This window comes from Levilactobacillus brevis ATCC 14869 = DSM 20054, assembly GCF_001433855.1.
GTDB lineage: Bacteria > Bacillota > Bacilli > Lactobacillales > Lactobacillaceae > Levilactobacillus > Levilactobacillus brevis.
In genome coordinates, this window is sequence record NZ_AZCP01000002.1 from 57,672 (window position 1) to 173,014 (window position 115,343).

122 protein-coding genes, 8 tRNA genes and 2 riboswitches (2 of these 132 cut by a window edge) are annotated in these 115,343 nt (G+C 45.6%); of the genes, 8 read left to right on the forward strand and 122 right to left on the reverse strand.

Annotation, left to right across the window (positions count from 1 at the left end; all coding sequences use genetic code 11):
• Nucleotides 1–4, forward strand: the end of a protein-coding gene (locus tag FC61_RS03550; RefSeq protein WP_015473968.1) for a helix-turn-helix domain-containing protein. The gene continues 353 nt to the left of window position 1, outside the view; 4 of the gene's 357 nt are visible here — the last part of the coding sequence; the start codon falls outside the window, past its left edge; the stop codon is at nt 2–4.
• 175 nt (nt 5–179) lie between these two features.
• On the opposite strand, the gene FC61_RS03555 is transcribed toward FC61_RS03550, so the two are convergent.
• The 20 genes from FC61_RS03555 to FC61_RS03650 form a co-directional block, all read right to left on the reverse strand.
• The gene (locus tag FC61_RS03555; protein WP_035465032.1) at nt 180–965 is read right to left on the reverse strand and encodes a tyrosine-protein phosphatase; all 786 of its coding nucleotides are present in this window, start codon (nt 963–965) and stop codon (nt 180–182) included.
• A 17-nt stretch (nt 966–982) separates the two neighbouring features.
• Nucleotides 983–2,047, reverse strand: coding sequence for an oxidoreductase (locus FC61_RS03560; RefSeq protein WP_021742744.1), 1,065 nt, complete (start codon nt 2,045–2,047; stop codon nt 983–985).
• A gap of 17 nt (nt 2,048–2,064) precedes the next feature.
• Nucleotides 2,065–2,409 (reverse strand): BMC domain-containing protein, encoded by a 345-nt coding sequence (locus FC61_RS03565; RefSeq protein ID WP_011668303.1) that lies wholly within the window; start codon nt 2,407–2,409, stop codon nt 2,065–2,067.
• Nucleotides 2,410–2,427: 18 nt separating this feature from the next.
• Entirely contained in the window at nt 2,428–3,615 is a 1,188-nt protein-coding gene (locus tag FC61_RS03570) for an acetate/propionate family kinase (protein WP_021742743.1), read from the reverse strand.
• A 157-nt stretch (nt 3,616–3,772) separates the two neighbouring features.
• Complete coding sequence (locus FC61_RS03575; protein WP_015473972.1) at nt 3,773–4,894, reverse strand: 1-propanol dehydrogenase PduQ; 1,122 nt, start codon at nt 4,892–4,894, stop codon at nt 3,773–3,775.
• A gap of 3 nt (nt 4,895–4,897) precedes the next feature.
• Nucleotides 4,898–6,331: an aldehyde dehydrogenase family protein gene (locus tag FC61_RS03580; protein WP_021742742.1), complete on the reverse strand. Its 1,434-nt coding sequence runs from the start codon at nt 6,329–6,331 to the stop codon at nt 4,898–4,900.
• A gap of 2 nt (nt 6,332–6,333) precedes the next feature.
• Entirely contained in the window at nt 6,334–6,813 is a 480-nt protein-coding gene (locus FC61_RS03585) for a GlcG/HbpS family heme-binding protein (RefSeq protein WP_011668307.1), read from the reverse strand.
• A 3-nt stretch (nt 6,814–6,816) separates the two neighbouring features.
• A complete protein-coding gene (locus FC61_RS03590) occupies nt 6,817–7,392 on the reverse strand; it encodes a cob(I)yrinic acid a,c-diamide adenosyltransferase (RefSeq protein WP_011668308.1) in 576 nt (191 codons plus the stop codon).
• Nucleotides 7,393–7,407: 15 nt separating this feature from the next.
• Nucleotides 7,408–7,680, reverse strand: a complete 273-nt coding sequence (locus FC61_RS03595; protein WP_035465031.1) for a EutN/CcmL family microcompartment protein — start codon at nt 7,678–7,680, stop codon at nt 7,408–7,410.
• Nucleotides 7,662–8,183, reverse strand: a complete 522-nt coding sequence (gene pduM, locus FC61_RS03600; protein WP_021742740.1) for a PduM family microcompartment protein — start codon at nt 8,181–8,183, stop codon at nt 7,662–7,664. The genes FC61_RS03595 and pduM overlap by 19 nt, the downstream gene beginning before the upstream one ends.
• 20 nt (nt 8,184–8,203) lie before the next feature.
• A complete protein-coding gene (locus FC61_RS03605; protein ID WP_021742739.1) occupies nt 8,204–8,830 on the reverse strand; it encodes a phosphate propanoyltransferase in 627 nt (208 codons plus the stop codon).
• A 28-nt stretch (nt 8,831–8,858) separates the two neighbouring features.
• A complete protein-coding gene (locus tag FC61_RS03610; protein WP_269218794.1) occupies nt 8,859–9,152 on the reverse strand; it encodes a BMC domain-containing protein in 294 nt (97 codons plus the stop codon).
• 16 nt (nt 9,153–9,168) lie between these two features.
• The gene (locus FC61_RS03615; RefSeq protein WP_011668313.1) at nt 9,169–9,657 is read right to left on the reverse strand and encodes a BMC domain-containing protein; all 489 of its coding nucleotides are present in this window, start codon (nt 9,655–9,657) and stop codon (nt 9,169–9,171) included.
• Nucleotides 9,658–9,670: 13 nt separating this feature from the next.
• Complete coding sequence (locus FC61_RS03620) at nt 9,671–10,024, reverse strand: glycerol dehydratase reactivase beta/small subunit family protein (RefSeq protein WP_015473975.1); 354 nt, start codon at nt 10,022–10,024, stop codon at nt 9,671–9,673.
• Nucleotides 10,005–11,855, reverse strand: coding sequence for a diol dehydratase reactivase subunit alpha (locus tag FC61_RS03625; RefSeq protein WP_042516724.1), 1,851 nt, complete (start codon nt 11,853–11,855; stop codon nt 10,005–10,007). The genes FC61_RS03620 and FC61_RS03625 overlap by 20 nt, the downstream gene beginning before the upstream one ends.
• Nucleotides 11,856–11,869: 14 nt before the next feature.
• Nucleotides 11,870–12,397, reverse strand: coding sequence for a diol dehydratase small subunit (locus FC61_RS03630; RefSeq protein ID WP_011668316.1), 528 nt, complete (start codon nt 12,395–12,397; stop codon nt 11,870–11,872).
• Nucleotides 12,398–12,409: 12 nt separating this feature from the next.
• Nucleotides 12,410–13,129: a propanediol/glycerol family dehydratase medium subunit gene (locus tag FC61_RS03635; protein ID WP_021742735.1), complete on the reverse strand. Its 720-nt coding sequence runs from the start codon at nt 13,127–13,129 to the stop codon at nt 12,410–12,412.
• A gap of 20 nt (nt 13,130–13,149) precedes the next feature.
• Nucleotides 13,150–14,826 (reverse strand): propanediol/glycerol family dehydratase large subunit, encoded by a 1,677-nt coding sequence (locus FC61_RS03640; RefSeq protein WP_021742734.1) that lies wholly within the window; start codon nt 14,824–14,826, stop codon nt 13,150–13,152.
• A 14-nt stretch (nt 14,827–14,840) separates the two neighbouring features.
• Nucleotides 14,841–15,656, reverse strand: coding sequence for a propanediol utilization microcompartment protein PduB (gene pduB, locus FC61_RS03645; RefSeq protein WP_021742733.1), 816 nt, complete (start codon nt 15,654–15,656; stop codon nt 14,841–14,843).
• A 20-nt stretch (nt 15,657–15,676) separates the two neighbouring features.
• Nucleotides 15,677–15,955 carry a BMC domain-containing protein gene (locus FC61_RS03650; RefSeq protein ID WP_011668320.1) on the reverse strand — a complete coding sequence of 93 codons (279 nt, stop codon included), beginning with the start codon at nt 15,953–15,955 and terminating at the stop codon, nt 15,677–15,679.
• A gap of 311 nt (nt 15,956–16,266) precedes the next feature.
• Between FC61_RS03650 and FC61_RS03655 the strand changes: the two genes are divergently transcribed.
• Nucleotides 16,267–17,355, forward strand: a complete 1,089-nt coding sequence (locus tag FC61_RS03655) for a helix-turn-helix domain-containing protein (protein WP_021742732.1) — start codon at nt 16,267–16,269, stop codon at nt 17,353–17,355.
• A 52-nt stretch (nt 17,356–17,407) separates the two neighbouring features.
• Here FC61_RS03655 and FC61_RS03660 read toward each other — a convergent pair whose 3' ends face one another.
• From FC61_RS03660 to FC61_RS03720, 13 genes are all read right to left on the reverse strand, one after another.
• Nucleotides 17,408–18,115, reverse strand: coding sequence for an MIP/aquaporin family protein (locus FC61_RS03660; RefSeq protein WP_011668322.1), 708 nt, complete (start codon nt 18,113–18,115; stop codon nt 17,408–17,410).
• 205 nt (nt 18,116–18,320) lie between these two features.
• Nucleotides 18,321–18,752, reverse strand: coding sequence for a EutP/PduV family microcompartment system protein (locus tag FC61_RS03665; protein ID WP_021742731.1), 432 nt, complete (start codon nt 18,750–18,752; stop codon nt 18,321–18,323).
• A gap of 226 nt (nt 18,753–18,978) precedes the next feature.
• The gene (rlmD, locus tag FC61_RS03670) at nt 18,979–20,346 is read right to left on the reverse strand and encodes a 23S rRNA (uracil(1939)-C(5))-methyltransferase RlmD (RefSeq protein ID WP_021742730.1); all 1,368 of its coding nucleotides are present in this window, start codon (nt 20,344–20,346) and stop codon (nt 18,979–18,981) included.
• A gap of 71 nt (nt 20,347–20,417) precedes the next feature.
• The gene (locus tag FC61_RS03675) at nt 20,418–21,437 is read right to left on the reverse strand and encodes a diacylglycerol kinase (protein WP_011668329.1); all 1,020 of its coding nucleotides are present in this window, start codon (nt 21,435–21,437) and stop codon (nt 20,418–20,420) included.
• A gap of 19 nt (nt 21,438–21,456) precedes the next feature.
• Nucleotides 21,457–22,878, reverse strand: a complete 1,422-nt coding sequence (gene gatB / locus FC61_RS03680) for an Asp-tRNA(Asn)/Glu-tRNA(Gln) amidotransferase subunit GatB (RefSeq protein ID WP_011668330.1) — start codon at nt 22,876–22,878, stop codon at nt 21,457–21,459.
• Nucleotides 22,878–24,347 carry an Asp-tRNA(Asn)/Glu-tRNA(Gln) amidotransferase subunit GatA gene (gene gatA, locus FC61_RS03685; protein WP_011668331.1) on the reverse strand — a complete coding sequence of 490 codons (1,470 nt, stop codon included), beginning with the start codon at nt 24,345–24,347 and terminating at the stop codon, nt 22,878–22,880. The genes gatB and gatA overlap by 1 nt, the downstream gene beginning before the upstream one ends.
• Entirely contained in the window at nt 24,348–24,659 is a 312-nt protein-coding gene (gene gatC / locus FC61_RS03690) for an Asp-tRNA(Asn)/Glu-tRNA(Gln) amidotransferase subunit GatC (RefSeq protein WP_021742729.1), read from the reverse strand.
• A 444-nt stretch (nt 24,660–25,103) separates the two neighbouring features.
• The gene (locus tag FC61_RS03695) at nt 25,104–26,285 is read right to left on the reverse strand and encodes a CamS family sex pheromone protein (RefSeq protein WP_021742728.1); all 1,182 of its coding nucleotides are present in this window, start codon (nt 26,283–26,285) and stop codon (nt 25,104–25,106) included.
• Nucleotides 26,272–28,302 carry an NAD-dependent DNA ligase LigA gene (gene ligA / locus FC61_RS03700; protein ID WP_021742727.1) on the reverse strand — a complete coding sequence of 677 codons (2,031 nt, stop codon included), beginning with the start codon at nt 28,300–28,302 and terminating at the stop codon, nt 26,272–26,274. Before ligA ends, FC61_RS03695 begins: the two co-directional genes overlap by 14 nt.
• A 25-nt stretch (nt 28,303–28,327) precedes the next feature.
• The gene (pcrA, locus tag FC61_RS03705) at nt 28,328–30,580 is read right to left on the reverse strand and encodes a DNA helicase PcrA (protein WP_035465029.1); all 2,253 of its coding nucleotides are present in this window, start codon (nt 30,578–30,580) and stop codon (nt 28,328–28,330) included.
• 208 nt (nt 30,581–30,788) lie between these two features.
• Nucleotides 30,789–31,940 carry an ATP-grasp domain-containing protein gene (locus tag FC61_RS03710; RefSeq protein WP_052256037.1) on the reverse strand — a complete coding sequence of 384 codons (1,152 nt, stop codon included), beginning with the start codon at nt 31,938–31,940 and terminating at the stop codon, nt 30,789–30,791.
• Between the two features lie 95 nt (nt 31,941–32,035).
• A complete protein-coding gene (locus FC61_RS03715; protein WP_011668337.1) occupies nt 32,036–32,611 on the reverse strand; it encodes a xanthine phosphoribosyltransferase in 576 nt (191 codons plus the stop codon).
• An 86-nt stretch (nt 32,612–32,697) separates the two neighbouring features.
• Nucleotides 32,698–33,606: a 1,4-dihydroxy-2-naphthoate polyprenyltransferase gene (locus FC61_RS03720; RefSeq protein ID WP_021742723.1), complete on the reverse strand. Its 909-nt coding sequence runs from the start codon at nt 33,604–33,606 to the stop codon at nt 32,698–32,700.
• Nucleotides 33,607–33,714: 108 nt separating this feature from the next.
• Here FC61_RS03720 and FC61_RS03725 point away from each other — a divergent pair, with 108 nt between their 5' ends.
• Nucleotides 33,715–34,692 carry a polyprenyl synthetase family protein gene (locus FC61_RS03725; protein WP_021742722.1) on the forward strand — a complete coding sequence of 326 codons (978 nt, stop codon included), beginning with the start codon at nt 33,715–33,717 and terminating at the stop codon, nt 34,690–34,692.
• Between the two features lie 313 nt (nt 34,693–35,005).
• Here FC61_RS03725 and cydC read toward each other — a convergent pair whose 3' ends face one another.
• The 4 genes from cydC to FC61_RS03745 form a co-directional block, all read right to left on the reverse strand.
• A complete protein-coding gene (gene cydC / locus FC61_RS03730; RefSeq protein ID WP_021742720.1) occupies nt 35,006–36,745 on the reverse strand; it encodes a thiol reductant ABC exporter subunit CydC in 1,740 nt (579 codons plus the stop codon).
• Entirely contained in the window at nt 36,742–38,475 is a 1,734-nt protein-coding gene (gene cydD / locus FC61_RS03735; protein ID WP_021742719.1) for a thiol reductant ABC exporter subunit CydD, read from the reverse strand. Before cydD ends, cydC begins: the two co-directional genes overlap by 4 nt.
• Before the next feature lie 96 nt (nt 38,476–38,571).
• On the reverse strand, nt 38,572–39,582 hold the full coding sequence (gene cydB / locus FC61_RS03740) for a cytochrome d ubiquinol oxidase subunit II (protein ID WP_021742718.1): 1,011 nt from the start codon (nt 39,580–39,582) through the stop codon (nt 38,572–38,574).
• Nucleotides 39,575–41,026 (reverse strand): cytochrome ubiquinol oxidase subunit I, encoded by a 1,452-nt coding sequence (locus FC61_RS03745; RefSeq protein WP_021742717.1) that lies wholly within the window; start codon nt 41,024–41,026, stop codon nt 39,575–39,577. The genes cydB and FC61_RS03745 overlap by 8 nt, the downstream gene beginning before the upstream one ends.
• Nucleotides 41,027–41,314: 288 nt before the next feature.
• Between FC61_RS03745 and FC61_RS03750 the strand changes: the two genes are divergently transcribed.
• Nucleotides 41,315–42,262: a phosphoglycerate dehydrogenase gene (locus FC61_RS03750; RefSeq protein ID WP_021742716.1), complete on the forward strand. Its 948-nt coding sequence runs from the start codon at nt 41,315–41,317 to the stop codon at nt 42,260–42,262.
• Nucleotides 42,263–42,358: 96 nt separating this feature from the next.
• Here FC61_RS03750 and rfbB (FC61_RS03755) read toward each other — a convergent pair whose 3' ends face one another.
• The 20 genes from rfbB (FC61_RS03755) to FC61_RS03850 form a co-directional block, all read right to left on the reverse strand.
• On the reverse strand, nt 42,359–43,366 hold the full coding sequence (rfbB, locus tag FC61_RS03755; RefSeq protein WP_021742715.1) for a dTDP-glucose 4,6-dehydratase: 1,008 nt from the start codon (nt 43,364–43,366) through the stop codon (nt 42,359–42,361).
• Between the two features lie 117 nt (nt 43,367–43,483).
• Nucleotides 43,484–44,563 (reverse strand): LCP family protein, encoded by a 1,080-nt coding sequence (locus FC61_RS03760; RefSeq protein WP_042516723.1) that lies wholly within the window; start codon nt 44,561–44,563, stop codon nt 43,484–43,486.
• 28 nt (nt 44,564–44,591) lie between these two features.
• On the reverse strand, nt 44,592–45,434 hold the full coding sequence (gene rfbD, locus FC61_RS03765) for a dTDP-4-dehydrorhamnose reductase (RefSeq protein WP_021742713.1): 843 nt from the start codon (nt 45,432–45,434) through the stop codon (nt 44,592–44,594).
• A 15-nt stretch (nt 45,435–45,449) separates the two neighbouring features.
• A complete protein-coding gene (gene rfbB, locus FC61_RS03770) occupies nt 45,450–46,478 on the reverse strand; it encodes a dTDP-glucose 4,6-dehydratase (RefSeq protein ID WP_021742712.1) in 1,029 nt (342 codons plus the stop codon).
• Between the two features lie 9 nt (nt 46,479–46,487).
• On the reverse strand, nt 46,488–47,069 hold the full coding sequence (rfbC, locus tag FC61_RS03775; protein ID WP_021742711.1) for a dTDP-4-dehydrorhamnose 3,5-epimerase: 582 nt from the start codon (nt 47,067–47,069) through the stop codon (nt 46,488–46,490).
• 2 nt (nt 47,070–47,071) lie between these two features.
• Complete coding sequence (gene rfbA, locus FC61_RS03780; RefSeq protein WP_035465026.1) at nt 47,072–47,941, reverse strand: glucose-1-phosphate thymidylyltransferase RfbA; 870 nt, start codon at nt 47,939–47,941, stop codon at nt 47,072–47,074.
• Nucleotides 47,942–47,958: 17 nt separating this feature from the next.
• On the reverse strand, nt 47,959–48,984 hold the full coding sequence (locus FC61_RS03785; RefSeq protein ID WP_021742709.1) for a ribitol-5-phosphate dehydrogenase: 1,026 nt from the start codon (nt 48,982–48,984) through the stop codon (nt 47,959–47,961).
• 5 nt (nt 48,985–48,989) lie between these two features.
• Nucleotides 48,990–49,706, reverse strand: coding sequence for an IspD/TarI family cytidylyltransferase (locus FC61_RS03790; RefSeq protein ID WP_021742708.1), 717 nt, complete (start codon nt 49,704–49,706; stop codon nt 48,990–48,992).
• A gap of 19 nt (nt 49,707–49,725) precedes the next feature.
• Entirely contained in the window at nt 49,726–51,126 is a 1,401-nt protein-coding gene (locus tag FC61_RS03795) for a lipopolysaccharide biosynthesis protein (protein WP_021742707.1), read from the reverse strand.
• Entirely contained in the window at nt 51,123–52,424 is a 1,302-nt protein-coding gene (locus FC61_RS03800; protein ID WP_021742706.1) for an O-antigen polymerase, read from the reverse strand. The genes FC61_RS03795 and FC61_RS03800 overlap by 4 nt, the downstream gene beginning before the upstream one ends.
• Nucleotides 52,424–53,374 carry a glycosyltransferase gene (locus FC61_RS03805; RefSeq protein ID WP_035465024.1) on the reverse strand — a complete coding sequence of 317 codons (951 nt, stop codon included), beginning with the start codon at nt 53,372–53,374 and terminating at the stop codon, nt 52,424–52,426. The genes FC61_RS03800 and FC61_RS03805 overlap by 1 nt, the downstream gene beginning before the upstream one ends.
• A 23-nt stretch (nt 53,375–53,397) precedes the next feature.
• Nucleotides 53,398–54,078: a CDP-alcohol phosphatidyltransferase family protein gene (locus FC61_RS03810; RefSeq protein ID WP_042516769.1), complete on the reverse strand. Its 681-nt coding sequence runs from the start codon at nt 54,076–54,078 to the stop codon at nt 53,398–53,400.
• Nucleotides 54,079–54,180: 102 nt separating this feature from the next.
• Entirely contained in the window at nt 54,181–55,281 is a 1,101-nt protein-coding gene (locus FC61_RS03815; RefSeq protein ID WP_035465022.1) for a glycosyltransferase, read from the reverse strand.
• 10 nt (nt 55,282–55,291) lie between these two features.
• Nucleotides 55,292–55,960 (reverse strand): sugar transferase, encoded by a 669-nt coding sequence (locus FC61_RS03820; protein ID WP_021742702.1) that lies wholly within the window; start codon nt 55,958–55,960, stop codon nt 55,292–55,294.
• Nucleotides 55,960–56,742 (reverse strand): tyrosine-protein phosphatase, encoded by a 783-nt coding sequence (locus tag FC61_RS03825; RefSeq protein WP_021742701.1) that lies wholly within the window; start codon nt 56,740–56,742, stop codon nt 55,960–55,962. The genes FC61_RS03820 and FC61_RS03825 overlap by 1 nt, the downstream gene beginning before the upstream one ends.
• The gene (locus FC61_RS03830) at nt 56,739–57,500 is read right to left on the reverse strand and encodes a CpsD/CapB family tyrosine-protein kinase (RefSeq protein WP_021742700.1); all 762 of its coding nucleotides are present in this window, start codon (nt 57,498–57,500) and stop codon (nt 56,739–56,741) included. Before FC61_RS03830 ends, FC61_RS03825 begins: the two co-directional genes overlap by 4 nt.
• Nucleotides 57,501–57,509: 9 nt before the next feature.
• The gene (locus FC61_RS03835) at nt 57,510–58,301 is read right to left on the reverse strand and encodes a YveK family protein (RefSeq protein WP_021742699.1); all 792 of its coding nucleotides are present in this window, start codon (nt 58,299–58,301) and stop codon (nt 57,510–57,512) included.
• A 254-nt stretch (nt 58,302–58,555) separates the two neighbouring features.
• A complete protein-coding gene (locus FC61_RS03840; protein ID WP_021742698.1) occupies nt 58,556–59,611 on the reverse strand; it encodes an LCP family protein in 1,056 nt (351 codons plus the stop codon).
• Nucleotides 59,612–59,802: 191 nt separating this feature from the next.
• On the reverse strand, nt 59,803–60,822 hold the full coding sequence (locus tag FC61_RS03845; protein ID WP_021742697.1) for a lipoate--protein ligase: 1,020 nt from the start codon (nt 60,820–60,822) through the stop codon (nt 59,803–59,805).
• Nucleotides 60,823–60,874: 52 nt separating this feature from the next.
• A complete protein-coding gene (locus FC61_RS03850) occupies nt 60,875–62,287 on the reverse strand; it encodes an APC family permease (protein WP_035465014.1) in 1,413 nt (470 codons plus the stop codon).
• A gap of 616 nt (nt 62,288–62,903) precedes the next feature.
• Here FC61_RS03850 and asnA point away from each other — a divergent pair.
• Nucleotides 62,904–63,911, forward strand: a complete 1,008-nt coding sequence (gene asnA / locus FC61_RS03855) for an aspartate--ammonia ligase (RefSeq protein ID WP_021742695.1) — start codon at nt 62,904–62,906, stop codon at nt 63,909–63,911.
• Between the two features lie 119 nt (nt 63,912–64,030).
• Here the strand turns inward: asnA and ribH are convergent, their stop codons facing one another.
• From ribH to FC61_RS03885, 6 genes are all read right to left on the reverse strand, one after another.
• Complete coding sequence (ribH, locus tag FC61_RS03860) at nt 64,031–64,504, reverse strand: 6,7-dimethyl-8-ribityllumazine synthase (RefSeq protein WP_011668349.1); 474 nt, start codon at nt 64,502–64,504, stop codon at nt 64,031–64,033.
• Nucleotides 64,497–65,696, reverse strand: a complete 1,200-nt coding sequence (locus tag FC61_RS03865) for a bifunctional 3,4-dihydroxy-2-butanone-4-phosphate synthase/GTP cyclohydrolase II (RefSeq protein ID WP_021742694.1) — start codon at nt 65,694–65,696, stop codon at nt 64,497–64,499. Before FC61_RS03865 ends, ribH begins: the two co-directional genes overlap by 8 nt.
• Entirely contained in the window at nt 65,689–66,294 is a 606-nt protein-coding gene (locus tag FC61_RS03870; protein ID WP_021742693.1) for a riboflavin synthase, read from the reverse strand. The genes FC61_RS03865 and FC61_RS03870 overlap by 8 nt, the downstream gene beginning before the upstream one ends.
• A complete protein-coding gene (gene ribD, locus FC61_RS03875; RefSeq protein WP_080774887.1) occupies nt 66,279–67,349 on the reverse strand; it encodes a bifunctional diaminohydroxyphosphoribosylaminopyrimidine deaminase/5-amino-6-(5-phosphoribosylamino)uracil reductase RibD in 1,071 nt (356 codons plus the stop codon). The genes FC61_RS03870 and ribD overlap by 16 nt, the downstream gene beginning before the upstream one ends.
• A gap of 128 nt (nt 67,350–67,477) precedes the next feature.
• Nucleotides 67,478–67,612: riboswitch (FMN riboswitch) on the reverse strand.
• A gap of 71 nt (nt 67,613–67,683) precedes the next feature.
• A complete protein-coding gene (locus FC61_RS03880) occupies nt 67,684–68,346 on the reverse strand; it encodes a potassium channel family protein (protein WP_021742691.1) in 663 nt (220 codons plus the stop codon).
• A 12-nt stretch (nt 68,347–68,358) separates the two neighbouring features.
• Nucleotides 68,359–69,711, reverse strand: coding sequence for a TrkH family potassium uptake protein (locus FC61_RS03885; RefSeq protein ID WP_021742690.1), 1,353 nt, complete (start codon nt 69,709–69,711; stop codon nt 68,359–68,361).
• A gap of 183 nt (nt 69,712–69,894) precedes the next feature.
• Between FC61_RS03885 and manA the strand changes: the two genes are divergently transcribed.
• Nucleotides 69,895–70,863 carry a mannose-6-phosphate isomerase, class I gene (gene manA, locus FC61_RS03890; protein WP_021742689.1) on the forward strand — a complete coding sequence of 323 codons (969 nt, stop codon included), beginning with the start codon at nt 69,895–69,897 and terminating at the stop codon, nt 70,861–70,863.
• Nucleotides 70,864–70,927: 64 nt separating this feature from the next.
• Here manA and rpsI read toward each other — a convergent pair whose 3' ends face one another.
• The 39 genes from rpsI to rpsL form a co-directional block, all read right to left on the reverse strand.
• Nucleotides 70,928–71,320 carry a 30S ribosomal protein S9 gene (rpsI, locus tag FC61_RS03895; protein ID WP_011668466.1) on the reverse strand — a complete coding sequence of 131 codons (393 nt, stop codon included), beginning with the start codon at nt 71,318–71,320 and terminating at the stop codon, nt 70,928–70,930.
• 13 nt (nt 71,321–71,333) lie between these two features.
• The gene (rplM, locus tag FC61_RS03900; protein ID WP_011668467.1) at nt 71,334–71,777 is read right to left on the reverse strand and encodes a 50S ribosomal protein L13; all 444 of its coding nucleotides are present in this window, start codon (nt 71,775–71,777) and stop codon (nt 71,334–71,336) included.
• 138 nt (nt 71,778–71,915) lie between these two features.
• Entirely contained in the window at nt 71,916–72,713 is a 798-nt protein-coding gene (gene truA, locus FC61_RS03905; protein ID WP_042516722.1) for a tRNA pseudouridine(38-40) synthase TruA, read from the reverse strand.
• A 9-nt stretch (nt 72,714–72,722) separates the two neighbouring features.
• Nucleotides 72,723–73,523 (reverse strand): energy-coupling factor transporter transmembrane component T family protein, encoded by an 801-nt coding sequence (locus FC61_RS03910; RefSeq protein WP_021742685.1) that lies wholly within the window; start codon nt 73,521–73,523, stop codon nt 72,723–72,725.
• A complete protein-coding gene (locus tag FC61_RS03915) occupies nt 73,516–74,388 on the reverse strand; it encodes an energy-coupling factor ABC transporter ATP-binding protein (RefSeq protein ID WP_024526565.1) in 873 nt (290 codons plus the stop codon). The genes FC61_RS03910 and FC61_RS03915 overlap by 8 nt, the downstream gene beginning before the upstream one ends.
• Complete coding sequence (locus tag FC61_RS03920; protein ID WP_011668471.1) at nt 74,364–75,203, reverse strand: energy-coupling factor ABC transporter ATP-binding protein; 840 nt, start codon at nt 75,201–75,203, stop codon at nt 74,364–74,366. Before FC61_RS03920 ends, FC61_RS03915 begins: the two co-directional genes overlap by 25 nt.
• 263 nt (nt 75,204–75,466) lie before the next feature.
• Nucleotides 75,467–75,850 carry a 50S ribosomal protein L17 gene (gene rplQ / locus FC61_RS03925; protein ID WP_011668472.1) on the reverse strand — a complete coding sequence of 128 codons (384 nt, stop codon included), beginning with the start codon at nt 75,848–75,850 and terminating at the stop codon, nt 75,467–75,469.
• Nucleotides 75,851–75,880: 30 nt separating this feature from the next.
• The gene (locus FC61_RS03930; protein ID WP_011668473.1) at nt 75,881–76,831 is read right to left on the reverse strand and encodes a DNA-directed RNA polymerase subunit alpha; all 951 of its coding nucleotides are present in this window, start codon (nt 76,829–76,831) and stop codon (nt 75,881–75,883) included.
• Between the two features lie 87 nt (nt 76,832–76,918).
• Nucleotides 76,919–77,308: a 30S ribosomal protein S11 gene (gene rpsK, locus FC61_RS03935; RefSeq protein WP_011668474.1), complete on the reverse strand. Its 390-nt coding sequence runs from the start codon at nt 77,306–77,308 to the stop codon at nt 76,919–76,921.
• 17 nt (nt 77,309–77,325) lie between these two features.
• Nucleotides 77,326–77,691: a 30S ribosomal protein S13 gene (gene rpsM, locus FC61_RS03940; RefSeq protein WP_011668475.1), complete on the reverse strand. Its 366-nt coding sequence runs from the start codon at nt 77,689–77,691 to the stop codon at nt 77,326–77,328.
• 26 nt (nt 77,692–77,717) lie between these two features.
• Nucleotides 77,718–77,837: a 50S ribosomal protein L36 gene (gene rpmJ / locus FC61_RS03945; RefSeq protein ID WP_011668476.1), complete on the reverse strand. Its 120-nt coding sequence runs from the start codon at nt 77,835–77,837 to the stop codon at nt 77,718–77,720.
• Between the two features lie 29 nt (nt 77,838–77,866).
• On the reverse strand, nt 77,867–78,085 hold the full coding sequence (gene infA, locus FC61_RS03950) for a translation initiation factor IF-1 (RefSeq protein WP_011668477.1): 219 nt from the start codon (nt 78,083–78,085) through the stop codon (nt 77,867–77,869).
• 164 nt (nt 78,086–78,249) lie between these two features.
• On the reverse strand, nt 78,250–78,909 hold the full coding sequence (locus FC61_RS03955; RefSeq protein ID WP_024526564.1) for an adenylate kinase: 660 nt from the start codon (nt 78,907–78,909) through the stop codon (nt 78,250–78,252).
• Between the two features lie 80 nt (nt 78,910–78,989).
• A complete protein-coding gene (secY, locus tag FC61_RS03960; RefSeq protein WP_011668479.1) occupies nt 78,990–80,300 on the reverse strand; it encodes a preprotein translocase subunit SecY in 1,311 nt (436 codons plus the stop codon).
• The gene (gene rplO, locus FC61_RS03965) at nt 80,300–80,734 is read right to left on the reverse strand and encodes a 50S ribosomal protein L15 (protein ID WP_021742682.1); all 435 of its coding nucleotides are present in this window, start codon (nt 80,732–80,734) and stop codon (nt 80,300–80,302) included. The genes secY and rplO overlap by 1 nt, the downstream gene beginning before the upstream one ends.
• 35 nt (nt 80,735–80,769) lie before the next feature.
• Complete coding sequence (gene rpmD, locus FC61_RS03970) at nt 80,770–80,952, reverse strand: 50S ribosomal protein L30 (RefSeq protein ID WP_011668481.1); 183 nt, start codon at nt 80,950–80,952, stop codon at nt 80,770–80,772.
• Nucleotides 80,953–80,966: 14 nt separating this feature from the next.
• Entirely contained in the window at nt 80,967–81,470 is a 504-nt protein-coding gene (rpsE, locus tag FC61_RS03975; RefSeq protein WP_011668482.1) for a 30S ribosomal protein S5, read from the reverse strand.
• Between the two features lie 22 nt (nt 81,471–81,492).
• The gene (rplR, locus tag FC61_RS03980; RefSeq protein WP_015474029.1) at nt 81,493–81,858 is read right to left on the reverse strand and encodes a 50S ribosomal protein L18; all 366 of its coding nucleotides are present in this window, start codon (nt 81,856–81,858) and stop codon (nt 81,493–81,495) included.
• Between the two features lie 34 nt (nt 81,859–81,892).
• The gene (gene rplF / locus FC61_RS03985; protein WP_011668484.1) at nt 81,893–82,429 is read right to left on the reverse strand and encodes a 50S ribosomal protein L6; all 537 of its coding nucleotides are present in this window, start codon (nt 82,427–82,429) and stop codon (nt 81,893–81,895) included.
• A 29-nt stretch (nt 82,430–82,458) separates the two neighbouring features.
• Nucleotides 82,459–82,857, reverse strand: coding sequence for a 30S ribosomal protein S8 (gene rpsH, locus FC61_RS03990; RefSeq protein WP_011668485.1), 399 nt, complete (start codon nt 82,855–82,857; stop codon nt 82,459–82,461).
• A gap of 33 nt (nt 82,858–82,890) precedes the next feature.
• The gene (locus FC61_RS12295) at nt 82,891–83,076 is read right to left on the reverse strand and encodes a type Z 30S ribosomal protein S14 (protein ID WP_011668486.1); all 186 of its coding nucleotides are present in this window, start codon (nt 83,074–83,076) and stop codon (nt 82,891–82,893) included.
• Nucleotides 83,077–83,094: 18 nt separating this feature from the next.
• A complete protein-coding gene (gene rplE / locus FC61_RS03995) occupies nt 83,095–83,637 on the reverse strand; it encodes a 50S ribosomal protein L5 (RefSeq protein ID WP_011668487.1) in 543 nt (180 codons plus the stop codon).
• 25 nt (nt 83,638–83,662) lie between these two features.
• On the reverse strand, nt 83,663–83,974 hold the full coding sequence (gene rplX / locus FC61_RS04000; RefSeq protein ID WP_011668488.1) for a 50S ribosomal protein L24: 312 nt from the start codon (nt 83,972–83,974) through the stop codon (nt 83,663–83,665).
• 34 nt (nt 83,975–84,008) lie between these two features.
• Complete coding sequence (gene rplN, locus FC61_RS04005) at nt 84,009–84,377, reverse strand: 50S ribosomal protein L14 (protein WP_011668489.1); 369 nt, start codon at nt 84,375–84,377, stop codon at nt 84,009–84,011.
• Between the two features lie 50 nt (nt 84,378–84,427).
• Nucleotides 84,428–84,694 carry a 30S ribosomal protein S17 gene (gene rpsQ, locus FC61_RS04010; protein ID WP_011668490.1) on the reverse strand — a complete coding sequence of 89 codons (267 nt, stop codon included), beginning with the start codon at nt 84,692–84,694 and terminating at the stop codon, nt 84,428–84,430.
• Nucleotides 84,695–84,722: 28 nt separating this feature from the next.
• Nucleotides 84,723–84,917, reverse strand: coding sequence for a 50S ribosomal protein L29 (gene rpmC, locus FC61_RS04015; protein ID WP_011668491.1), 195 nt, complete (start codon nt 84,915–84,917; stop codon nt 84,723–84,725).
• Entirely contained in the window at nt 84,907–85,341 is a 435-nt protein-coding gene (gene rplP / locus FC61_RS04020) for a 50S ribosomal protein L16 (RefSeq protein ID WP_011668492.1), read from the reverse strand. Before rplP ends, rpmC begins: the two co-directional genes overlap by 11 nt.
• A gap of 1 nt (nt 85,342) precedes the next feature.
• On the reverse strand, nt 85,343–86,002 hold the full coding sequence (gene rpsC / locus FC61_RS04025; RefSeq protein WP_011668493.1) for a 30S ribosomal protein S3: 660 nt from the start codon (nt 86,000–86,002) through the stop codon (nt 85,343–85,345).
• Nucleotides 86,003–86,005: 3 nt separating this feature from the next.
• Complete coding sequence (rplV, locus tag FC61_RS04030) at nt 86,006–86,362, reverse strand: 50S ribosomal protein L22 (protein ID WP_011668494.1); 357 nt, start codon at nt 86,360–86,362, stop codon at nt 86,006–86,008.
• A gap of 16 nt (nt 86,363–86,378) precedes the next feature.
• Nucleotides 86,379–86,654 (reverse strand): 30S ribosomal protein S19, encoded by a 276-nt coding sequence (rpsS, locus tag FC61_RS04035; RefSeq protein WP_011668495.1) that lies wholly within the window; start codon nt 86,652–86,654, stop codon nt 86,379–86,381.
• A gap of 78 nt (nt 86,655–86,732) precedes the next feature.
• Nucleotides 86,733–87,581, reverse strand: coding sequence for a 50S ribosomal protein L2 (gene rplB / locus FC61_RS04040; RefSeq protein WP_024526563.1), 849 nt, complete (start codon nt 87,579–87,581; stop codon nt 86,733–86,735).
• Nucleotides 87,582–87,607: 26 nt separating this feature from the next.
• Entirely contained in the window at nt 87,608–87,895 is a 288-nt protein-coding gene (rplW, locus tag FC61_RS04045) for a 50S ribosomal protein L23 (protein ID WP_011668497.1), read from the reverse strand.
• Nucleotides 87,895–88,518 (reverse strand): 50S ribosomal protein L4, encoded by a 624-nt coding sequence (gene rplD / locus FC61_RS04050; protein ID WP_011668498.1) that lies wholly within the window; start codon nt 88,516–88,518, stop codon nt 87,895–87,897. Before rplD ends, rplW begins: the two co-directional genes overlap by 1 nt.
• Nucleotides 88,519–88,539: 21 nt before the next feature.
• Nucleotides 88,540–89,190, reverse strand: a complete 651-nt coding sequence (gene rplC, locus FC61_RS04055; protein WP_011668499.1) for a 50S ribosomal protein L3 — start codon at nt 89,188–89,190, stop codon at nt 88,540–88,542.
• 42 nt (nt 89,191–89,232) lie between these two features.
• On the reverse strand, nt 89,233–89,541 hold the full coding sequence (gene rpsJ / locus FC61_RS04060; protein WP_011668500.1) for a 30S ribosomal protein S10: 309 nt from the start codon (nt 89,539–89,541) through the stop codon (nt 89,233–89,235).
• A 282-nt stretch (nt 89,542–89,823) separates the two neighbouring features.
• The gene (locus FC61_RS04065; RefSeq protein ID WP_021742679.1) at nt 89,824–91,161 is read right to left on the reverse strand and encodes an MATE family efflux transporter; all 1,338 of its coding nucleotides are present in this window, start codon (nt 91,159–91,161) and stop codon (nt 89,824–89,826) included.
• A 158-nt stretch (nt 91,162–91,319) separates the two neighbouring features.
• Nucleotides 91,320–93,419 carry an elongation factor G gene (gene fusA / locus FC61_RS04070; protein WP_021742678.1) on the reverse strand — a complete coding sequence of 700 codons (2,100 nt, stop codon included), beginning with the start codon at nt 93,417–93,419 and terminating at the stop codon, nt 91,320–91,322.
• Nucleotides 93,420–93,603: 184 nt separating this feature from the next.
• Nucleotides 93,604–94,074 (reverse strand): 30S ribosomal protein S7, encoded by a 471-nt coding sequence (rpsG, locus tag FC61_RS04075; protein WP_021742677.1) that lies wholly within the window; start codon nt 94,072–94,074, stop codon nt 93,604–93,606.
• A 75-nt stretch (nt 94,075–94,149) separates the two neighbouring features.
• The gene (rpsL, locus tag FC61_RS04080; RefSeq protein ID WP_011668504.1) at nt 94,150–94,563 is read right to left on the reverse strand and encodes a 30S ribosomal protein S12; all 414 of its coding nucleotides are present in this window, start codon (nt 94,561–94,563) and stop codon (nt 94,150–94,152) included.
• Nucleotides 94,564–94,842: 279 nt separating this feature from the next.
• On the opposite strand from rpsL, the gene FC61_RS04085 reads away from it, so the two are divergent.
• On the forward strand, nt 94,843–95,490 hold the full coding sequence (locus FC61_RS04085; protein WP_035465012.1) for a prepilin peptidase: 648 nt from the start codon (nt 94,843–94,845) through the stop codon (nt 95,488–95,490).
• 65 nt (nt 95,491–95,555) lie between these two features.
• Here the strand turns inward: FC61_RS04085 and rpoC are convergent, their stop codons facing one another.
• The 17 genes from rpoC to FC61_RS04170 all read right to left on the reverse strand — a co-directional run bounded on the left by rpoC (nt 95,556) and on the right by FC61_RS04170 (nt 113,042).
• A complete protein-coding gene (rpoC, locus tag FC61_RS04090) occupies nt 95,556–99,203 on the reverse strand; it encodes a DNA-directed RNA polymerase subunit beta' (protein ID WP_011668506.1) in 3,648 nt (1,215 codons plus the stop codon).
• A 21-nt stretch (nt 99,204–99,224) separates the two neighbouring features.
• Nucleotides 99,225–102,836 (reverse strand): DNA-directed RNA polymerase subunit beta, encoded by a 3,612-nt coding sequence (rpoB, locus tag FC61_RS04095; protein ID WP_011668507.1) that lies wholly within the window; start codon nt 102,834–102,836, stop codon nt 99,225–99,227.
• Between the two features lie 238 nt (nt 102,837–103,074).
• Nucleotides 103,075–103,680, reverse strand: a complete 606-nt coding sequence (locus FC61_RS04100; protein WP_021742673.1) for a TetR/AcrR family transcriptional regulator — start codon at nt 103,678–103,680, stop codon at nt 103,075–103,077.
• Nucleotides 103,681–103,954: 274 nt separating this feature from the next.
• The gene (locus tag FC61_RS04105) at nt 103,955–106,441 is read right to left on the reverse strand and encodes an ATP-dependent Clp protease ATP-binding subunit (RefSeq protein ID WP_024526558.1); all 2,487 of its coding nucleotides are present in this window, start codon (nt 106,439–106,441) and stop codon (nt 103,955–103,957) included.
• Nucleotides 106,442–106,458: 17 nt separating this feature from the next.
• Nucleotides 106,459–106,926, reverse strand: a complete 468-nt coding sequence (locus tag FC61_RS04110) for a CtsR family transcriptional regulator (RefSeq protein WP_015474036.1) — start codon at nt 106,924–106,926, stop codon at nt 106,459–106,461.
• A 204-nt stretch (nt 106,927–107,130) separates the two neighbouring features.
• Nucleotides 107,131–107,204 (reverse strand) — tRNA-Pro (locus FC61_RS04115).
• Nucleotides 107,205–107,232: 28 nt separating this feature from the next.
• Nucleotides 107,233–107,306 (reverse strand) — tRNA-Pro (locus tag FC61_RS04120).
• 34 nt (nt 107,307–107,340) lie between these two features.
• Nucleotides 107,341–107,414, reverse strand: a tRNA-Arg gene (locus FC61_RS04125).
• 20 nt (nt 107,415–107,434) lie between these two features.
• A tRNA-Leu gene (locus FC61_RS04130) sits at nt 107,435–107,520 on the reverse strand.
• Between the two features lie 10 nt (nt 107,521–107,530).
• A tRNA-Gly gene (locus FC61_RS04135) sits at nt 107,531–107,602 on the reverse strand.
• 26 nt (nt 107,603–107,628) lie between these two features.
• Nucleotides 107,629–107,701, reverse strand: a tRNA-Thr gene (locus tag FC61_RS04140).
• A 37-nt stretch (nt 107,702–107,738) separates the two neighbouring features.
• Nucleotides 107,739–107,820: transfer RNA gene (locus tag FC61_RS04145), tRNA-Leu, on the reverse strand.
• 37 nt (nt 107,821–107,857) lie between these two features.
• Nucleotides 107,858–107,930: transfer RNA gene (locus FC61_RS04150), tRNA-Val, on the reverse strand.
• A gap of 314 nt (nt 107,931–108,244) precedes the next feature.
• Nucleotides 108,245–109,516 carry a serine--tRNA ligase gene (serS, locus tag FC61_RS04155; protein WP_021741310.1) on the reverse strand — a complete coding sequence of 424 codons (1,272 nt, stop codon included), beginning with the start codon at nt 109,514–109,516 and terminating at the stop codon, nt 108,245–108,247.
• A 283-nt stretch (nt 109,517–109,799) separates the two neighbouring features.
• Nucleotides 109,800–110,432, reverse strand: coding sequence for a deoxynucleoside kinase (locus FC61_RS04160; RefSeq protein ID WP_021741309.1), 633 nt, complete (start codon nt 110,430–110,432; stop codon nt 109,800–109,802).
• A gap of 206 nt (nt 110,433–110,638) precedes the next feature.
• Nucleotides 110,639–112,138, reverse strand: a complete 1,500-nt coding sequence (locus FC61_RS04165; RefSeq protein ID WP_021741308.1) for an amino acid permease — start codon at nt 112,136–112,138, stop codon at nt 110,639–110,641.
• A 117-nt stretch (nt 112,139–112,255) separates the two neighbouring features.
• Nucleotides 112,256–112,438, reverse strand: a riboswitch (Lysine riboswitch).
• Nucleotides 112,439–112,487: 49 nt separating this feature from the next.
• Complete coding sequence (locus FC61_RS04170; RefSeq protein ID WP_021741307.1) at nt 112,488–113,042, reverse strand: GNAT family N-acetyltransferase; 555 nt, start codon at nt 113,040–113,042, stop codon at nt 112,488–112,490.
• 83 nt (nt 113,043–113,125) lie between these two features.
• Between FC61_RS04170 and FC61_RS04175 the strand changes: the two genes are divergently transcribed.
• A complete protein-coding gene (locus FC61_RS04175) occupies nt 113,126–113,920 on the forward strand; it encodes a lp_1002 family arylesterase (RefSeq protein ID WP_021741306.1) in 795 nt (264 codons plus the stop codon).
• A gap of 103 nt (nt 113,921–114,023) precedes the next feature.
• On the opposite strand, the gene FC61_RS04180 is transcribed toward FC61_RS04175, so the two are convergent.
• The 3 genes from FC61_RS04180 to FC61_RS04190 all read right to left on the reverse strand — a co-directional run.
• Complete coding sequence (locus FC61_RS04180; RefSeq protein ID WP_011668516.1) at nt 114,024–114,692, reverse strand: phosphatase PAP2 family protein; 669 nt, start codon at nt 114,690–114,692, stop codon at nt 114,024–114,026.
• Between the two features lie 111 nt (nt 114,693–114,803).
• The gene (locus tag FC61_RS04185; RefSeq protein WP_021741305.1) at nt 114,804–115,253 is read right to left on the reverse strand and encodes a threonine/serine exporter family protein; all 450 of its coding nucleotides are present in this window, start codon (nt 115,251–115,253) and stop codon (nt 114,804–114,806) included.
• A gap of 16 nt (nt 115,254–115,269) precedes the next feature.
• Nucleotides 115,270–115,343 carry the 3' portion of a threonine/serine exporter family protein gene (locus FC61_RS04190; protein WP_035464301.1) on the reverse strand. It continues 688 nt past the right edge of the window, so 74 of the gene's 762 nt are visible here — the last part of the coding sequence; the start codon falls outside the window, past its right edge; it ends in the stop codon at nt 115,270–115,272.

Sequence of the window (115,343 nt, forward strand, 5' to 3'; positions counted from 1 at the left end):
TTAACGTCTCTCATTTTAAACGTAACCGGTTCTGCCCGTTAAGGTGTTGGGTTTGAACATCAAGTTGCAAATTGATAAATATCGATCCTGCTTAAACCATTTATAAGGAATATCGTTTCGGTCTATCGAAAAAGAAGCGACACACAGTCAATCATGACAATGTGTCGCTTCTTTTTCATTTAAGCTAAGTACCAGTGCCGTAATTTTTGTTCATCTGTCGCAGTTAACTTAAGCGTATCACGTAAATAGGCGGTCATACCGCCGTATTCATAATCGATTAAGCCCATAGCTTGCTGGTAATAATCCAGTTGGACACTCGCCAAATCACGAACCGATTGCTGAAAATTCTGTTGTCGTGGACCCGGTGCTACCGCCGCAACTCGTTGGGCGATATGCGCCGTTGACGCTGAATTTGTCAATAAATAATCAGCCATAACTCGTTGCGGTGGCACACCCAGTGCTCGTAGAATTAGCATCGCTGCCATCCCGGTACGATCTTTGCCTGCCGAACAATGAAAGATAACCCCCGTCTTTCCCTGAGTCGCCAGTAACAAGGCAAATAGCTCGTGATAGGCCTGCTGGGCTTGTGGTGACGTCACTAAGCGACGATAGACGCGCAACATGCGATGATACCCCCCCAACGGATCACGCGCAAATAAGCGCTGAATTTGCGCCGTTGAAGCAGCACTCTCCGTCTCATCATTATCAAATACAGGCAGATGGATTCGTCGCATTTGGGGTCCCAATTGGTCGGGAAATTGTTGGGCCTCGGCGGTCGATCGTAAATCAACCACTAGCTTAAAACCAAGATCTTCCAGTTGCTGGCAATCAGCGGCCGTTAAGTTTGCCAAGTGAGCTGCCCGCATTAAGCGATGCCATTTTACCGTTGTCTGCTGGGCACTTGGATACCCACCTAAGTCCCGAAAATTAAAACCACCATCTAATTGTAAAACTTTTCTAGGCACGTGGGTTCCTCCTTCCGTCAAAGGTAGTGAAACAATTGCTGGGTGATCCCCACCTCAGCCGCCGTAACTTCGCGCGTAGTCTTCAACCGTTCGGGCTGCCGAAAGAAGAGTGGCCAGTGTGGATCAACCATTAATGGTCGCCCAATCGCGACTAATCTTGCTACCGCCGCAACTGTTTGGACGTCTGAAGCCGTCCGAATATGGCCGGCCACCATTAATGGTAACGTTGTTTCAGCCGCAATGAGATCAACCACCGTTTTCGTTGACTTAATCGTAACTGGTTGCTGATTGTAACGCCGCAACGACAGACTTAAATAGCTCAGTGGTAAGTGACTCAATAGATGGGTTAATACCAGACTGTCCACTAAACTGAGCCCCCCAGATTCCACCTCTTCCGGTGAGAAACGGTAGCCCACGACAAAGGGCTGCGATGCTTGCTTAGCCACCTGTAAAACGCGTTTAACCACCATCAAAGGCACTCGCAACCGGTTTTCTAGAGTACCACCAAACGCATCCGTTCGCCGGTTGGATAAGGGCGATAAAAACTGTTGTAGCAGAAATCCATTAGCCCCATGCAACTCAACACCATCAAATCCGGCCAAGATCGCCCGTTGCGTTGCTGCGCCAAATTGATCCACAATGGTGTCAATCGCTTGAGCAGTGAGCGTTTCAGGAAGCCCACCGGCCCCATGTGTGGCTTGGATAGTGCTGGGCGCAACAACGGCGGTGCCTTGAGTTATGACCGGATTAGTCATTCGTCCAGCATGCACTAACTGTAGAATAGCTTTGGCCCCTGTTCGCTGGATCGTCGTTGCGAGTTGCCGCAGTCCTGGAATCTTTTGATCATCGGCCACACTAATTGAGCCCATTGCAGTGGATCCATTAACGGCAACGTAGGCTGACCCCACAATATCAAGCCCCACGTACTTGGCGTGTTGCTGATGGAAATAACAATCGTTTCGGCTAACTTCACCATTAAACAGCGCTGTTTGCGTCGACAATGGTGCTAAGCAATAGCCATTTCGCAGAGTTAATTGCTGTCCCAATTGGACCGGATGGTCATAATCTTGTTGTCTATGCATCGTTTCACTTCCTAAATTTACGTCCGCGTTATTTCAGGAACATCAAAGTTTAATAGACTATGCAAAGTCTCAACCACGTCGCGCAAGGCCGCTTCTACCTCTGACACTTCACCAACAACGACGACGGATCCACTAAACCGATCAATAAATCCCAGCTTAACGTTACTTGATTTAGTTGCCACATCACCAGCAATAATCGCCGCCTCACTAGGCGTAATGGTTAAAATTCCCAACGCGTTTTTAGGCGTCTGAATTCCCAATTTCTCGTAAATATCCGCCGTGGGGTTGGCAACGATATGAGCTAACGTCACCTGCTTCCCCGGCACGTATTCTTGAATCGTTCGATCAATTTGTCTCGTCATCTGGCGCGCCTCCTTCTTTCATGCTTCTTTAAGTAAGGCCATAACATCGCGAGCAATCACAATTTCCTCATCAGTTGGAATAACGGCCACTTTGACCCGACTGTCTGCCGCCTCAATGCTTAATGCGTTAGCCGCATTCTTTTCTGGATCCAATTTGATTCCCAAATAACCCAGTCGCTCACAGACCATCTGACGAACCAATGCAGAATGTTCACCGATACCCGCTGTAAAGACCAGTGTGTCCAGTCCCTCTAGATCAGTCGTGTAGGCACCAATATACTGTTGAATCTGATGAGCATATACATCAAGGGCCAGTTGCGCGCGTTGATTACCCTGTTTGGCCGCCTCATCTAGGTCCCGAATGTCGTTTGAGATACCGGAAAGTCCTTGTAAGCCAGAGTCATGGTTTAACATTTCCCGAACGGCATGGGAATCCATCTGGAATTCTTCTTCAATAAATGGAATGATTTCCGGATCAATATCCCCAGAGCGGGTTCCCATCACAATACCAGCCAGTGGCGTAAAGCCCATAGAACTGTTCACTGACTGACCATCGAGAATCGCCGTTAAACTACCACCATTGCCTAAATGACACGAAATCAATCGATGGGTTTGCTGCTTACCAAACAATTCAGCAGCCTTTTCGGCAATATACTCATGAGATGGCCCATGAAATCCATAACGCCGAATACCATGATCTTTATAATAGCTGTACGGCAAGGCATACATATACGCTTTCGCAGGAATGGTATGGTGAAATGAGGTATCAAATACCGCCACTTCTGTAGCGTCCGGCAACAGCTTTTCAAAGGCTTTAATCCCCAATAAATTTACCGGATTATGCAATGGTGATAAAACTGCTAGTTCATCAATTTTGGCTTTAACATCCTCATCAACGATAACTGGCTTGGTGTAATACCGTCCACCATGCGAGATTCGGTGACCAACGCCAATAATCTCATGCTTACTCTCAATTACATGACTCGCTAATAACGTCTCAATGACCGTCTGAATAGCTGTCTCATAATCTTTCATCGGTTGTGCAAGCTTACTTTTCTTACCCGCAATCGTGTAGGAAAATTCACTTGAAGGCTGACCAATCCGTTCGATTTGACCACTAACCAGTACCGTCTCAGCTGGCATAATATATAGCTTAAACTTCAGGGATGAACTTCCGGAATTGATGGCTAGAATTTTCTCTGACATAAGGTCCTATTCCTCTCTAAACTGACGTATTTGACGACGAATCAGTCGTCTATCACCCACCGTTACACCAAGCGGGCAGCCACAATACCCAAAGTACCTGGCATTGTAACTCCCCGATTGATGACGGTTCTTATTTAAACGTTTAAGTTAGGTTGTCCTACTTAATCACATGTTGGTAAATTTCAGCTAAATCATCATCAGATGGCACAACTGGATTACCAGGGAAGGTGGCATCCTTTTTGGCATTAGCCACAATCACATCGACCTTAGCTGCAGCGTCTTTGACATCAATGCCAAAGGCTTGCAGGGTCCGAGGACAATCCATCTGTAACATCATTTGCCGAATGCAACTGATTAAGCGTCGAACCGCAACTCGGTCACCCATACCTTGAGAGGCCAATCCAGCTTTACGGGCGGCCTGTGCGTACTTAGCACAAGCGACCTTAGACTTGCTAGCATTGTAGCTCACCACATATGGCAAGAGCATCGCATTAGCTAATCCATGAGGCACATGGAAGTTTGCCCCAAGTTGGTGAGCAATCGAATGACAGATACCTAGGCCGGCATTACTGAAAGAAATTCCGGCGGCACAAGAAATCTCGTGCACGCGCTTACGAGCCGCCTCATCATCACCATGCCGGTAACAAGTTACCAAATCATGCGTTATAACATCGACACCCTTTTCGGCCAAGCCATCCGTAATCGTGTTGGCATCAACCGCAACTAGTGATTCCAGCGAATGTGTCAACACATCCAAGCCAGAGTATGCCGTCACACTCTTAGGCGCCGTCATCACCAATTGTGGATCTAACAATGCTTCGTCTGGCCGCAAGAAGTCTTCCATAATGGGGTACTTTTGTTGGTGTTCCGGATCCGACAGCACACAGTGTTGCGTAATTTCTGATCCAGTTCCACTCGTCGTTGGAATGGCAATAAACTTGTGGATGTCTTGTTTCAACAACTTTTCACCAAAGAAGCGAATTCCCTTGGCGGTATCAATAGCTGAGCCGCCACCAATCCCAATCACAATAGTTGGCTTGAGTGGGACAAATTGTTTGACCCCTTCAATGATGTTAGCCAATGGTGGATCAGGCTTCACATCAGAGAAGATGGTCACTTGATTAGTATCACCGATTTCTGACAAGATCCGTTTCAACGTGGGCGTATCCGGCAAAAATGCATCGCATACCATAAAAATAGTTTCTTTTTTTAGCAACCGTAACCGTTCTAGGCTATCATTACCCGAATAGATGGTTGTTGCGAGTGAAAATTTTTCCATACTCTAAGCCTCCCAAGTCCGTAATGAGAACCCTTCTGGCGAGTTAAGCCGGCGCCGGCGCGTGTAAGTCTTCGACGTTGCCGTTCCTTCACCCGTTGGTGTGGCAATCGTTAAGGCTGAAGCCCCACTATGCGCACCATTCGTCGCAACACCAGTCCCACAATAAGTTGGGCCATTAACCACGAAGATTGACGTATTCAACCGGTGCGCTGCCTTATTGATGTGTGGTAAATTCTCGGAATGAATGGAAGCCGTGTGGTGTAACCCACCTTCAACTTCTGTAGCCGTTGCTAAAACGCTATCAAAGTCAGGGCAACAAACGACTGGCAAAATTGGCATCAACATTTCTGTCGTTACTAACGGATGATCCTTAGCTGCTTCAAGAATAATCAGTGTTGGTGTCCCGGTGTAAGAGATTCCTGCTTGATCCAAAATGTAGGTGGCATCTTTACCAACAAACTTCCGATCTGGTGCGCCCTTAGGCCCAATGGTCATTTGCGCTAATTTTTCAATATCGGCAGAATCGGTAACCAAGAAGGCCCCTTCTTGTTGCATCCGCATGATGAGTTCATCCTTGACAGCGACTTCAACGACAACTTCCTTTTCGGCCGTGCAGAGAATGTTATTATCAAAGGCTGCTGAATCAACAATGTTGTGGGCTGCTAAAGCAATATTGGCAGTTGCATCCACCATTGCAGGCGGGTTACCAGCACCGGCACCGACCGCCTTCTTACCACTGATAAGCGCTTGGTGGACAACAGCAGGCCCTCCAGTGATTGACAGCATGGCAACGTCAGGATGTTGCATAACTTCTTGCACGGATTCAATTGAAGGCGTTTCCAGTGAAACGACTAAGTTATGTAACCCAGTTGCATCAGCTACCAATTCGTTTAATTTTTCGATCGTCCAACGGGTAATGTTCTTAGCACCTGGATGGGCACCAAAGAACAACGTATTCCCACCAGCCAACATCATGATGGCATTGGCAATCACCGTTTCAGAGGGGTTGGTACTAGGACCAACGGCACCAATGACACCAAATGGCGCGTATTCATACATAACCAGTCCACCGTCACCGGTTTCGGCTTCTGGCTGCAGAATTTCTGGACCGGGTGTGTTATAAAGGGCGTTATTGAGTTTGGCAATTTTCGCGCTAACCGTTCCCATGCCAGTTTCATCATGAATCCGCTTAGCCATATCCTCAATGTATGGCCGGAAACCCTCACGGATCGCATCAATCACTTTGTTCCGAACTGAGATTGGTTGGTCGGCGTAGTTTTCTTGCGCCGCTTTTGTGGCCGCAATGGCTTCATTGACCGTCTTAAAGATCCCATTTTTGCCGGGAACGGTCGCATTGGTGGCCGTTGATGACTGAGGATTGCTAAGTTCTTCACTCAAAATTTTACGGATGGCTTGTTCAATGTTTTCTGTGTTCATGCCTATTTACTCTCCTTTAAAAAGGCGGCGACGGCTGCCTCACAAATTGATTGATCCTCTTCGATCAGACCACCGCTGACCCCAATAGCACCAATGGCCGTACCATTGATGACTAATGGAATACCACCAGGGAATGAGACCAACTTACCATCTAACATGGTTTCCATTTGGTACAATGGCGCACCTGGTTGGATGTCTTTGCTAATTTCTTTAGTTGGTTCCTTCATAGCGATTGCCGACCAAGCCTTCTTAGGAGCTAGTGTGGAGCTGACCAAGTTTGCATTTGGCATGTGATATAACATCTGTGGTACCGTTGCCTGGTCCATGATGCAAATCGTGACCCCAACCTTTAATTCATCAGCACGGGCTACCGCAGCATCAATTACCTTTTCCATCATATGACGATCAAATAAGTTCATCGTTGTGCCTCCTTGTTTGGCAATTACATCGCGAATAATCTGACTCAATTGTTCTTCATTCATTTTTTATCGCCCCACTGCTTGAGCATACCGTTTCATCACCTGATCAGTTAGCTCATTGACTTGATATTCATAGTCCTCTGAACGGGCCATGATGTAAAAGAAATCGGATAAACGGTTCACGTAGCGCTCAAGGACGGGACGAACCTCAACATCCGTCGAAAATCGGACAAACATCCGCTCCGCTCGTCGACAAACCGTTCGGCAAATATGCAACTGTGCTCCAGCCAAACTGGCACCCGGTAAAATAAAACTGGTGACTTTAGGTAATTCAGCCGTGTAGCGGTCAATCACCTGTTCTAACATAGTCACATCATCATCGGTAATCACCCGACTGTTGGCATTAAATTTACCAGCAGTCTGTGTGGCAATTTCACCTTGAAGAAAGAACATCTTGTACTCAATCTTCTGTAGAATGGCTTTATTCTCGGCTTTCACACAGAACTTATCTGCCAGGCTAACATTGGCATTGAGCTCATCAAACGTCCCGTAAGTGTCAACTCGTAAGGAGTCTTTTCTCACCCGTGTACCGTCATATAAACTCGTTGAACCTTTGTCTCCGCCTTTTGTGTAAATTGGCATCTTGCTATCCCCCCTCTACTTATCAAAGCGATCAATGATCCCAACGATCGAACAATCATTGACATCACGCGCCGCCTCTTCGTTGCGATTAGCACGACGGGCACCAGCACCACGAACGAGTAACACGTACTCGCCAACCCCAGCACCAACAGAATCAGCTGCAACTTCCTGATGACGAACGGCTTGCCCATCGGAATTAACGGGTTGGACAATCATCAGCTTCCGGCCTACTAAGGACGGATCCTTTTGCGTCGACACGACGCTACCAATTACTTTTGCCATATACATTCTTCATCAGTCCTCATTTGTAGTTTCATCTGCTTCACCGCACGTACAGTACTGGCCTCATCCGTTAATCGCTGTTGCGGCGTAACCACCACAATCGTTTTATCCGGTAAAGCTGCCAACACTGAACGGGAAATCAAGCGCGGATACACCGCCTTAATCGGTTGTGACTGGGGAGTTACAAAAAGTAACGGCCAGTCTAACAACATGCTTCGGGGAATAAAGTTAATGGCTAACTCGTTGATAGTGAATTGAAAATCCACCTGATAATCAATCCCTTGTAACACCCAGGCAACCCATTGATTATCAACGTTCATGCCATACAGCGCATGAATCAGTTCAATCGAGACATTGGCCACCGTAACGGTTGCATTGTCCAAAAAGACTTGTGTTGAGGGCGCTGCCGCCGTGCGATCATAGGTACAGTGGTACGTCTGCTGCTCGCGTCGCTTAAGTTTATTTAGGACTTGCGCCACTAACGGTTCCACTTCGATCACCAACTTCATCTAAAATTTCGCTTAACGCCTTACGCTTTCACAATTTTACCGAACGTGTTGCCATCAACATTAGCGGCATTCGCTTCGTCCGTATCAATGTGCATTTCCAACACAAAATCTTCTCGTGGCCGACAAATAACGTCATTGTAGATAGTCCGCCGATCTTGTGACTGAACTTCAACGGAAACCGTATCGCCCAACTTAACACCGAAACGTTTAGCGTCTTCATTACTCATGTGGATATGCCGCTTGGCAATGATAACGCCTTGAACCGTGACCTCACCATCTGGTGTCACCAGCTTAACCGATGGCGCCCCATCCAAATGACCAGATAGACGGATTGGGGCTGGTACACCAATGTTCAGAGCTTCTGAACGGGCAATTTCAACTTGTGAGTGTGCCCGACAAGGTCCTAAGACCCGCACATGTTTAATCGTTCCCTTAGGTCCGACAATATCCACCGTTTGCTTTGACGCAAATTCCTTAGGCTGTTTCAACGGCTTCAAAACCGTCATTTCTTGATTGGGAAACAGCGTATTAAAATCCGCCTCTGTCAAGTGAATGTGGTGGTTGGAAACACCGATCGGAATACGATCGGGATCCAATTCTTCTTTGATAATACGTTGAACTAACGCTCGTAAAGCTGTTTCATCCATAGTTAGTGCCACCCTTATTCATTAAAAATTATTTTGCAGCTGGTTTGCTCGTCTTAGGTAAGATGTTTTCAACTTCTGCGTGTGGACGAGGAATAACGAATGAGCTTTGGACTTCACCAATGTTTTCAGCGGCGGCAACCCCAGCATCAACGGCGGCTTTAACGGCACCAACGTCACCACGAACCATGACCGTTACCAAACCACTACCGATCTTTTCTTGACCCATCATTTCAACGTTTGCTGCTTTAACCATGGCATCTGCCGCTTCGATTGAGGCAACTAAACCCTTGGTTTCGATCATACCTAATGCGTTATTCATAATAATTTCCTCCTAATAGTTAGCTCTGTTTGTTTTTGCCAAATAGTTCTTGATAATGCAGGCATTTCTTCCGTGGCTCGCCTAACTTCCGTGGACACTTAGGATCTCCACATAAGTTACAAGTGGCCTCAGCTTCATCCTTGGTTACCGTGGGCTCTGCTGGCGCCTCAGGGGCGACGTCAGTGACCTGCGGTTGTTGCGGTGTTTCTTCATTTGTGGACGTTTCTGGTACTGGCGCGAAGATCGGATTTTGGCTTAAATCGCTAATTCCCGGTGCTGGGTTAGCTAAGACAGTTGAACTGACATAATCCGTTCCAACCGTTTGCTTCCCAGTTTCTATCGCCACCGAAACGGCCGCTACATCACCACTGATGATGACTGTTACCCAGCCACCACCCTTGGTGTTTTCTAACCCTACTAGGTTAACCGCTGCCGTCTTGAGCATCTTATCCGCCACAACAATGGCACCTGGCAACCCGGTAGTTTCTAGATATCCAATTGCGTCCATCTTTTCTAACCACCTAATCTAATGTCTTAAAGGGCACGCCCTTCACCAAGCGAGCTGCATTAGCACCTAACCGGCGCAGGCGGTCCGCCGAATCACGGGTCACCGTGAATAACGGCTGCTCGGCATGCAGGTTCTTGTAGTGAACAACCACATGCTGATCGTCAAAACCAATGCCCACGGACAACCGTGAAGCCAAAGCCGCCTGATAAGCGCGCATGGTGACATCGTCTTCTGCAATCACCTTGGTCTGTACCGGAATGGCTTCTTCTTCAATCCCGTTAAGTAACGGTTTCAAAGTCACCGGTAAATCGGACGCCGCTGTCGGCACGGCAATAAAAATTGCCGGCTTATCCATTGTGTTGGTCATAGGCGTCCCTTCTCTCCCGGGCATAAGACAGGATCAATCCCGTAGCAACCGCATTTCGCGGTCCTTCAACGGCCCGAATATTTCCCCGTCCGGCAACAAGGTTATAGTGAGACAACTCATCCGTGACCAATTGTGGGATTTCAAAGTCCAGCGCCGATCCCCCAACGATCACGACAAACGGAATGTCACGGATATTACCAGTGGGACTCACGTGTTGTAAGGCCCGCCGTGCATTTTCCACAAACACCCGCTTCTTAGCGGTCTGGCGAATCTGCTTAACCTTTTCAATGTTCATATTCCCTGGCAATGGGACGTAACCGTCCGGCTTAATGACCACTGTGCGCGCAAAAATGTCTGCTGGCAGTGGGTCTTCAAAAAACTGAACCGTGCCATCTTCATGCCGAATTTGGAATAGATTTTCAACTCGGGCCAGCGGATATTTCTTAATATCCTCGGCCAAGTACACATCGTCTAGGCCTAACTCAGAATTGATAATCATGGTGACCATGTCCCCGGCACCAGCCAAGTGAATCGCCACAATATCATCTTGCTGATTGATAATCGAGGCATCTGTTGAACCGGCACCCAAGTCAAGAATCGCAATGGGCTTGGTTGTTCCTGGTGTCGTCAAAGCTCCCAAGATTGCGGCCTCAGCTTCAGCTCCGCCAATCTCAACGGAAATGTGAAGCTCGTCTTGAATCAAATCAGCAATCTGTTGCATCTGGAGGTGGTCAGATTTTACCATTGCGGCAATCCCAACGGCTTGTTCGGTTGAGAACTCGCCAGCCAGTCCACCTTGTACCTTGACTGGAACCGCCGTGTTGACGGCTAGCAGATCTTGAATAGCGATATCCCGGTTCTGTTTATTGGTGAGGTCCGCCATCGTCTGCCGAACCTTTTCCAACATCCCACCAACATTGGTTCCCGCTTCACCTGTAATATCTTGAATCCGGTCAAACTGATTGACCTTCTTCATAATTGCTTCAGCACCAGCGGCCACGTTAACCTTGTCAGAATCTCGATCACCTTCGATTTGGATGCTCCCGGCTGGAATAACCCGGGCCTTCACATCCCCCTTAGGCGTCTTGATGACCACCGCAGACCGGTTGCCAATTAACGCCCGAGAAACCGGCACGATGTTTTTGGTTTCGTCGGCTGTCAAATCAAAGAGTGTGGCGATTCCATACGGATTAGATAACTGCGAAATAACTTGCCCTTTACCAGCAACCTCAACGCCAGCCATCATCCCCATGGGAACCTTATCAATCCGCGCCACTTCATCTACAATCGGAATTTTGTGTTCCAGCCGGTTATCAATTAACACCCCATCATCATTTTGCAAGATGGCCGCATTTATTTGATAACCACTTTGCTGGTACAGATTGATCAGCTTAGCCGCATCTTCGAAATCAACTTCAGCCGGTACCAGAACAATATACGGACGTGTCTTATCGGTTTCTTGAAGCAGTTGTAGCAAACTCACCGTATAGCCAGAACCAATACCGACGCCACCTGGTGTGTTCGGGTTGTGCCCAATCATCGTGGATTCAGTAATCACCGTTTCCGTGATGGTTTCCATCGCCACATCCCCAATAACCGGTGTTGCTTCGTTAATCCGGATCAGGTCAATATCACTCAAGGCTAACTGACTTTTATTTAACACTTGCATAATGGCTTTTTTGATCCCAATGAGGTTTTGCTTGGTTCCTTTGATCCCCGTGGTTTCTGCAATGTCAGAATTGATAAAATCAACCGCACCTTGATCTGAAATATCAGCCAAAGCAACTTCCGTTGAGGAATTACCAATATCAACACCTATCACCTTTTGCATACGAAGACTCCTAACTAGTTATCGCCCTTCAGTTTCTTACGGGATTCATAGTAGTCGGCCGCTTCCGCAAACCATCCGGCGTTCACTGGGGCATGATATTTATCTTTTAATTCGGCTGAAATCGCTAATAATTCCGCTTTAGTGGACCGGTATGGTCGTAAGGCGTTGTACATTTCCAGTAATCGATCATCTGGAATAGAGGTCAATTCTGACGCCCGTTGGAAGTTACGTTGAACCGCATCCCGACCAGCATCGTTGGCCACTTCACCTTGCATCCGTAAGGTATCCGGCGTAATTCGTAAATCATTGGCCTTAATATCATCGTTGAGAACATTATCCAAGGTGATATCGTTCAAAGCTTTCCCAGACGGTGAATGTACGAGCTCTGGGTGCTTAGAGTACAGTGGATAATCTTGTTTCGATAATGCTGCATGCTGCGTCTGCGTCGCCGTTGACGTAGGCGTGGCAGTCGTCTGATCAGCGGCCTCAGTGCCACCAATTTGTTGGACGATTTTTGCTACTAAGTCATCAATTTCACTCATGACCCATTCCTCCTAGTTAAAGTTGACTTCGATTTGTTCAGCGGGTTTCCCCATAACGACCTGTTTCGTTTCCTTGATATGCATCAAGGCAGACAAGGCCTGGTATTGAACCCGTGCCATTTGGTCATTAACCGTTGGAACAGGGCTTGGTGACATTCCTTTAGCGTATTCGGCTGCATTCTTGCCGATAGCCCGGTAGGTATCACCATCCAAGACAGGTGCTTGTGGGAACAATTCCAAGTTGGACAATGGTTCTTGGTCCTTTTGGTGAATGATCGTCGTCCCTTTGGATTGAATGGCAATGGCGATACCAGAACCTGATAAATGATCTCCTTCGGCACCACAGAAGGAAACGTCAGAAGTCCGGTAGACTTTTACGACCCGTGCCTTCAGTCCTTCTTCTTCAATGCCCGCAACCATCTGTCGTAAAATTTCTTTATGGCTGATTCCAGTCAAATTATGGTCCATCACTTCTGCAAAGGCTGGTGCCACAGCAATCACGACTTCATCACGTGAATAGCCGGGTTTGGCAACCCCAACGTGTTTGAACCAGTCAACTGGTTTTTCCGGTTCTGGGCCGTCACCATTAACTGGTGCAGCCGTTGCCGTCGTAGCTGATGACGCTGCTGGTGCATCATCTTTAAATGAGATTGGCGTGTCCCCCGTTTGGGTTTCAGCAATCACATCACGGATAATATTCCGCAATAAGTTTTCATCGATTTCTTGAGCCACAGTGTTAACCCCCTTTTCGACTAAAGCTGCATGTTTTGTGGATCAATGGCAAACGGTAAGTTCTTGATGCGTTCCCATTCTTCCGTATCTTCTTCCAACCGGTAACCCGTACCAGGACCTTGATAGTCGTTGGCATCGTTGACGGCGGAAATGACATGCCACTTGCTGTCGAAAATAGCGGATGTCTGTAAGAAGTCCCCACAAACCTTTTGCTTTTGCAAGTCTAAGACGGCTTGGGCAACATCCTTAAATCCGTGGTTGAACAAGGCTTTAACAATATCGACCCCGGTAATGCCGCGATCCATTAGATCTTGAGCAGCCTTCATATCTTCAACCATGTTCCGTTCTGGCATATCCTTAGAGGTGTTGGCGTAAGTTGCAGCTTCCACTTCTTCATCGGTGATCTTAGGTAAACCTAGATCTTCAAAGACGGCTTGAAGGGCCCGTGCAGCCTTGTTCCGGGCTTTGATGATTGTTTGTTCATCAACTGGGTGAATCCCACCGTTGATGGCTAAGTCACGTTCCATGACGTAGTAATCATCGTAGTCCAAACCATCGGTGTTCGAACCAGCAAACGTGTTGTCGTAATTAGGTGTTGAGGAATAACCAGAAGAAATGTAATCTGTTCCGGCAATGAATTGACCCAATAACCGTTCCGTCCGCCGCATATCAGAATGGGAGAACGCTTGGTCATTGGCAGATGCACATTCAAGGTCAAGCATCATGCACAACAGGTTTTCACCCAAGACGGAGCGAATACCCGAAGGAACAGACCCTGGAATCCCAATACAACTAACCCCACCGTTTTGGAGGCCTTGAACACCGGACGCCTTGGTGATGAAAATACAACGTGATTCGAGGTATAACATGGACTTGCCTTCGGTATAGCCCATCATAACTTCGGAACCAGAACCAGACGTAAACCGCATCTTCAAGCCCCGTGAAGCATAACAGGAAGCTAAGAAGCCTTTAGACCATGGTGTATCATCACCATCAGTGAAGACCTTATCGGTACCGTAAACAGAAATTGTTTCGGCATAGCCGGTAAAGCCACGCATTCCTAGGCTTAATTCTTCTGCTTCTTCAACCGAACATTGGGTAATAACACCAGGACGACCAGTTTGTGCCCCAACCATAATCGAAATGGCATTCAGGGGGGCGTACCGGGCAACGGCAGTCGTCGTTTCTTGTTCTGGGAAACCCCGTAAAGCAGCATCGGCAGCATCAGCAGCAATTTGAACCGGATTGTCACGAATGTTAGTAACGTGGCATTGCGTTGCTGGCGTCCGCCGTGGCCGCATCTTTTGAGTTGCCATAATCATTTCAGCAAAGTTTAACTTGCTGATAACTTCTTCAGCTTTGGCTGGTGTCATCGCTGTGGTAATGTCGATGATATCTTTACGCGACACGTTAGGATCACAGAGCATATTGGCGATCTTAGTGGAATCCATCGCCATCACTTTTTCAGCATTTTCAAGCTTAATGCCATATTTTGCGATGTAGAGATCAATCAGATCGAAGTCAGCAGCTGGTTTACTATCCATTTCGGTAACCTTGCCGTTTTCAATCTTGATGCTTGGCTTTGGGTCATTAGGACCCATCATGGCAACGAATCCTTCTTCAGGCCATTCCTTAACGAAACCGTCTAAATGGATCGGGCGTTTCTCTAATTCTTCAAATCGTTTTTGACGTTTCAATTAAAAATCCCCCTTTAACGAATGTAGGATGGAAAATCATTAACTGGATTTTCACCTAATTGCGCTAACAGTTTCAGGCCAACTTCACGGCCAGCAATCACGGCTTGACGAACGGCACCAGAATCACCACTAATGTGAACAATGCCTTCGTTAGAGAAACTCGTTCCGTGACCAGGTGACGCAAAGGTCAAGACATTGACACCAGCCGTCTTAATGGCAGTATCGGCCATCACAACCCCAATTCCAGAAGGCGCACCACAGATCAAACCGTAAGCTTTACCCTCTGGGGCACCAAAGGCCATGTGGCAAGCGCCAGCGGCCCGGGCCGTGAATTGTAATTCCAAATGCCCGGCGGCGGAGTTATACACGTCACCAAATGTCCGGCTTAAGTTATCTAGCGCCACTTGAATGGCAGACCGAACATCAGATGGATCATAACCACCGACTAAGATTAAGACACCGTGACCGGCACCGCCCTTAGTATCCCGTGGCATTTCAATATCAATGACTTCGGTATTGGTGGCCTTAACGGCTTCATCCATCGCCATGATTTGTGGACCAGCACCTGTACGGGAACTAAGGATGCCAATCACCGTAAAGCGTTTTTGCACATGCAAATGATCGAGCAATAAGGTATCAACACTAGGAATACACATGCCAATTGTGTCGCCAATTTCACTCGCTCCAACAAATTCTGGAACGGTGCTCGTTGAATTTAAGAAGTTATCCATTATTTTTCCTCCCGATGACTGCGAGGCCGGTTTAACCGTGACCCCGTGACGCAGAAGTTCTTCCATGATTTGATTCATTAACTGCTGATTGGTCATCATTTATTTACACATCTAAGATGCTATTTCTTTTGAGGTAAAATCTTTTCAACATCAGTGTGAGGACGTGGAATAACGTAGCTAGATAGAACTTCACCAATGTTTTCAGCGCCAGCAACACCAGCATCAACAGCGGCCTTCACAGCACCAACGTCACCACGAACCATTGTCGTTACCAAACCATGACCGATCTTTTCTTGTCCCACTAAATCAACGTTAGCGGCCTTGACCATTGCATCGGCGGCTTCAATTGCAGCAACTAAACCCTTTGTTTCGATTAATCCGAGTGCTTCTTGTTCCATGATAAAACCTCCATTTATTGGCTGGGCAACCCACGCTGCCCTTCTTCTAAAACGCTTTCATTATATTTGAATGGTTTAGCACTATTTCAACCGAAATAGCACATTTAATTACAAAATAATCAAAATTACCGAATTCAGCTACTAAAAGCTCAATATTTTACAAGCAGTTAGACAAATTGCGCTTGATATAGTAATCTGTTTAACTTACAATTAATTCGTGATACCGGATTCATTACTATTTTGTCAGCGAATCCCATAAAAAGTCATTTAATTATCTAATTCAAATTCCACTCAATCTGGGGGCTGTTACTATGACCACTTATTCACCAAGTCAAGAAAATTACCGTGAGTTGGCACATCTTTTAGCACGATTTACCAGTCTGACACAGATCAAGACCATCTTTTACGATTTTACGGGAATCCTCTTAAAGGATGACTTTGTTTACATTAATCACTCAGCTATTGAAGATAACCTTGCCCAATTAACTTTCTCGGATTATGCTATTTTTCCGGTTAGTCGCAACATCCAGATGTGGGGCGCCGTTCTTTGCGAAAGCGTGAATGTTTCTAAGAAGCGGCTATTTTTGTCCCGCTCTTATCTAGAGAATTTGATGACGCAAATTTTTGATGAAGATACGTTGGGTAAGGTGAGTGTCTGGGAACCCCTCACCTCTGATCAGGTAGGGCAAATCAATAATCTCCATGCGCTTTTCCATCCGACTGGTGATACTGATCCACTACAAGCTGTCTTGGCGCCCAATGCCGTCATTGCTGGTCACACGATTGATAACGATGAGGCGTTCCGCAGTATCTCACTGGCGATTGACTATATCCAAAAGAACATCCAACGACCGATTTCGCTTAACGAAGTGGCTCAGCGCGCTTACTTATCACCGTCTTACCTCAGTCGTTTATTCAAAAAATACCTTCACGTCAACTTCATCGAGTACGTGAATAACCAAAAGATTGCCTTGGCCCAAGAAAAACTATCCTTAACCCTGACCCCCATCAATCAAATCTCGAATCAAATTGGCTTTACACAAACCAGTTACTTCACGAAAATTTTTAAAAAGAAAACGGGGATCACCCCATCCGAATTTCGCCAACGCAATCATACAATTCAAAAAATCTATACCATTCCACGTGAACTCAATTGGGACACGAATGACTCGGTCATTGACGTCACCAAGAATTACTTCAAGTCTCATCACATTACCTATCACACCGATTCGGAAGAAGGTGCGACGTACGTTAATAGTATCGGCGAATTAAACGATGCTAAGGGAAACCGCGGTTGGATTTACACCGTTGATGGCCAACAGCCAACGCAATCTGCTGATGAAATCGCCACACATGATAAATCAGTCATTCAGTGGGTCTATACCGACTACTCCAATTAAAAAAGAGCGATAGCCAGAACTTATCCGGTTATCGCTCTTTAATTTTGATCAATTATTTCACTAAAACCTGTAAGCCAGCAGCCAAAATGCCACCGACAATCGGGCCACACATTGGCACCCAAGCATAGCTCCATTCACTAGAACCCTTGTGGGGAATTGGCATTAATGAATGCGCCAACCGTGGCCCCCAATCACGGGCTGGATTCAAAGCAAAACCAGTCGTGGTTCCAAGTCCCATCCCAATAATTGCGATTAACATTCCGACAATAAAGGGTTTCAGACCTTGCGTAAAGTCACCTAAGTTCAGCAAAATAAAGATGAATGCCCAGGTTGCAATCACTTCTGATAGGAAGTTGAACAATGGGTTGGCAATTGCTGGTCGTGTGGCAAAGATTCCTACCGTGTTGCCTTCTTCAACGGACGGAGTCGCCTTGAAGTGGGGATAAAATTGAATAATAACTATTACGGCACCCACAAAGGCTCCCAAAAACTGCCCCAATAAGTATGGCACCACACTGGACCATGGGAAGAAACCAAAGACCGCAAACCCAATTGTCACCGCCGGATTCAAATGACCATCAGAACCCAGGGCTCCAGCTACGTAGACTCCCATTGTTACCGCTAATCCCCAGGCAATACTAATAAAGGTCCAATTACTACCGTGACCATAGGTTTTCTTCAAATTAGCACTTGCGCCAGTTCCGGCACCTAGAACAATCAGAATCATCGTACCAAAAAACTCACCGATAAAACCACTCATCGTAAAACACCTGCCCTTATCATATTGATGAAACAATCGTAGTTTAGCATAAACGACCCCCGTATTTTTTTCAGCTAAATGGAAATTTTTGTTTTATTTGTAAGCGGTATCATTATTAATCCATTTTAGCCCCGGTTAGTCAGTTATTTTATGATTATTCTGCCACCGCTTCACCACGACTACAAAATAATCTTAATACCACGGATCAGTCGTCTAAATAAGCTCGTAACTGATCGACATTAGTTCCCGTCAGTCCAGATACCTGAAAAACTTGTGTGGCCCCAGCCTGACGGAGCTGCCGCTGCGCCCATGCAATGTCCTTATCGGTGGTCACTAAGTCTAATTTGGTGACCACCCCCACTACCGGGCAACCAAACATCGTAGCAAAAGCTTCTGGAAAAATTAACCGTTGATCTGTTGCACTCTGAATGAGAACCACGACGTTAGCATCCATCGCCGTAGTAGCCAAAAAAGTATACATCTGCCGATGCTCAATGTATTCTCCCGGTGTATCGATAATGTTTTGGAAAAATTCAACCGATTGCGTCTTATCATAAGCAATCGTCTGGTGCTTTAATTGCTGCAATAGCGTGGTCTTCCCACAGCCGATTGCGCCAACAAACATGGCCCGTTTCATCAAACCACGCCCCTTTCAATTAGAAACGCTTACATGTTTATTCTAAGGCAAAATAAATTAAAAGAAAGGCTGGTTAATTTTACGCGCTTGTGGTATTAGATACCCGTTATTATAAAAAAAGTAATATCCATTTTTCTACAAATACTATTCCATGTACGACCATAGCAAAAAAGCACCAACCATTTTTTCAAGAAAATGGTTGGTGCTAAGCATCTTAGACGTGTATTTAGTCTTTCACTAATACCGTGACACTTTCCACATGTGGCGTTTGAGGGAACTGATCGACTGGTTGAACGGGACCATCAACGTGGTAGCCCAACTCAGTAAACCGGGCCACATCACGAACCAACGTAGCCGGGTTACAGCTCACGTAAACAACCTTCTTAGGCGCCATCTTAGCGGCACTGTCAATCAAGCTTTCAGCCAAGCCTTTACGCGGTGGATCTACCACAATGACATCGGGCTTAATACCGGCTGCTTGCCACTCAGCCATCTGGTCTTCGGCTTTATTCACAGCAAAAGTCACGTTACTCAAATGATTCTTTTGCGCATTCACCTTGGCATCTTCAATGGCTTCTGGGACAATTTCGACCCCATACACTTGCTTAGCGTGCTTAGCTAGCGTCAAAGAAATCGTACCAATCCCACAGTAAGCATCAATCACGGTTTCTGCACCAGTCAGTCCAGCCTTATCAATCGCCATCTGGTAAAGCTTTTCCGTCTGTTGGGGATTAACCTGATAGAAGGACCGTGCTGAAATAGCAAAGGTCAAGCCCATCAACGTATCCTCGATAGTTGGCTTACCGTAGAGCACCCGCGTCACATTACCCATGATCACATTAGTTTTCTTGGCATTGACGTTTAACACAATGCTCGTCACTTCTGGCAAAGCCTGATGAATTTGATCGACTAATTGCGCCTGACTAGGAATTTTTTGGGTTCGGCTAATCAAAACAATCATCATTTCGTGACTGTAGTAGCCCCGACGTACCATGATGTTTCGAATGACTCCTTTATCACTCACCTCGTTATAGGCTGGAATTTCAAACTGACGCAGTAAATCCCGGACCTTGATGATAGCTGCATCAATCGCTGGGTCTTGGATATAGAAATCCGTCAGTGGGATCAGTTCATGACTGTGCTGCCGATAAAAACCGGTCTCCAATTGTCCCTTAATCATCCGTACCGGGACTTGAGCCTTATTTCGGTATTGGGTAGGATTGTCCATCCCCATCGTTGGTGCAACCTCAACGTCTTGATGGGACTTACTGAAAAGTTCCGCAATCTGGTGTTGCTTGAACTTTAATTGAGCGGGATAAGCCAAGTGTTGAAGTGGCGCAATCCCCGTTTGCCGGTAAGTCTTATCCACATCCTTCACCCGATCAGGTGATTCCTGCGTCCAAGCAACCGCCCGGGCAAAGCCATAATGGCTCTGTACCTTGGTTACTTGAATCGTTACTTCTTCACCTGGTAAGGTGTTTTCAATAAACAAAGGAAAATCTTCAACCTTTGCCACGCCTAACCCTTGATAAGTTAGGTCGGTAATGGTTACATCAAGCCGTTCATTTTTACTAACTGGTGCTTTACTTTTCATAATTACCTCAATTTCTTAGATGAGAAGAGGGATTTTGCTACTGTCGTGTCGTGCAAAATCCCTCATCAGTTTCATTTATCTTTCGTAGTCGCGTCCGCTGTTGCCGGTAACTCTTCCACCTGCTTAACGAACTTCTCTTCAGCTTCTAACAGCTCTGCCGACTCACTTGTTACCGCCGAATCCGGAATAGCATCCAAATTAGCATACATTTCAATGTGTTGCCGTAGATTATGGAATTTCATCGGGGCATCGCCACCATATTCACCGTCCAGATTAATCATCATCCGGTCCTTAACTGGCCGCGCGATCACCTTACTGGTTTTCTCGTAAATAATGTGTGGGTCATTGATATGTTTGCCACCGTTGAGCACTAACCCCATCAACCGCAGAATTTCCGGCATACTGGCCGTTTTGACAATAATCATGGTAAATTTACCATCATCCAGAGCCGCATCCGGTACAATTTGTTCAAATCCACCAATTGAATTCGTCAGTGCCAGTAAAAACATGGACGCTTGACCACGGAAATGCCCACCATCGTAGGTTAAGTCCATTTCAATCGGCTTGATTCGGGGCAACAGTTCGGCCCCTTTTACCAAGTACGCTAGATAGCCAAAGATCGACTTCAAATTCGATGGAACATCATAGGTTAATTCTGTTAGTAACCCACCACCGGCAATATTAATGAAATAACTATCACCAGCCTGACCAATGTCCATCTTAATCATTTGGTTCTTTAAAACCACTTTAGCGGCTGCCAGCGGATCTTCCCGTGGAATGTGCAGTGCCCGGGCATAATCGTTCGTGGTCCCAGCTGGAATAATGGCCATCTTCGGTCGATGTGCCAAGCCAGCTAGTCCGTTCACAACTTGATTGATGGTCCCGTCACCACCCGCTGCAACAATGAGTTCAAACCCGGCCTTAGCGGCGCGAGTTGCTTCGTCGCGTGCCGAATTAGGGGCTGGCGTTGTGGCATAGGCACTTGTTTCGTACCCGGCCTGTTCAAACACCGCTAAAATATCGATCAAGTCTTTCTTCAACGCCTCGCGCCCTGAAGTCGGGTTGTAAATCACCCGTGCCCGTTTACGCATGCTGCGCCTCCATTTGTTCTTATTGCTGTAATGCTGCCATCAACAGCTTGTTGACGACTTGTGGGTTGGCCTGTCCGTGAGTCTGTTTCATAATCTGACCCACTAGGAAACCAACCGCCCGTTTTTTCCCGTTATTGAAGTCTTCAATCGACTGCGGGTTAGCACTCAAGACGTCATCGATAATCGGTTGTAATTTAGCTGGATCGGATAGTTGAACCAGCCCATTGGCCTCAACAAAGGCCTTGGGATCTTCACCCTCGGTAATCGCCTTGAAGACCTTCTTGGCCATCTTGCTAGAGATGGTCCCGTCAGTAATCAAATTGATCATACCAGCCAAATGTTCTGGTGTTAGCTTGGTTGCTTGCAGGTCGACTTGCTTATCATTCAGGTAAGCGTTAACGTCCCCTTGCAAGTAATTGGCTGCCATCTTCGGATCAGCTTTCAGCGCAACTGTTGCGTTGAAGAAGTCAGACATTTCCTTAGTTTGGGTAATGACCATAGCGTCATAATCCGTCAAACCTAACTCGTTAACGTATCGTTCGCGCCGCTTCCCTGGCATTTCTGGCATGGCGGCATCTAGTTCCTTGATCCAGTCATCACTGATGTTCAGTGCTGGCAGGTCAGGTTCTGGGAAGTACCGGTAATCATCGGCACCAGCCTTCACCCGCATCAGAATCGTTTCACCGGTCTTTTCGTCAAACCGACGCGTCTCTTGTTGAACCGCGCCACCTGACATTAAGACTTGTTGCTGCCGTTTTTCTTCGTATTCCAACCCGCGTTGAACGTAATTGAAGGAGTTCAGGTTCTTTAACTCGGTCTTAGTCCCAAATTTCTGTTGACCAACTGGTCGAACAGAAATGTTGACATCAACCCGCATAGACCCTTCTTCCATCTTCACATCAGAAATCCCGGTAAATTGAATCCGTTGCCGCAATGCTTCCAAATAAGCATAGGCTTCAGCCGGTGACGCAATATCTGGCTTCGACACAATTTCAATCAACGGTGTGCCTTGTCGGTTCAAATCGACATAAGAGTAGTCCCGTTCATGGGTGTTCTTACCAGCATCTTCTTCGATATGCATTTCAGCAATTCCGATTTTTTTCTTGACGCCATCGACGTCAATTTCAACCCAACCATCGTGACCAATGGGCTTGTCAGATTGCGTAATCTGGTAGGCCTTCGGGTTATCGGGATAAAAGTAGTTCTTCCGGTCAAAATGGGTGTGTTGTTCAACCGTCGCATGCAACGCTAAGGCTGCAATGATCCCGTCAGCAACGACCCCTTTGTTGGTAGTTGGCAATACCCCTGGGTACCCCCAGTCAATCACGTTCGTATTGGCGTTAGGGTCAGCCCCGTAGGCAACTGGTGATGGGCTAAAGATCTTTGAATGGGTCTTCAACTCAATGTGGACTTCCAGCCCAATCGTGGTTTCAAAGTTCATTAGTGTTGACCTCCTAACGTGGGAACTTGTAAATGAAAGTCCGTATTTTGCTCAAAGGCGTAACCCGCCTTATACAACGTGCTTTCATCAAATGGCCGGCCGATAAGTTGCATACCAACCGGTAAGCCTTGACTGAAGCCAGCTGGCAAGGACAAGCCTGGTAGCCCAGCTAAGTTAACTGGAATCGTCAAGACATCATTCATATACATCGTAATTGGGTCTTTGATTTCGTCGCCAATGCCAAAGGCTGGTGTTGGCGCAACGGGTCCCATGATAAAGTCATGATCCTTCAAGACAGCCTTGAAATCATTCATGATAACCGTCCGCACCTTGGCTGCTTTCAAGAAGTAAGCATCATAAAAACCAGCTGATAAGGAGAATGTCCCTAACATAATCCGGCGCTTAACTTCGTCACCAAAACCTTCAGAACGTGACTTCACGTAAACATCTTCCAAATTCTTCACATCGTCGGCCCGGTGACCATACCGAATCCCGTCAAACCGTTGCAAGTTAGATGATGCTTCAGACGAGCCAATAATGTAGTAAGCTGCGACACCATACTTGTTATGTGGTAAGGAAACTTCATCCACCGTAGCACCCAATTGCCGGTACGTATCAGCAGCAGCTAAGATCGCCTGTTTAACATCATCAGCGACACCATCTGCCAAAAATTCCTTGGGTAAGCCAATGCGCATCCCCTTTACACTAGTTGCGTCGGTTAAGTCTGCCGCAAAGTCAGGGACTGGTTGTGTCGAACTCGTCAAATCATGCTCATCATGCCCAGCAATGGCGCTTAGCATAGTGGCATTATCCTTCACGCTGCGCGTCATTGGGCCAATTTGGTCCAGACTAGAACCAAAGGCAATTAAGCCCCACCGAGAAACGCGGCCATAGGTTGGCTTTAAGCCAACAATGCCGTTAAATGCGGCTGGTTGTCGGATAGAACCACCGGTATCTGAGCCCAAAGCAGCCAGAACTTGACCGGAAGCAACGGCCGCCGCCGAACCACCTGAGGACCCACCAGGAACCTTGGTGTAATCCCAAGCATTCTTGGTTGTCTTAAAAGCAGAGTTTTCGGTTGAACCACCCATGGCAAATTCATCCAAGTTCGTTTTCCCAACCGTAATCATCTGAGCCTGGGCTAATTTTTCAGTAACCGTGGCATCATAGACGGGGTTGAAGTTCGCTAGCATTTTAGAAGCAGCGGTCGTCTTTAGGCCCTTCGTCACAATGTTATCTTTTAATGCCACTGGAATTCCTGCCAGTGGTTGATCGGTTGCCACACCTTGTTCGTCAATCTTAGTGGCTTGTTTTAAAGCGGCATCTTCGTTCAGCGTTAAAAACGCATCGACCTGAGCATCGGTCGTCTTGATATTGTCAAAAGTTGCTTGCGTCAATTCTCGGGCGCTGATCTTTTTAGCAACCAAATCAGCGTGGAGACTAGCGAGATCTGTTTTAAAGTAATCCATTTAGTCGTTATCCTCGCTTTCGTCAATGATGGCCGGCACTTTAATAAAGCCCCGGGCAGCTTCTGGCGCGTTTTTCAGTAATGACTGGCTTTGACCCCAGCTATCGGCAACGTCTTCGCGCATCACATTGAGTTGGTCCGTGACACTGCTCGTGGCTTCAACGCCGTCAGTATCGACTTCACTCAGCGTTTCAAACAGACCGATAATGTCGTCAAGTTGGGGTGTAAAAGCATCCAACTGGGCATCCGTAAATTCAAGTTTTGCCAAACTGGCAACGTGTTGAACTTGTTCTCGATTGATTCGATTAGCCATCAATTATCCCTCTTTCTGATTTATCCACAATTCAGCGTTTACCCGCAGTTTCTGAGAATAAACATACACTGCCATTCTACCATATATCCGCTGTACGCCAAAGATTATGACAAAAAGAATCTTGTCTCACGGTAAAATGGCTACTTATTGGTGATAACACTGGGTTAAGCGGCCATTAACACGGAGATATGGGACTGCACCTTGCTGACCGCCTTCCAGGATAAGACCGGGCTTTAAGACAAGTGTCCTTCTTGGCTTAACGTCGTGTCCGGTACGTTCCAGCCCATTTGCTGCGACCAGAGGGCGGACAACCACCACCTGGTTTAAAACACAGGAATTTTCTACCGTTATTATCTTTTACGCGTGTTTTTAGCATATTGGGGATAACAATCTATAAACCAAAAAGGCGTGCACGCCGTAGCCCACACACCTTCGAAATTAGATTTAATAACTGTTAAAGACGTGACTCGTGAATTTCTTTGCCCCACTAGAACGGGAAAGGAAACTTTGCACACTATCCGTCGATGAGACGGTAATGTCAATGGGCACACTTGATGGTAAGTACTTCTGTGCCGCCGTTTGCAGATATTGCGTGAAGCTAATGATTTCTGTTTGGCTGTAGAATTGGGTCGTAATATTGACGTGCATCCCAGTCAATGTATTTCCACTGTAATGGGCTTGCGCCGTCACACCACTCAAGTTCGGGAAGAAGTTTTCCACTTGCGACTTGAAGTTAGTAAAGGAGGTTTCATCGTTACTGTTCGGGCTACTAGACCCACTTTCAATTGGGAACACGTAGTTCTTTTCACTCAAAGCGTTCCACTTAGAAACGGTCGTTGCACTTCCCTTATTCTCAGAATAAGCGATGAAGTTACCACCGACCAGACTATCATTGGAGGCCTGTCGATAGATTGCAATCACGATTGGCACATTCTTTAACGCCGACTTCTTACGGAGCCGTTTTAAGACCGTATTAGCCGCCTTCTTCGCGTAAGCTTCACCCTCAGCTTTGGTAATCTTGGTCTCATAAGTGGCACCGTACTGGGTCTTCTTATAATAATCCACCGAATTGACGGCAATCCCAATCGTTACACCACCTAAAGAAAGCTTATTATTCTTTTGGGTCATATAGTCTTGTTCTTCCAACGCTTGAATGTAAACTGGATTTCGCTTCGTTGGTGATGTTGAGCCGTTACTCTTCGGATTCAATCCAGTTGGATTTGATTTGGTCTTTCGATCCAACCAATTTTGAACAGTTGATGAGCTTAAATACTGGCCTTCTTGGAAAACGTAGCTCTTCGTAGAGAAGACTTTCTTAGAAACGCCTAACATACCATTTTCAAAACTCTTCACGTTGTAGGTATTGCCAGAATCTTGACTATTGGTTACCCCACGCGACTTGCTCGTCTGGTAATGACCACTCTTAATAACCCCTTCATAGTCACCATCCGAGCTTTGCCCCGTCAATTGGGTCTTACTTGATTTGCTGGTCCCAGACGTTCCAGAAATGCTGGAACTGCTTAAATTGCCACACGCGGCCAAAAATAATGGCACCGCGGCTAACGCAATAAAGGTTCGTAACCGTTTCACGACTTGTTTCCTCCTAAAGTCATCATTTCGTTTCATCCATGGCTGCTTGCAATTGCGCTTCATTCCACACGGGAACGTCGAGTGACTGAGCTTTGGCTAGCTTACTACCGGCCGCTTCACCAGCAATCAGCAGATCAGTCTTCTTAGACACACTGCCGGTCACTGTCGCACCGTGTTGTTCTAACCATTCAGTTGCTTGTGGACGCGTCAACTCTTGTAACTTTCCCGTTAGAACCACCCGCTTACCCGTAAATTCACTCGTCGAATTGGTGGCGGGTGTCCCACTGGTATAAGTCATATTGACCCCAACGGCTTGTAGTTTAGCAACCAGTTCATGGACCTGCGTATTAGCAAAGTAGGTGACCACACTATCAGCAATGATGCCCCCCACTGTATCAATCGCGGAGATCTGCTCACTGTCAGCGGCCATTAAACTCGCCATATCACCAAACGCTGCTGCCAATGATCGGGCAGCCTTAGCTCCCACATGGCGAATGCCTAAACCAAATAGCAAACGTTCTAATGAATTATTGCGACTATTATCAATGGCTGTCAAGAGGTTTTGGGCCGACTTCTCCCCAAATTTATCTAAAGTTAATAATTGATCGGTCGTTAGCCGATACAAATCAGCCACATCCTGAACCAAATTTCGATCGAAGAGCTGGGCCACAATTTGTGGACCCAGTCCCGCAATGTTCATCGCATTTCGGGAAGCAAAGTGGTTCATCCCTTCGGCCAACTGGGCTGGACAGCGGGGATTAATACAGCGTAAGGCCACTTCGTCATCTAAATGAACCAATTCAGCCCCACAGGATGGGCAAGTCGTTGGAATAACATAGGCTTTCGCTTCAGCCGGACGCTTTGCCGCCACATATTGCGAAATTTCCGGGATAATGTCGCCTGCTTTATGCAATAACACCGTATCCCCGATGCGAATATCCTTAGCAATCAAATAATCTGGATTATGCAACGATGCGCGAGCCACCGTACTCCCAGCTAATGCCACTGGTTCCATAATGGCCGTGGGCGTAACCACACCCGTTCGGCCAATGGTCCATTCAATGTCTAACACCCGGGTCTGCACTTCTTCCGGCGGGAATTTATACGCAATTGCCCACCGCGGAACTTTCACGGTCGCCCCCAAGGAACGCTGTAAGGGCAACTCATTTGCTTTAATCACAATACCATCAATTCCGTAGGCCAACTCCGTTCGCCGTGCTTGATACGTTTCGATATAAGCAGCCACGTCCGCCATATCATGGGCTACTCGATAAGTGGCATTAGTCGTAAACCCGAGTTCGGCTAATTCATCCAACAAACCACTTTGCGTCCGCGTGGTCAGTGGCTCATAGTCGGCCACGTTATACATAAACGTGGCTAATTGCCGATCAGCTGTCACACGCGTATCGAGTTGGCGTAGGCTCCCGGCCGCCGCATTTCGCGGATTAGCAAATGGGGCCTGCCCGGCCGCCTCTCGTCGCTCATTTAACGCCAGAAAGGCTGCCTTAGGCATATAACATTCACCGCGCACTTCGATTGTCAGTGGCCGACTAAGCGTTTGGGGAATAGACTTAATCGTCTTCAGATTAGCCGTAATATCTTCTCCAATTTGCCCGTTACCTCGGGTTGAGCCTTGGACAAACTTACCATTCTCATACCTCAACGAAATCGCTAAGCCATCGATTTTTAATTCACAATTATAATCAAATGGTGTATCCACGTTGCCTCGTAGTCGTTCATCAAATTCTGTTAGTTCATCGAGTGAGAAAACATCGCCTAATGATAGCATTGGAATATCGTGAGTGACCTTAGGCAAATCACTTCGCGAACTACCGCCAACTCGCTGCGTTGGTGAGTCTGGCGTAACAATTTCTGGAAAGGCCGTTTCTAGGGCCACCAATCGGGCATACACGCGATCATACACGTCGTCTTCGACAGATGGGGCATCCGCTTCGTAGTACTGCTTCCCCCACTCTAACAATTGTGGGCGTAAGTCAGCGGCCTCCTCGGCAGCCTGATCCACGGTTAGCGTCTTAATGGACTTATCAGTCATCTAATTCCTCCCACACTTTAAATGCTTAGTCTACGCGTTTGATTGGGGCAAAAGCTGCCAATAAACGCTTAATCCCTTGTTCTGGGAATGCAATATCGAGTTCTGCATCTTCGCCAGTACCATTAACTTTGACCACGGTACCCACACCCCATTTTTTATGACTGGCTTTATCACCAATCGTCCAGCTAACCTTACCAGCACCTGTTCCGGTCGGTTCACTCACCCGACCAGTCTTACCAGCGTATGGCTTCGCAACCGCACTGGCCGTTCGCCGAGCAAATGGCACATCACGGCGGCTCGGTGTCAAACCGGATTTAGTTTCACTGTAGTCCAAATGTAGCAATTCCGGTGCAATTTCTGTCACAAATCGAGATTGTGGATTCGTTTGTCGCCGGCCATACAACATCCGTGAATAGGCGTTGGTCAAGTAGAGCTTTTCTTGCGCCCGCGTAATCCCGACGTAGGCTAACCGCCGTTCTTCTTCCAATTCGTCATCTTCAAGCATTGCCCGTGACAGAGGGAAGATACCTTCTTCCAGCCCCATTAAGAAGATCACCGGAAATTCAAGGCCTTTCGCCGCATGCAAGGTCATTAAGGTCACCTCGGCGGGTTCTTCTTCAACGTCATCTTGGGCTGAAACTAACGCCAAATCTGCTAAGAACTCAACCAACCGGTCTTCCGTTTCATCATGATCGGCGTTGTCCCAGTCATCATCGAACTTTTGCGTGACTGATAGAAATTCCTCAATGTTTTCGATTCGCGTTTCGGCCTCTAGATTCTTTGAGGCCTTCAACGCTGCCATGTACCCCGTTTGATCCAGTAACTCACTCGTCATATCGGAAACACTCATGGTTGCCGCGCGGTCTTGAACATGTTTAAGGGTTAGCCCAAACTTCTCCATCGCCGTGCGCACACGAGCACCCAGCGTCGTGGCTAGTGAAATGTTTTGAGTGGCTTCCAGTTCCGTCCAATCGTTCATTTCAGCAAAGTCCCGCAACTTTTCAACACTCGTGGCCCCAATACCTCGTTTGGGCTCATTAATAATCCGTTCCAAACTCATTGAGTCAGCCGGATTGGCCACCAGAGTCAAGTAAGCTAAAACATCCCGAATTTCCTTTCGGTCATAGAACTTATGCCCACCAACCATGGTGTAGGGAATGTTGGCCTTAACTAGTGTTTCTTCAATCACCCGAGACTGGGCATTTGTTCGATAAAGAATGGCAAAGTCACCATAATCATGATGATTTTGTTCCCGTTCTTCTTGAATCTTGGCCACCACATAATGGGCCTCATCATTTTCGTTTTGCCCCCGGTAATAGGAGATGGGTTCACCTTCGGCATTATCGGTCCACAAATCTTTTTTCTTACGATTAACGTTTCGCTGGATCACATCGTTAGCGGCTCGTAAAATCGTCTTCGTTGAGCGATAGTTCTGCTCCAATAAGGTGACGTGCGCATCCGGATAGTCGTGCTCAAAGTTCAAAATATTTTCCATGTTCGCGCCACGCCAACCATAAATACTCTGGTCACCATCACCAACCACACATAGATTGCCATGCTTTTTCGCTAGTAAGTTCACCAAGGTGTATTGCGCATCATTGGTATCTTGATACTCATCCACATGAATATATTGGAATTTATCTTGATAGTAACCCAGCACATCGGCATCCTGATTGAATAGCTTAATGGTCAGCATAATCAAATCATCAAAATCCATAGCCTGGTTCGCCTGTAATTCTCGTTGATAACTTTCATATACCGTCGCAACCGTCGTTTCAAATGGATTACCGGCTGCCTCGCGCATCATGGCTGGCGTCTGCAGGGCGTTCTTGGCATTAGAAATTGCTCCCAATACTGAGCGGGGATCAAACTTCTTGATGTCTAAATTTTGTTGCTGTAAAACACGTTTAATTAAGGTGCGTTGTTCCCCGGGGTCGGCAATAGTAAACGCCCGGTTATACCCTAATTTATCTGCATCCCGGCGCAAGATTCGAACACACAGGGCATGGAATGTTGAGACCCAGACATCATTACCATCTGGTCCTAGTAACTTAATCACCCGTTCGCGCATTTCCTTGGCCGCCTTATTGGTAAAGGTAATGGCTAAAATCCGCCACGGCATCACATTGTTATGTTCAATTAGGTAGGCGACCCGGTGCGTTAACACCCGGGTCTTCCCACTACCGGCACCTGCCAATACTAGTAATGGCCCCTCCGTTTGGAGTACGGCCTCCGTTTGCTTATCGTTCATGCCAGTTAATAATTCTTCTCCTGCCACCCTGAACACAGTCCTCTCTGTCGATTAGTCTTGAATAGTATACCAAAAAAACGTATGTTCTGCTGGAAGTCTTGCGGTTATTTTGATTAAATCCTGATTAAACTTGCTCGCTTAATCGGCGGAGTACGTCACCTGTCAACAGCCCGCGTCACATCGCTTGGCTGTAAAAGAAAAAGAAGTTTAGGCTGGTCCCTAAACTTCTTAATGGTTACTGATTGTCGGTCGTTTGATTGGTCCAAATCGCCGTATCGTCTAACTGATCCAAGATTGGCTTGATGGCACTACCCTGAACTGAAATGTGCCCCATGACTTCATCATCGGCTTGTTGCCGCAAGTGATAGAAAGTAAAGTGCCAATTATCCTTAATTTGCCACTGCGTCCGTATCGCATCCAATTGATTGGCGGTGAATGACGCCGTAACAGCTGGCGTTAATAATTGAGGTTCAGCTAGTGGCATGCCCGCAATCGCGCGGAAATGCTCCGCAAATTCATCTACCGTAGCAGCGACGTCAAAGACATACCCCGCTTCACTAGGCGCTGGCACAATCTTCTTCACATAAATGGCCCCACTACTCGTCAAGTAAAAGGCCACTTCAAAGACCCCAACGTAATCCACGTGTTTGGCCACTTCACCGGCAATTCGGTGAATTTCACCGGCAACAGCATCATCTAACTGGGCTGGCACCCAAGTCCGTTGTACCTGATCACCGTCAGCCTGAACTTCCGTGATTGGGAAGACTTGTTGATTTCCTTCTTGGTCACGAGCCACTAGGATAGAGTATTCCCGATCGTAAGCAATCTGGGATTCTAAAATGTAAGTTCCCCAATCTAGCAAACCAGCTGCTTTGGCAATATCGGTTTGTGTCTTAATCACCAGTTCACGGCCGCTGGACCATTCTTTTTGGATTGGCTTCAGTACGCACGGATACCCGATAGAGTTCACTGATTGATAAACATCATCCAAATTGATGATCGTCGCATAGGGGGCAATATTGACATTTAGTTGTTCAAAGAAAGCACGCTCTAGCAACCGGTCTTGCATCATTTCTAGCATTTCGGTTCCTTGAGGAATTTGCGTATACTGCGCTAAAAACTTCACCGTGCTCGTGTTAACTTGTTCGGAATCGTAGACGATCGCCGCACAGCTTTCCGCAAAGTGCTGCAGCTTATCGCGGTCCTTATTTGACCCAACCGCTTTAAAATCTGCCAACTGTAACGCTTCACTCGTCTCATCGGCACCGTAAGCACCCACACGTAAGCCCATTTTTCGCGCCGTCGTCACCAACATCGCTGCGTTAGCACTATTGCCAATGACGCCAATCGTGTCGCCTGGATATAAGACCGTGTTCGCCAAATTTATTCCCTACTTTCTCACATAAAATTTTCTTAGATTAAATGATGTCACTCCACTAACTATTTTAAAGTTTCACCAGTCGTTAAACAAGTTAGAATCGCCTAATCTTGAGCAAAAATTACCTGACCAGCTTCAAACGATGCAATGCTAGCCAGCGCTTCGAGTTGAATTCCGGCGTCGGTCACCATCTGATGACCCTTTTGGAACCGTTTCTCAATCACGACGCCAACGCCGGCAACCGTAATTTGGGCCGTTTTGGCAATGTCGAGTAACCCTTGCACAGCTTGTCCATTCGCTAAGAAGTCATCAATAATTAACACGCGGTCGTCAGCCGCTAAGAAGCGGCGATCAATCGAAATTTCATTGGTGACCTGCTTCGTGTAGGAATAAACCTTAGCGGTGTACAAATTATCCGTTAAGGTCAGACTCTTATGCTTGCGAGCAAAGATAACCGGCACATTCAAGTGCAAGCCAGCCATAACTGCTGGTGCAATCCCAGAAGATTCCACCGTCAGGATCTTCGTAATATGGGCATCTTGGAATCGCCGCGCAAACTCCTGACCAAGCTCATTCATCAATTGGGGATCAACTTGGTGGTTCAAAAAGTTATCGACCTTTAAGACGTTGCCCGTCAGAACCGTCCCGTCTTGGCGAATGCGATCTTCTAAAATTTTCATCATGTGTGACCTCCAAAAAGTATTTTCTCTATTCTACCCGATTGAACCTTAAAAAAACAACGCGTCCGCCCGACATTTATGAATGTTTAACCTAACCAAAGCCCTAACAACTCCGCTAAAACGGTCGTTAGTGCTAAAATACCAAGACTACGAACAGCTAAAATAAAGGTTTCCTTTTTGACTTGCTTTTGGAATAAGCCACGCACATTACGGTAAATGAGGGGCACACTGATCAACGCTAGTAAAGACCACCGTGGTAAATCGCCTAACCATACACTGGCAACGAGTGAGCTGTAGCCAATGACATAGAAACTAGCAAACAACCACAACGCCCCGTTAACGCCCAAATAATAAACAATGGTGGTGCGATTCAAATCGAGATCTTCTTGGGCATCACAGATGTTATTAGCTAATAACAACGCCGCAATGGCCATGACGGCAATCCCTGAGGCTAACAACACGCGTAACATCAAACTGCCAGTAAAGTTTCCCGTTTGATACAAGTTTAGGTACACTGTGATCAGCATAATCATATACCCCATGGTGAACCCGGCAAAAAATTCACCAGTCGGTGTTCCCGATAAGGGGCGTGGCCCACCTGCATACAAGTAACCCACTAAAAAACAGAAAATACCCATGACTAACAATGGCCATCCCGTCTGCCAAACAAGATACAAGCCAATCACTCCGGCGACCCCAGCCATGGTTGCCATCAACCCAAAAATCCGTTTAACTGACAAGCCATTCACGCCAATAATATTAGTATTTTTCTTCCATTCCGCCGCTTGGCTACCAGCTTTGGTATAATCTTGGTAGTTATCATTGATGTCTACAGCCATATTAAATAACAACATAGCGATAAAGAATAGTCCGGTAATTCCCCAGTTAAGTTGACCATAGTTGGCCTGAACGAAAATAACCCCTAATAGAAACGGCCAGACTGAGGCAATTTTGGCTTTAATTTCAACAAGTTCCAGAAAAATTGGTAACGTCATGGTAATCCCCCTAAAATTATGAATTCTGATTTGATGATAACCTTTATTTGACAACGTTTCCACTTGTCGGTAAGATAAATTTTAATGTAACCATTAGTGAGGTGCAAAATGGATCGACAACTTTGGCGGCAATTTCCTCAAGTGGAGCCGCAACTAACCGCATTGCAAGATTACTTATTGCGTACGGTTCAGCTGGACAACCAACCCATTCATCATAAAATATTAGCGCTATTAAAATCCGGCGGCAAGTTGTTGCGTCCCGGTTATTTTTACTTATTTTCAACGTTTGGTAATGCGGCAACTCCAGCCCAACTCCAAGCTGGCGCAGCAGCCATTGAGATTCTCCACGTTGGCACGTTGATTCATGACGACGTGATTGATGATTCACCAACTAGACGTGGCGTCCGAACGATTCAGATGACATATGGGCAACGCAATGCCATCTACGCTGGGGACTTTATGTTTACGGTCTACTTTGACCAAGTATTGAAGTCAACGACGGACCGGTCACTAATTCAAAACCACATCGATGCTATGCACCGCATCTTACAAGGCGAATTGCATCAAATGGATCTAAACTATCGTGAAGACATCACCTTAGATGCCTACCTCAACGAAATTGCGGGTAAGACGGCGGAATTGTTTGCCTTAAGCTGCTATCAAGGCGCGCAATTGGCCGGTGCGCCGCAAAGCGTTATCGACCGTACCCGTGATATTGGCATCGCGATTGGGTGTGCTTATCAAATGCTCGACGATATTTTAGATTACGCCGGTGATCCTAAAAAAACCCAGAAGCCCGTTCTAGAAGACTTACGCTCTGGCGTCTACTCCCTGCCCCTGCTATTGAGCTTATCGCACGCACCACGTGACTTTCATAAGTTGTTAAAGAAAAAACAAGCGATGACTTTAGAGGACATCAAGCACGTCCAAGCATTAGTGGCGCAATATGACGGGGTCGGCGCGGCTAAACAATTGGCCCAAGACTATACTGACCGGGCTTTGACCTTAATTCAGCAGTTACCAGTTGGTTCAGCACAACAGTCATTAGAACAACTGACCCGCCTATTGTTACGCCGCGACCATTAATTGACCTTGGAGATAACAGCGTGCGATTACTAAATTGAGTTATAAGACGTCGTCAATCTTCTTGAATCTCGAATCCGTGATATGAGTAATCAGACTTGTGGTTGGCTTTCACTATGGTTAAAAGATATTTAACGGTCTTGTTCATGCAAACGACCACTGCGACCTTATCCTTTTGGGGATGAGGTCTTTTTGCGTTTCCGAATATCTGGTGTCGAAATGTGCGCTAAAAAGCAGATATTCGCCTTTTGATGCGCTCATTTTTATAAAAAAAGACGCCAGCCTAATCGACTGACGTCCCAAATTTCCTAAGACTTTAATGGCCGCGATCCAAATCATACAAAGCCCGAAAACGAGCATTATTTTGATACAGATCTTGCGGACTCCCTTGCATGTCGAACTGACCATGCTCAATGAAGCGGACCTGATCGACATGGTTAATCCCCGCCAAATGGTGCGTTACCCAGATGATCGTCTTATCATGTAGAACCTTAAAGACGGTATCCAACAAGTGTTGTTCCGTAATCGGGTCCAAGCTAACGGTAGGTTCATCTAAAATGATAATCGGTGCATCTTGGAGTAAGATCCGTGCCAAGGATAATCGCTGACGTTCACCGCCAGAAAAGCGGCTACCGGCCTCTTGAACCTGTGTATTATACCCATCAGGCAATCGGCTAATCAGCTCATCGAGTTCAACCGCCTTGACCGCCGCTCGAACGTCATCATCCGTCGCCTGCAAGTTTCCTAGCCGAACATTGTTCATCACGGTCGTGTTAAATAAATAGGGTTGTTGGTCAAGCACACCAAAGAGTTGTGCCCGTTGCGCCTGTAGTTGATCAATGGACACCCCATTTAAAGTAACCCGACCGCTGTTGGGCTGTTCATCCCCTAAAATCAGTTTCAGCAGCGTACTTTTGCCGGTACCGCTGGGACCCAGTAGTGCCAGTTTTTCTCCGGGATGTAACGTAAGCGATAAATCACTTAGGACTTCTCGTTTGGCCCCCGAATAAGTGAATCGCACATGATCCAGCGTCAAATCGGTAAGCGGCCCAATGGTGGTCTGTGCGACTGGTTGCTCCGGTGTGGCCTCATCCAGACTGTTAACTCGCCGAATTGAATCCTGGTAGACTGGCCATTCACTAACGCCTTGACTCATATCAGCAAAGGGTTCCACGGCCGGAAATAGAGCCAAACCAAACGCCGCTACCCAGTTAGCTTCTGCCTGATTATGCGTGAACGTCACGCCAGCCCACCACACAATTAGAACCACTGCGGCACCAAAAACAAACTGAATGGCAAAGTTCCGCCACCACTGGAAATGGTGGTCAGCCCGCCGCAGGGTGGCAATGCGGTCGATGGGTTGCTCTTGTTGCTGCAAAAAAGCTTGTCGGCGGCCAGAAATCAACCAGTCCCCGAGCCCCAATACGGCATCTGTCAATTGGGTATAGAATTGCCGCTGGACTTGTCGCGCCTGAAATTCACGGCGACCATTTGCGGCGACCGATACTAACGGCATGACAATCACAATGACGCCCAGTAAGATGAGCATGAGTAACCCAAAGGCCCAATTGAAGTAACCAATCCCAACAGCGACAAATAAATACAATAGCCAACCAATCACTAACGGAAAGACCGTGCGCAAATAGAGGTTTTCAATGTGATCAATGTCATCAGCTAGAATACTGAGGACATCCCCCGTTTGATGCGTTTGCCGAATCGCAACGGCTTGCTTTTCCACTGCCTGATACAGGCGCTTACGAAAGTCCGAGACAATCCGCAATACCCAGTTATGACTGGTTAACCGTTCCACGTAACGAAAGGCTGGCCGGCCGATCCCAAAGGCCCGGGCTAGGACAATCGGGACATAAATCATCAAAATATTATAAGGGTGTGTCGCTGCTCGACTAATCAGATAGCCGGAGTTAAACATCAACGCACCACCACAAAAGAACGTCATAAAACCTAAGAACAGCACGAGTACCAATAATTTGCGGTAACGTCGCAGATAGGGCATTACCCAGTGGTCGTGCTTAAAGGTTGTCAAGAAACCCTTCATTTGGTCGTCGCCCCTTCCATCTCTGATCGTAGCCGGACGTAAGCCCCATTGCGGCGTTGTAAGTCGTCAGGTGTTCCCTGTTCCACAATTTTGCCGTGATCCAGAACTAAAATATAATCCATTTCGTTCATCCAGTGAAGCCGGTGCGTGGCAAAGAAAACCACGTGATTCTCAAAGACCGGTAGCATCGTTTGCTTCAATTCAACTTCGGTTTCAATATCTAAGTGGGCAGTCGGCTCATCAAACAATAGAATCCGCCGGGAATCATCCAGAAAGGCCCGGGCTAACGCAATCCGTTGCGCTTGCCCCCCACTGACGCCACGAGCACCTTCGCCAATCGGCGTCGCTAAACCATCAGGTAGACTGGCAATCCAGTCTTGCAATCCGGCTTTATCCGCAGCAGCTGCAACTGCGTCATCACTGGCATCAGGTGCGTAGAAAGCCAGATTATCCCGTAAGCTGGCATGGAATAAATAGGGTGACTGCGGAATATAGACAAAACTGTGCTGCCAAGCCGTTTGATCCAAATGTGGCACGGTCACATCATTCACTGTGATTTGACCGTCACGCGGGCTGAGAAAGCCGCCTAAGGTATTAATCAGCGTCGACTTCCCTGAACCAGAAGCACCAATAATACCAATCTTTTGAAACCCTTGAACGCGAAAGTTCAAATCATGAAGTGTCGGTGCCCCATCACCGTAGCTCACATTGACGTGTTCAAACTGAATCGTGTCGTCTGCCTGCCAAACCGGATTGCGTTCAGGCAATAACGCCCGATCAGTCGGCACTGGCCGCTGTAAGACATCCAAGACCGCTGTTAGGGCATTCTTCCCATTCAACGTCGCATGATAATCATTGGCAAAATTACGAATAGGGGCAAAATAATCGGGTGCCAACGTTAAAATAACCAGCGCTGGCAACAGCTGAATCGTACTATCCATTAACCCAAAACCTAAAAAGACCGCCACAATAGCAATCGATAACGTGGTAAAGAAATCGAGCGCAAAGGTCGATGTCATAGCGATGGTCAGTGTGGCCATCGTTTTCTTGCGATAATCTTCACTGACTTGATAGACGTTATCGGCATACTGTTCATTTAGCCCCAACTGTTTAAGCGTGGGCAGGCCCCGCAGGGTATCCACAAAATGGTTGGAGAGCCGTTGATATCCGGCATATTGCCGGTCGGCTCTGGCTTGTGCTGCTAGTCCCAGAATGATCATAAAGAGAATAATTAAGGGATAGATAGCCAGTAAGAACAGCGCCTCTTTCCACTGAATGGTTGCAATGTAGATCAGGACTAGCCACGGCGTAATCGACAGATCCACCACCTTACCGATAATCATCATCAGATAGGTCTGAATCTTGTCAATGCCCTCTAGCCCCATGGTAACGACATTCCCGGTCCCCTTTTCGGCGACAACGCTGGGGCCAAGGTCAAATAACTTCGCCATAAACTGTTGCCGTAAGGTCTTGGTGCTTTTCTCCACAAAAGGATAGAGGCACCAGTTCTTGAAAACGGTTAATAAATGTCGCGCCAAAAACGCTACCGCAAATAACGCCAAGGGTGTGACAATGGTGCCAACGGGCTGTTGACGCCATAACCGAACGATGGCCACAGATAAGTATTGGGCCTGCAGAATAATCATAATGGCTTGAATGACGGTTAGAATCGTCTCAATCACCATCGCCGGCTTAATACCCGGAAATTTGAAAACACGTTGATCAATCAAAAAAACGCCCCCTCGTAACAAGTGATAACACTAATGCTATGATAGCATTTTTCGCGTGTCAGAACTTGCCGAAGCGGCGTTTTCACTGAATTTTATTTAAGCATTTTGTTTCGGTGACGCTAAACGCTTGTAGAAGACCCAGTAACTCCAGATGAAGTAGATCAAGACGATTGGCAAGATGCTAAAGGTCAAGATGGTCATCAGGTGTAACGTGTACGGGGAGTTCGAAGAGTTCTTGATTAGTAAGGAGTAAGCTGGATTGTTGGCCACCATGACCCGTGGGAATAACCCATTAAAGATCAAGACCACAACGCTAATCAAGCCTAGACCACTACCAATAAAGGACAACCATTCATGATTCTTCAAGACACCCCAGTAAGCTAAGCAGGTAAAGACAACTAACGCGACTACAATGGCCGTCGTGGTCATCGGCTTCTTACTGAAGAAATCCGTAAAGAAGAATAAGAGAATGGCAAAGACGACTTCACCGGCAAAGAGTACCGGATAGAGAACCTTATTCCAAGACAAAGCACGTTCACGCAGTTCACCGGTGGTCTTCAACCGAATGAAGTTCAGCCCATGAACCAGACAGAGGACCACAATGGCCACCCCACCAACGATGGAGAACAGGTTCACGTAATCAAAGAAGTGCGCTGTCATATCGCCGTTCTTATCAATGGGCATCCCCTTAATCATGGATGTAAATAGCATCCCGAAGAGAAAGGCGGCACAGAAACTACCAATCGTACCGGCCCATTCCCAGAAGGTCCGCCAACGCTGAGTTTCCATGTTAGCCCGGAATTCAAAGGAGACTCCCCGGAAAATCAAGGCGGCTAGAATGCAGAATAAAACGAGGTAATACCCAGAAAACAGGGTGGCATACCACATTGGGAATGAGGCAAACATTGCCCCACCAGCTGTAATCAGCCATACTTCGTTACCGTCCCAGTGAGGTCCAATGGAACGGATAACCACGTCACGTTCAGCATCATTTTTGGCAAAACTCTTAATCAACATGCCGACGCCGAAGTCAAAGCCTTCAAGGAAGAAGAACCCACTGAACAAGACGCCAATCAGAATAAACCAGAGTAATTGTAGACTAGTCATGGTTGAACGCCCCCTTTGAATATGGATCAAGCTCGGTATCACTCGTGGCATAGCCATCTGTGTTGTCGACGTCTGGACCAGCCTTCAAAGCTCGATGACTGAGGACGACCATGACTACCCCCATCCCAGCAAACATTAAGAAGTAGACGATGTTACTGGTCAGTAACGAGGCTACGGAAACGTTTGGCGAAACGGCATCAGCGATCGTCAACAGGCCATAAACAATCCATGGATAGCGACCAAACTCAGTGACAAACCACCCAGCCGTATTAACGACGAATGGTAACCAGAGGCATAGTCCCATGATGTATAAGAACCACCGCTGCTTCATGATAGCCTGTGACTTCTTACGGTTCATAATCAATCCAACAATGGCCAATAAGGCAAACAAAGCGCCAGCACCGGCCATAATCCGGAAGCTCCAGAACAAGGTATTGGTTGGGACGTAGTAATTCATATCGCTACCAAACTTCTTGTCATACTTGGCATGTAACTCCTTATTGATGGTGTTCATGCCTTTAACCGTCCCGGTCGTCTTGTGATAACTTAATAAGTTCAAAACATATGGCACGTCGATCGACCACGTCGACTTGTGTTGCTTAGTGTTGAAGGTGGAAACCGCCGACCATTCACCCTTGTTGGTGGAGTCCTTATAGAGCCCTTCCATGGCAGCGAACTTCATTGGTTGATTGTTAATCAGATAACGGGTTTGGAAGTCCCCACTGGCGATAGAACCTAGTGAGAAAATCAACCCAATGACCAAGGCAACGTTCATGGACTTACGGTAGAAGGACACGTGGTCTTTCTTGAGTAAGCGCCAAGCACAGCAGCCGGCAATCACAAACGAAGCGGTTACAAATGCCCCAAAAATTACGTGCGGAAATTCATTCCACAGTTGCGGGTTCCCCACAACTTGACCGAAACTCGTCATTTGGACGTGTCCAGTCTTTTGGTTGATGATGTAACCCAATGGATTTTGCATGAAACTATTGGCAGCCAAGATCCATAAGGCAGACAGTGATGACCCGAACATGACCAACCAAATAAATAACGTGTGAACCCATTTGTTAAACCGATCCCAAGTAAACATCCACATCCCAATAAACGTGGATTCCAGGAAAAATGCGGCGAGGGCTTCAATGGCTAATGGCGCACCGAAGATGTCCCCCATAAAACGTGAGTATTCCGACCAGTTCATCCCAAATTGGAACTCTTGAATGATCCCGGTCACAACCCCAACGGCAAAGCTATACAGGAAAATTTTGCCCCAGAACTGCGCCATTTTCTTGTAATCCTCATCACCCTTGATTGCGTACATCGTTTCCATCACGGCCACGACAAACGCCAGACCGATTGACAACGGTACGAAGAAAAAGTGAAACACCGTCGTCATGGCGAACTGGAAACGGGCAAGCCCAAGGATATCCAGACCCAGATTGAACATTGTTCTAACCTCCCCAATCGTTGTTAGTGTAAATAAATAATTGCTGTCTTGACTTCATTATATCGAGTGATAAGTCAAGTTTCAATGATTGGTTACGAATATCTGCAAAGTTTGTGGTATTTGTGCGATTTTTCACCGCATTTTGTTCGGTCAACTCCGTAACAGATTTGAAAAGGTGTCGCATATCATGTAACCGGTTACTTTAGCGTCCGAAGATTTTTATGCGAGAAATTAACAAACACGTGCTAAAATAAGAGTAACCGAACGAAGTTAAGGAGGCCTTTTGTGATGACAGAAAAAATTCTTGCATTTCAAGCATTAACGCCCGCTCAGACCCGTGAATTGGCGGATCAAGACGTGACGGTCGTCCCCGCTAGTGAGTGGCAAAGTGCCACAGAGATTAGTATCATCTTTGGGTGGAGCCGCCAACATGGTTTGGCAGTCCTCCAAAACCCAGCTAACCAGGTGAAGTGGATTCAAACAGTCAGTGCAGGGATTGATTATCTCCCACTTGATTGGATTCGCGAACACCATATTCAGGTTACTAATGCCAGTGGTGCCTACTCGGGCGCAATTGCCGAATCAACATTGGGCTACCTGCTATACTTCTTACGTGGCTTCAATGAAGCCGTAAAGAATCAGGCTGGTCACTTCTGGCAACAACCGGCTCGGAGTGACTTGGATGTGTTAGCTAACCAGAAGGTCGTTATTTATGGGACCGGGAGTATTGGTCAAGCCATTGCCAACCTGCTAAACGGCTTTGGCAACTACCCATTTGGCGTTAACCGATCTGGGCATGGCGTGACGGGTTTCCAAGGTGCAGTTGCCATGCAAGATGATGCTGACTTGGTCAAGGATGCAGATATTATTATCAATGCGATGCCCGCAACAGCAGAGACCACTCATTACTTTAATGAAGCTTACTTTAACCAACTGAACGGACTCCGAATTTTCGTGAATGTTGGTCGAGGAAAGTCAGTTGATGAGCAGGCACTGATGCACGCCCTACTCTATCAAAACGTCTTACATGCAGCCCTAGATGTTTTCGAAAATGAACCACTACCTAAGGACTCTAAACTGTGGAATTACCCGAACGTCTTAATCACTCCCCACCAAACTGGTTTTGCGCCAGACAACGCCTTACCAATCTTCGATTATCTTCGCGATAACGTTGAAAGTTTTGTGCAGGATGGTTCACTACACGTTAATGTGGCGGATGTGTCACGGGGATATTAATTAATAGGAACGCAAAAGAGATACGATGATTTTATTGATTGAAATCGTCGCATCTCTTTTTTTGTCGCCTTGAAACAACGGACCTTTGTTTACAGTTCACTGCCCATGTACCCGATACCCGGCCTCAACCTGAGCTTTTACCGGCCGCCACCAACTCTCATGTGCACGGTACCAGTCAATGGTTTGCTGTAAGCCGGCTTCAAAGTCGGTGACCTCTGGCTGCCACCCTAGCTCATTGCGAAGCCTTGTTGCATCAATCGCATAACGTCGATCATGCCCCGCTCGGTCAGCTACCCAATCGAAAGCATCGGCAGGCTGACCCATTAGCTTCAAAATAAGGGCTAAAACATCACGATTACTCCGTTCACCATTAGCACCAATCAAGTACGTCTGACCAATCTCACCATGCATCAGAATCTCCCAAACTGCCCGCGAATGATCACTCACATGAATCCAATCGCGTACGTTCATCCCCCGTCCATATAGCTTAGGCCGTCGACCACTTAAAATATTGGTAATTTGACGTGGGATAAACTTTTCAACATATTGGTAAGGACCGTAATTGTTAGAACAGTTCGAAATCGTTGCCCGCAGTCCAAACGACCGGACCCACGCACGAACCAATATGTCGGCACTGGCCTTGGTTGCAGCATAAGGACTGCTAGGATTATACCGGCTATTGGATGTGAACATTGCGGTACTCCCGGTAGAACGTAATGGAAGATCACCATACACTTCATCCGTAGAAATTTGGTGAAACCGCACATTATATTTGTGGCAGGCTTGAAGTAACATATACGTACCCACGATATTTGTCTGAACAAACGGATCCGGATTATGTAGCGAGTGGTCGTTATGACTCTCAGCGGCGTAATGTACCACCGCATCGGTCTGAGAAACCAGTCGATCAACTAACCCGGCGTCAGTGACGTCCCCAACGACTAATCGAACTCGTTCAACTGGCAAATCGGCTAAATTAGCACGATTACCAGCATAAGTTAGCTTGTCGAGCACTGTTACATCAGTCGTTGGATGCTCTCGGACAATGTCATGCACAAAGTTGGCACCTATGAAACCCGCCCCACCAGTAACTAATAAATGCATCGTTCACCCGCTCCTTCTTTCAAAGCTTATCTGACTTCAGTTTAGCCTATCTGATGGTAAAAGAAAACAGCGGAAGCACTTAGCTTACCACTGTTTTCTAAATACCCTCTATTCTGCTTAATAACCGTATCCATAATCACTATTGTTTGTTCCGCTATTGGCGGTTGTTGCATTTGTCCCCGTACTAGAGCTGGAGCGACTCTTACTCTTCGAATTCGTACTACTAAAAACCGCAATTGATCCGGTCTTCTTGTAAGATAAGCTCAAGCCATTACGAATAAAGTTTGTCACGCGTTGGAGTTCGGACTTTTTCATAACTTCCATGCTCTGATCGTTAAGTTCCTTACCAGCCCCTTGTAAATGGGTTTGCTTAACATTCTTAGTGGCTGTGCGATAATCTTTGGCAATCATCGTTAAATCATCAAACGTCAAGTCAGTTTGTGTTTCCGATGAAATTGAGTCAATAAATTCCTGATTTAATAAGGCAGAAACCGAACCCGTTTTATGAACAATAGCCATCAACACAGACCGTTGCCGAGTCTGACGACCATAGTCTCCTTGCGGATCTTTGTATCTCATATCGACATAGGCAAGTGCTTTTTTTCCATTCATATGAGTCTTAATGCCCTTTTTAAAAGTATATCCTAGGTTGCTAAAGCTTAACGTTGGTGTAACGTCAACGCCGCCAACCTTATTGACAACTTTCTTCAAACCACCTAAGTTAACCAATGCATAAAAGTCTATTGGAATATTTAGCATCTTTTGTACTGTCTTAATGGTAGTTTTCGTTCCACCCCATGCATAAGCTGCATTAATTTTCGAAGGAGAATCACTAGTATAACCCGGAATGCTAACAGCTGTATCCCGAGGTACACTTGTCACCGTCGTCTTATTAGTCTTAGGATTGATAGTAACAACCATCATGCTATCAGTACGACCTCTATCACTCCGTCCAAAGCTTCCAGTATCCGTCCCTAACAATAAAATAGAAATCGGCTTTTTTGAAGATAATTGACTCGTCACATTACGCTCCTTGGTTAATCCAGAGGCTTTGAACGAACTATTTACTGAATTTTTCAGGCTTCGATACCTGCTCATACCATATGCTAATCCACCAATAATTAACAACAGAATAAGTACTAATACCGTATTACGAACTGGATGCGTCTTTTTTCTATGTTGCACGTTATCAACCACCCTTTCAGTCTTATCAAAACACCTATAATTACTTCAAATCCGTTTTGAAGTCCTGCAAAGCCTTCTGCCAAGTTGGAATCTCAAACCCTGTTGCCTTAACCTTATTCAAACTCATTACAGAATGCTTCGGTCGATAAGCTTTTTGTGGAAAAGCTGTAGAATCAACTGGCTCAACTTGAACTTGAGTATCCTTTAAAATTTCACAAGCAAAATCATACCAAGAACAACTGTCATCATTGGACAATTGATATAACCCATACGCCAATTTCTCTTCAACCGCGTAACCCATAAATTCAGCCAAAGTTTTTGTCCAAGTCGGCCGACCAACCTGGTCATTAACCACGGTCAATTTATCATGTGTTTGGGCTAGCTTCATCATGGTAAATACAAAATTATTCCCATACTTGCCAAATACCCATGAAGTTCGAACAATGTAGTAGTGACTCATAATTTCTCGAACTGCTTGTTCTCCTTGGTACTTAGCTAAGCCATATTCATTCTTAGGATTAACAGCATCTGTCTCCAAATACATATCTGACTTAGTCCCGTCAAATACATAATCTGTACTGATATATACCAACGTCGCCCCGATTTTTTCAGCCGCTTGGGCCAGATTCCGTGTTCCAGAAACATTAACTGCGTAATTCGCTGTCTTTCCTGGCTCCTCTTCTGCGGCCTCAACCGCCGTATAAGCCGCGCAATCATAGACTACATCTGGTTGATTGCTTTCAAAGTAAGTATCAACTGCCATCTTTTTTGTAATATCCAGTTGCTTGGAGTCCGTAGCCATGTAGTCAACGCCACGTTTGTCTAATAATTGACGGAGTTCTGTTCCTAACTGCCCGTTTGCGCCTGTGATTAAGATTTTCATACTATCAGTTAACTCCTATTGTCCATTTCGCGCATATTTAGCTTCAACTTCCGCCTTTTCTGCTCGCCACCAGTCTTCATGCGCCTGGTACCAGTCAATCGTATGCTGTAATCCCGTCTCAAAGTCAGTATATTCAGGTTGCCAACCCAAATCTTCACGTAACTTAGTCGAATCAATCGCATACCGTAAATCGTGGCCCGGACGGTCTTTCACCTGGTCATAAGCATCGCTAGGCTGCCCCATTAACTTCAAGATAAGCTCCAAAACATCTTGATTATTCTTCTCACCATTAGCACCGATCAAATAGGTCTCACCAATTTCACCTTGGGTTAAAATCGTCCAGACAGCTCGTGAATGATCATTAGTATGAATCCAATCTCGCACATTCTTACCCGTACCGTATAGTTTCGGACGAATTCCACTTAGAATATTGGTAATTTGCCGAGGAATAAATTTCTCAATGTGCTGATATGGGCCATAATTATTTGAACAGTTAGAAATAGTAGCTTTCAGACCAAACGATCGAACCCAAGCACGAACTAATAGATCGGAGCTAGCCTTTGAAGACGAGTATGGACTGCTAGGTCGATATGGGCTATCCGGTGTAAACTTCTCACCAATACCCTCACCGTGGCCCGGCAAGTCTTCACGTAACGGTAAATCTCCATAGACTTCATCCGTTGATACATGATGGAACCGAACATCATGATTACGACAGGCCTGAATCAATGTATATGTGCCAACAATATTAGTTTGGATAAATGGCGATGGATCTAGTAATGAATTATCATTGTGACTTTCGGCCGCATAATGAACAACCGCATCAGCCTTCTGAACCAACCGATCTACCAACTGAGCATCACAAATATCTCCAACAACCAATTCAACTCGGTCGGCCGGTAGCCCGGCTAGGTTAGCCCGGTTACCTGCATATGTCAATTTGTCTAATACGGTAACATGCACTTCCGGATGATTGGCAATAACATAATGAACAAAGTTAGATCCGATAAAGCCGGCACCACCGGTCACAATCAAATTTTTCATGACTTCCTCCTAAATTTCGCCATAAACAAATGGATTATCCTTTTCGAACTCAGCAAAAGTCGGCTGTTGTGCATCCTTTTCAGATGTAATTGCTTGATCGAAGTCGATCGGCCAGTCAATATTTAACTCAGCGTCCTTAAACGTGATACCGCCATCAGCATCAGCATCGTAATAATTGTCACACTTATATAAGAAATTTACGTTATCTGTTAACGTTACAAAACCATGAGCATAGCCTTTGGGTACTAATAACTGACGATGATTACTTGCGGAAATGATGTACCCTTCCCATTGCTTATATGTAGGTGAGCCCTTTCGAACATCCACAATCACATCAAGAACTGCCCCGCTAACAACGCGAATCAATTTCGTTTGAGCTGCTTGCCCCCGTTGAAAATGCAAGCCTCGCAAAACCCCTGCCTGTGCTGATAACGAGTGGTTATCTTGAATGAAGTTGAAGTTAATACCCGCAGCTTTAAAATCACGATCTGAATAAGTCTCTGTAAAAAAGCCACGATTATCACCAAAAATAGCTGGTTCAATAATCTTAACATCCTGTAGTTTTGTTTCCGTTATTTTTAGTCTGCCCACAATTAATCCCTCCCGATTAGTCTTAATAAATACTGTCCATAATCATTTTTCTTTAGTGGCTGTGCCAATTCATAAACTTTATCGGCATCAATATACCCCATCCGATAAGCAACTTCTTCCAAACACGCCACCTTTAAGTTTTGCCGCTTTTGAACGGTCGCAATGAAACTACCAGCAGCCTGAAGTGAGTCGTGTGTTCCTGTATCTAACCACGCAAAACCCCGTCCCATCAGTTCAACATCAAGTTGATCTTTAGCCAGATAAACTTGATTAATATCTGTGATCTCCAATTCACCACGAGCTGATGGCCGAATATTCTGAGCGATGTCAACCACTTGGTTATCATAAAAATACATGCCAGTAACCGCATAGTTACTTGCAGGATGTTTGGGCTTTTCTACGATCGACTTGGCATGCATATTCTCATCAAAACTCACCACCCCAAAACGTTCAGGATCATTGACATGATAACCAAATACTGTAGCCCCTTGCCTTTTTTGTGCAGCACGTTGCAACATTTCTGACAAGCCACCACCATAGTAAATATTATCGCCCAAAATTAAACAAACTGAATCATCACCGATAAATTCTTTACCGATAATAAAAGCTTCGGCTAATCCATTGGGATTCTTTTGGACAGCATAAGAGATATTCAAGCCAAGATCATGACCGTCACCGAACAAATCCTCAAATCGTGGTGTATCTACTGATGTGGAAATGATTAATATATCTTGAATTCCAGCTAACATAAGTGTTGATAAGGGATAATAAATCATTGGCTTATCATAAACTGGTATCAGCTGTTTAGAAACAGCCTGTGTGATTGGGTATAGTCTGGTACCTGACCCCCCCGCAAGAATAATCCCTTTCAAGAGATAAACATCCCCTTTCATAAATGCCAGTGCATTATCGTTTTACCAAAAGCATGAGCTTGATCATGTTCAAACGCCTGACCAATATCATCAATTGATTTTATGTCTCTTACTGTGTCAACCAATATGCCCATTTTATCAACAAGTAATGGGTTCTTGGTCAACATATTCATCACTTCAATGAAATCACTTCTTGAGGATCTACTACTTCCAACAAAAGTTAATCCTTTTTGTAATACCATACGTGTATTTACTGGAACATTTTCCTCACTAACACCCATCAATACGCTTGCACCTTCTGGCTCTAAACTATTAATAATTTGGTCGATTGCCATCTGACTTCCTAAACCACCTGTAGCTTCTATTGCTTGATCGATCCTTACATTTTCAGGAATATTATCCGTTAAAAAGGTTCTATCTACAAAAGAAAAATAATTTAACTTAGCTTGATGGTGTCCAAAAACATAAACCTTAGACTCCGGATAAATGCACTTTATCAATGCTGAAACCATATATCCCAGATTTCCATCTCCCCAAATTCCAATTACACTATCACTTATATCAGAAACCCTGCTTAATCGAGTTATTCCTTGATGCGCTACTGTTAACATTTCTGCGAAAGCAACTATCGTATTCTCTAATCCATCAGGAATTTTTACAATTCTCGAAATATCAGAAATTATATACTCCTGCATAAGTCCGTCATAATTAGATGATCTGAACTTTGTGCTCTCAAGATAATTCTCCTCAATTAATTCATCCTTCTCAACCGGCAAACTGGGAATAAATATTACTCTATCTCCAATAGAAAATTTATCATCTGAAGTAGCAACTACTTTTCCAATTCCTTCATGAATTAAGGCCATAGGAAGCTTTTCATTAATTACTTCTGTTCTCCGTTTGAAGGAATAATACCGCTGATCTGCATGACAAATTGAAAGATAAGTTGGCTTAACAACGACAGATTTTTCATGAATTTTTTCTGAAACAACAAATGATTCAAACTTTCGTTCCGATACCAACCTATAGACCTGATTAAGCATAATTATTACCTTTCCCCGACCAATAGCTCAGCCATCTTTAAATCAAATATCTTTGTGATTTTAAAGTTAATCGATTCGCCCTCAACCATCTTCACTGAAGACGTATCAGTTAGCAAAAAGATCTTTGCAGCATCAGTTAGTATGCTCTTCTGGTCTTCCGACAGCTTAGCATAACCACTTTTTAGTTTCTTTATATTAAAAGTTTGAGGTGTCTGTCCTTGATACATTTTCTTCCTATCAGGGATACTTTTAATCAAATCATTTGCTAGATTTCCTTCCACTATTGTATCTGTCGCAGTTATTACTGTATCCGCAGCACCGTATTTTTTTGCAGCCTTAACATTTTCTTCAATTATTTTACTGCTTACAAAAGGACGGACTGCATCATGCGTTACGATTATATCTTCATCATTCAACCCAAAATTATTTTCTATAAAGTCTACCCCATTCATCAATGTCTGATTACGATTATTTCCCCCCTTTACAATACTAATTTTCCGTAGCTCGTCCTCCGAAAAAAATTTTTTAAATAAATCGCTTGTATATCTCATCCATTGATTAGGCACAACAATTAAAATTCCTGAGAAAAAAGGCTGCAAAAGGAACTTACTAGTCGTTTGAATAATGATCGGCATACCGCCTAAATTCAAAAATTGCTTTGGTAGAGCGGTATTCCCCATTCTAGTTCCCTTTCCTCCGGCAAGTATTTCTGCATAAATCATATAACACACCAACTTTCTACTAATATTTTGATAACTCCCTCATCACAAGAATCCCAGAAAATATTGACCTCCTACTTAAAGATGCATAAATAATAATAGCTATACTATATACAACAAAAGCTAATTCAATGGAAAAATTCCAATTTAAGAACATAAATCCAAGCACAAAAGTATTTTCAATTATTATGTCTTTAACACAATGAACAGAAATTCTCTTAGAAAGAACAACCTCAGAAATACTACTTCTAATCCCTAAAACTATAGCTATCGAGAAAACAGCAAAATCTATATTATGCAACATATAGATACTAATTACTGTTAGTGCAAAACTGATCACCAAAGAAACTATATTAATGACCATTAAGGTTCCTTCCATTCTGAAATTTTTCATAAAGGTGTTAGATAACACCTCAAACTTTCCTTGATAAACCATCATCGGCATCAATACTGCCGCGTAATGCAAAGTATCTACATACTGTGGCAACCAAATTGGAATAATCAATCGGATTGGAAAATAAAGAGCCATTGCCATATATAAAAATGGTAATAATACCGATTTTATCCCGGTGTAAACATCTCTGGCTATCTGTTTTGTTCTTCTTAATGCTGGGAATAGCACCAAGCTCACAGCATTAATAAAAACCATCAATAAATTGGCAATAGAAAGAATCAACGATATTTTTCCAAATATAGTTACCGACCATCTCTGCTGAATACCAAATCTAATGATCCCAATTATTAGCATGGCTGTGGAATTAGCAACCATAAGCTTAAACCCCGCGCTAACATTGTATTTAATTTCTACTGCAGCTTTTTTAAAATTAAGAGTAGACTTTGTCTCTTTGAAAACTTTCCGTAATTGAATAAAGCCTGAAATCACTGTTGCAATCTGGGAAATAATATATGCAGCAATCATGTACTGATAGTTAAAAAGATGGAAAAGTAATATAACAAATATTAAAGAGAGATACATTAGCGACTGTGCACTTAGATTTATAGCGTATTCTCGAAAATTTCCAGTAGATTGCAATATCATCGTGATCCAAGTCCTTACATTCGCAAAAAAGACTGTTAATCCCAAAGACATAAAAATAAATCTATAATAGTCCACATGAGAAATTCCAATACAGATTACGAACAACCCAATAACCGCATTGAAGGTCATAAAAAGTACTGTTTCTGCTTTAAGAGAAGGTGCATCAATTTTTTCAGCCTGTTGTCCACCACGCCTAAGAAAAAGGCCATCTGCCCAACCAAAATGTAATACTCCTACATAACTTGCATAAAAAACATATAGTTGCCAAAAACCATATTCTCTTACTCCAATGAATCTAGGTATAATCAAAACGATCAATGCGGACACTAGTATACTTAAAAGGTTTGAAAAAAGCGTATACGACATATTTTTTATAAGTCTCACTCGCTCTCACCTTCAATTAAATTATTCTTGCTTCTCTTGAATAATAATCTGTAGAAAAAGTACATTTCAATCACCTGAAGGAGCATACCTACCGAGAACGCTACTGAGTAGAAAGTATCATCGAAAAACTCAAAAAGAAGAGAGTATGAAAAAAATCCATAGCATACCAATGAAAATACTGAAAGGGTTCCCTTATTAATTGAATTCATATTCTCAAAATACATAAATCCAAAGAAAATTCCCAATCCTGCGGACAACATCAAAAGGCCGACGGTGCCAAAATCGGCATAGTATCTCCTAAAACCGGTAAATACATTTCCTATCCAGACCCCGGTCGGAGAAGCAACCCATTTAAATGTTGTGATCTTATTTGGTGTGAATAAACTGTATAAACTAGTGAATGTTTCTTGTCCTAACTTATGTTCCCCCAGTACTCCAGACTTTAGATACAAGTCAAAACTTTCAATCGGCCCCCCTAGGTATCTAGAAATATACTGAGCAAAATTATCTGTACTCGTACGACCCAAAAAACCTTTGAGCAAATAGAAAAAAGGGATTACTATAACTACCCATTTCGTTCCTTTTAAAATGACTCGATTAGCAGTAATACTATTACGTGTGGTATACATTTCCATAAAGTAACTACAAATAAATACAAATACAAATACACGAAGTAGCTGCAGTCTTCCCCCCATAAGTAGCGATTGAATCATATAAATGATAATTGGAAATAAATGAAAGTATCCTCCCTTATCTTTTTGTATAACCTTCCTATATAAAAAAATAAATAAAACAATAAAACTTGCCGACATAGTTCCTTTCAACAATTGGCTTAACCATACCGATAGGGTTACCTGACTAGCATTCACAGACATTGCGGTATTTCTATAATACGAAATGATTGCACTTAATGAACCTCCAGAGAAACTTCTTAACTGTCTATAAAGTAATAGAGTTGCCACTGCTTGGAGTAACACGGTTACAATAGAAAAATACTTAAGCCCCGTACGAATTTCATATCTCGTATTTTTAACTACGTTTTTTTTAATTGAAGGAGACATAGTAATTTTTATGTTAGAAATCACCACTCCTAAAATAAATGATAGCGTTCCACCAATAATTAAAAAAATTGTTTTCCAGCTTAAGGAAACTAGCCATAAAGATTTTGAATACCACAAAGCAAATAGTCCAATTAAAAATCCAAATGAAAAAATATTTACCGGATTCAGTATTGTGGCTTTAAACGCAGAGAATGATAGTAAACTAATCAAAATAAAAAAGAGAATTAGGAAAAACATTAATCAAACTTCACCCACTTTTTATACGTTCCAATCATAAAAACTATATACATGCTAAACATTCTCAGGAACTGTTTTCGTTTGATTCTATTTTTCAGTAAGTACTCTACCCCTTGTACCCCTCCTTCAACAATCACATTCAATAACTCATTATTACTATCGTATTGTTTAAGAATCTGGTAACTTTGATCAAGAGTTACCCCCAAGGTTTCAGCCCTTTTTGCCGGCGCTAATTTCTTTAGTAGCTCCTTAGCAGAAAGCTTATACCACATTGAAGCACTGACATTACCGGAAAATCTACGATACTTAACCAGTTTATCTTCTAAATATTCGATATTTCCAAGTAAAACCGCTGCCTTTGCTAAATAAGCATCATGTGGGTGTCCTGATGTAATAACGTTTTTAGTTATATTTATTTTTAAGAGTAGGTTTTTATTGAACATTATTGTATTTCCCCAAACATACGCATTAGCAAAAAAAATAGCTTCACTTGGGTGTGGCACTAATCCAATTTGTGCATTTGCATCATTTAAAATTACATTAGCCTTTTCATCGATAATGGAATAATTACTATAAACTAAGCAAGGACAATTATTTCCATCTAATCTTTTTTTCTCTGTAGCAAGGCGCGCATCATCCCAAATATCATCTTGATCAGAAAGCGCAACGTAATCATAATCCACCCCAAAATCTCCATTCTTTGTACGATTCAGCAAAACATAAAAATTTTCATACGCACCGTGAAATTCTGTTGTATTGTGAGTAACTGATATTCGGGGTTCTGTCTTTTTCATTTTTTCAATAATCTTCATCGTTCCATCAGTTGAACCGTCATCTTGGATAATTAGCTGCCAGTTATGATAGCTTTGATTCAGAATGGATTCTATCTGGGATTCAATATACTTTTCACCATTGTAAACTGCCATTAAAATTAAGATTTTAGATTTCACAATATTATGCTCTCTTTCATACGTTACCTAGTTGATAATATTTTTTTTAAAGACACTAGCATCACTGCCACGTTAATAAAGCAATAAATATAATTAAAAACATAAACCTTATTCAAAAGTACTGATATCAACAACAACGGTTGAACCATTCCAGTAATGCTAGTTAAGTTCAATCCTATAACTCTCAAAAGACCATAATTTTCTTTATCTGCCAAAGCGATTATATTATCAGACATTCCTAATTCGCCCTTTGCCTTATGCATTACTAACCTAGGGAAAAGCTCCGCCATTCCAGAAATGGAACCAAGTATGATTTGCATGTATGCAAATTCCGACTCTAAATTATTAAATGCATAAACTCCCGAAGAAAAGAATAATAAAAACATTGCCGCATATCCACTCATTGCATCAAAAACCGATCCTAGTGGAGTGGAAATCCCTCTAAATCTTGCTATATTTCCATCAACACCATCTAAAAGATTCCAAAGGAAAAATAATGTCCATCCTATAATCCCGCCTAATAACCCAGTTGAACCAGACAAAACAACTGCGGCAATTATAACCTCAATAGTAGAAATTACTGATACCGTATTGGGTTTTACATGAAATACTAAAAATGGAATGGTCAAACAGTAAGATAGTGGGCGACCAACGTAAAATGCAAAAAAATCTTTCTCGGCCTTTCTCTTTTTTTCTTCGGTCATAGTTTTCTGTAGCTCGTGATAGTATGACATTCTACTGCTCCTATTGTTCTATTTTCTAACTGATCTTGTAATGGAAAAATTATTCTTCCTTTTAAAGAATAATTAAGTATTGAGCACCAAGTTATATAACTTCATGATTTGATCTAACATTTTATTATAGCTAAAACAATATTCAAATCTTCTATAAGCCTTATCCTCCATTATTTCTTTTTGTAATGGAGACAATGACTTCACCTGTTTAAGTTCATATTCCAATGAATCTAGTGAACCAGAATGAAAAACAAATCCGGTGTCTTCATTCAACACAATTTCGGGCAAAGCTCCTGCATCGCTAGCTAATACTAAGCAATGTGCTCTCATTGCCTCTAACGCAACTAATCCAAAGCCTTCCCATCTTGATGGAATCACCAACACATCCGCTTCACTCATTGCCTGATAAACCTTAGTTTTATCTAGCCACCCCAGAAACTTAATATTATCGGTGTTCTTTTTTTCTATGATTGGATTGACTACAGCGTCACCAACAATCGTTAGTTCACAGGAATTGCTTTCATCCATACTGTTAACTGACCTTACTAATAAGTCAATTCCTTTTTGTTTATCCAATCTTCCTACAAATAAAATTTTAAGCACTTCACTGTTTTTATTGAATTTATGAGTAATATGTGGAAGAGCATCGTCACATAATGGTAAGGAATTATAAATCGTGATCATTTTATTATTTTCAATAAAGCTTGAGTTAATTTCTTCATAATTAGAAATATTAATTATCTTTTCACAACCAAACGATAGAAAAAATTCCATTATTTTATAAATATTCTTTCTAACTAAGCTAATGTCTTGGTTAAATGACCACCCATGTGCGCAGTAAATGATTCTTTTTTTAAAACTCGAAAATAAAAATTTCATTCTAATCATGCCCGCAAAGCTACTATGAATATGGATTATATCGGGATTGAGTTTACGAATCAGTTTTGATAGTGACCATATTTTAAAGATACCTTTAACTGATCTCCTATACTTATACTTTATTACCACAAGTTTATTACTTGATAATTTAAGAAGATCATTGTCTGAATTAAAATTACTAACCAGTAGGTAAATCTTCTCAACATCTGTAAGTCGCGATTGTGCAGAGATCAAGTCTTTTAAATAAGTTGCTATGCCACCTGAAGCATATTCTGTAAAATGTAAAATTATCATGACAAAACCTCTAATAAGCGCCGCTAGGCTTAATAAATACATGTAAAGTCTTTAGCAAAATAAATGAATCAAAGAGTACCCCTCTTTTACTAATGTACATCAAATCCAAATACACCATTTCATCGAAGCCAACGCTATTACGCGCAGTAGCTTGCCATAGTCCTGTACATCCTGGCTTAACAGCAAGTCTTTGCATATCATATTGCGTATAGTTGGCAACTTCCCGTGGTAATGGCGGCCGCGGTCCAACTAAACTCATCTGTCCCAATAAAACATTCATCAGTTGCGGTAATTCATCCAAACTGTACTTACGAATGAATCTCCCAACGTTAGTCACCCGCGGATCCCTTTTGATCTTAAACATGGCCCCATCGACTTCGTTTTGATCTGCTAACTTTTTTAATAGCTTATCAGCGTTAACAATCATTGATCTAAACTTATACATTTTAAACGGCAGTTGCTGTCGTCCTAATCTCGTTTGTGAATAGAATACCGGTCCCTTCGGATCCTCTAACTTGATTGCAATTGCCACAATCAGAAATACCGGTGATAACAAAATCAGGCCCAGCAAACTTGCTACAAAATCAAACACCCGTTTTACGACACGATACATATAACGATGCCGTTCATGATCCAAGTCAATCGCAATCAACTTAGCATGATCTTCTCCATAATCCATTAGAATAACCAAAACCTCTTTTTCTTCTTGAGCACCGAAATCCTAGTAAATTCCGGTTTCACAATCTCCTCCCCATTGAGGATTGCTCTAGCGTCATCATTAAACCTAGTCGCAACATCTTTACCAGCTTGTTGCTCTAGTTTATTAAAGGCGTCCCCCATTAAGAATCGCCGTCCCTTAAAATTATGCGCATCCGAGGAAAAGGCAAAGCCCATACCACTGCGAATAATCTTAGTGGTTAATTTCTCGACATTATCGCCGAACACTCCAAGATAACTACTACTGGTCAGCTGCGTTAAACAACCCATTTCTACAAAATCATATAACCGGTCCGGTTCCTTCTGAAACCCATGGTTCCGTTCCGGATGGGCAATCACTGGTGTAATCCCACGCGCCTGCAACTCAAAGATCATATCTTCCGTATATTCTGGAATCCCACTGTGCGGTAATTCCAATAGTAGATACTTGCCGCCCTCATCCATAAACAGGATATCGTCATCATCTAGTGCGGTTAGGAGCTCCCCCGTCAAGTGCACCTCTTGTCCGGGAAAGACCGTTAACGGGATCTTAGCAGCGTTTAGTGCTTCTTGAAAGGCCGTTGTTTTTCTCAATACATCTATCTTATGGTTGGTATATTCGCCATCCATATGGTGCGGTGTCAGCAGAATATGACTAATCCCTTGCGCCACCGCGTCGCGTGCCATACCAAGTGCCATCGGCAAGTCTTTCGCGCCGTCATCCACACCCGGTAAAATATGACAATGTAAATCAACTAACGTCACTTTTTATCATCCGTTCCGTAATAGCCGCCGTAATAACTGCCACCATAATAATTACCACCGTAATAACCCACTGACTTTTGGGCTGTCACACGATTCATCACTGTTCCTAAAATGTTAGCGTGAACAGTCTCCAACAGTTGCTTAGCCCGACGCACCCCATTCTTGTCAGCAATACCTTGTGGCACAACTAAAACCGTCCCATCAATTCGGCTTGCCAATAACTGTGCATCCGTCACCGTATTAACCGGTGGTGCATCAACAATCACCAAATCAAATTCAGCGGTTAGTTCACTTAACAAATTTTCAATTCGTTTACTACCCAATAACTCCGCCGGGTTAGGTGGAACTGGTCCACTTGTGATTACGCTAAGGTCCTTGACCATGGTCTCGCGAACCACTGCCGATAAGTCAGCGTTTCCTGATAGATAGTTCGTCAATCCCATCCGATTACTAACATCGAACGAGCGATGAACGGTTGGTCGCCGTAAGTCAGCATCAACGAGTACAACCCTAGTGCCCTGATCCGCCCAGGTAACTGCCATATTATTACTGATCGTTGATTTTCCTTCAGAAGGTTCCGACGATGTGAATAGAATTGATTGGAGTTGCTTATCAACCGAAGAGAATTGAATATTCGTCCGAATGGTTTTGAACTGTTCCGCAATCATCCCATTGGGCTCTGTATAGCTAACTAAACCGACACCATACTTTAAACTTGTATCATCAAGTTTTTTCTTATTTCGCTTAAACCACGCCATTGTCGTCACCTACACCCTTCTTCGGCTACGCGCTTCTACTCTGCCATCTGCACCGGTAATTAAGACGTCTGAACTGTGACGTTCACGCGTAATCCGCTTTTTAACTTCCTTATCGTCAATTTCACTAACGATACCTAAGCTGGTCAATCCCAATTCATCCGTCAAGTAACTCTCAGAAGTAACCGTTCGATCCGTAACTTCACGCAATAATGCCAATCCAATACCGAGAATCAGCCCCACAATTAATCCGATTGCCAAATTGATGGTCTTTCTCGGACTGACCGCCGAATAGTTCGGTGTCGCTTTTGAGACAATCGTTACATTGTGAACACTCATCATCTTAACAACTTTTTGTTTGAATATTGCAGCCGTTTTATTCGCAATCATAGCAGCTGTCTTAGCATCTGTTGCTTTAACGGTAATCGAAAAAACCTGTGAATTGGTTTGACTACTAATCGCGATTGCATTCTTTAAGCCATTTATTGAACCTGGATATCCGGGATATTCATTAGTCGTATTGCTAACACTCTTCAGAACAGTGGGGCTCATAATAATGTCCTTATATGTACTGATCATCTGCACATCGGCTTGTGCCTGCTGATACTGTGCCGCCTGCATACTGGCCGATAGTTTTCGATTAACCAATATTTCGGTTGTCGCCTCATATTTTGGCGTCATCACAAAAAAGGTAACAAAAATCGACGCCAAAAAAACTACTAAAGTTGTGATCCAAATTGCTTTGATGTGTTTACGCAAGATACCAAAAATTTGCATCACACTAATTGTTTGCTCAGAATCCATATTTTCCTCCAGTACGGCCTACTACCATCGTATGTAAGCTTAATTTTCGATGATAACTTTTATAAACATTAATTTTTTTATACTTATGATAGTATAGCGGGCTTTTTATCAAAAATAAAGGCTTTTTGGGTAAAAATCTTAACATTATAGCAAATTGGTCACTTTTAGTTCGTGTTTTAACAAGTTGAACAGCATGCAAAAAAGGCTCACTTGTCACATGTTACATGACAAGTGAACCTTCATTTCGTTTAGCTTTAGTATCCGCCACCTGGACCGCCAGTATCACCAGTCCCACTGGTTGTGTCCGTAGTTGCTGTTGAACTCGTACTATCCATTTGGGCGATCGTGCCCGTCGTTTTGTGGCTCAATCCCAGAGCTTTACGAATATAGTTGGTAACGCGTTGTAGTTCGGATTTTGAGGCGACCTCCATACTTTGACTCTCGATTGTCTCGCTAGTTCCTTGCAAATGCGTCGTCTTAATATGTTGCGTGGCCTTACGGTAGTTGGTTGCCAGTGCCGTCAGGTCATTAAAGGTCAAATCCGTCTGAGTCTGCTTCGACAGTGAACTAATAAAGTCCTCATTTAGCAGTGATGAGATTGAATTCGACTTATTCAATAAGGCCATAATGACCTTACGTTGTCGTGTCTGTCGTCCATAATCCCCTAACGGATCATCGTCACGCATCCGTGAGTAAGCCAACGCCTTTTTCCCATTCATATGGGTCTTTACACCCTTTTTGAACGTGTAGCCCCCATAGCTGAAACTCAGCGTTGGCTTCAACGTCACGCCGCCAACCTCATCAATAATCTTTTCCATCCCGCCCATGTTGATAATGGCATAAAAATCGATCGGGATGTTCAGCATCTTCTGCACGGTGGTGATCGCCGTCTTGGATTTACCATAAGCGTACGCGGCGTTAATCTTCGAGACACCATAGCTGGTGTAACCCGGAATATTTACTGCGGTATCTCGTGGAATACTGGTAATCGTGGTCTTATTAGTTTTGGGATTAATCGTGACCACCATCATACTATCCGTTCGACCGGCAAATGTTCGGCCCAACGCCCCTGTATCGGTCCCCATTAAGAGAATCGACACCGGTTTCTTGGCCGATAGTACTTCATTAACATTTCGCAACTTCTTGGCTCCCGAAGCCTGATACGTGGTATCCACTGCATTTTTAATACTCTGATATTTTTTCATGCCATACGCTGTGCCCCCGGCAATTAGCACCAGGACCAACAGCAAGAAAAAATTGCGCACATGATGTTTCTTTCGGCGCGGTCGTTGCCGCTTTTCCATTTCCATGGTTTGGTTAGCCACCCTTTCAGCTCGCCTGTCACACTACCAGACGCTCATTCTTGTTCCCTGTGTTTCTGTGATCGACTTAACCATTATAGAGGCCCAGCCTTAACACTTCCTAATTCCCGACCAACCTTAAGAAAAAACCAAGAGTGCTCACCAATCAGCGTCATTAATCGCAGTTGATCCCACCACGTCTAAGCTTGCGGCTGTTGGGTTAGCAGTTGTACAAGCTCCGGTGCCGAAATCCGGCCAAAATACGCTGACACATCTATCTGGTCAAAAACCTTCTGAACTGCCGCTGGCGTATACGGGATTCCCGTTAATTGCGTCGTCACCGCGGCAATTGGTAATTGACCAAAGAAATCGCCATGGATTTGGATGGCTTGAATCTGCCCTTGGGCAACATCCAAGTCAAACTCAACCGTTCCACCAGCAAAATGTTGGCGCCGCGTTAATGAATACGCCGGGTCCTTACCATAAATCCAGTCCCAGTTATTAAAATACTGGTCCACTAACGCTTGAATTCCTGCCCGATCCGTTGAACTCAATTCATAACGTTTAGCCGCGGATAAATCGTCCACTTCCAGAATTTCCTTAGCCAAGGTATCCCGAAAGTCTTCAATCGTCAGATTTTGATAGGCCGCGTCAAAGTACGGCTTCAAGTTGGTCACTCGGCTACGCACCGACTTGATTCCCTTAGAGGCCAATTTATCCGCCGGCACCCGCAACGCCCGTTCAATCTGCGTCTGATCCACGTCATACATCAAGGTACCATGGGAAAACAGCCGTCCCTGTTCAGCGTGCATCGCGTTACCCGAGAACTTCTTGCCATCAATCGTTAAATCATTACGTCCCGTCATGGCTGCCCCAGTTGCCCCCATACGATGAAGGGCCTTAATCACCGGGTCCGTGAAGCGTTTAAAATTCCCCACAGCATCCCCGTCATCACGAGTAATGAAACTAAAACTCACATTGCCTAGGTCATCATAAACTGCCCCACCACCGGATGTCCGCCGGGTCAAAATAATCTGATGATCCTGAACGTACTGCTGATTAATCTCCGCTAAAACATTTTGGTAACGACCCACAATAATACACGGCGAATTAATATAGAAGTATAAGATGGGCTCCGTTAAATCGGCATGTTCCATCAAATACGTTTCAATCGCTAAGTTTTGCCGAATATCTAAACTTGAACTGGCTAAATAACGCATTACGTCATCCCTCTCACAAGAATTAAACTTAGTGTACCACGAAATGGAAACGCTACCGTGATGTTTTAGCCCGTACCTGACTATGCCGGTAACCGTAGCTAACGTAGACGATTAAACCCAATACCACCCACACGCCAAAAGCCGCCCAAGTAAAAGCTTGAAGTTGCGTCATCAGGTAAACACAGGCGAGAAATGAGGCAATCGGTAAATATGGGTACCATGGCACCTTGAAAGCTGTATCCAAATTTTTAAATCGTTCATCATGCCGCAAGAAGACAATCCCCAACGAAACCATCGCAAATGCTGATAACGTGCCGATATTTACCAATTCGGCAATCTTATCAATCGGAATCAACGCCGCAAAGACACTGGCTACCACGCCAAAAATCCAGGTGTTGGCCACTGGAACGTGTGTCTTGGGGTTCAAGCGTTTCAATGTTGCCGGTAAGAGACCGTCTCGACTAATAGCAAATAATAACCGCGTTCCGCCATATGACATCACGATTAACACCGTTGTCATCCCCACAATGGCCCCAAATGAAATAATTCCCGAAGCCCAGTTCTGGTGCACCAACGTTAAGGCTAAAGCCACCGGATCAGCCACGTTTAATTTTGTGTAGTGTACCACCCCGACCAACACAGCAGAAAGACTAATATACAGCACCGCCGCTACCAGCAGTGAGCTGATAATCCCAATTGGCATATTACGTTTGGGATTCTTGACCTCTTCACTCGCCGTCGACACCGCATCGAAACCAATATAGGCATAAAAGGCTACCGCAGCTCCTTTAAAGATCCCACTGGTTCCAAACGGCAGAAATGGCTTATAGTTCGCCGGTTTCACATAAAAGATGGCGATTCCGATAAATAACAAAATGACTAAGATCTTCACAACCACCATAATGTTATTAATCCGCGCCGATTCCCGAATTCCCTTGGACAATAGCCACGCTACCAGCATCGTGATGATTAAAGCAACCACATCAATTCCCCCACCTTTGACGCCAGCCGTACCGGCCGCCGCTTGGAAGAAGGCTGGTAGCTTTAGACCAAACCCGGCTAAGAGATTCTGAAAGTACGACGACCAGCTCACCGCCACCGAGGAAACTGCAAACAGATACTCGGATATTAAGGCCCAACCTAAAATCCACGCCACAAATTCACCAAAAACAGCGTACACATAGGTATATGCACTGCCCGCTAACGGAATCGTTGAAGAAAACTCCGAATAACACAACGCCGCCATCGCACAAACGACCACGGCAATCAGATAGGATAACATCACCCCAGGACCTGTATAATTAGCCGCAATTAATCCAGGCGTGATGAAGATCCCTGACCCGACAATTGCGCCAATCCCCATCGTGGTCAGACTAAATGCTGTTAGGGTCTTTTCCAATCCAGTTTTTCGATATAGATCCGTTTGGACTTGTTTCTTAATAAAGAGTCGTTGTGGCCATTTCAAGACGCCACCGCCTTTCACATTAAATGAGATTTTGATTAGATTAATTACAATAGTTTAATTTGGTTTCTGCTAAAAGTCAATAGATTCTCCCACAAAACCCGGCCTCAACAATAGTTGCGTTACCCAATTCATCTCCCAATTTCCCCAAGATGATGCCACCAATCCCCTAAAAGACTAAACAATTTTTTGATCCGTTTTTACTATATAAGGTGCTTAAAACTCCCAGTCAATTTTCGATAATTCGCCATGATTTTTTAATCTTAGGGTTTACAAATCTCAAAAAGGTGCTAATATTAGCACCACAAGATAAAAAACGGAGGAAAGACAAGTACGTTTGGTCAACCTGCCAGTGAGTTGGGACTTAGTGTAAACCCAATCAGTGTGGATCTTACGGAATAACCCTTTCTTAGTTGCTACCTGAAATGACCCGGGTCATAGTAGGGCGAGCCGTCACCGATACGTTACCATCGGGGAGTATGTTTGTACTCTGATTGAGTTGGTTTATCGTTGCATAAACAACTTGGGTGGTACCGCGAAAAGTCTTTCGTCCCTAGATATCTAGGGACGGGAGACTTTTCTTTTTGTCTTAAATTTAAATTGAAAAGGAGTAAGGACGATGCATTTAATCATTCCAGATTCATACGATCCAAAATTATCAGTCAAAGACACGCAACGTGCCATTCGCTACATTCGAGAAACCTTCCAAGATGAATTCGGTGCCCAACTGAATTTGTCCCGTCTATCCGCACCTATGTTTGTCGAAAAATCAACGGGTCTCAATGATAATCTGAACGGGATTGAACAACCCGTGTCCTTTACCATGCAAGACATGGGCGATTCACAGATTGAAATCGTCCACTCCTTGGCTAAATGGAAGCGAGTCGCTTTAAAACGCTATGGCTTTAACCTCCACGAAGGCCTCTACACCAACATGAACGCCATCCGTAAAGACGAAGATCTCGATAACTTCCATTCGGCGTATGTCGATCAATGGGACTGGGAAAAGGTGATCACCAAGGAAGAACGGACGCTCGATACCCTGAAACAAACCGTTCGGCAAATCTTTAAAGTTATCAAGCACATGGAACACGAGGTTTGGTACAAGTTCCCCGAAGCCGTGCATCACTTACCTGACGAAATTCATTTCATCACGACTCAGGAACTCGAAGATCGCTTCCCTGATCTGACCCCTCGGGAACGCGAAAACGCCATCACCAAGGAATTGGGCTGTGTTTTCTTAATGCAAATTGGGGGGGCCCTCAAGAGTGGTAAGCGCCATGATGGTCGGGCTCCTGACTACGACGACTGGCAATTAAACGGCGATATTCTCTTCTGGTATGAACCATTGAAGCAGGCCATCGAAATCTCTAGTATGGGTATTCGCGTGGATGCCGAGTCCATGCAGCGTCAATTAAAGATTGCTGACGCGGAAGATCGACTGAGCCTACCTTACCACCAGATGGTCCTACATGAAGAAGTGCCTTTTACCATCGGTGGCGGCATTGGTCAGTCGCGGCTATGTATGCTGCTATTAGGGAAGGCGCACGTGGGCGAAGTCCAAGCCGCCTTATGGCCCCAAGCCATGATCGACCAGTGTGAAGCTGCTAATATTCATTTGCTGTAAAAACCACCAACTAATCCTTTAATAATCTGGGATTAGTCTGACAATTAAACAGAAAGCCATCTAGCTTCTCTTAGTGAGAAATTAGATGGCTTTTTAATGTGTTCCTATTATTTACTAGATCAACGTAGCTCCGATAACTGTTGCTCCACGCTTAATACTTGAAGTAGTGCCTGTGCACATTCTCGACCTTTATTTCCCCCTTTTCCACCCGCACGATTCAATGCTTGATCCATATTAGCCGTCATCAGTACACCAAACATCACCGGAATAGGTCCTGTCAACGAAGCCTGAGCCAGCCCAGCGGCGCTTTGCTGACAAACATAGGTGTAGTGATCCGTTTCCCCTTGAACCACCGCACCTAGGGCAATAACACCGTCAATAACCCCCGTTTCACTCAGCCGCCGCGTCACCCGCGGTAATTCCATCGCACCCGGTACTTGGACAACTAGAATATTTTCTTCCGGTATCCCCGCCTGTCGCAACGCCTGCTGCGCACCGGCCAGTAATCTGGTGGTTACCAAGTCGTTAAAATCTGCGACAACAATTCCCACCTTAACGGGTCGCGTTATCGGTAAGCCTAAAATCTCAGTCATTATCTGTCACCTCATTTAAGATATGATGGAACTTATGCTTCTTTGTTAGTAGATAATCCCGATTTGTCCGGGTAACCCCCACTTCTAGAGGCTCACGCTGAGTAATCGTGATGCCTGCTTGAGATAGTTGTTTCACCTTATCAGGATTATTGGTCAGTAGGCGAACCCGTGTCAGTCCCTGAGCGTGTAAAATAGCCGCGGCCCGTTCGTAACGTCGCGCATCGGCAGGTAAGCCAAGTTGTTCATTCGCTTCTACCGTATCGGCTCCCTGGTCTTGTAAGGTATAAGCACGTAACTTATTGATTAAGCCAATGCCACGTCCTTCCTGACGTAAATACAAAATAGCACCACGACCGGCAGCCGCAATTCGCCGCATTGACTCTTGCAGCTGGGCACCACAATCACAACGTTGCGAACCAAACACATCCCCCGTCAAGCATTCACTATGAACGCGTAATAATAAGGATTTCTGCCCCGTCACATCACCATAGGTCAGTAAGAGATCTGGTTGCTCATCGCCATTCTCAAAATCCTGTAGGGTGAATTCACCATATACTGTCGGGAGTTTCACCCGTGAGATTGGTGAAACAGTCTGAGCTACGCGATAAGCCTTAATCTCTGAAATCGTAATAAATGGAATTTTCAGTCCTTCCGCCAATGCTTTTAGATCCTTACGGCGAGCCATCTGACCATTTTTCTTGAGAATCTCGCAAATATAAGCAACTGGCGTCACCCCACATAAACGAGCCAAATCAACGGCTGCTTCCGTATGTCCCTCACGTTCTAAGACACCATTGGCTCGTGCAATCAAGGGAAAGAGATGTCCGGGGTGATAAAAATCATCCCATGTGCTGGTTGTCGCCGCTAACTGATGAATCGTTGCGGCGCGGTCAATGGCAGAAATCCCCGTGCTGGTACTCCGCGCATCTAGGCTACTCGTAAATGCCGTCTGAAAAGCATCGCTACTGTGCGGCAGCATTGGTAGCAACGACAACCGTTGTGCAATTTCTGGTGCCATGGGCGCACACAATAATCCCCGAGCATGTGTCACCATTTGATTGACTGTCTCCGGTGTAACCAATTCTGCCAATCCCACTAAGTCCCCCTCAGCTTCTCGATCTTCAGCATCTGCTATGATAACTAACTGACCACGCTTTAACGCTGTCAAGGCATCCTCAACTCGACTAGTCATCAGTCATCCCCCCTAACTGGTACTGACGAACCACGTACTTCCCCAAAATATCTGTCTCTACATTCACCTGATCACCGCACTGTAGATGACCAAGACTCGTATGTGCCAACGTATAGGGAATCAGCGCTACCTGAACCGTCTGACGAGTAACTGCCGTAACCGTTAAACTAACACCATCCAAGGCCACAGCACCCTTTTCAACCGAGTAAGGAGCTTGATCAGCTGATACATCAAAGGTCAACCGGACTGCGGCCCCTTCGGTATGACTTGCTCGTAAGGTCGCTGTGGTGTCAACGTGCCCCTGAACGATATGTCCATCCAATCCTTGATCTGCTCGTAAAGCAGCTTCCAGATTGACCTGCATACCAGTCTGCCAAGTTCCCAGTGTCGTACGCTGCAAGGTTTCAGCCATTGCAACAACGGTAAATGCTTCGTTAGTCACTGCGGTTAAAGTGAGGCAGATCCCGTTCACGGCGATGCTGTCCCCGACGTGTCGTGTCTGATGAGCCCGTGTCGTTTGAATAACGAGCTGTGCTCCCGTGGCTGTTTTATTTATTTGTCGAATGTAACCTTGATCTGTAATTATTCCTGTGAACATTTACGTTGCCTCCTAGTTGTCAGCTTGACATCATTTCCTAAAAGCGTCGTTACCGGCGGTGTGTAAGCCCGTTTGGGACTGGGCCAATCAGGGGCGTACACAGCCGGTTGTCCCGCACCACCAATTAACAACGGACTGAGATAAATGACTAATTGATCCGCCAAGTCATCTCGCACGAAAGCTGCCTGTAAATGACTGCCGCCTTCAACTAAAAGTGCTTGAATTCCTTGCTGATAGCATAATGCTGTAATCGCTGCTGGTGACCACGTTGTTCGGGTAAAAACGCGAACCTGCTCTGGTAATTGACGCGTTGCTGGGTGGGTGGTCAACAACCAAATGGGCCCCGGCGCCTTAAACAAGGGTTGACTGGTATCGATATGTTCAATGTCATGAAGCACCACCATCCGAATTGGCACTGGTTCATCTGTTATCGCATCGCGAATGGTTAATCGCGGATGATCGATAGTTAGCGTCCGCTCACCAATCAAAATAGCTTGTTGCTGTCGTCGTAGCTGTTGACTATCAGCCATCGCAGCTGCTCCTGTCAAATAGGTTCGTTGGGCTTCCGCCTGATTAACCTTACCGTCTAGTGACATAGCATACTTTACAGTCACTTGGGGTCGATGATGCTGATAATAAAAATTGTAAGCCGTGTTCAGCGCCGTGGTTGAATCCAAAACACTCACAGAAATCCCCGCTGCACGTAGCTTAGAAATGCCGCGGCCAGCAACTAATGGATTAGGATCGCGTTGTCCAATCACTACCCGACCAACTCCCACTTCAATCAAGCGATCAGCACACGGCGGTGTTTTACCAAAATGGCTACATGGCTCCAAGGTGACATATAAGGTCGCGCCTTGCGCCTGTTGCGGTCGCTGGAGCTGGGCCAACGCATCAATCTCTGCATGCTGTTGACCATACCGATGATGATAGCCCACCGATAAGATTTGCCCATGCTTAACGAACACGGCCCCCACCAATGGATTGGTCCAAGTATGCCCAGAACCCCGGCGGGCCGCTATGACGGCTTGTTGCATAAATGATTGTTCCAACAATTCTCATTCACCTCACGAAAAAAAGGCCCCGCAGTTAAACATGCGGGGCCCCATTTAATAGTAAGCTAAATAAGATCTCATACGAGTTCACACTTAAAAAAGTGTGCACAGAAGTACGACATTAGCGTTCGTTTCTTCTCCCATCCAGACTATACTGTCGGTCCCAGACTCACACTGGGTCAACCACGTTAAACGTGGGTCACGGACTTCAACTTTAAGTTGTCACCGTCGGTCGGGAATTTCACCCTGCCCCGAAGAAATCATATTCAGTTTTCAACAACTACTGTACACCATTTTTTAATTTGCAACAACCTTGAATCACTGGCTAAGCCATTTATTTCTTCAGTGATTCATCCAATGCCTCTACATTTTCAATCGGTCCGACCACCGTTAATACGTCATGCAACCGGACAACATCGGTGGGTTGTGGGGAGATGTTGATCTTCCCTTCATGCTGAATCGCAATTACCGTCAAGTCGAACCGCTGCCGCAGGTTCAGGGCAACTAGATCCTGATCGACAAAGTGCGGGTCCGTAATCACGACTTCAGCCAACGTGTACTTGTCACTGAGGTCAATAAAATTCAAAATGTGATTGGACAGTAGCTTGCGAACAATCCCATGCCCCATATCCCGTTCTGGATAAGTCACCTGATCGGCCCCCACGCGTTGGAGCACCCGGCCGTGGTCACTGGTTTCTGCCTTAGCAATCACCTTTTTAGCCCCCAACTCCTTGACTAACATGGTAGTCAAAATGCTGGCCTCCATATTGTTACCAATTCCCACAATCACGTAATCAAAGGTATCGATATTTAGCCCGCGTAAAACATCTTCATCCCGCGTATCTGCGATTAATGTTTGGGTAGCGATATCCATCATTTCATTGACGGGTTCTTCTTTTACGTCCACGGCTAGCACATCTTGGTGTTCTTCTGCCAGCGTCTGGACGACGCTCTGTCCAAATCGACCGAGACCTAAGACTGCAAAACTTTTCTTCATGAATGATACCTCCTAACCAATCAAAACATTTTCTTCAGGATAACGAATCTTGTTAACTGTGGTTTGCCGCTTAGACAGTGAATATAGCGACGTGAAAATACCTACCCGACCGATGAACATCAGTAACATAATGACCAACTTACCAATCACGGTTAGATGCGGCGTCAATCCCAGACTTAAGCCCACCGTTCCAAAGGCAGATAACACTTCAAACAGGATGTACTCCAGACCAAAGCCCTTAGGAATTTTCTCAGTTTGCGTCAGAATCAACGTGGCCACGACCATGACGATGCTGGCTAAAAAGATCAACAGTAAGGCGCGGTTAATATTACTAGCACTAAAGCGCCGTCGACTAAATTCAACGTCTTTTTTCCCGCGCAATTGGGCAATGCTTTGGAGCATCAACACACCGAACGTCGTGGTCTTAATCCCACCAGCAGTAGACCCAGGCGTCCCACCAACAAACATTAAGATCATAATCAGAAAAATACTCCCTGATTGCAGACTATTCGTTGGCACGGTAATCAACCCAGCCGTCCGGGGGGTCACACTCAAAAATAACGTATTGATCGTTCGGTTAAGCCATGAAGTATGCGCAGGTAGGATCGATAGATTGCGCTCCGTAACCAGTAACAACAAAAAGCCAATAACAAACAAAGCGCCGGTGGTTGTCAATGTCAGCTTAGAATTGAGCGTTAGCCGTTTGCGTTCGTGAAATAACAGCAGATCGCGCCAGACCAAGAACCCTAATCCGCCACCAATAATCAAAATAATGGTAACTAGTAGCAGATAGGAATCATTTCGAAAGCGCATTAGACTGTCCCCAAAGACATCAAAGCCGGCGTTACAAAAGGACATGACCGCATGGTAGACCGAGATGTACAGCCCCCGCACCCAGCCATAGCGGGGCACAAAGTCAACTGCTAGTAGTAGACTCCCACCAATCTGAAATAATGCCGACAAGCCGACGACATAGGTCATTACGCTTTTAGTATCACTTAAATTTTCTAAGTTTAGCGACTCTTTAACCATCAATTGCGTTGACAGGTCCAGGTTGCGCCGCATGAGATTAAATAACAATACCGCAAAGGTCATGTACCCTAAGGCACCAATTTCAGCCAATCCTAAAATGATTACCTGACCAAAAATTGACCAGTGTTCCGCCGTATTAACGACCGTTAACCCGGTAATACAGGTCGCTGAGGTCGCCGTAAAGACCGTATCAATAAAGGAAGTCCCCCGCATGCCGTTGGTCGCAACTGGTAGGCTCAAAAGCACTGTACCAATCGTAATCAAGAAGACAAAGCCCCAGACCATTTTTTTAGAAAGCGTATCGAATAATTGTGACTGCTTAATTTTTTCCATGAGTCTCCGTTCCTCTTCTATTCATCTCAATTCAGCTTAAGCCAAAGATGAACGGAACACAACACTTATCCAACTGAAAATCAGATTTTAGCCCCGGTAGAAAACGCTTGCAATATTAGTGTGAGTTTTCTACACTCAAGTTGTCAGAAGCGATTAACCAAAAAAGTTAGAGGAGATGCTTTTATGCCAGCACCCTTATTACTTCAACCCGTTTTCCACGAAAAAATCTGGGGCGGATCTCAGCTGAGATCCCGGTTTAACTATCCCATTTTCTCCGACCACACCGGTGAGTGCTGGGGAATTAGTGGTCATCCCCACGGATTATCAACGATTAAGAACGGCCGCTATCAGGGGCAAAGCCTCGCAGCCGTTTGGCACGCTCACCCCGAACTGTTCGGCCATCGCGACACGCAACAGCCTTTTCCGTTGTTGACCAAAATCCTAGATGCCCAACAGGATCTCTCAGTTCAAGTTCACCCCGATGACTCCTATGCGCGAGTGCATGAACACGAACTAGGAAAAACTGAGTGTTGGTACGTCATTCACGCTGAGCCAGACGCCCAACTCTATTACGGCCACCATGCTCAGACGCGATCACAATTGGCAGCGTGGATTCACACGGGGAACTGGCAGGCCCTATTTCGCCGGATACCAATTAAAACCGGAGATTTCTTTTATGTTCCAGCCGGAACCGTCCATGCGTTAGGCGCTGGCACCATGGTCTTGGAAACGCAGCAAAGTTCAGACACGACGTATCGGCTTTACGATTTCGATCGAGTGGACACACACACTCACCATAAACGTCGGCTCCACCTGAAACAGGCTATTGACACGATTCAAGTTCCCCACCGCGATCCCGTACTGACAGTAACCACAACAAGCGACCACCATTTTATGCAGACGAATTTCGTTCAAGCTCCCGCTTTTACTGTCGTTAAATGGGACTTGAACGGAACCCATACTTTTCACCAAGCCGCAACTGACTTTACGTTAGTTTCCGTTCTAAACGGTACGGGAGCCCTCACCATTGCTGAACAGCCTTACCCATTACGAGCGGGAGATCATCTCATTTTACCGTCAACCGTCACTGACTGGCAGATACACGGCAATCACCTAAGTTGTATTGCGACGTTACCCGGACCGGATATTTAAATCAATTCACAAAAAAATCCCCACCATCGCTGGTGAGGATTTTGCCAATCGTAATATCGAAATATTAACGCTTGGAGAATTGTGAAGCTTTACGGGCCTTCTTGAGACCTGGCTTCTTCCGTTCTTTCATACGAGCGTCACGGGTCAACAGACCAGCGCGCTTCAATGGGCCACGGAAATCTGGGTCAACTTCGAGCAATGCCCGAGCAATCCCATGACGAGTTGCGCCGGCTTGACCGGAGAAACCGCCACCACGCACAGTAACTAATGCATCGTAGTTACCAAGCGTTTCCGTAACGTTGAATGGTTGTAAGACAACTTCACGAATACTTGCAAATGGAATGTAGTCTTCGATTGCCTTGTTGTTCATAACAATTTTACCTGAGCCGGGTACTAAACGTACACGAGCAGAGGAGTTTTTACGACGGCCAGTGCCGCGATATTGAACTTGTGCCAATTTGGTTTCCTCCTTAGATTAGGTTAGTGATGTCTAATACTTCTGGCTTTTGAGCTTCGTGCTTGTGGTCTGCACCAGCATACACGTGAAGCTTCAATGCCATTTGGTGACCTAAGGAGTTCTTAGGAAGCATACCTTGGACAGAAGTTTCGATCAATTTTTCTGGGTTTTCATCCCGGAAGTTACCAGCAGTCCGTGACTTCAAACCACCGGCGAAGCCAGTATGGTGGTAATAAATCTTGTTAGACGCCTTACGGCCAGTTAAAGCAACTTTTTCAGCGTTGATCACGATAACGTTATCGCCAGTGTCCACGTTAGGGGTGAACGTTGGCTTGTTCTTACCACGTAAGATTGAAGCAACGACTGAAGCAAGCCGACCTAAACTAACATCGGTTGCGTCGACGATGTACCATTTGCGGTCAACGTCGTTAGGTTTTGCCATATAAGTTGTACGCACGTTAAATTCCTCCATAAATCTGTGTTTGTCTGACACCAAGTAAACTTTCCGGGGCTTATCGTGGGGCAAACAATACCAACGACTATGATACAAAGTTTTTCCCATAAAGTCAATGATTGTTTGTCCCTTGAACTTAAATTATCGCTGATGTTGCGGTAATTTTGTCGGATGTTGCGGATCTTCCCCCTGATAATAGACGTGTTTCAAGTACAGTCCGGCCGCCGGCACCGTCCGCCGCGCCTGCTTACGATCCTTGACCTCATACAAGCGTAAAACATCATGAACCGGTCGGGTGCCCGACCCAATTTCGACTAACACGCCCACCATAATCCGGACCTGGTTGTACATAAAGCCATTTCCGTAGAATTCAAAAACTAACTCATGATTGGCCTCATCAATGTGGCAAGTGGCTTCATAGATAGTCCGCACGAACGTCCGCGTTTGGGCGCCCGAGGCAACAAAACTCGTATAGTCATGTTCACCTACCAGATCAGCCAAGGCAACGTTGATCTTTGCCAAATCGACTGGAAACTTCCAATGACCCGTATAGTTTCGCTTAAAAGGATTACGGAATTCGCCCATGTCCATGCGGTACTGATACCGTTTACCAGAGACATCATAACGCGCGTGGAAGGTCAAGGCGACCTCCTCAACCTTTAAGACCTCCATATCCATCGGTAACATGCTGTTTAAGCCCTTGCGCATGTTATCCGCAGGGATGAGAAAGGGAAAGTCGAAATGAACCACCTGCGCCAAAGCATGGACGCCTGCGTCAGTTCGTCCAGAACCATAAATCACAATTGCCGGATCAGGTTGTTTGGCCATTTTATTGACCACACCGGTCAGTGTACTCTCCACAGTACGCTTATTGGGTTGCCGCTGGAACCCAGCGAAATTGGTACCGTCATACATTAAAGTGACTTTATAACGTTGCATCTGTTCCTCCTACCAATGACGAAAAATTAAAATCGCCACAAATCCAAGTAAAAATAATAGCCAAGTGACGGTATCACGCCGTTGCCAAGTTAAGATTCGGTACTGACTCCGGTGTTCACTATCTTGATACCCCCGCGCTTCCATCGCTGTCGACAAATCCTCAGCACGATTAAACGCACTCATAAATAGGGGCACCATTAGCGGAATTAAGGACTTGGCTTGCTTGAACAAGCCCCCTTCCCCAAAATCAACGCCTCGAGCACGCTGGGCATTCATAATCTTAGTGGCCTCGTCCATTAGCGTGGGTACAAATCGCAAGGCAATCGATAACATCATCGCCAAGGTATCAACGGGCACTTTCACCCACCGTAATGGTTTCATCAATGATGCCAGCCCGGTGGCAATGTCTAGTGGCTGAGTCGATAGTGTCAATAACGTCGACATCATGATAATTAAGAGAAAGCGAACAAAAATATAGCCAGCGTTAATCAATCCATCTTGCGTGACATTAATAAAGGCCCAGTGGAAATACGTGTGTCCCCCAGCTGGACTGAATAAGAGCTGCAACACGACCGTAAAGACGATTAACCAAAGCAAGGGGCGAATTCCCTTCAAGAAGAATCCAAGGCTGATTTTAGACGCTAGAATAGCGCCTACTGTAAAAGCAATGAGAATCGCATAACTCCAGATATTGTTGGCCAAGAAAACAACAATAATATAGCAAAAGCTCAGCATCAATTTCGCTCGGGGATCTAATCGATGAACCACTGAATCCAACGGTAAATACCGCCCAAAGATAAAATTAGACATGATCTGCCCCCCGCTGGGCCCACTGCTGGGCTAGATAGTCGGCTAATTGATCGGCCGTTAAGGGCTGTTTAGGAAAGGTTAATCCCCGATCACGTAATCGGCGGGCAAATTGTGCCGCTTGTGGCACATCCAACTGATGGTCTTGGAGCCACTCACGATTACTAAACACATCAGCTGGGGTTCCAAATTTCATGAGGCGACCTTCATGCATCACCGCAACTTGCTCGGCATACTGGGCAACATCCTCCATTTGATGCGTCACTAATACAATGGTTAAGCCTTGTTCTTGATGCAATCGGGCAAATAATCGCATCATTTCCTGGCGACCTTGGGGGTCCAACCCAGCGGTCGGTTCATCCAAAACCAACACTTTTGGCTGCATGGCTAAGACGCCGGCAATGGCCACCCGCCGCATCTGACCACCGGATAACTCAAACGGTGACCGCTCTGCATAACTCTGATCCAACCCGACAGTCGTTAACATCTCATCAGCTAACGCCAGCGCATCGGCCTCGGCCATACCGAAGTTCTTAGGACCAAAGGCAATGTCTTGTCGGACAGTCTCTTCAAACAACTGATTTTCGGGAAATTGAAAAACCATACCAACATGCTGACGCAGTGGTTTCAAGGCCGCATTGGTTGTCTCCGGGGTAATCGTAAATTCATCAATTTTGATGGTGCCACTCGTCGGCTTTAACAAGGCATTAAGCTGCTGAATTAGGGTTGATTTACCACTACCCGTATGCCCGATAATTGCGAGATAGCCGCGATCGGGAACCGTCAATGAAACGTCCGTCAACGCAGTATGGGCCATTGGCGTACCCGCTTGATAAGTATAAGTTACGTGTTCGAAAGCGATTGCCACAGCCATTCCTCCATTTCCGCCGCGGTTTGATACGTCGTCGGTGGTGTAATTCCCCGCTGACGTAAAGCCGCTTTTAATTTCTCAGTAAAGGGTAGATCTAATCCCATCTCAACGAGTTGGGTACCGCGCTCAAAGATTTGTGATGGAACTGCCTCGTCTACTAGCCGACCATCATCAATCACCAAAACCCGATCGGCACTAGCCGCCTCATCAATATCGTGAGTAATCGAAATGACCGTTAAATTCTGTTGCTGACGTAGCTGGCGCACAATTGCTAGCATTTCAATACGACCCTGAGGATCTAACATGCTCGTTGCTTCGTCTAAAATTAGAATTTTGGGCGCAATTGCCACAATCCCAGCTAATGCTACCCGCTGTTTCTGGCCCCCGGATAAAGAACTGGGTTCTCGCTGGGCAAAACTGGTCATACCTACCTGGGCTAAAGCAGCTTGTACTCGCGGAACCATTTCATCACGCGAAATTTGACGATTCTCAAGTCCAAAAGCCACATCGTCCTCAACCGTGGCCCCAACAAACTGATTGTCTGGATTCTGAAAAATCATGCCAATTTGTTCCCGCACCTGCCAGACAGTTTCCGGCGTTAGCGTGATCCCGCCAACGGTCACACTGCCTTGGGTAAACGGCAATAATCCATCTAATGATTTAGCCAGCGTTGACTTACCACTCCCATTATGGCCGACAATTGCCAACCACTCGCCAGCGTGAACGGTAAAACTCACATCAGTCAATGCGGGTGCCTGATTCTCATCGTATTGATAGGTTAAGTGATCCACACTAATGATATTTTCTGTCATCTTACACCGTCTCCCTCAGCAAAGTCACCAGTAATTATACCAAAGTTTTATAAAACCGCGAACCCCCCGCAATCCCCACCAGGTAAAAAAGGGTATAAAAAAATCACTAACAAACTAGCGGCGCTGAGGCTTTCGCCCCCATTCAAGCTAGACTCGGGGAATTCCCATCATCATAACGCTCTATACCACATAGTCCTAGTGATTAATTTGAAACTTATTGACCGCGTTTAGGGACGCGATTACTCCCTGTAACCAATGACTGATTAGTCAACGAATTCCAAGATAGCCATAGCAGCACCATCGCCGCGACGAGGCATTGTCTTCATAATCCGCGTGTAACCACCCTTACGATCAGCATACTTAGGTGCTAATTCGCTGAAGACCTTTTGCAATGCGCTGGTAACAACCACATCATCGCCGTCTTCTTTAACATCAGCAACTACGTTACGAATGAACGCAGCAGCTTGACGCCGGGCGTGCAAGTCGCCTTGCTTACCCAAGGTAATCATTTGGTCAGCCGTCTTGCGAACTTCCTTAGCGCGTGCTTCAGTCGTTTCGATGCGGCCGTTCAAGATTAAACTAGTGGTCAAATCGCGTAACAAGGCACGACGTTGAGAACTAGTCCGTTGTAATTTACGGTAACTCATAACCAGAAACCCTCCTTTGAGTGTCTAAAATTAGTCTTCCTTCCGAAGTGACAAACCTAAGTCAGCTAACTTAGCCTTAACTTCTTCAAGGGACTTGCGACCCAAGTTACGAACCTTCATCATGTCTGCTTCGGTCTTGTTGTTCAATTCTTGAACCGTGTTGATACCAGCACGCTTCAAACAGTTGTAAGAACGAACGGATAAGTCGAGCTCTTCGATGGTCATCTCAAGCATCTTTTCCTTATGCGTTTCTTCTTTTTCAACCATGATTTCTGCATTCTTAGCTTCGTCCGTCAAATCAACAAACATTGCCAGATGTTCAGTCAAGATCTTAGCAGCCAGAGCAATGGCTTCGCTTGGATTAATTGAACCGTTTGTCCAAACATCCAGGGTCAATTTATCGTAGTCAGCTCGTTGGCCAACCCGTGCATTCTCTACTTGGTAGTTAACCCGTTCGATTGGGGTGTAAATAGAATCCACAGCTAAAACGCCAATTGGCATGTCGGTGTTGCGAGTTTTGTTCTCGTCAGCAGAAACATAGCCCCGGCCCTTATCAGCTGTCATCCGCATATGGAACGTTGCACCATCCGCAACTGTTGCAATGTACAGATCTGGGTTCAAGATATCAACGTCGGCTCCGGCAACAATATCACCAGCGGTGATTTGAGCAGGACCCTTAACGTTGATCTCCATCGTTTCTTCCTGATCATCAGAGCCATTAAGCTTCAACGCAATCTTCTTAACATTTAAGATGATTTGCGTGACATCTTCAACGACACCTTCGACAGTCGAAAATTCATGCAGAACCCCGTCGATTTGAATGCTGGTAACAGCTGCACCAGGTAATGAAGAAAGTAAGATCCGCCGTAAGGAATTTCCTAGCGTTGTCCCGTAACCACGTTCCAACGGTTCGACAATAAACTTACCGTAGTTGTTACTTTCGTCAATTTTATGAATGTTAGGCTTTTCAAATTCAATCATTCTTATCGTTTACCCCTTTCAAACCGCGTTGAGCTCCTATAAGTCAATCCCATCATGAAGGTTGCCCTCATTAATGAAACGCTCACGTTAAACCCGACGGCGCTTTGGAGGACGAGTCCCATTATGAGGCACTGGGGTAACGTCACGAATAGCCGTGATTTCGATCCCAGCAGCTTGGATGGCCCGAATTGCAGATTCACGTCCTGAACCAGGACCCTTAACAGCAACTTCAACGGACTTAATTCCGTGTTCTTGTGATGCTTTAGCAGCGGCTTCAGCAGCCATTTGAGCAGCAAATGGTGTTGACTTCCGACTACCCTTGAAACCTAAGGCACCGGCTGATGACCAAGCGATCGCGTTCCCTTGAACGTCAGTAATCATGACCAAAGTGTTGTTAAACGTAGCATGGATATGTGCAACCCCGGCTTCAATGTTCTTTTTCACCCGACGTTTGCGACTAGTTTTTCTAGTAGCCATAAAGTGTTAACCCTCCTTTACTTCTTCTTCCCGGCAATCGAAACGGCTTTACCCTTCCGAGTGCGGGCGTTATTCTTGGTGTGTTGACCGCGAACAGGTAAACCGCGACGATGACGCATTCCACGGTAAGAACCAATTTCTTGCAAGTTCTTGATGTTCAGGCTAACTTCACGACGTAAGTCACCTTCGACCTTGTACTTGTCGACTTCGGCACGAACCTTGTCTTCTTGATCGGGTGTTAAATCACGAACCCGAACGTCTTCAGGAACACCGGCATCAGCAACAATCTTGTGAGCCGTGTTAATTCCAATTCCAAAAATGTAAGTCAAACCGTAAGCGATTCGCTTATCACGTGGTAAATCCACTCCAGCAATACGTGGCATTTAGGTGCACCTCCTATAATATTGAATTACTTACCCTGGCGTTGTTTATGCTTAGGGTTAGCTGAGCAAATAACCATTACTCGGCCCTTACGCTTGATAACCTTGCAGTGTTCGCACATTGGCTTAACTGATGGTCTTACTTTCATGAATATCCCTCCTACATCTGTCCCGGCCGCTACTTAAAGCGATAAGTGATCCGGCCCTTAGACAAGTCATACGGTGACATTTCAACAGTTACTCGGTCACCAGGCAGAATCCGGATGTAGTGCATCCGAATCTTACCGGAAACGTGAGCGAGAATCTCATGACCGTTTTCTAATTCGACCCGAAACATCGCGTTAGGCAATGTTTCGGTAACTTTACCTTCGACTTCGATGACATCGCTTTTCGCCACGAAAGTACCTCCCTTTTATTTGTGTGTTAACCACACGTAAAAGCGGTAGAATCCACAATTGGACCCCACCTAGCACCTGTGAATCGCGACAGCGCGCCATTTACAGGCTAAACCTGAATAAGCTTACCATAATTCATGCTTAGACGCAAGAATTAAGCGACTTCCTACAGGTTCTTCAGGATCTTTTCGATGTCGACATAGACGTCATCAATGTCACGGTCACCATCAACCGTAAATAATAAACCCTTTTTCGTGTAGTAATCAACCAGCGGCGTATTCATTTTCAGATTAACTGCTAACCGATTCTTAACTGTTTCAGGCTTATCATCTTCACGTTGATAGAAGTCATGACTACCACAGACATCACACGTACCCGCAACTTTAGGTTGCTTGTATAACTTGTGGTAAGTTGCGCCACAATTACGGCAAATGTAACGACCAGAAAGGCGTTCTACCAAGACTTCTGGTTCGACGTGAATATTAATCACGGCGTTGATGGTCCGGTCAAGTTCAGGTCCAAACGTATCTAACGCTTCAGCCTGAACAATTGACCGGGGGAATCCATCTAACATGAACCCATCTTTGGTATCATCTTGAGCTAACCGATCACGAACGATACCGTTCGTCACTTCGTCCGGCACCAATTCACCTTTGTCGATAAATTTCTTGGCAGCCAAGCCCATTTCAGTTTCGTTCTTCATTGCCTCACGGAAGATATCTCCCGTGGAAATATGTGGCAAATGGAACTCATTGATAATCTTTTCGGCTTGGGTACCCTTACCGGCGCCCGGTAAGCCCATGAGGATTAAATTCATTGCTGTCATGTTCATGCTCCTTCTTCGAAATTTTCCCGAAAAACACAAGCAGGTGTGCCAATTAGATCAACACACCCGCTGGAAACTCATTAAGCTGGTTCTGGATCTTGGATAAAGCCAACGTATTCGCGCTTCATCATCAATCCGTCAACTTGTCGCATCGTTTCAATGGCAACCCCAACCACGATTAAGAGGCTGGTACCACCTAAACCAATTGACTCATCTAAGTTCCAAAGGTTCTGGGCTAATAACGGAATTAAAGATACGAATCCTAAGAAGAGAGCCCCAACAGTGCTGAGACGCATCAACAAACTGGAAACGTACGATTGCGTTTCGTGACCAGGCCAAACACCAGGAATATAGCTCCCCTGCTTTTGCAGGTTCTCCGCTAACTTTTCTGGGTTAACTTGCACGAACGCATAGAAGAACGTGAACACAACGATCAGAACAGTGTACAAAATAGCACCATCGAGCGTCTGCATGTTAAAGACGTCCGTCAACGTTTGGTACCATGCATCTTGAGAGTGGGTGTTTTGGAACGCCATCAGAATAGTCTGTGGCGTGGCAATAAACGAACTCGCGAAGATGACGGGGATAACCCCCGCAACATTAACCTTCAACGGTAAGTAGCTACTATCTGGCGAACCAGACACGCGGCGTGTATATTGAATAGGCACCCGGCGTTCCGCTTGTTGAACCCACGTAACGAAGGTCACAATAATTAGAACTAACACGATTAACCCAAGAATAAACAGACCACTCTTCCACCAACCGCTTGACGAAACATCGACGAAATAAGTTTGATAGAGTTGATAAACAGATTTTGGTGTCCGGGCAATGATCCCCGCAAAGATGATCATTGAAATCCCGTTACCCAAGCCCCGATCGGTGATCATATCACCCATCCAAGTGGTCAACATCGTTCCACCGGTTAAGATTAACCCAATGGAAAGATATGTCTCGACACTCGGATTTTGAACTAATTTCAGTGAACTTAAAGCACTGAAACCAGCCGTGATCCCGATGGACTGAACAAATGCTAACGCAATTGCTAAGTACCGTGTTGCTTGATTCAATTTCCGTCGACCAACGTCCCCTTGCTTACTCCACTCAACGAAGCGCGGAACGATGTCCATTTGTAGCAATTGAATAACGATTTGTGCAGTGATGTAAGGTGAAACCCCCATCGCGAAGATGGAATAGTTTGATAACCCACCACCACTGAAGGTATCTAAAATACTAACCAATCCAGAAGACGCAACGCTTTGAAGTGCCTTTGCGTTAATGCCGGGGACGGTAATATAAGTACCCAACCGAAAGACAATCAAAACCAATAGAGTAAAGAGAATCTTATTACGAATGTCTTTAATCTTAAAGGCGTTTTTCAAGCTTGATAGCATTAAATCACCTCAGTTTTACCACCAGCAGCTTCGATAGCTTCAGCAGCTGATTTAGAGAACTTAGCGGCCTTGACCGTCAACTTCTTTGATAACTCACCGTTACCCAAGATCTTAATACCGGCTTTTTCGTTTTTAACGATGCCAGCTTCAACCAAGGCAGCTGGAGTTACTTCTGTGCCATCATCGAAGACGTTCAATGCGGACAAGTTTACGACAGCAAATTCCTTACGGTTAATGTTGGTAAACCCACGCTTTGGAATCCGACGGTACAATGGCATTTGGCCACCTTCAAAGCCCAAACGAGTCTTGCTACGAGCCTTTTGACCTTTTTGGCCACGACCAGCAGTCTTACCGTTACCAGAAGAATCACCACGGCCAACTCGGTTACGAACCTTCCGTGAGCCTTCAGCAGGTTTTAGTTCATTCAACTTCATGCTATTGCGCACCTCCTTATTTAATGATATGAGACTTACTTAACTTCTTCAACCTTAATCAAATGTGCGATTTGGAAAAGCGCACCGCGGGTTGCTTCGTTATCCGGTTGTAAAACAGAGCTGTTAACTCGCTTCAAACCTAAAGCTTCCACGATCTTCCGCTGTTTAGGGAGGCGGTGAGCCGCACTATGAATTAAAGTAACTTTTAATTGAGCCATTTTAATACCCCTCCTTATTCAGCTAAGTGTTGAAGAGAGACACCACGGAGAGCGGCAACTTCTTCAGCACGCTTCAACTGAGTCAAGCCATCAAAAGTGGCCCGAACTGCGTTGACTGGCGTGTTAGAACCCAAACGCTTTGAAGTAACGTCGGCAACACCGGCTAATTCCATGACGGAACGGACGGCACCACCAGCGGTTACCCCAGAACCTTCAGCAGCTGGCTTGAGCATGATCTTGCCCCCACCAAACGTACCGAGTACTTCATGAGGAATGGTCGTTCCCACGATTGGTACTTCGATCAGGTTCTTACGAGCGGCTTCAACGGCCTTACGAATAGCTTCTGGAACTTCTTGTGCTTTACCAGTACCAAAGCCAACGTGACCGTTCTTATCGCCGACGATAACAAGTGCAGCGAACCGAAGACGACGGCCACCTTTAACAACCTTAGTAATCCGGTTGATAGCAACAACATTGTCTTCAAGTTCTAACTTGTCAGGATCAATAAATTTTGCCATGTGTGGTTATTCCTCCTTACTGTTAAAATTTAAGCCCGGCTTCGCGAGCAGCTTCTGCAAGTGCTTGAACACGGCCGTGGTATAAGTAACCGCCACGATCGAACACTACATTGGTAATTTTCTTTTCAATAGCGCGCTTAGCAATCAACTCACCAACACCTTTGGCTTGGTCAGTCTTGTTATCGCCAGCTACTTCGCTATCTAACGTCGAGGCACTAACAAGCGTGACACCCGCTACGTCATCAATGACTTGAGCGTAGATGTTTTTGTTAGAGCGGAAAACGTTTAAGCGTGGGCGTTCAGCAGTCCCAGAAATTTTGTTGCGAACACGAATATGACGCTTTTGACGTGTCTTGTTCTTATCTGGTTTCGTAATCAAAATAGTCACCTCTTTGTAAAATTATCAGCATTAAGCTGCGATGTTACTTACCAGTTTTACCTTCACGAATCCGAACATATTCGTTTTCGTAACGGATACCCTTACCTTTGTAAGGTTCTGGTGAACGAACGGCACGAACTTCAGCAGCAAAGTCACCGACTTCTTGCTTGCTAATACCGGAAATGTTGATGGTCGTGTTATCAGGAACCTTAACCTCTAAGGTTTCTGGAATCGCCATTTCAACAGGGTTGGAGTAACCAACACTCAAGATCAAGGTCTTACCCTTGGCTTGAACACGGTAACCAACACCGACCAACTTCAAGGTCTTCGCAAAGCCACTGACAACACCTTCAACCATGTTGTTCAAGTTAGCCCGTTGCGTCCCATGAAGGGCCCGCGTCTTGTTGTTGTTATCTGGGCGATCAAAATCAACGGCACCGTCACTAATCTTCATTGAGATGACGGATGAGAACGTCCGGGTTAATTCACCCTTAGGACCCTTAACCGTAACTTGATCACCATCACGTTTAACTTCAACGCCGGCTGGGACGTTGACAGTTTTATAACCAATACGACTCACTTAAGGCACCTCCTATCTTCTTAAAAGTTTTACCAAACGTAGGCGAGAACTTCGCCACCGATTTTCTTGGCGCGCGCTTCTTTATCAGTAACTACCCCTTCAGAGGTGGAGATAATAGCGATACCCAAACCGTTTAATACCTTTGGTACAGCATCGGCCTTAACGTATGAACGTAAGCCGGGCTTTGAAATACGCTTCAAACCACTGATAACACGTTGGTTATCCTTACCGTACTTGAGGAATACGCGGATGATACCTTGCTTGTCATCATCGATGTATTCAACGTTGCGGATGAAACCTTCGCGCTTCAGGATTTCAGCGATGTCGCGTTTAATTTTAGATGCAGGTACTTCGAGTGATTCGTGACGCACCATGTTGGCGTTACGGATCCGCGTCAAGAAGTCTGCAATAGGATCAGTCATGGACATTAACGTTTACCCTCCCTTTGTTTAAAATTCGTTTTACCAGCTAGCCTTCTTCATACCAGGAATTTGACCCTTGTGGGCAAGTTCGCGTAGGCAGATACGGCAAAGGTGGAACTTTTGATAAACAGAGTGTGGACGTCCACAACGTTCGCAACGAGTATATGCTTGTGTAGAAAACTTCGCAGGACGCTTGTTCTTAGCAATTTGTGATTTCTTAGCCAATTGTGTGAACCTCCTTTATTAGTGTGCGAACGGCATACCGAATTGAGTCAACAATTCACGTGACTCTTCATCAGTGTTAGCCGTTGTAACGATAACAATGTCCAAACCACGAACACGGTTAACGTTATCAAAGTTAATTTCTGGGAAAATCAATTGTTCACGAACACCCAGAGTGTAGTTACCGCGACCATCAAAGGCCCGAGAACTAACACCATGGAAGTCACGAACACGTGGTAATGATACGTTGATTAATTTGTCCAGGAATTCGTACATCCGGTCACCACGGAGGGTAACCTTAGCACCGATTGACATGCCTTCACGAAGACGGAAGGTTGCGATTGACTTCTTGGCCTTAGTAACCAATGGCTTTTGACCAGAAATCAACCCAAGTTCTTCAACGGCTTCGTCAAGGTTCTTAGCGTTGGAAACAGCATCACCAACACCCATGTTCAAGACGATCTTTTCGATCTTCGGCGTTTGCATAACAGAACTGTAGCTGAACTTTTCCACCAAAGCTGGTGTAATTTCACTAACGTACTTTTCTTTTAAACGAGCTGACATGAAATGATGTTCCTCCTTTCAACGATTATTTGTCGATGGTTTCGCCGGACTTCTTAGCGAAACGCACTTTGTGACCATCTTCTACTCGAACGCCAAGCCGGGTTGGTTCGTTGTTCGAAGGATCGATGAGCATAACGTTGGATGCATGAATTGGTGCTTCAATATCGATAATGCCGCCTTGAGGATTCGTTTGCGAAGCCTTTTGGTGCTTCTTAATCATATTGACACCTTGGACGATCACACGGTTCTTGGCATTCAAGACTTTGGAAACAGTTCCTTCTTTTCCTTTGTCTTTGCCGGCGATCACGCGGACCTTGTCACCAGTTTTAATAAGCATTCCTGTGGGCACCTCCTTGTTAAACGTTTCTTGATTACAGTACTTCGGGTGCTAATGAGATGATCTTCATGTAGTCGTTGTCACGTAGTTCACGAGCAACTGGGCCAAAGATCCGAGTCCCCTGTGGGCTCTTGTCGTCTTTAATCAGCACTGCAGCATTCTCATCAAAGCTGATGTATGAACCGTCGTTACGACGTACACGAGACTTCGTCCGTACGACAACGGCCTTTACAACATCACCCTTTTTGACAACGCCACCTGGTGTTGCTTGTTTGACAGTAGCAACGATAATATCACCAATTCCGGCGTAGCGACGCTTGGAGCCACCCAGAACCTTGATCGTCAGGATTTCCCGGGCGCCGGAGTTATCGGCAACCTTTAAGCGACTTTCTTGTTGGATCACAGCTAGTGTCCTCCCTTCAGTTCTAGTTCAGAATACGATAAAAACGACACCTAAATGATTACTGCTTTTTCAACAATGTCGACTAAGCGGAACCGCTTGGTTGCAGACAATGGCCGAGTTTCCATAATTTCAACAATGTCGCCAGTGTGGGCTTCACCATTTTCATCATGTGCCTTGTACTTCTTGGAGTACTTGACACGCTTGCCATAGCGAGCATCAGTTTTTGTCGTTTCTACGACAACCGTAATCGTCTTGTCCATCTTATCTGAAACAACGCGACCGCGGTAGACCTTACGGTTATTACGTGCATCACTCATGTATTCGTGACCTCCTTTTTATCGTATTCTACTTGTTCAGTTCTTGTTGGCGAAGAGCGGTCTTCAACCGCGCAATGTTCTTACGAACCTGCTTCAACCGTGCAGTGTTTTCCAATTGACCAGTAGCTAATTGGAAACGCAGGTTAAATAATTCGTCCTTGTAGCTCTTTTCTTTATCGAGCATTTCAGCAGTGGTTAATTCGTTGATTTCTTTAGTCTTCATTAGATTCGCCACCTACTTCCTCTCGGGATAAAACCTTCGTGCGAACGGGAAGTTTCATGGCTGCAAGGCGTAAGGCTTCGCGAGCGACTTCTTCAGAAACGCCGCCAACTTCAAACATAACCTTGCCACGCTTAACTGGGGCTACCCAGCCATCTGGCGTACCTTTACCATTACCCATCCGGACCCCAACACCTTTGGCAGTGTAGGATTTGTGAGGGAAAATCTTGATCCAAACTTTCCCACCACGCTTCATGTAACGAGTGATTGCAACACGAGCAGCTTCGATTTGACGGTTAGAGATCCAATGTGAATCTAAAGCCTGCAAACCGTAGTCGCCGAAAGCAACACTCTTGCCACCCTTGGCTTCGCCACGTAGCTTACCACGGTGGACACGACGGAACTTTACTCGCTTAGGTACCAGCATGCTATTTCCCTCCTTGTCCGTTAGATTGTTTCTTTTCAGGCAGAATTTCGCCACGGTAGATCCAAGTCTTAACACCCAGAGAACCGTAAGTTGTGTGAGCTTCTACCCATGCATAATCGATGTCAGCACGTAACGTATGCAATGGAACCGTACCTTCAGCATAGCTTTCGACACGGGACATATCAGCACCGTTCAACCGACCAGCGACCTGCGTCTTGATACCCTTGGCACCAGAACGCATTGTCCGTTGCATCGTCCCACGCATAGCGCGACGGAAAGCAACACGGCCTTCCAATTGACGAGCAATGTTTTCGCCGACCAATTTGGCATCTAAATCTGGCTTCTTGATTTCCACAATGTTAATGTGGACACGCTTGCCAGTTAAGTCGTTTAATTCCTTACGGAGATTTTCGACTTCGGAACCACCCTTACCAATAACCATCCCTGGCTTGGCAGTGTGGATTGAGATGTTGACGCGGTTTGCAGCCCGTTCAATCTCAACAGTAGATACAGAAGCGTCAACCAGACGCTTTTCGATGAATTTACGGATTTGAAGGTCTTCCTTCAGGTAAGCAGCGAAATCCTTTTCAGCATACCACTTAGCTTCCCAGTCGCGAATAATACCGACCCGTAATCCGGTTGGATTTACTTTTTGACCCACGCGTTATCCCTCCTCTTTTTCAGATACAACAACCGTAATGTGACTCGTACGCTTGTTGATTGGTGAAGCAGAACCTTTGGCACGAGGACGGAACCGCTTGAGGGTTGGTCCTTCGTTCACATAGGCTTCGCTAACAACTAGATCTTGACGATCTAAGTCAAAATTATTTTCTGCGTTTGCAACTGCAGAGTTCAATACCTTTGCCACAACCGGTGAAGCACCACGCGGTGTGAACTGCAAAATAGCTAGTGCTTCAGCGACGCTCTTGCCGCGGATAAGATCGATGACAAGGCGGACTTTGCGAGCAGCAATCCGAACTGTTTTAGCAGTCGCTTGTGCTGATGTAACTTGTTCAGCCATTAGTTAATCCTCCTTATCAACGAGTTTTTTTATCGTCGCCACCATGACCACGGAAAGTCCGGGTTGGTACGAATTCGCCAAGCTTGTGGCCTACCATGTCTTCTTGAACGTAAACTGGTACGTGCTTCCGTCCATCATAAACAGCAATGGTGTAACCAATAAAGCTAGGGAAAATAGTCGACCGACGGGACCAAGTCTTAATGACGGTCTTCTTTTCGGAATCCTTTTGCGCATCAATCTTCTTCAGCAAGTGCGCATCGGCGAAAGGTCCTTTTTTCAAACTACGACCCATTATGAAACCTCCTCTACTTGTGGCGCATCGCTAAACACGATGATCACCTGGTCTCTTGACTTCCGGATAACCGGAAGCTTACATCTTAGAACCTTTACGATGACGAACAATGAACTTCTCAGTCTTGTTCTTCTTCGAACGGGTCTTCTTACCAACTGTCTTCTTACCCCATGGAGAAAGAGGAGATGGTAACCCAACAGGTGCTTTACCTTCACCACCACCATGTGGGTGATCGTTAGGGTTCATAACTGAACCACGAACGTGAGGACGTTGACCAGCCCAACGAGTACGGCCGGCTTTACCAACGTTAACCAATTCATGTTCTTCGTTACCAACGGCACCGATTGTCGCACGGTTAACGCTCAAGATCATCCGAACTTCACCGGAAGATAAACGAACTAACACGTACTTTTCATCGTTAGCTTTACCTAACAATTGAGCTGAAGTACCAGCAGAACGGACCAATTGGCCACCCTTACCAGGCTTCAATTCGATGTTGTGAATAACTGTCCCAAATGGGATGTTCTTCAATGGTAACGCATTACCAGTCTTGATATCAGCTTCGGGACCAGATTGAACCTTGTCGCCAACCTTTAAGCCCTTAGGAGCAATGATGTAAGACTTAACACCGTCAGCATAAACTAACAATGCGATGTTTGCTGTCCGGTTAGGATCGTATTCGATTGCCTTAACCGTTGCAGGAACGTCATCCTTGATCCGCTTGAAATCGATGATCCGGTATTGACGCTTGTTACCACCGCCACGGTGACGGACAGTCATCTTACCAGCGTTGTTACGGCCAGCGGAATGGCTTTGTGAATCAAGCAATGACTTTTCAGGAGTCGTCTTAGTGATGACGTCTTTGTAAACCAAGCTCGTCATATTACGACGACCATTGCTTGTTGGTTTGTATTTCTTAATCGCCACGTTATTTCCCTCCTATATCTGAGATTTTATTCTTCGTTGAATAACTTGATTTCTTTTGAGTCGGCAGATAAGCTGACAATGGCCTTACGACGCTTCTTAGTGTAGCCTTCGTAACGTCCTTGACGCTTCTTCTTACCTTTCAAATTCATAACATTGACCTTAACGACCTTAACATCAAAGATGTCTTCAATGGCATGCTTGACTTGTGTCTTGGTTGCTCGTACGTCAACGTCAAAGGTGTAACGCTTGTCGTCCATAGTTGCCATCGTTGCTTCGGTAACAACTGGGCGTAAAATAATGTCACGTGATTCCATTATGCGAGCACCTCCTCTACTTGAGAAAGAGCTGGTTGGGTAATCACTAACTTGTCCGCATCAGCGATGTCAAGAACATTTAAGCCCTTGGCAGGGATAACCTTAACGTTTGTTAAGTTACGGGCTGCTAAAGCAGCAGTAACGTTGTCGTCTTCAAGGACAACCAACGTCTTCGTTGTGACGTTCAAACCAGCCAACACTGCAGCAAATTCTTTGGTCTTAGGTGCGTCGAATGCTAAACCGTCAACGACGACAAAGCTTTCGTCCAGAACCTTTTGAGAAAGAACTGACTTAAGTGCTAAACGGCTAACCTTCTTAGGAAGGCGGTAACTGTATGAGCGAGGGGTAGGGCCAAAGACGACACCACCACCAACCCATTGTGGTGAACGGATGGAACCTTGACGGGCACGACCAGTACCCTTTTGACGCCATGGCTTCTTACCACCACCACGAACAGCACTCCGGTTCTTAACGGCGTGTGTTCCTTGGCGTAAGGAAGCTCGTTGCATCAAAATCGTGTCGAATACGACATTTTCGTTAGGTTCAACGCCGAAGATATCAGCGTTCAATTCAACGTTGCCGTTTTGGCTACCATCTTGTTTGTATAATGCTACGCTTGTCATTTAATTATCCTCCCTTCCGTTTTATTTTTCAGATTGCTTAGGACGTGGTGGGCGAACAGCACTCTTAACAGTAACGAGTGACTTGTTAGCACCTGGCACGTTACCCTTGATCAACAGCACGTTGTTTTCAACGTCAGCCTTAACGATCACGAGGTTTTGGATAGTCACTTGCTTGTTACCCATCCGGCCTGGAAGCTTCATACCAGGGAATACCCGGTTAATGATGGCACCCAGAGAACCTGGACGACGGTGGTAACGAGAACCATGGGCCATAGGGCCACGGCTTTGACCATCTTTATGAATGTTACCTTGGTATCCATGACCTTTAGTGACACCAGTGACATCCACGATGTCGCCTGCTTGGAAGGTATCAACCTTAACTTCGTCTGCTACCTTGTAATCTCCCAGCTCAACATCTGTGAATTCACGAATGAAGCGCTTAGGAGTCGTGTTTGCTTTTGCTACATGACCTTGTTCGGGCTTGTTGCTGAGTACTTCACGCTTGTCTTGGTAACCAAGTTGAATGGCATTGTAACCGTCGTTTTCCATTGTCTTAACTTGCAACACAACGTTTGGCGTTGCTTCGACAACAGTCACGGGGATCAATTCGCCAGCATCAGTGAAGACTTGCGTCATCCCGACCTTTTTCCCTAAGATTCCTTTTGTGGTCATGAGTACACCTCCGATTTTAATGTATTATTTTGTTGCTAGAAATTATAACTTGATTTCGATGTCAACACCACTAGGCAAGTCAAGCTTCATTAATGAGTCGACTGTCTTTGGCGTTGGGTTAACGATATCAATTAAACGCTTGTGCGTCCGCATTTCGAATTGTTCACGTGAGTCCTTGAACTTATGTGGTGAACGCAGAACCGTGTAGATCGTCCGTTCAGTTGGTAATGGGATTGGGCCTGAGATGCCGGCACCAGTTCTCTTTGCCGTTTCAACGATCTTGTCCGCTGATTGATCGAGGATACGATGTTCGTATGCCTTCAACCGGATCCGAATTTTTTGTTTTGCCATTGTGTTCCCTCCTTCGTCTATTTTAAAAATAAGACTAACTCCGTGGAAATTTACCGCCATACCCTCGTGGCAAAGCAGCCGGGTGTGTCGCAACCTTCCACATCATCGCTTAAACTTTCGGCGCGACCCCCCTGGGCACAAAAAAACACAGGGAAATACAGCACTTGACTATCATACTAAATAAAGTGGCGCCTGACAAGGGATTTCACGGAATTCCTTGAATTTTTTTGGAAGTAGTGGACGAGATTTGACCTAAATCAATTTGAATTCTGGTAAATAAGGTTAATTAGCGGATGATTTCCTATTTAATAGTAGCTTTGTCAGTAACCACCCTAGACCACAAGTTAGAACATCCGCCACTGGTTGGGCCCAGATAACGCCATGGTAGCCAAACAACTGGGCTCCTAGAACCACCATTACGTAAAAAACAACACCTTGCCGGGCGATGGCGATAGACATGATAAAGGCCCCACTAGCCTTCCCCGTACTCTGAAAGACCGTTGTGTATACGAGGACGGCTCCAACAAAAGGCGTTGTTACTAGAAAAGCACGTAACATGTAAGTCCCAGTCTGAATGACTGCTGGATTATGGAGGAATAATGCCATTAGTTGCGGCGCAAAGATCATCAGAATGACGGCAAATACTAAGGCATAGACGACCTCGACCAGCAAATCAAAGTGCAGAATTTGTTTAAACCGCGCCCTATTCTTCGCACCAAATGTGTATCCAATCAAGGGTTGTGCTCCGAATGCAAAGCCCACCATCACTAACATAATAATCATGTAGACCTTCAAAACAATCCCCATAGCAGCGACCCGGGTTGGACCGTAATCTACAAGGTAGCGATTTAAAACAGCTGTGCCAAAAGCTTGCATGAGGTTGGTAATGGCGCCTGGAATCCCGATGAATAGAACCTGACGAAGTAAGTGCCCATCAATGCGGCTTAACCGCACATCTACTGAAACAACCTGACAATAGCGCCAAGTTAAGTAGACCAAGACACCAGCGGAAATCGTATAACCGATTACTGTGGCTAAGGCTGCCCCGGCAGCTCCCATGCCAAGTGAGAAGATGAGAATTGGGTCTAGGATAATCGTTATTACAGTTCCGACCATCGTTCCGATCATCGATTGTGTGGCAAATCCTTCCGTGCGAATCAAATTACCCGGAACAATCGACACAATAATCGGCATAGCTCCCAACGCCATAATCCGATAAAACTGTGCGGCATATACGTAAGTCACCGCCGTTGCACCTAATAAATGAAGAATTGGTCGTTCAAAAGCCAATAATAAGATAGTTGTCACTAGACCAAGGACCACCGCTCCATAAAGGCAAAAACTACTAACTCGTCTTCCAGTCTGAAAGGCCTTTTCACCTAGCAACCGGGATATCAACGAGCTGCCGCCCAAGCCAAAGATATCGCCAATAGCGATCAATAATGAGAACAACGGCGTACATAGCGCAACCCCTGCCACTAGATTCGTATTCTGGGTTTGCGAAACAAAAAACGTATCAGCAAGATTATAGATCATGCTGGCAACCATGCTCAGCACGACCGGCAATGCCAACTTAAAGTAGGCTCTTGAAATCGGCGCACGTTCAAATAAGTCTTCCATAGCTCACTCTCCAATCTAAATCGTGCACACCACATTTATTATACGACATTACACCACGCTCTGTTAACTCGTCATTTTTATATTACTTTTTCCTTTTTGATGCCGACAAAAAAACGCCCTACCAAATTGGTAGGACGCTTTTACGAATGCACAAGACTCTAGTCTTCGACTGGAGTACCGCCATTCTTCTTGATAATATCAGCTTGAACACTCTTAGGCGTTGGTTCGTAGTGATCAAACGTCATGGTAAATGTCCCACGACCTTGTGATGCAGAACGTAACGTCGTTGCGTAACCAAACATTTCTGAAAGTGGTACGTAAGAGTGGATCATTTGTGCGTTACCACGTGCTTCCATACCATCGACCTTACCACGACGTGCGGTAACTTGGCCCATGATATCGCCCATGTATTCTTCAGGAACCAAGATATCAACTTTCATGATTGGTTCCAAGATAACAGGACCGGCAGACTTAACAGCATTCCGTAAAGCCAATGAAGCGGCAACCTTGAAGGCTGCTTCACTAGAATCGACATCATGGTAACTACCATCATACAGCTTAGCCTTAACGTCAACTAATGGGTAGCCAGCTAAGACACCATTTGCCATGGCTTCTTGCAAACCTTGGTCAACTGAAGGGATAAATTCACGAGGAACAACCCCACCAACGATGGCGTCTTCGAATTCGTAACCCTTACCACGTTCGTTAGGAGTGAATTCAATCCAAACATCACCATATTGACCTTTACCACCAGACTGGCGAACAAACTTACCTTGAACGCTCGTTGACTTCGTGAAGGCTTCACGGTAAGCAACTTGTGGGGCACCAATGTTGGCTTCAACCTTGAATTCACGCTTCATCCGGTCAATGATGATGTCCAAATGCAACTCACCCATCCCGGCAATCAGCGTTTCACCAGTTTCAGGGTTAGTTTCAGCCTTGAAAGTAGGATCTTCTTCAGAGAGTTTTTGTAAAGCCGTGTTCATCTTATCTTGGTCAGCGTTCGTCTTTGGTTCTACGGCAACCTGGATAACTGGATCTGGGAAGTCCATAGATTCCAAATGCATTGGGTGATCTGGGTCGGTTAATGAATCACCAGTTGTGGTGTTCTTCAAACCAATGGCCCCAGCGATATCACCGGAGAAGACTTCTGGAATTTCTTGACGGTGATTAGAATGCATTTGCAGCAAACGACCAACCCGTTCACGCTTATCCTTCGTCGAGTTCAAGACGTAAGAACCAGCTTCCAGCGTACCGGAGTAAACCCGGATGTAAGTCAAACGACCAACGAATGGGTCAGTTGCCACTTTAAATGCCAAGGCAGCAAATGGCGCATCATCATCAGCACGTAATTGGATAGCTTCATCAGTATCAGGATCAGTAGCGTTGTATGGCTTAACATCCAATGGGGATGGTAAGTAGTCCACAACGGCATCCATCAACATCTGAACACCTTTATCCTTGAAGGCAGAACCAGCGAAGACTGGGAACAAGTCCAGCTTCAAAGTTGCCCGCCGGATAGCAGCCTTCAATTCGTCCTTGGTGATTTCTTCACCTTCAAGGTACTTTTCCATGATTTCATCGTCAACGTCAGCAACGCTTTCGATCATGGCTTCATGCCGCTTTTCGGCTTCTTCCTTCATATCAGCAGGAATTTCAACCGTATCCCATGAAGAACCTAAGTCATCTTTATCATAAACGTAGGCTTTCATTTCAACTAAGTCGACAACACCTTCGAATTCGTCTTCAGCACCAATAGCCATTTGTAAAGCCAAGGCGTTAGCTTGTAGACGTTCGTGGATAGAGTTAACTGAGAAGTCGAAGTCGGCACCCAGCTTATCCATCTTGTTAACGAACACGATACGAGGAACATCAAAATCAGAAGCTTGACGCCAAACCGTTTCAGTTTGAGGTTCAACCCCTGCTTGACCATCCAAGACGGCTACGGCACCATCAAGCACCCGTAAGGAACGTTCAACTTCAACAGTGAAGTCCACGTGTCCTGGGGTATCGATGATGTTGATCCGGTGACCCTTCCATTCAGCCGTAGTGGCAGCGGAAGTGATCGTGATCCCCCGTTCTTGTTCTTGTTCCATCCAATCCATTTGTGAAGCCCCATCATGGGTTTCACCAATCTTGTGGATTTTACCAGTATAATACAGGATACGCTCAGTCGTCGTCGTCTTCCCGGCATCGATGTGGGCCATGATACCGATGTTACGCGTCTTCTCAAGCGGAAATTCACGAGTATTAGCCATGATTAATGTGTAACTCCTCTCAATTTGATCGTAGATTGTGGCAAAAGGTGGCTACTATCATCACACTGATTTAGTAGCCACCTCTCGATTAAAGGATTATCTCCCTTAAGCTAGAGACGAGCTGTTTGCACAGATCGCTCTAACATTTTATCACACTGCTAGTAACGCAGGGCGATGGTTGCTCCTACCAGCGGTAGTGTGCGAAGGCACGGTTAGCATCAGCCATCCGGTGCGTATCTTCACGCTTCTTAACAGCAGCACCCGTGTTGTTAGCGGCATCCATGATTTCACGTGCAAGACGTTCAACCATCGTGTGTTCACCACGTAAACGGGAGTATTGGACTAACCAACGAAGACCTAAAGTCGTCCGACGATCTGGACGAACTTCGATTGGGACTTGGTAGTTTGATCCACCAACCCGGCGAGCCTTGACTTCCAAGACTGGCATGATGTTCTTCATTGCTTCTTCGAAAGTTTCAACTGGATCGTTACCAGTTTCATTCTTAATGATGTCGAAGGCACCATAAATGATTTTAGTTGAAGTTCCACGTTTCCCATCCATCATCGTGTGGTTGATCAGACGAGTGACCAACTTTGAATTGTAAATTGGATCAGGAAGGACTTCACGCTTTTGTACGTTTCCTTTTCTAGGCATTGTTCATATCCTCCTTGAAATGCTGTTACCAGCTAGCTGACGGCAACCGTGCAACTAGCTGAAAATAATCTTGGTCTAGCCCTTAGGCTTCTTAGTCCCATACTTGGAACGACCTTGACGACGGTCAGTAACCCCGGCAGTATCGAGCGCACCACGGATGATGTGGTAACGAACCCCAGGTAAATCCTTAACCCGGCCGCCCCGGATAAGCACAACACTATGTTCTTGTAAGTTGTGACCAATACCAGGAATGTAAGCAGTCACTTCAATTAAGTTTGACAACCGCACACGTGCATATTTCCGTAAAGCTGAGTTAGGCTTCTTTGGTGTCATGGTACCGACACGAGTAGCAACCCCACGCTTTTGAGGAGCTGGATTCTTAACTTGAGCTTTTTTGAAACTGTTATACCCGTAGTTTAAAGCTGGGGCATCTGATTTAGAACTTTTAGATTTACGACCTTTACGCACCAATTGGTTGATAGTAGGCATCTAAATAGTCCTCCTTTCCTTATACTTTCTAGAGTTTTAAGTCCACACATCCAGGTGGTTCATTTTCAAATAAAAGAAAAAGCCACCTAGACGGGCAGGTTAATTGAAGTGTCCCTCCCGCCGTCAGTCAGCATGTCCGGTAGTGTGTACCCGAGACCTGTCTGCGAAAAGCACCTTGAATAGAATACCATGCCAGAAATGCTGTGTCAATCATCCCACCGTCAATTTCTCGCAAACTTTCCGACGCTTTTCACGGAATTACCCCTGAGGTGATCACCCATGCAAGTTATCTTATTCTGCTATGGCAGTTGTCTAGGTTCTTTTGGTACCGCTTGGGCCTACCGGCGAATGCGGCAAGAGTCCCTTTTATATCCCGACTCCCACTGCGAAACGTGTCAAACACCACTGAAGCCTTGGCAATTGATCCCAATTTGGAGTTATTTAATATTACGCGGGCGCTGCACCACTTGTCAAACACCAATCACTCCGGTAACGTTCGTGGCTGAGGTATTAGGCGGCACCCTCTTCACCACACTGAATGCGGCCACGTGGCTACCGATCAGTTGGTTAGCCTGCTGGGGATTAGCCGCCCTTCACGACTGGCACACGCAAACATTTCCGGCTTGGTTAAGTTGGATCGGCCTGAGTCTCGCACTCTGGGGACACTCCCCAGTCGTTTGGTTGATTGTAGTCTTCATTAATAGCTTGATAAATTGGCTATGGTCTCGTTGGTCTGTACCAACGATTGGTAACGGCGATCTCGAGTTTTTCCTTAGTTATGGTTTCATGTGGGGACTCACCGCCATGGCCCACTGGTTATTATTAGCCGCTAGTTTAGCTTTAATTATCAACCGGCGAACAACTCAACTGGCATTCATTCCCTACTTATTAATCAGTGCTTTGTTCTGGTGGCTGATGGCGTCATAACAATGCTATGTAAAAAAAGGACCCTCGCCACTGACGAGAGTCCTTTTTCTTAGGCTTAGTTGTCACTAAGCTTGTGAGTCTTCTTGCATTTGCTTTTCTAAGTCGCTGATGGAATAAACGCCTTCGGTTGACGTGCCGCCAACTTCTTTGGGCTTGATCTGACGGTAATCTGGCATCCCAGTCCCGGCAGGAATGATCTTCCCAATGATGACATTTTCCTTCAAACCAACTAATGGATCGTTCTTGCCCCGAATAGCAGCATCGGTCAAGACCCGAGTCGTTTCTTGGAAGGAAGCAGCTGATAAGAAACTGTTGGTTTCCAAAGCCGCCTTCGTAATCCCCAAGATAACTGGACGGGCGGTAGCCGCAATGCCACCATCGATCAACGTCTGGTAGTTAGCCCGACGGAAGTCTTGGATATCCATCAAAGTCCCAGGTAAGACATCGGTATCGCCCGGATCCATGATCCGAACTTTACGTAACATCTGACGAACCATGATTTCCACGTGCTTATCACTGATGGCCACACCTTGCATCCGGTAAACCCGTTGCACTTCACCCAAGATGTACGTCTCAGTTGACAAGACATCACGAACCCGCAACAATTCCTTAGGATCAACAGACCCATAGTTCAAAGCGCCACCACGGTGAATGAAGTCTCCTTCACTGACCCGCATCCGTGCCGTAATTGGCAACGTGTAGCTTCGCGTATCAGCTTCACCCTTAATGGTGATTTCCTTAGTCCGTTCAGCTGGGTTTTCTTCGATTGATTCAACCGTCCCAGTAACTTCAGTAATCTCAGCTTTACCTTTAGGGTTCCGAGATTCAAATAATTCTTGAACCCGGGGAAGCCCTTGGGTAATATCTTCGTTCCCGGCAACACCACCGGTATGGAAGTTCCGCATAGTCAATTGGGTCCCTGGTTCACCGATAGATTGGGCAGCAACCGTTCCGACTGCTTCACCAACTTCGACTTCATCACCAGTCGCCATGTTCCGACCGTAACAGTGTTCACAAACACCATGTTCCGTGTTACAAGTGAAGGCTGAACGAATCGTCACTTCTTCAACACCAGCATCAACAATCTGTTGTGCCGTATCTTCAACGATCATTTGGTTCTTCGGTACGATGACATCGCCAGTTTGTGGATCGTAAACCGTCTTTTGAGTATAACGCCCTAAAATCCGGTCATATAATGGTTCGATCATTTCGTTACCATCAGTGATGGCCCGAATCTTCAAACCACGATCAGTTCCACAATCCTTTTCCCGAATAATAACATCTTGCGCCACATCAACCAACCGCCGAGTCAGGTAACCTGAGTTGGCAGTCTTCAAGGCCGTATCGGTCATCCCTTTACGAGCCCCATGGGTTGAAATGAACATTTCCATCACAGTCAGCCCTTCACGGAAGTTAGACGTGATTGGCAATTCCATGATATCCCCACTAGGAGCAGCCATCAGGCCACGCATCCCAGCCAATTGGGTAAAGTTAGAAATGTTCCCCCGGGCACCAGAATCACTCATCATAAAGATTGGGTTCTGTTGGTCGAAACTGTGAATCAAGGCGTTTTGAATTTCATCCTTAGCATCGTTCCAGATACCAATGACCCGTTCGTAACGTTCATGATCCGTAATCAACCCACGCCGGAATTGCTTTGTCACTGTGCTGACTTGTTTATGAGCAGCCGCAATGATTTCTGGCTTTTCTTTCAAGTCGGTCACATCGACCATCCCAACCGTTAACCCAGACTTCGTCGACTCGTTGTAACCCAAGTCCTTAATCCGGTCCAACAATTCGGACGTTGCCGTCACCTTGTATTGTTGGTAAACGGCCGCAATGATGTCACTCAAGAAGCCTTTCTTAAATGGTGGAATGATTTCTGCATTTTGCAAATAATCATGAATATCCTCGCCCGGTTCCAAGAAGTACTTGTCAGGGACGTAACCATTCAAGTTCGTGCTCGTTGGTTCGTTCAAGTATGGGAAAGACTTTGGCAGGATGTTGTTGAAGATTAACTTCCCAACGGTCGTTACCATAATCTTACTACGTTGTTCATCGGTAAATGGCTTATCTGGCATTGAGGTCACTTGGACACCGACCCGAGTATGCCAATGCACAATCCCGTTACGGTAAGCTAACGTTGCTTCGTCAAGATCCGTAAAGATCATGCCTTCACCCTCACGGTTAGCTTCTTCCATTGTCAGGTAGTAGTTCCCAATAACCATATCTTGAGAAGGCGCAACAACTGGCTTACCACTAGCAGGGGCCAAGATATGGTGCGCAGCAAGCATCAGCAAACGAGCTTCTGCTTGTGCTTCATCAGATAATGGCACATGGATAGCCATTTGGTCCCCATCGAAATCGGCATTGTAAGCTTCACAAGCCAATGGATGCAACCGCATTGCTTTACCACTAACCAAGACCGGTTCAAACGCTTGAATCCCTAAACGGTGAAGCGTAGGGGCCCGGTTCAACAGAACTGGGTGTTCTTTGATGACATCTTCCAATACGTTAAAGACATCATCATCTTCACGGTCAATTTGTCGCTTAGCATTCTTAATGTTAGAAGCCAAGCCACGAGCAACCAATTCCTTCATAATGAATGGTCGGAATAATTCCAAAGCCATCGGAACTGGCAGACCCATTTGGTTAAACTTCAGGGAAGGACCAACGTCAATAACGGAACGACCAGAGTAGTCAACCCGCTTCCCTAACAAGTTTTGCCGGAAACGACCTTGCTTCCCTTTCAACATGTGTGAAAGAGACTTCAATGGCCGGTTACCTGGGCCAGCAACTGGACGGCCACGACGACCGTTATCGATCAACGCATCAACGGCTTCTTGTAGCATCCGCTTTTCGTTTTGAACGATAATACCAGGTGCATTCAAATCCAACAACCGCTTCAACCGGCTGTTCCGGTTGATAACCCGCCGGTACAAGTCATTCAGGTCAGACGTTGCGAACCGCCCACCTTCAAGTTGTACCATTGGCCGTAAGTCAGGTGGAATAACCGGAATGGCATCCATAACCATCCATTCAGGACGGTTACCCGACATCACAAAGGCTTCCAAAATGTCTAAACGACGAACGGCTCGCGTCCGCTTTTGACCAGTGGCTTCCTTCAATTCTTCTTTTAACTCTGTAACTTCTTTATCTAGGTCTACGCTCATCAATAACTTCTTGATGGCTTCCGCACCCATTTCAGCCTTAAAGGCATCACTGCCGTATTCCAGCAGCTTGTCACGGTAATCACGTTCGGAAAGCAATTGCTTCTTTTCGAGTGGCGTGTTACCTGGATCTAAGACCACGTAAGATGCAAAGTAAATAATTTCTTCCAGTGCTCGAGGGCTCATGTCGAGAACCAAGCCCATTCGACTTGGAATTCCCTTAAAGTACCAGATGTGGGTCACTGGGGCTGCGAGTTCGATATGACCCATTCGTTCACGGCGAACTTTAGAACGGGTAACTTCGACCCCACAACGGTCACAAACGACACCCTTGTAACGGATTCGCTTGTATTTTCCACAGGCACATTCCCAGTCCTTGGTAGGACCAAAGATACGTTCGTCGAACAGCCCATCTTTTTCAGGCTTTAATGTCCGGTAGTTGATGGTTTCAGGCTTTTTAACTTCCCCGTAAGACCAGCTACGGATCTTATCAGGTGAAGCCAGCCCGATCTGCATGCTTTCGAACTTATTGACATCGACCAAAGAAGCGACCTCCCTTATAAATTAGTCTTGTGTGTTCGGTTGACTTTCATTTTTTGTTGCTGGCGCGGTCTTGGATTCATCAGTCTGAGCAGCGGCTTTCCGTTGTTCTTCCTGTTGTTGAGCGTACTTGCTCAACGCATCCACATTAACAACATCGTCGTCTTCGTCGTCCATATCACGGAGTTCGATTTCTTCTTTGTCGCCATTTAAGACCTTCATGTCCAGCCCTAAGGATTGGAGTTCCTTCACTAACACGCGGAAGGATTCAGGAACACCTGGCTTTGGAATTGGATCGCCCTTAACAATGGCTTCGTAGGTCTTAACCCGACCAACCACGTCATCAGACTTGTACGTCAAGATTTCTTGCAACGTATAAGCGGCACCATAAGCTTCCAAAGCCCAAACTTCCATTTCACCGAAACGCTGACCACCAAATTGCGCTTTCCCACCAAGGGGTTGTTGCGTAACCAGTGAGTAAGGTCCGATAGAACGGGCGTGCATCTTGTCATCAACCATGTGGGCCAACTTCAGGTAGTGCATGACCCCAACGGCAACCCGCTTATCAAACGGTTCACCAGTTCGACCATCATATAAGACAGTCTTGGCGTCAGCAGCCATCCCGGCTTCCTTAACAGCGTCCGCAATATCTGTATCTTGGGCACCATCAAAGACTGGGGTTGCCATGTGCACACCGAGCTTGCGAGCAGCCATCCCCAAATGTAATTCGAGCACTTGCCCGATGTTCATCCGAGAAGGCACACCCATGGGACTCAACATAATGTCGATTGGGGTACCATCTGGCATGTACGGCATATCTTCTTCAGGGATAACAACCGAAACCGTCCCCTTGTTACCGTGACGTCCAGACATCTTGTCCCCAACTTGGATCTTCCGCTTTTGCGCGATGTAGACCCGAACCATCATGTTGACACCTGGTGACAATTCGTCCCCATTTTCACGGGTAAAGATCTTCACATCTTGGATGATCCCGCCACCACCATGCGGTACCTTCAGAGAAGTATCCCGAACTTCACGGGCCTTTTCACCAAAGATGGCATGGAGAAGTCGTTCTTCAGCGGATAATTCAGTGACACCCTTAGGCGTTACCTTACCAACTAAGATATCCCCATCTTGAACTTCGGCACCAACACGGATAATCCCGTCTTCGTCCAAGTTCTTCAAGGCATCTTCCCCAACGTTAGGAATTTCACGCGTCATTTCTTCAGGTCCAAGCTTCGTATCACGCGCTTCTGATTCGTATTCTTCAATATGAATCGACGTGTAAACGTCATCGCGAACCAACCGCTCGTTGATCCCAATGGCATCTTCGAAGTTGTACCCTTGCCAAGTCATGAAGGCAACTAATGGGTTTTGACCCAAAGCCAATTCCCCATTTTCCATGGAAGGACCATCAGCCAAGACTTCATCGTTATCGACATGGTCGCCGACCTTAACGATTGGGCGTTGGTTGTAGTTCTTCCCACCGTTTGACCGGCGGAACTTCATGAGCTTGTAAGTGTCTAAGGCACCATCTTCACGCCGAACACGAATTTCACGTGCATCAACGTATTCAACAGTCCCATCATGTTGACTGATCAAAGCAACCCCTGAGTCATGGGCCGCTTTGTATTCAATCCCAGTACCAATTAATGGTGCATGTGGGTTCAACAATGGCACAGCTTGCCGTTGCATGTTGGCACCCATCAGGGCCCGGTTGGAGTCATCGTTTTCCAAGAAAGGAATACATGCCGTGGCAACCGCAACAACTTGCTTAGGCGAAACATCCATGTAGTCAATCCGGTCAGCACTGGTTTCAATGTTTTCAGATTGGGCACGGGCCATGATCGTATCCGTATTGAAGGAGCCATCGTCATTTAATGGCGTGTTGGCCTGAGCAACAACATAGTTATCTTCTTCATCAGCTGTCAGGTAATCGATCTTATCGGTAACCTTATGCGTATCCCAAGAAACACGACGGTATGGCGTCTCGATGAACCCATACTTGTTAACCCGGGCATAGCTGGACAAACTGTTGATCAACCCAATGTTAGGCCCTTCAGGCGTTTCAATTGGGCACATCCGGCCATAATGGGTATAGTGCACGTCCCGGACTTCATAACCGGCCCGGTCACGCGTTAATCCACCAGGTCCCAAAGCAGACAGACGCCGTTTATGCGTTAATTCACCTAACGGGTTAGTCTGATCCATGAATTGAGACAACTGTGAAGACCCAAAGAATTCTTTAATTGAGGCCACGACAGGACGAATGTTAATCAATTGTTGTGGCGTTACCGTCGCAGCATCTTGAATGGACATCCGTTCACGAACAACCCGTTCCATCCGGGATAACCCGATCCGGAATTGGTTTTGGAGTAATTCACCAACGGAACGAATCCGTCGGTTCCCCAAGTGGTCAATATCATCAGTGTTACCAATCCCCAGTTGTAAGTCAAAGAAGTAGTTCATGGATGCAATAATATCGGCTGGACGAATGTGCTTCAGCTTGATATCGATGTTCCCATTCCCAATCACAGGAACTTCTTGTTCTGGATCATCTGGTGATTGTACTTTGATAATTTGTAATTTTAGTGGTTCCGTGACAACGGCTTCGTCAGAAGGTTGGAAAGTCACCATCTTGAAATCATCTTGATCCAAGAATGGTGCTAAGCTCTTCATCACGTCCTTGTCAACGACCGTTCCCTTAGCGGCAATAATTTCACCGGTATCAGGATCAGCCAACGTTTCAGCTAAAGTCAAGCCCAACAAACGGGTCTTTAAACTCAGCTTCTTGTTAGTCTTGTAACGACCAACTGGCGCCATGTCATAACGTTTAGGATCGAAGAACCGAGCAGTCAGCAAACTCCGTGAAGAGTCCGCCGTCTTAGGTTCACCTGGACGCAAGCGTTCGTAGATATCCTTCAAGGACTCTTCGACACGTGAGTCATCGGTGTTCTTATGGATATCCTTTTCCAACGTCTGCATCAAGCTTTCGTTGTCACCTAAGATATCTAAGATTTCATCGTCAGAACCAAACCCTAAGGCCCGAACTAATTCGGTCATTGGGATCTTCCGCGTCCGGTCAATCCGAACGTAAGAAACATTCTTCGCATCAGTTTCAAATTCTAGCCATGCACCCCGGTTAGGGATCACAGTGGCACCGTAAACTGTCCGACCGTTCTTATCCGTATCTTCATTGAAGTAAACCCCTGGTGAACGGACTAATTGAGAAACAATAACCCGTTCCGCCCCGTTAATAATGAAGGTCCCTTGGGCCGTCATTAATGGGAAGTCACCAAAGAAGACGTCTTGTGATTTGATTTCACCCGTTTCGTGGTTGGTTAACCGCAGGGTGACGTGTAAAGGTGCCGAGTAGTTGGCATCATGTTCCCGTGCTTCATCCACGCTGTATTTGGGTTCTAGTAACTGATAATCAACAAACTCTAACGAAAGGTTTCCTTGAAAATCTTCGATTGGCATGATGTCGTCGAACATATCGCGTAAACCTTCGTCAAGGAACCAATTATAGGAATTGGTTTGAATCTCAATCAAGTTAGGTAAATCAAGAACTTCCTTGATTCGCGAATAGCTCCGGCGCGTACGGTGTTTCCCGTATTTCACTAAGTGTCCTGCCAAGTTGTTCACCTCTCCTATTTATTCTGTGACTGGCCTCACCGAAATATTACATTTTGATTACAAATGCACTTTTCTTCGGATTTTTGGCAAAAAAAATCCAAAAACAAATCAATCAATTTGCTTTTGGCTTCTTATAACAAACGTCACCGGACAATATATCGGCACGTTCAATTTCAGTTCACAGTTGCATACAAATGATATAGTACTAAATCCATTACTAAATGTCAATAATTGACGCTCACTTTTTAGTAGCAACACCAAATAATATTAATTTGATCAGGGCGATCGTCTGATCATGCTGTGTGGCATCCGCCGGCCCCACGTGATGAAAGGTATTGAATAAGGGGCTCAAACTCGTCAGGTAAAATGACGCCGCATCCTTAGCCGCCAACCCAGGTTGCAAGGTTACAACACCCAGTTCAAAGAAATGCTGCAACGGTTGCAGGTAGTCTTGCATAAAGATCATCCCTAGTTGACGCTGATTAGCCGGTTTAAGAAACCGGAAGCTACTGTGAATCACCGTGAAGACATCACGCGGATGTACAGCAGTCAAAACCTCCGTCACCGCCGTCAATGCTGCCACTGGGTCTTTCGTTAACTCCGTTTGCAATTGTTCATTAACTGCCGTTAATCCTTGTTGCACCTCAGAACCAACCAGCTTAATAACCTCTAAAAAAATGACCTCTTTATCACTAAAGTGATGATATAACGCCGGTTGCGTAATTCCAACAATACGGGCAATTTCTCGCGTTGACGTTGCCTGATATCCTTGCGTTAAAAATTGTTCTCTAGCAGCTTTTAAGATGGCCGCCCGTGTGTGGTTTAACTGTTCTTCTCTTCTCATATCTTTACCCTTTCATCCCGCTTATTAAAGTAAGTGTACCACAGTCACCTATCACCAGCTAGGCGGGAGTTCCACCGATAAGCTCCTTTTTATTTATCCCAACTTATTTGATTTCTTCTATTATATTGATCCTGCTCGATTAACTTAATCGGCCGACTGTAGAACTTGGCATAGATTGCTCCTAGTTAACGGCACAAAAACGGGCTACCAAGAATCTGAATCATTCTTAGTAACCCGCTGTGCTTTTTATTAACTAATTGCTCGATTTTAGCAGTTAAGCATTAATAACGGCTTTAGGACCATCGGTTGTTTTAACGTTAACCGTCACTTCACCTTTGGTTGCCCCAATTGTGACTTGATCACCCGTTTTAACCTCACCATTAAGTAAGGCTTCACTCAGCTTATCTTCAACCTGCGTCTGTAATGCCCGCCGAATTGGCCGCGCACCATATTCAGGATCAAAGCCAGCTTTGGCTACCACATCAATGGCTGCTGGTGTAATCTTCAGCTTGATGTTTTGTTCTGCAACCCGAGCCACAATCTGTTGCGCCATCAGCTTCACAATAGCGTGAAGTTCATCTTTTTGTAAGGAGTGGAAGATAACCGTTTCATCAATCCGGTTTAGGAATTCCGGCCGGAATGATTGCTTCAACGTTTCCCGGATAGTTCCAGCCATCGCCCGGTAATCATTCGCCATGTCTTCGGCACCAAAACCAACCGTCTTTTCATCCCGCAACTTAGTAGCTCCTAAGTTAGAGGTCATGATCAGAATGGTATTTCGGAAATCAACCTTACGACCCTTAGAATCGGTTAAATAACCATCGTCCAAGACTTGCAATAAAATATTAAAGACATCTGGATGGGCCTTTTCAACTTCATCAAAGAGGACCACAGAATATGGCTTTTGCCGAACCTTTTCGGTTAACTGACCGCCTTCGTCATACCCTACGTAACCGGGAGCTGAACCAATCAGCCGACTAGTTGAGTACTTTTCCATATACTCACTCATGTCTACCCGAATCATATTATCTTCGGACCCAAACATTGCTTCAGCTAACGCCTTGGCAAGCTCGGTCTTCCCAACACCGGTTGGTCCTAAGAACATGAACGACCCAATTGGCCGATTTGGATCCTTTAAGCCTGACCGTGCTCGACGAATTGCTCGAGACACAGCCGAAACGGCTTCGGATTGACCAATGACCCGCTGATGTAGGATCTTTTCCAAGTTAACCAATCGATCGGCATCCGTCTGCTTCAACTGTGTTACGGGAACTCCCGTCCACTCAGCAACCACATCAGCCACGTCTTCACCCGTCACGTCTAAGGCATAATGCCGAGTTTCTTCATCACTCGCTGCTTTAGCCTTAGCCTCACGCGCAGCCACTTTTTCTCGAAGCTTCATTTCTTCCGCTCGGAGCTTAGCTGCTCGTTCAAAGTCCTGCGCCTCAATAGCGGTTTCCTTTTCCGCCGCCAGGTCTTTTAACTCTTGAACCTGCTTAGAGGCTGCAGTTGGTCGATCCATCTGATCAATCCGAACCTTGGCAGAGGCTTCGTCCATCAAATCAATCGCCTTATCTGGCAAGAAACGATCGCTGATGTAGCGACCTGAAAGCTTCACCGCTTGTTCCAGAGCCGTGTCCGTAATATTCACATGGTGGTGATCTTCGTAACGCGAACGTAACCCTTTCAAGATCTGTAGGGCTTCACTAGGCGTTGGTTCATTGACTTGCACCGTTGCAAATCGACGTTCCAAAGCTGCATCGGATTCAATATACTTTTGATATTCATCCAGTGTCGTTGCTCCAATGGTTTGTAGTTCACCACGGGCCAAGGCTGGCTTTAAAATGTTCGACGCATCAATGGCACCTTCAGCACCACCAGCACCAATCAAGGTGTGTAATTCATCAATAAAGAGAATAACTTGACCATCGTTATAAATTTCTTCGATGACCTTCTTTAATCGATCTTCAAATTCACCACGATATTTCGTCCCGGCCACCAATGATCCCATGTCTAGCATCATTAATCGCTTCTGTTGCATATCTTCTGGCACATCGCCAGCTACGATACGTTGTGCTAAGCCTTCCGCAATCGCCGTTTTCCCAACACCGGGTTCGCCAATTAAGACAGGGTTGTTCTTCGTCCGCCGACTCAGAATTTGAATCACCCGTTTAACTTCTTTATCGCGACCGACAGTTGGATCCATCCGCCCCTCTTTAGCAGCGTCCGTTAGGTTCCGGGCTAATGAGTCCAGCGTTGGGGTGCCACCTTGAGGTGCTCGCCGCGTCCGGCTGTCATTACGCCGCTTGGGCGTATCCGCAATACCGAGCTTCCGCAACACGACCTTACGCGCATCCGGTAATTCAACGTTTAAATTCTTCAAAATACGAGAAGATAAAATTGTTTCATCGCTTAATAACGCCAATAATAGGTGTTCCGTACCAATCTTAGCAGCACCTAAACGTTTAGCTTCATCACCAGCTAAAGCCAACAACGTCTTAGCCTTAGGTGAGTAGGGTAGATAACTATCCTTATCTGTGTTTGCTAATGTGCCGTAGCCCGTGAAACGTTCAATCTCTTCACGCACGTCGTCCTCACTAACCGAGAACTGTTGCAACACCTTATTAGCAATTCCATTCTTTTCAATTGTCAGTGCGAGTAGCAAATGTTCTGTGCCAACTGCTTGGTGCTTAAAATACTTCGCTTGTTCCTGTGCCAAAACGAGCACGCTCTTAGCACTTGGGGTAAATAAATTATCCATTGCGACTCCTCACTTTCTTAGCTCTCATAGCGCAAGTGATTCAAAATTGAAATTAAAATTTGCGCCCGTATTCGTTCATTTAAGGTGCGGTCACCAGTATCAACAGCGGCCTTATCAATCGCCGCCAAGATAATGTTGGCTTCCCGCCGATTGATCGTACCAGCCTCAAAGAGACTGCGGACCACTGCTAGGCTGTCATGACGGGTAATCTGATCACCCACCGCTGTAACTAAGGAATCGATGAAGTCAAGATTATCTAGTAGCTTGACCTTTTCAATTCGGATGTAGCCACCGCCACCACGTTTACTTTGAACCACATAACCGTCCTGAATCGTAAAACGGGTCTTAATCACATAATTAATCTGGGATGGGACTACGTTGAATTGATCGGCAATCTCGGCCCGGCGAATCTCAACTTGCTGTGACTCAGCCAAGATTTGCTTCAAGTAAGACTCGATAATATCCGAAATATTTTGATTCTCCATTACCGTCCCCCCTTCAGCGAAACTTATTTGACTAATGCTGACTAATATTATACGAAGTTTCCATCAAAATGCAACGGATTAGACTGCACCCGGACCAAATAAGTTCTGGTAAACTATCATAACAAAAAAACGACCGACATCCAAACAATTACGTAAGGAGTCGATCGTTTCAGCACTTCTGTTGGGGACGGTCGCAATAAAAAATCGGGAAGACAAGATTTGAACTTGCGACCCCCACGTCCCGAACGTGGTGCTCTACCAAGCTGAGCTACTTCCCGAGATAGCTCGCTGACAGTTAGTCAGTTATCGGGAAGACAGGATTCGAACCTGCGACCCCCTGGTCCCAAACCAGGTGCTCTACCAAGCTGAGCTACTTCCCGATGATGTCATGAACCTAATCATGAGCAACAAAAATGCACCCAGTAGGAGTCGAACCTACAACCTTCTGATTCGTAGTCAGACACTCTATCCAGTTGCGCTATGGGTGCATAATAAATATTTAATTAAATGCCGAGGACCGGGATCGAACCGGTACGGTCATCACTGACCGCAGGATTTTAAGTCCTGTGCGTCTGCCAATTCCGCCACCCCGGCAAAAGGGCAAAGCGGAAGACGGGATTCGAACCCGCGACCCCCACCATGGCAAGGTGATGTTCTACCACTGAACTACTTCCGCATATTGGCAATTAAATTGTGTTACCATGCCGACTAGAGGATTCGAACCTCCGACCTCCTCATTACTAGTGAGATGCTCTGCCAACTGAGCTAAGTCGGCAAAATACTTTTTCAAATATTTTGCAATATTGAGTTAATGCAGGTGAAGGGACTCGAACCCCCACGTCATAAGACACTAGAACCTAAATCTAGCGCGTCTGCCAGTTCCGCCACACCTGCAACGTTGGCGAACTAACGCCAAGGACCTAAGTCCTGATGGAGGATACAGGGCTCGAACCTGTGACCCTCTGCTTGTAAGGCAGACGCTCTCCCAACTGAGCTAATCCTCCATAGTCCTTCAGAAAACGTTAACCGCTCTCGTTCGAAACAACTATTATAATTTACCATGCCGTTGAAAACTTGTCAACCAGAAATTTGAAATATTTTGAATAAATATTCGCGGACTGAATAACTACTCTCTCAACAACATTTAATATTGTAGCGTACCAGCGAAAAAAAAGCTAGTCCTTTTTTGCATTTTTTTGCAAAAAAATTTGTATATCGTGAAATTATCGGTCACCCACCTTTCTTAGCAAACAAAAATTGCCATGACGCAGCCTAGTTAACGACGTCATGACAATTATTTTGATCCATTTAACTATCTTTACTTGGTGATCTTAGTTAAACCACCCATATAAGGCACTAAAACATCTGGAATTGTGACGGAACCATCAGCATTTTGATAATTTTCCAAAATCGCAGCAACTGCCCGGCCAACCGCCAAACCGGAACCGTTCAACGCATGCACGTATTGTAATTTACCATTCTCATCACGATATTGAATGTGAGCGCGCCGTGCTTGGAAGTCCGTGGTGTTCGAACAACTTGAAATTTCACGATAAGTCTGTTGTTCGGGGAACCAGACTTCCAGATCGTGCGTCATCGCCGCGGTAAAGCTCATATCACTAGTCGTCAAGGTAATGACATGGTAAGCCAAGCCTAACTTCTGTAAGAGGCTCTCAGCATGCTTGGTTAAGGCCTCCAACTCATCCCACGAATTTTCAGGTTTACAGAACTTCACCATCTCAACCTTATTGAATTGGTGCAACCGAATTAGTCCGCGCGTATCTCGACCGGCACTACCGGCTTCAGACCGGAAAGCTGGGGTCAAGGCCGTAAACCAAACTGGCAGTTCTTCTTCAGGAATAACTTCGTCACGATAGTAGTTCACTAAGGGGACTTCGGCCGTTGGAATCAAGGTCATGGCTTCATCCTTTAATTGGTAAACATCTTCCTTGAACTTAGGAAATTGTCCCGTACCGTACATCGAATCGTCATTCACGATATAAGGCGGCAAGACTTCCTTAAATCCAGCCTTGGTATTCTCATCCAAGAAAAAGTTGTACACGGCCCGTTCCAACCGCGCACCGGCACCCAGATAATACAGATACCGACTACCAGAAACTTTAGCGCCAGCTTCAAAGTCTAAGATGCCAAGATCTTCCCCAATTTCGTAGTGTGCTTTAGGCGTGAAGTCCATATTTGGCTTTTCACCCCATTGGCGGAGTTCAACACTCCCATCCTCAGTTAATCCAACTGGAACATTATCGTTAGGAATATTAGGCAAATGCGCGGCAGCATCTTGGACTTGATCCTTTAACGTATCCAATTGCGCATCAATATCCTTGATATCAGCACTCACCTGACGCATTTCCTTAATCTTGTCGTCAGCATCTTCTTTATTCCGCTTCAATTGTGAAATTTCATCAGACACCGTGTTTCGTTGTGCTTTCATCGTTTCACTCTTAACAATTAGTTCCCGCCGTTTGGCATCAAGTTCCAATAGTGCATCAATATCGGCTGGGTCAACGCCTCGGGTTGCCAACTTTTCTTTGATGAAGTCTGGTTCTTGGCGAATCAACTTTAAATCTAACATCTGAAATAACTCCTCTCTAATTTGCGGATGATACAAAAAAGGCCTCCGTCACATGGGACGAAGACCTTCGCGGTACCACCCAAGTTCGTCATTGCACGCAATGACACCCTTGAACATGATAACGGTCTGCACCGTGCGGCATTACCCGCCCACTTTTTTTAGTGCTGGAATTTTCGACGTTGCGGCTTGCAGCTTTCCCCGCTTCTCTGGCCGTCTACTGGATAGGCACCTCGTGTTTATTAATTGACGCTATCATACCGCATTTTGGTAACAAAAACAACGACTAAAGTGAAGCAATCTTCTCGTCAATTAGGTGTAAGACCTGTTGCCGGGCTGCTGGATCTTCTACGAAGTCTAATTGATCACCATCAATTTGCATCTTAGGTGACTTATCATAGGCGTTATACCAGTCAATATACCGTTGATCCAATTGTTGGTAATATTCATATAGACTTGGATCATGATCGATTTGCTCGAAGGAACGGCCCCGCTTCTTAATCCGTTCTAACATCGTTTCAAACGAAATATTGATGTGGATCAACAAGTCCGGGTTCTTTTTATGCGTCGCTTCTGGCAATTCCTGCATCATATTGGCCAGCAAGGAGTCATAGATATCAACTTCCGTAGACGTTGCTCGACCCAGGTCAGCGTTCAAGTGAAACAGCAAGGAGTCTTCGAAGATCGACCGATCCAAAACTGTTTCATCATCCGCATTGGCTGCCTTAATGTTATCCAACCGCTTGTTAAGAAAGTAAATTTGTAATAGAAAGGCATACTTCTGAGGGTTCTGGTAGAACAGTGGCAAGATTTTGTTGTCATCCACTGATTCATAAAAGGCTGGTTTGTGTAAATGTTCGGCTAACAACGTAGTTAGACTCGTTTTGCCGGCTCCGATAGTTCCCGATAATACAAGCATGCAATCTCTCTCCTTTAAATAACGACGCGCCGATTTCTCGGCCAAAATTTCAACACCACATATTGTACCAACCTGCTTCGTAAAAGACAATATATCGTGGCCATTTTTTCATTACCCAATTCATTAAAAACGGCACCTCGTAGCCCATAAGCCTAACGAGACGCCGCTAATATTATTTCAGTTTATCTGCCCACACATTATTTTTCTTAATCTTCAGTTGACGATTCCTTTAAAGTTCCATCCTTATGAACGGGTGACACATCAACCTGATCCAATGGAATCAACTTAGTATGCTTCTTAAGCTTGTAGCCCAAGTACAGCACCAAAACCAGCGGTACGCTGATGTAAGTTACCAGTACTTGTTCCCAATGGCCCGAGAAGAATGATTGCGGATCCTGACCGACAATCACGGCCACACACAGGATTAACGCCAGAATTGGCCCAATTGGGAACCACTTTGCATGATAGCTCAGTTCAGACAACTTATGGCCTTGCTTCGTGAATGCGCGGCGGAAACGGAAGTGCGATAAGGCAATCCCAAACCATGCAATAAACCCAGTCAACCCACTTGCAGCCACCAACCACAGATAAATCTGTGGACCGGCAATACTACTGATAAAAGTCAAAGCCGCAACAATGGTTGTGGCAAATAGTGCCGGGTAAGGAATTCCATTCTTTCCTGTCCGTTCAAACAACTTCGGTGCATAACCTTCCTTAGACAAGGAATACAGCATCCGAGTTGAAGCATACATCCCCGAATTAGCGGCTGAAAGCACTGAGGTCAAAATGACCGCGTTCATAACACCCGCAGCGGCTGCTAAACCAGCCCGCTGGAAAACTAATGTAAAGGGACTAATGGCAACATCACTCGCAGAAGAACCGAGTAAGTCAGGGCTGGTGTAAGGCAAAACGGCGGCAATAACAAAGATAGCTAAAATGTAGAATAGAATAATCCGCCAGAACACCTGATTAATCGCCTTAGGCACACTGTGAGCTGGGTCTTTTGACTCGCCAGCTGTGATTCCTACCAGTTCAGTTCCTTGAAAGGAGAACCCAGCAACTACGAAAACACTCAAGATAGCCGGAAAACCACCAACAAATGGGGCCTTTTTGTACGTAAAGTTCTCAAGGCCAGTTGCATGACCACCCATGATACCGACAATCGTCATCAAGCCAACTGCCAAGAAGACAAAAATGGTGACAACTTTAATCAATGACATCCAGAATTCAGTTTCCCCAAACGCCTGAACCGATAGGGCATTAATCACGAAAATAATTACCAACGCAATCAAGCTCCAAATCCAGCCGGGAATTCCTGGTAACCAGAACTTCATCACCAGAGCTGCCGTAGAAATATCGACTGCAACCGTAATAGCCCAGTTGAACCAATAGTTCCAGCCCATGGCAAACCCTAACGCAGGATCAACATACTTGGCGGAATAAGCTGCAAATGACCCGGAGATCGGCATATTGGTTGCCATTTCCCCTAGACTGGTCATTAAGAAATACACCATTAATCCCATCGCCACATATGCGACGAGTGCACCGCCAGGTCCGGCGGTTGAGATTGCTGACCCACTGGCGACGAAAAGGCCAGTTCCAATACACCCACCTAAAGCAATCATCGAAACATGACGGGTCTTTAACCCCCGCTTTACCTGATCAGATGCTTCACTGGTCGTGGCATTTGTCGTACTTTGTTCCATATTGTTTCCTCCTTCTTGATTAGAAGGACCTTCTCGAAACGACTTGCAATAAAAAACTCTCTTCCACAAAAGTTGCTTTGCGAAAGAGAGTTGGACAGATTACTATTCCAAGTCAATATCGTTGAAAGCGCCCCGCAGCCGATTATTTGACTGCGACAGTCCCTGACTTGTTCAACCAGGACCCAACCCACGCATCCGGTCAAAATGCGTAAATTTCGGCGACCGCCCCTTTAACCTTCCATCAGCAATGTGACCCATCTCCGGAAAGCGACTCTTGTTGGTCGCGCCTCTTCTATTCGATAGTTTGTAGTATACCATCCCTGTGTGACATTGCAAGATGAAATAACGATTAGAATTCACTTTTTTCATTTCCTGGCAAATCCAAGCGCCACAATAGTTCCGGTTGTGCCGCCTCACCTGGTAGTCCCACTGGAACAAAGGGAGCCGTCACCGTTTGGAAGCCCAATTTGGTCAACACCCCTTGTGAACGCCGATTAGTTACCAAACACGTGGCCCACACCGTCTGTGTCACCACCGTTGCCCGTTGTACAAGATATAAGCTAGCTTTTAGGGCTTCCGGCATGATACCTTGCCCCCAATCAACTGGATCAAGGAAATAACCGACGTCGTACTGCGGATTGCCACTTTTCTCCTCAGGATCGTCATGCCGATAGAATAAAATGACTCCCATAAACCGGGCTGTGGTTAAGTCAGTTACTGCAAACGCAAAGGGACTCTGCCGATCTGCCGCAAACCAGCGCGCCATCACAGCACGATCTACATCGCTGGACGACCCATTAGCCGCAGCAACCGCTGGCAAGGCTAATAGCCGTCGATAATCTTCAAAATCACTTTCCGTTAATGGCCGCACACGTAAACGCGACGTTGTTGCTATTCTTTCCATACGTTACCTGCTTTCCGATCGACCAAACGATGCGTTATAATTGATTGTATCCTTATCATGACTTATTTTAGGAGGTTTCGCAATTGAAAATATTGACCCAGTCACTACCTAACAGTTCCGCAGCTTATCTACAAGGCTACTTGCGGGAAAATACCGATTCCTCGGTAACTTACCCGACCGTAATTATCGTCCCTGGCGGTTCCTATACCCACATTCCCGAGCAACAGGCTGAGGATTTGGCCTTGGCATGGGTCGCTCGCGGCTATCAAGCATTCTTCCTCCGTTACAGCTTCATCAGTGAAAAAACGCCCCTCTTGCCCAATCCCGTGATTGAATTGGCACAAAGTGTTGCCGCTATTCACGCCCACGCTACTACCTGGCATGTGAACCTTCACCGACTAGTGATTGCCGGTTTTTCCGTTGGTGGCCACATCACCGCTCTCTTTAATGACTGGTGGTCTGAAGCTGACTTTAACCAACAGGCTCACACTACTCCAGAACAATTAAAGGTTCAGGCTGTTATTCTCGGCTACCCGGTCATTTCACCTGACTTAGGTTTTCCAACTGATGCAGCCACGTTAGCGACATGGTCCACTACTCCGAAAAAAATTGCTGCAGACCAGCACGTTACCGCCGCAAATGCGCCAACATTTATTTGGGTAACGGCCGATGACCCACTAGTGCCCGTTCAAAACGCATTAGCTTATGCCCAAGCTTTACTTACCCACGGGGTAGATACTGAACTACACGTTTTCCACAATGGCCCCCACGGCCTAGCATTAGCCAATTCGGTGACAGCTTGGAAGCCTGGTACTGATTTGCCCCACGTAGCACATTGGTTAGATCTAGCAACAGAATGGCTACAAGACCTTAAATAAGCCTCAAAATCATCTTACCTTTTCGATGATTTAACCGCAAAAAATAGAGCTGTCCAGAATCATTCAGATTCCTGACAGCTCTATTGGTGTTTAATTCTATACTTTAAATTTCAGACTTCTTTAGCAATGGCCATTTCTTCATAACGGGTGCTAACCGAATGTACAATCCTTCCGCAACCTGTAACCACAAATAGGCTAACAGTGCCGCACCAATCGTATCTGTTGGGAAATGGGCATTCAAGTAAACCCGGGAAATCATGACCAATAACAGCCAAATAATCAGGACAATGCGTACTAACCACGCTTTCCAGCTTGACGAAATCATTGGAATTAAAATCACCCAAATCATTGCTACCAGTAGAAAGGTCCCAAATACATGCCCACTAGGGAAACTATAGCCGTCGTCAATTGCTAAGTGCGCTGTGGGCCGACTACGCTGGATGACATTTTTAACGAGGCTAGCGATGACATCGCCACCTGCCAACGTTGCTAAACACCACAGTGCTGGCACCTTGAACTTAAAGCCCCACAGTAAAAACGCCAAGATGAACACCCAAACAATATCCAGCTTTGGTTCTGCCAAGCTCGTCACACCGCGATAAAGCAGTGTCTTCCACCCCGGTTGGTTCTTTTGAATGACATCAACGATCGATGAATCTAAAAATTCAACGTAAGCATTCTGTGCCTTTATGTAAACAGCCACGATCAGAAACAATACGGTTGCCAGCGTGAATTTCCACGGCCGGTCCCGATCCCGATTAAATAACATCATGTGCAACTATTCCTTTCATCCTACCTGATTCTGGGAAACCCCTAGCAATGAGTATACCACCCCACCACTAGATTTCTAGGCTAGACCGTTTTATTAAGAATTTCCTAATCGCTAACGGTGATGCCGAAGCAGTCGTTGCTGAACCCGATTAACCAACTCCGACAGTAAAAAGCCAAACGCAATAGCGCCCGAAATCATCACAACCTGCAGTAGAAAGCTTACCGCCGTATCGTTATGTCCCAAAGCAAAATTCTTAATCATTTGGTAGGCTTGACCGCCGGGAACCAGCGGCACCAACGCTGGAATGTTAAAGAGAATCATCGGCATCTTCTTTAATCGGGCAGCTTGTAGCGAGGCCACCCCGATCGCCACAGCCCCTAATAAGTTACCAATGACATAACCGCCACCAGCCAGCACCGTGAACCGGTATAGGAGATAGCCCAATACGCCAATCCAACCGCCAAAATTCAATGCGCGCCGGGGAATATTAATCAAAATACCAAAAGCAATCGTGGCGACATACGTTCCCACTACTTCAATAACGAATTGAACAACCGTCATGGGGCACCCTCCTGACTTACAATAATTGTAAAACCATTGCAATACCAAATCCAATTGCTGCGGCACTCACCAAAGCCTCTACGCCCCGCG

Bases quoted from the DNA above. Each gene is read 5' to 3' on its own strand.
- FC61_RS03815 (WP_035465022.1), bottom strand. From the start codon at position 55,281: ATGATAATTTTACATTTTACAGAATATGCTTCAGGTGGCATAGCAACT.
- FC61_RS04085 (WP_035465012.1), top strand. From the start codon at position 94,843: ATGCAAGTTATCTTATTCTGCTATGGCAGTTGTCTAGGTTCTTTTGGT.
- pduM (WP_021742740.1), bottom strand. From the start codon at position 8,183: ATGAAGTTGGTGATCGAAGTGGAACCGTTAGTGGCGCAAGTCCTAAAT.
- FC61_RS03675 (WP_011668329.1), bottom strand. From the start codon at position 21,437: ATGCGTAAACGGGCACGGGTGATTTACAACCCGACTTCAGGGCGCGAG.
- truA (WP_042516722.1), bottom strand. From the start codon at position 72,713: ATGCAACGTTATAAAGTCACTTTAATGTATGACGGTACCAATTTCGCT.
- FC61_RS04110 (WP_015474036.1), bottom strand. From the start codon at position 106,926: ATGGAGAATCAAAATATTTCGGATATTATCGAGTCTTACTTGAAGCAA.
- rplP (WP_011668492.1), bottom strand. From the start codon at position 85,341: ATGCTGGTACCTAAGCGAGTAAAGTTCCGTCGTGTCCACCGTGGTAAG.
- asnA (WP_021742695.1), top strand. From the start codon at position 62,904: ATGCATTTAATCATTCCAGATTCATACGATCCAAAATTATCAGTCAAA.
- rpmD (WP_011668481.1), bottom strand. From the start codon at position 80,952: ATGGCTCAATTAAAAGTTACTTTAATTCATAGTGCGGCTCACCGCCTC.
- FC61_RS03715 (WP_011668337.1), bottom strand. From the start codon at position 32,611: ATGAAAATTTTAGAAGATCGCATTCGCCAAGACGGGACGGTTCTGACG.
- FC61_RS03655 (WP_021742732.1), top strand. From the start codon at position 16,267: ATGACCACTTATTCACCAAGTCAAGAAAATTACCGTGAGTTGGCACAT.
- gatC (WP_021742729.1), bottom strand. From the start codon at position 24,659: ATGGCTAATCGAATCAATCGAGAACAAGTTCAACACGTTGCCAGTTTG.
- rpsH (WP_011668485.1), bottom strand. From the start codon at position 82,857: ATGTCCATGACTGATCCTATTGCAGACTTCTTGACGCGGATCCGTAAC.
- FC61_RS03580 (WP_021742742.1), bottom strand. From the start codon at position 6,331: ATGAACACAGAAAACATTGAACAAGCCATCCGTAAAATTTTGAGTGAA.
- FC61_RS04065 (WP_021742679.1), bottom strand. From the start codon at position 91,161: ATGGAAGACTTATTTGAACGTGCGCCGATTTCAAGAGCCTACTTTAAG.
- rplD (WP_011668498.1), bottom strand. From the start codon at position 88,518: ATGACAAGCGTAGCATTATACAAACAAGATGGTAGCCAAAACGGCAAC.
- FC61_RS03630 (WP_011668316.1), bottom strand. From the start codon at position 12,397: ATGAGTGAAATTGATGACTTAGTAGCAAAAATCGTCCAACAAATTGGT.
- FC61_RS03725 (WP_021742722.1), top strand. From the start codon at position 33,715: ATGGATCGACAACTTTGGCGGCAATTTCCTCAAGTGGAGCCGCAACTA.
- rpsS (WP_011668495.1), bottom strand. From the start codon at position 86,654: ATGGGTCGTAGTTTGAAAAAAGGACCTTTCGCCGATGCGCACTTGCTG.
- FC61_RS03830 (WP_021742700.1), bottom strand. From the start codon at position 57,500: ATGGCGTGGTTTAAGCGAAATAAGAAAAAACTTGATGATACAAGTTTA.
- FC61_RS03820 (WP_021742702.1), bottom strand. From the start codon at position 55,960: ATGGATTATGGAGAAGATCATGCTAAGTTGATTGCGATTGACTTGGAT.
- FC61_RS03835 (WP_021742699.1), bottom strand. From the start codon at position 58,301: ATGGATTCTGAGCAAACAATTAGTGTGATGCAAATTTTTGGTATCTTG.
- FC61_RS03575 (WP_015473972.1), bottom strand. From the start codon at position 4,894: ATGGAAAAATTTTCACTCGCAACAACCATCTATTCGGGTAATGATAGC.
- rfbD (WP_021742713.1), bottom strand. From the start codon at position 45,434: ATGAAAATCTTAATCACAGGCGCAAACGGGCAGTTAGGAACAGAACTC.
- secY (WP_011668479.1), bottom strand. From the start codon at position 80,300: ATGCTATCAAGCTTGAAAAACGCCTTTAAGATTAAAGACATTCGTAAT.
- ribH (WP_011668349.1), bottom strand. From the start codon at position 64,504: ATGACTGAGATTTTAGGCTTACCGATAACGCGACCCGTTAAGGTGGGA.
- FC61_RS03870 (WP_021742693.1), bottom strand. From the start codon at position 66,294: ATGTTCACAGGAATAATTACAGATCAAGGTTACATTCGACAAATAAAT.
- gatB (WP_011668330.1), bottom strand. From the start codon at position 22,878: ATGAACTTTGAAACCACGATTGGGCTGGAAGTCCACATTGAGTTGAAG.
- FC61_RS03620 (WP_015473975.1), bottom strand. From the start codon at position 10,024: ATGACCAACACAATGGATAAGCCGGCAATTTTTATTGCCGTGCCGACA.
- FC61_RS03565 (WP_011668303.1), bottom strand. From the start codon at position 2,409: ATGACGAGACAAATTGATCGAACGATTCAAGAATACGTGCCGGGGAAG.
- serS (WP_021741310.1), bottom strand. From the start codon at position 109,516: ATGTTAGATTTAAAGTTGATTCGCCAAGAACCAGACTTCATCAAAGAA.
- FC61_RS03570 (WP_021742743.1), bottom strand. From the start codon at position 3,615: ATGTCAGAGAAAATTCTAGCCATCAATTCCGGAAGTTCATCCCTGAAG.
- rpsK (WP_011668474.1), bottom strand. From the start codon at position 77,308: ATGGCTACTAGAAAAACTAGTCGCAAACGTCGGGTGAAAAAGAACATT.
- FC61_RS03615 (WP_011668313.1), bottom strand. From the start codon at position 9,657: ATGGACGCAATTGGATATCTAGAAACTACCGGGTTGCCAGGTGCCATT.
- rpsE (WP_011668482.1), bottom strand. From the start codon at position 81,470: ATGGCAAAATTTATTGATCCTGACAAGTTAGAACTTGAAGACAATGTT.
- rfbB (WP_021742715.1), bottom strand. From the start codon at position 43,366: ATGCATTTATTAGTTACTGGTGGGGCGGGTTTCATAGGTGCCAACTTT.
- FC61_RS03665 (WP_021742731.1), bottom strand. From the start codon at position 18,752: ATGAAACGGGCCATGTTTGTTGGCGCAATCGGCTGTGGGAAGACCACG.
- rplV (WP_011668494.1), bottom strand. From the start codon at position 86,362: ATGGCTGAACAAGTTACATCAGCACAAGCGACTGCTAAAACAGTTCGG.
- ligA (WP_021742727.1), bottom strand. From the start codon at position 28,302: ATGACTGATAAGTCCATTAAGACGCTAACCGTGGATCAGGCTGCCGAG.
- FC61_RS03745 (WP_021742717.1), bottom strand. From the start codon at position 41,026: ATGTTCAATCTGGGTCTGGATATCCTTGGGCTTGCCCGTTTCCAGTTC.
- FC61_RS03750 (WP_021742716.1), top strand. From the start codon at position 41,315: ATGACAGAAAAAATTCTTGCATTTCAAGCATTAACGCCCGCTCAGACC.
- fusA (WP_021742678.1), bottom strand. From the start codon at position 93,419: ATGGCTAATACTCGTGAATTTCCGCTTGAGAAGACGCGTAACATCGGT.
- FC61_RS03810 (WP_042516769.1), bottom strand. From the start codon at position 54,078: ATGACCGAAGAAAAAAAGAGAAAGGCCGAGAAAGATTTTTTTGCATTT.
- rfbB (WP_021742712.1), bottom strand. From the start codon at position 46,478: ATGAAAAATTTGATTGTGACCGGTGGTGCCGGCTTTATCGGATCTAAC.
- rpsQ (WP_011668490.1), bottom strand. From the start codon at position 84,694: ATGAGTGATGCACGTAATAACCGTAAGGTCTACCGCGGTCGCGTTGTT.
- cydB (WP_021742718.1), bottom strand. From the start codon at position 39,582: ATGACTAGTCTACAATTACTCTGGTTTATTCTGATTGGCGTCTTGTTC.
- FC61_RS03590 (WP_011668308.1), bottom strand. From the start codon at position 7,392: ATGCCAATTTACACAAAAGGCGGAGACAAAGGTTCAACGAGTTTATAT.
- FC61_RS04100 (WP_021742673.1), bottom strand. From the start codon at position 103,680: ATGAGAAGAGAAGAACAGTTAAACCACACACGGGCGGCCATCTTAAAA.
- manA (WP_021742689.1), top strand. From the start codon at position 69,895: ATGCCAGCACCCTTATTACTTCAACCCGTTTTCCACGAAAAAATCTGG.
- cydC (WP_021742720.1), bottom strand. From the start codon at position 36,745: ATGAAGGGTTTCTTGACAACCTTTAAGCACGACCACTGGGTAATGCCC.
- FC61_RS03560 (WP_021742744.1), bottom strand. From the start codon at position 2,047: ATGCATAGACAACAAGATTATGACCATCCGGTCCAATTGGGACAGCAA.
- FC61_RS03785 (WP_021742709.1), bottom strand. From the start codon at position 48,984: ATGCTTAATCAGGTCTATAGGTTGGTATCGGAACGAAAGTTTGAATCA.
- FC61_RS03720 (WP_021742723.1), bottom strand. From the start codon at position 33,606: ATGACGTTACCAATTTTTCTGGAACTTGTTGAAATTAAAGCCAAAATT.
- rplO (WP_021742682.1), bottom strand. From the start codon at position 80,734: ATGAAGTTGAATGAACTAAAACCTGCTGAAGGCTCACGGAAGGTTCGT.
- FC61_RS03910 (WP_021742685.1), bottom strand. From the start codon at position 73,523: ATGTCTAATTTTATCTTTGGGCGGTATTTACCGTTGGATTCAGTGGTT.
- FC61_RS03695 (WP_021742728.1), bottom strand. From the start codon at position 26,285: ATGAAACGAAATGATGACTTTAGGAGGAAACAAGTCGTGAAACGGTTA.
- FC61_RS03790 (WP_021742708.1), bottom strand. From the start codon at position 49,706: ATGATTTATGCAGAAATACTTGCCGGAGGAAAGGGAACTAGAATGGGG.
- rplC (WP_011668499.1), bottom strand. From the start codon at position 89,190: ATGACCACAAAAGGAATCTTAGGGAAAAAGGTCGGGATGACGCAAGTC.
- FC61_RS03595 (WP_035465031.1), bottom strand. From the start codon at position 7,680: ATGTATATGGCAAAAGTAATTGGTAGCGTCGTGTCGACGCAAAAGGAT.
- FC61_RS03660 (WP_011668322.1), bottom strand. From the start codon at position 18,115: ATGAGTGGTTTTATCGGTGAGTTTTTTGGTACGATGATTCTGATTGTT.
- rlmD (WP_021742730.1), bottom strand. From the start codon at position 20,346: ATGAAAAGTAAAGCACCAGTTAGTAAAAATGAACGGCTTGATGTAACC.
- FC61_RS04165 (WP_021741308.1), bottom strand. From the start codon at position 112,138: ATGGAACAAAGTACGACAAATGCCACGACCAGTGAAGCATCTGATCAG.
- rpsL (WP_011668504.1), bottom strand. From the start codon at position 94,563: ATGCCTACTATCAACCAATTGGTGCGTAAAGGTCGTAAATCTAAAAGT.
- rpmC (WP_011668491.1), bottom strand. From the start codon at position 84,917: ATGAAGACTAAAGAAATCAACGAATTAACCACTGCTGAAATGCTCGAT.
- rplE (WP_011668487.1), bottom strand. From the start codon at position 83,637: ATGTCAGCTCGTTTAAAAGAAAAGTACGTTAGTGAAATTACACCAGCT.
- FC61_RS03880 (WP_021742691.1), bottom strand. From the start codon at position 68,346: ATGAAGAAAAGTTTTGCAGTCTTAGGTCTCGGTCGATTTGGACAGAGC.
- FC61_RS03845 (WP_021742697.1), bottom strand. From the start codon at position 60,822: ATGCGTTATTTAGCCAGTTCAAGTTTAGATATTCGGCAAAACTTAGCG.
- FC61_RS03840 (WP_021742698.1), bottom strand. From the start codon at position 59,611: ATGGAAATGGAAAAGCGGCAACGACCGCGCCGAAAGAAACATCATGTG.
- rpsG (WP_021742677.1), bottom strand. From the start codon at position 94,074: ATGCCTAGAAAAGGAAACGTACAAAAGCGTGAAGTCCTTCCTGATCCA.
- FC61_RS03885 (WP_021742690.1), bottom strand. From the start codon at position 69,711: ATGGAAAAAATTAAGCAGTCACAATTATTCGATACGCTTTCTAAAAAA.
- FC61_RS03585 (WP_011668307.1), bottom strand. From the start codon at position 6,813: ATGAATGAAGAACAATTGAGTCAGATTATTCGCGATGTAATTGCCAAA.
- pduB (WP_021742733.1), bottom strand. From the start codon at position 15,656: ATGATGACCAATCAGCAGTTAATGAATCAAATCATGGAAGAACTTCTG.
- FC61_RS04160 (WP_021741309.1), bottom strand. From the start codon at position 110,432: ATGCTTGTATTATCGGGAACTATCGGAGCCGGCAAAACGAGTCTAACT.
- FC61_RS03865 (WP_021742694.1), bottom strand. From the start codon at position 65,696: ATGACTAGTCGAGTTGAGGATGCCTTGACAGCGTTAAAGCGTGGTCAG.
- FC61_RS04105 (WP_024526558.1), bottom strand. From the start codon at position 106,441: ATGGATAATTTATTTACCCCAAGTGCTAAGAGCGTGCTCGTTTTGGCA.
- rplQ (WP_011668472.1), bottom strand. From the start codon at position 75,850: ATGAGTTACCGTAAATTACAACGGACTAGTTCTCAACGTCGTGCCTTG.
- rpmJ (WP_011668476.1), bottom strand. From the start codon at position 77,837: ATGAAAGTAAGACCATCAGTTAAGCCAATGTGCGAACACTGCAAGGTT.
- rplX (WP_011668488.1), bottom strand. From the start codon at position 83,974: ATGCTTATTAAAACTGGTGACAAGGTCCGCGTGATCGCCGGCAAAGAC.
- gatA (WP_011668331.1), bottom strand. From the start codon at position 24,347: ATGGATTACTTTAAAACAGATCTCGCTAGTCTCCACGCTGATTTGGTT.
- FC61_RS04180 (WP_011668516.1), bottom strand. From the start codon at position 114,692: ATGATGTTATTTAATCGGGATCGGGACCGGCCGTGGAAATTCACGCTG.
- FC61_RS03920 (WP_011668471.1), bottom strand. From the start codon at position 75,203: ATGACAGAAAATATCATTAGTGTGGATCACTTAACCTATCAATACGAT.
- FC61_RS03605 (WP_021742739.1), bottom strand. From the start codon at position 8,830: ATGGATGAAACAGCTTTACGAGCGTTAGTTCAACGTATTATCAAAGAA.
- FC61_RS03955 (WP_024526564.1), bottom strand. From the start codon at position 78,909: ATGACAGCAATGAATTTAATCCTCATGGGCTTACCGGGCGCCGGTAAG.
- rpsJ (WP_011668500.1), bottom strand. From the start codon at position 89,541: ATGGCAAAACAAAAAATTCGGATCCGGTTGAAGGCATACGAACATCGT.
- FC61_RS04170 (WP_021741307.1), bottom strand. From the start codon at position 113,042: ATGGAAAGAATAGCAACAACGTCGCGTTTACGTGTGCGGCCATTAACG.
- rpsM (WP_011668475.1), bottom strand. From the start codon at position 77,691: ATGCCACGTATTGCTGGAGTGGATTTACCACGTGATAAGCGAATCGCT.
- FC61_RS03930 (WP_011668473.1), bottom strand. From the start codon at position 76,831: ATGATTGAATTTGAAAAGCCTAACATTCATAAAATTGACGAAAGTAAC.
- FC61_RS03800 (WP_021742706.1), bottom strand. From the start codon at position 52,424: ATGTTTTTCCTAATTCTCTTTTTTATTTTGATTAGTTTACTATCATTC.
- FC61_RS03625 (WP_042516724.1), bottom strand. From the start codon at position 11,855: ATGCAAAAGGTGATAGGTGTTGATATTGGTAATTCCTCAACGGAAGTT.
- FC61_RS03650 (WP_011668320.1), bottom strand. From the start codon at position 15,955: ATGGAACAAGAAGCACTCGGATTAATCGAAACAAAGGGTTTAGTTGCT.
- FC61_RS04185 (WP_021741305.1), bottom strand. From the start codon at position 115,253: ATGACGGTTGTTCAATTCGTTATTGAAGTAGTGGGAACGTATGTCGCC.
- rplW (WP_011668497.1), bottom strand. From the start codon at position 87,895: ATGGAATCACGTGACATTATTTTACGCCCAGTTGTTACCGAAGCAACG.